Genomic DNA, 115,343 nt, shown 5'->3' on the forward strand with positions numbered 1-115,343 from the left:
GGCCCCCCCCCGGGGTTTGGGGGGGTTTTTTTGGGGGGGGGGGGGGGGGGCGCCCCCCCGGGGAAGGGACGGGTAGGGGCGGCGGGGGCGAGGAAAGGCCCGTACCGCCCCGTCGCGTCACTCGCCCCGCCACCACGCCAGCAGCCGGGCCCAGCCGCTCCGGGGGCGGACCGGGTCGGTCGCGGGGAGCGTGTACGCGGCGCCGGGGCCGTACGGGCCCGGCACCGACCCGCTCCGGGGCGCCGGGGCGTCGTCAGGGGACGGCGCGCCGACCGCGGCCGGCGGGAACGTCACCGGCAGCGCGGCGAGCGCCCGGTGGAAGGGCCCGGGCCGCCACTCCAACTCCTCCACGGGAACGGCGAGTTCGACGTCGGGCAGCCGGTCGAGGAGCTTCTCCACCGCCACCGCCGCGATCAGCCGAGCCTCACTCTGCGCCGGACAGTTGTGCGGACCGGCGCTCCACGCCAGATGCGCACGGTTGCCCGCCCGCTGATCGGACGTCAGGGAGGGATCGGTGTTGGCGGCGGCGAGACTGACGACGAGCGGATCGCCCGCCCTGAGCAGCGTGCCCTCGTACATGACGTCGTGCCTGGGGTAGTGCACCGCGTAGTTGGCCATCGGCGGGTCGGTCCACAGCACCTCGTCGAGGGAGTCCTCCACCGGAAGGCTGCCCCCGGACAGGCTGCCCCCGAACCGGTCGTCGGACAGCAGCAGCCGCAGGCTGTTGGCGATCAGGTTCTGCTGCGGCTCGGTGCCCGCGCCCATGAGCACGACGAGCTGGTGGACCATCTCGTCGTCCGCGAGCCGCGCCGGATGCGCCAGCAGCCAGGACGTCACGTCGTGACCGGGCCGGGCCCGCTTCAGCTCGACCAGCTCGATCAGCGTGTTCGTCAGCAGTTCGTTGGCCTTCTCGGCGTCCACCCCGTCGAAGATCCCGGACATGCCCTCGACCAGCCGGACCCCCAGTTCCGAGGGGCAGCCGAAGAGGTGGTTGAACACCAGCAGCGGCAGGACCTGCGCGTACTCGCCGAGCAGGTCCGCCTTCCCCGTCGGCGCGAACCGGTCGATGAGCGTGTCGGCGCTGCGCTCGACGTACCCGCGCAGGGTGCTGGGCTCGACGCGGGCCAGGCTGTCGGTGATGGCGCCGCGCAGCCGGCGGTGCTCCTCGCCGTCGGTGAACAGGGCGTTGGGCCGGTACATCATCATCGGCACGACCGGGCTGTCCATGGGAACGGTGCCGTCGGCGAGGTCGTTCCAGCGGCGCGGGTCCTTGGCGAAGGTCTCCGGGCTGCGCAGGACGTGCAGGGCGGCGGCGTACGACGTGACGAGCCTGGCCCGGACACCGGGTGCGAGTTCGACGGGCGCGGTCGGCCCCTTGGCCCGCAGCCGCTGGTAGGCGGCGGAGGGATCGGAGGCGAACTCGGGCCCGTACAGGGGCTCGTGGGCCGGGCAGCCCGGGGGCGGTGCGGAGGGTACGGGCGGTACGGGCGGTACGGAGGTCACGCGTGCTCCAGTTCGCTGCTGCCGGTGCGGCCGATCAGGTACTCGACGAGGGCGATCAACGCCCGCGTGGACGACTCCGCGTCGCGGGCGTCGCAGCGGACGAGCGGGGTCTCCGGCAGCAGATCGAGGGCCTCGCGGACCTCGTCCAGCTCGTGCAGGGGCGCGCCGTCGAAGTGGTTGACGGCGACCGCGTACGGCAGCTCCAGCTCCTCCAGGACGCCCATGACGTCGAAGGACTGGTCGAGCCGACGGGTGTCCGCGAGGACGAGCGCGCCGAGGGCGCCCCGGGTCATGTCCTGCCACAGCTGGGTGAAGCGCTGCTGGCCGGGCGTGCCGAACAGGTACAGCACCAGGTGGTCGCTGAGGGTGAGCCGGCCGAAGTCGAGGGCGACCGTGGTGGTCGTCTTGTCGCGTGTCCCGGCCAGGTCGTCGACCAGGGCGCCCGCCTGGGTCATGACCTCCTCGGTGCGCAGTGGCCGGATCTCGGAGAGCGCGCCGACGAAGGTGGTCTTGCCGACCGCGAAGTGGCCGACGACCAGCAGCTTGGCCGCCGTCTTCACGGTGGGCCGCAGATAGACGTCGGACGGGGCGTCAGAGGCGGGCGCGGAGCCCATCGAGGACCTCCTCGAGGATGCGGATGTTGGACGCCGGGTTCACCGGGACGAAGGGGGCCCGGGTGACGAGGTGGCCGCTGTCCATGAGGTCGGCGACCAGCACCTTGGTGACGCTGACCGGCAGCGTCAGATGCCCCGCCACCTCGGCGACGGACAGGGCGCCGGGGCGGCACAGCTCCACCACCCGGCGCTTCTCCGGACTGAGACCGGTCAGCGGCAGGTCCTCGCCGGTGACCACCATCGTGACCAGGTCCAGGGTGTTGCGGGACGGGAAGGCGCGGCCGTCCGTGACGACGTACGACCTCACCAGTCGTTCCGGGGGGCGCCGCCGAGGGGTCATGCGTGGCTGCCGGTGTCCACCCGGGCCGGGCTGGTCAGCTCCTTGCCGAGCCGGTCGACCAGCTTGTGCATGCGGTACGTGACGGCCTCCATGTCCACGTGCTCGCCGGTGGAGACCGCGAGGTAGGCGCCCTCACCGGCGGCGACGAGGAAGACGAAGCCGTGCCCGAACTCGATCAGCGTCTGGCGCCACGGGGTGCCCGGGGTACCGCAGAACTCGGCCGTGCTCCGGCTGATGGACTGCACCCCGGCGAGCCCCGCGGCCAGCCGCTCGGCGTCGTCGCGGCCGATGTGGGCGGAGTGGGCACGCAGCATGCCGTCGGCGGAGAGCAGGATCGCGTGCCGCGCCTCGGGCACCTTCAGCACCTCGTCGAGCATCCAGCCCAGCTCGTTGGTCGTGGGCTCGATCATGCGTGGGGGGTCCCTTCGTCGTCGTGGGGCGTCACGTGCGCGGCTTCGGCGGCTTCGGCGGCTTCTCGCGGGCCGGGCTCGTCCCGTACGGCTCCGGTGTGGCGCTCCGGCTCCGGTTCCTTGCCGAGGACCTCCCACACGGGCTCATACCGCGGCGCCTTCCGCGCGGGCTCGACGTCGTCACGAGCGAAGTCGTAGCGGTCCGAGATCGTGTCGGGCCGGTCGGGCACGGGCTCGTGGCGGTCCGTCACCTGAGCGGGCTCGGGGCGTACGGCCTCCGGCGCGCGCTCGGCAGCGGTGTCCTCGTCCCGGTCCTGGTCGCGCGAGGTCTCCCACGAGAACGCGTACCGGTCCGCCGGCGGCTCGGGGTCGGGCCGTCCCGGCTCCGCCGCCGCGTTCTCCCGCAGTTCCTCGCCGGCCGCGCGTTCGCCCGCCTCGCGGCCGAAGCGGGTGCCGCGGGCGAAGGCGCCCATGATGCGGGCGTTCTCCTCGGGCGAGCGGGCCGGGGTGTCCTCGGCCCCGGTGGAGGCGGCCCCGGTGGAGGATGACGCGGAAGGTGCGGACGCGGAGGGGGCGGCGGCCGGCTTCGACGGGGTACGGCGGCGCCGCTTCGGCAGACCGCCCACCGTGGTGCCCGCGGGCTCCGCCGGACGCGGCGCGAACTCGGGCTCGGGCATGGCAGCGGAGGCGGGCCCGGGAGCGGGCATGGCAGCGGAGGCGGGCTCGGGAGCGGGCATGGCAGCGGGAGCGGGCTCGGCAACGGGGGCGGGGGCCGGTTCGGGCGCGGGGGCCGGTTCGGGCGCGGGGGCGGGTTCGGGCGCCGGGGCGGGCCCGCGGGGCGCCGGGGGCTCGGTGACAGCGGGCTTCGGGGCCGGGGTCTCGACGTGGGTCAGCAGGGCCGACGGCACGAACACCACGGCGCGGACACCGCCGTACGGCGAGCGCGTGTCCACGGAGACGTTGAAGCCGTAGCGCCGGGCAAGCACCCCGATGACGGCGAAGCCGAACTGGGGCGGGTCGTCGAGGCGGGTCACGTCCACCGCCCGGCGCCCGCTGAGCAGCTCACCCGCGCGCTCGACCGCCTGCCCGTCCATGCCGACGCCGGCGTCGTCGACGACCACGCACGCGCCGTTGTGCACGACCTGGACGTTGACCTCGACGTTGGTGTTGGGCTGCGAGTGGCGGGCCGCGTTGTCGAGGAGTTCGGCGACGGCGAGGACGACCGGCTCCACCGCGCGGCTCTCCACGGCGATGTCGACCTGGCCGGTGACGCGGACGCGCCGGTAGTCGCGGATGCGGGACGTCGCGCCGCGGACGACCTCGACCAGCGGCGAGGTCGCGCGCTGGCGGCCCGGCCAGGAGCCGCACAGCACGGCGATGGCCTGGGCGCGACGCCCGAACTGGGCGTTGGTGTGGTCGATCTCCAACAGGTCGCGCAGCACGTCGGGACGGTCGTGCCGGTCCTGCATCTCGGAGATGGAGACCTGCTGCTCGTTGGCGAGGGCCTGGATGGAGCGCATCGACGCCTTCAGCGCGGCCTTCGCGGACTGGTCGGCGCGGGCCTGTGCGTGGTCGACGGCGCCGGAGAAGCGGACCAGGACCTCTTCGAGGCCCTTGGCGAACTCCGTGTCGGCGAGGCGGGCGTCCAGGGGGCCGGGGGCGGACCGGTGCGGGGAGTCCGCGAGAGCCGGCAGACGGACCAGGACCAGATGGCGCAGCGCCTCGTCCCGGGCGCGCAGTCCGTCCGCGAGATCCGCGCCGCGTCCGCGCTGCCGGCGGGTGATCCCGTGCTGACGCACCAGAAGTACGGCGGTGGCCACCAGCAGTGCGGCCAGGCCCCAGGTCACCGCCTCCGGTATGGGCTCGGTCATGAGGTCACAAGTCCTTACGTCACGTCCACAGTTCGCCATGTCCTCACGTCGCCACGGATGGGCATGAGTGGGCGGAACCGCTGATGGTAGTTGTGCGACGGCGCGCACACTTTCCGTGACGCGCAGAGAAGTTGCCCTGGGGCGCACAACTGGTGCGAGCGGCGTACGCGGGCGCGCGGCACCCAGTCCCCGCATGCGCGGTGGCTGACGGTCGCCCATGGCAACCGACGGCACCACTAGGGTTTCCCTCAGTAACGACCGGCGCAGGCGAACGGAACACGGTGCCGAACCGTACAGAACAGCATGTATGAAACCGTCGGGACTCATCACCGCGAAGGGGGATCGTTGCCCGCGGGAAGCTATACCGTCGATTCGCAGACCACAGGAGAGGTGCATCCGCGCGAGCGCGCCGAATTCTGGAGAGAGCGCATCGGGACGTACCAGTCCCGGATGGGCTTCAGGTACGCCCGCACCGACAACTTCCGCGGGGAGGCCGTCCGTCAGCGCACGGGGGCCTATCAACTCGTCAAGTACGCCTCGGACGAGATCGAGTACAGCCGGACGCCGCATCAGGTACGGCAGGATCCCGACGAGGACTACCGTCTGCTGCTCCCGGTGCGCGGGGAGATCGTGCTGCGGCAGGACGGCCAGGAGGCCAGGCTCACGCCGGGGACCGGCACGCTGGTCACGTTCGGGGAGCCGTTCCAGTGCCTCCAGGACGCGGACACACAGGCGTTCATCCTCACCATCCCGGCCCACGAGGTGGACGGCCCGCTGAACCGCCGGTCACCGGTGGCGACCGGCCTCGACCTCACCGTCGGGCTCGGCCGGATCGTGCGCTCCATGCTGAGCGACCTGTACGAGGAGCGCGACCGCCTCACCGACCCGCAGTTCAACGCCGTCTCCGACCGCATCGTCGAACTGGTCTGCATGCTCGCCGCCGGGGACGACCGGCCCGACGCGCCGGGCCATCTGGGCGAGGTCGAGGCGATGGTCCGCCGCTACGTACGCGAGCACGCCTCCGACCCCGGCCTCACGGGTACGTCGATGGCGCGCGCCCTGGGCTGGTCGCTGCGCCAGATACAGCTCGCCCTGCAGCGCGTGGGTACCACGCCGCGGGACCTGATCCGCGAGGAGCGCCTGCGGCTGGTCCGTGACCGCCTCCAGTGCGCGGACTGCGAGCACATGACGATCACGGACCTGGCCCATTCCTCGGGCTTCTCCTCGGCGAGCACGCTGAGCACGGCGTTCCGCCAGCGGTACGGCGTGAGTCCGCGCGAGATGCGGTACCGCTCGCGCTGAGCCGATCGCACGCCGGGTGGGGGCGACGCCTTTCGGACAGCTTCCTTCCGCTTCCGCTCTCCCCTCGGCGTGCCCGCGCGGGCTCGCCACGCCGAAGCCCGGGTCCCCGGTTCAGTTGGACAGGCCCTCAAAGCTGTTGCGGTCCGCGATGGCCCGGTCCTGAGCCTCTCGGTAGGTGTCGGCGGCGTCATGGGGGTTGTCGCTGTGCTGGCCACGCCGTGTCAGATCGTTCGCCATCAGATGGGCGAGCGAGCCGGGCCCGGGGGGCAACGCCCGGGAACCGCCCTCGGAGACGACCTCGGTGGCCTCGACGAAGTCCGACATCAGCCTGAGCGCCTCTAACTCGCCGCTGGCGAGCACGACCTGCACCCGGTCCTGTTGCGGCGCCAGCAGCGCCTCACCGATCCGGTCCCGGTAGGTCTCGCTGAGCCGCCGGGCGAACCGGTACAGGTAGTCGCCCTTGCCCGGGGAGTCCGGCTCGGGCACGAACATCATCAGACGGTCGGCGAGGCCCTCCAGGTCCGCCCCCGGCGAGCGGTACAGAGGACGCTCGCTGCTCTTGCTGCGGGGATCGGCCCGCATGGTGAGGACGAAGCGTGCGACTGCCTCCCGCACGGGCCACAGCCCCTCCCCGAGCCAGCGGAAGCTCCGTCCCCCGGCGGACGGGGTGCCGGGCATCAGAACAAGACACCAGCCGGACACCGCACACCAGTGGAGCTGCGCGGTCCCCGGGCCGCCCAGCAGGGCTGTCTCGAACCTGCTCGTGAAGTAGATCGAACCCTCGACGTCCTTCTGGTGACTGTTCTGTGTCTCGTCGGTGAAGTCACTGTAAACAGCGATGCTGCTCACCGGCAGTCCTTCGGCCAGCAGATGCTCCGCGACCGAAGCCATGTAGTGCCCGATCCCCCGGTCGAGTTCGCTCCGCAAGGACCGTTCACCGCCCGGACCCAAGTCCCCCACCCCGGCCCCTCCAGCATTCCGCGAAATTCGAAATCTTGGCCCCAGCATAGGCAGTTCCCTCGCCGGTGACACGTGTCTTCACCGGACGACGCCGATCACGGCGTGAGGAGCGGCAGGCACTGGCGGGAGACGTCTCCCAGGCCTCGACTGGACTGCGGGTTCGCGTGGTTGGGGATGCGGGGCCGACCGCCGGGCCGCTGACGCGCTGTGAATGTTAACGGTAGCCGCTGTGCACACTGTGCGACTGTGCGTTCCCCCGGGTCCAACGGCTGATCCCGTGGCTGAAGTTGTTCGCTTCAGGGTCCTGATGACGACGTGTCGGGTGACTCCCTGTAAGGAGCCCACGGAACCCGTCCCGGCCTCGTCGCGATTGATGCCTGTTCAAGTGAAAATCCCTTCCAGGAGCAACTTGAGCGGCTGGTCAGATGGTTGACGTCTTTCGCTACTCTGTCGCGTACTGGCTGATCGAGAGGACTCCGATGCCTGAACCCCCGCCCTACGACATAAGCCCCGAACGCGGTCGGCCGGCCACTGCGACGCCTCCGCCCCGCAACCGGCACGGCAAGTCGCCCTCTTCGGAGCCCGCGCCCTCCCCCGAGGTGCGATCCCGTCTGGTCCGGCTCGCTGTTCTCCCCGCCTCGCTCGTGGGAGCGACGGCGACCGCCGCCGTCACCTCCCTCGTGCTGCACCTGAAGCAGGGAGCTGTCGACGCCACCACCTGGGGCATCGTGGCCAGTGCCGCCGCCCTCGGGTGCGGCTGCATAGCCGCCGCCGTCTCCTCCGCCCGTTCCCAGGCCCGCAGGGAGGCGCGGCACTACGCCGCACTGCGCCAGACCATCACCAGCGGCAAGTGGCCGCTCGACGAGGCACTCGCCGCGCTCGAACGGGGTGAGCAGCTCCATCCACGGGTGTTCACCCATCCGGCTCCCCGCACGGGGGACCCGCGCGAGGTGCTCACGTACGAGCTCGCCGAGGCCCAGCACAACGCCCGGGAGGCCCTGGTCCAGGCGGCGCGGCTCACCGAGTCCGCGTCCGAGGACAGCCACGACAAGGTCGAGGTCTTCGTCAACCTGGCCCGTCGGCTGCAGTCCCTGGTCCACCGCATGATCCGTGAGCTGGACGACCTGGAGAACCAGGTCGAGGACCCGGACCTGCTGCGCCGCATCTTCGGCATCGACCACCTGGCCACCCGCATCCGGCGGCACGCGGAGAACCTCGCGGTGCTCGGCGGCGCGGTCTCCCGGCGCCAGTGGACCAACCCGGTGACGCTGACCGAGGTGCTGCGCTCCTCGATCGCCGAGGTCGAGCAGTACTCGCGCGTCAAGCTCGTACCGCCCATCGAGGGCACCCTGCGCGGTCACGCGGTCGCCGACGTCATCCACCTCCTGGCCGAACTCGTCGAGAACGCCACGGCGTTCTCCAAGCCGGACACCCAGATCCTGCTCCGCTCCCGACGCGTCACGGCCGGCATCGCCGTGGAGGTCGAGGACCGGGGCCTCGGGATTCCGCAGCACGACCAGGACCGCATCAACGCCCTGCTCGCGGACCCGGGTCACGTCGACATCGCCACGCTGCTCGCCGACGGACGCATCGGCCTCTTCGTCGTCTCGTCGCTGGCCCGCAGGCACGGCATCGCGGTCAAGCTGACCGGCAACATCTACGGTGGTGTTCAGGCCATCCTGGTGCTCCCGCACCAGTTGCTCGGCACCGAGGAAGGCCAGGCGCCCGCCCAGGCGATGCCCGCGGAGCCCGGTCCGGCGGCCGTATCCCCGCCCGCACCCGCACCCGCGCCTGCCGCACCGCAGCAGACGTGGGCCGCCTCGTCCGCGCCGGGCACGCAGGCCGCCCCGCGACAACAGCCGCAACCGCAGCCGCAGATGCGGCAGCCGGTGGCTCCTCCCCCCTCGGCTCCCCGGCCGGCGATGGCTCAGGCCCGCTTCGAAAGCCGGCGTGAGAGCCCGTCCGCGGGTGCCGGGATTCCGGCATCGCACGGGTCCGCCCAGCAGCCGAGGCCCGTGCTGCCGCAGCGCCGCCCGCAGAGCCACCTCGCGCCGGAGCTCCGAGGCGGTCCTCTCTCCCGACAGGAGGAGGCCGCGGAGGAGCCCGGGTTCAACCCCGGCCTCCTGGCCGGAATCAACCGGGGGATGGACCTCGCCGGCACCTCGTCCGACGTGAGTCCTGGGGGCGACTCACGCTGGGACTCGTATCGATCTCAAGGAGAAGAACCGCACCATGGTGAGCGATAGCCACCCCACCGGCCAGAACGTCGACTGGCTGCTGGAGAACCTGAAGAAGACCGTGCCGGGTACGCGGCAGGTGCTGCTCCTCTCCTCCGACGGGTTGAGGAAAGCCCACGCCGACCTCGCCAGCGACGACGCCGACCGACTCGCCGCGATAGCCTCCGGGCTCAACTCACTGGGCCGTTCCTACGGCCAGGACCGGATCCTGGGCGGCGGCGGCGCCGTACGCCAGGTCGTGGTGGAGCTGAACAACGGCATCCTCATCGTGGCCTCGGCGGGCCACGGTGCCGTGCTCGCGGTCACGGCTGACGCGACGACGCACACGGAGACGCTCGGCTACGAGATGGGCATGCTGATCCGTGCCGTGCAGCCGTTCCTCGCCACCCCGGCGCGCCGGCCGACCATCACGTCCTCCGGGGCGGGGAACTGAACATGCCGGACGAGCCGGACGAGATGTTCCTGGACGAGGAGGCCGGACGCCTGGTCCGGCCCTTCACCGTCAGCAATGGACGCACTCGGCCCTCGACGCACTTCGACATGCTCACCCTGGTGATGTCCACCGGTGTACGGCCGTCCGCCGATCTCGGCCCCGACCACGACACGGTGCTCAGCCTGTGCAGCACTCCCGTGTCGGTGGTCGAGTTGGCGGCCCTCATGAAACTCCCGGTCGCCGTCACCAAGGTCCTCCTGTCCGACCTTGTACAGCAGGAGGCGCTCTCCGCGAGGGCGCCACGTGTCATTGAGGCGGCGACCGCCGCCAACCGAGAGACTCTGGAGGCGGTGCTCGATGGTCTTCGCGCGCGGCTCTGACCACTTCCCGACCGCCCTGAAGATCCTCATAGCCGGAGGGTTCGGGGTCGGCAAGACGACCTTCGTCGGGGCGGCCAGCGAGATCGCTCCGCTGAACACCGAAGAGGTCATCACCACGATCAGCGCCCGCACGGACAGCCTCGACGGCGTGGAGGAGAAGTCCACGACCACCGTGGCGATGGACTTCGGGCGCATCACCCTGGACTCGGAACACGTCCTCTACCTGTTCGGCACACCCGGGCAGGAGAGGTTCTGGTTCATGTGGGACGAGTTGTCCGACGGCGCGCTGGGAGCAGTCGTTCTCGCCGACACCCGCAGACTCGACGCGTGCTTCCCCGCGGTGGACTTCTTCGAACTGCGCGGAATCCCGTTCGTCGTCGGGGTGAACGAGTTCGACGGTGCCTACAGGTACACCGACGAGGAGGTGCGCCAGGCCATCGGCCTCAAGTCCGACGCGCCCGTCGTCTTCTGCGACGCCCGGCAGTGCAGCTCCAGCACGGGCGTGCTCCTCACCCTCGTCGAGCACCTGCTCAGCCTGACCTACGGCTCCGGGGCGCAGGAGGCCAACGTGGTCCGTTGACGCCTGCTCGACCCAGCCGATACCGAACGGAGTTCACATGCACAGCCCAGACCCCTACACCACGTACGAGCCGCTCGACCGCCTGCTGCTGACCCCCGAGGACCCGGCCGGCCCGCACCGGGCCGCCCGGCTCGCCCAGCTCGGGATCGGGAGCACCGCCCTGCCCGAGTTCGACGAGTTCGCGCGCCGGCTCGCCACGGAACTCGACGCGCCGTTCGCGATGGTGAACTTCATCGACCACCGGCGTCAGTTCTTCGCGGGGCTCTACACGCCCGACGCCGGAGCGGTGAACGTGGAGCAGCGGTCGGTGCAGGACCAGGCTCCTCCCGTGGGCCGGGAGATGGGCCTGGACCACGGCTTCTGCCCGCACACGGTCAAGCGGACCGCGGCGCTGGTGCTCGACGACGTCTGCGACTACCCGCGGTTCGCCGGGAACCCGGTCGTGGACGAGATAGGCATCCGCTCCTACATGGGGGCGCCCCTGGCGGACACGCTGGAGGGGATCAACCTCGGGACGATCTGCGTCGTCGACACCGAGGCCCGGCCGTGGGGACGGCAGCGCCTGGAGATCATCAAGAGCATGGCCCAGGAGATGTCCGACTGGGTCCAGGCCAGGGCGGAGGGCCGCAGCATGTGACCCGGAGGCCGCTGGCGCCTCCCGGGAAGAGGGAGGACGACCGGCTACCGGAAGACGAAGCCGCGGGCACGGTCACGGTGCCCGCGGCTCATCTGTCTCTGGTGCCTCTGGTGCCTCTGTGCCTCTGGGCCGGCTCCCCCACCCTCCCCCTGGTCCGGCCTTCGGCTCTGCCCCTAGACGAGCTCCCCGACGGCCTCCGGCCGCGTCCTCAGGGGGACGGACCGCGGGTTGCGTACGAGGTCGGCGAGGCGCTGGGACCACTGTCCCTTGTTCTCGCCGAGGGCGAACTCGCCGAGCCGCAGGCACTGGATGTCGGACGTGCCGGCGGGCGCGTAGATGTGGAGGGCGTCGCGGAGGTACCGCTCGATGGGCCTGTCGGTGAACAGCCCGGCGGCGGCGTGTATCTCCATGGCCTCCTGGGCCGACTCGATGGAGGACTCGACGTTGAAGAGCTTGGCGGTCATGAGCTCGACGTCGCAGGGCCGCCCCTGGTCCAGCAGGTGCGCGGCCAGGTAGGCGCTCTGCCGGGCCAGCGTCAGCCTCTGGAGCATCCTGCCCAGCTTGAGCTTGATGTTGGGCAGCTGCCCGAGGGGTTTGCTCCGCCGGAACACTTCCTGGCAGTACGCGGCCGTCTCCTCGAGGACGGCCTGGTGGATCCCCAGGGAGACCGCGGTCAGGTTGGGCCGGCCGTAGAGAATCGACGAGGAGTAGGCGACGGCGAGGCCCTGCCCCTCCTTGCCGAGACGATTCGCCACCGGCACCCGGCAGTTGTCGAAGATGAGCTCCCCGAAACTGAAGCCGTGCAGCCCCATGGAGGGCACCTGCGGCGCCAGGGAGAAGCCGGGCCGGTCCGCTTCGACGAGGAACGCGGTGAGGCCGTTGGAGCCGGCGCTGGTGCGCACGACGACGCCGTGCAGATCCCCGACGTGGCTGTTGCCGACGAAGACCTTGCGCCCGTTCAGTATGTAGTCGTCGCCGTCCCGGACGGCCGTGCTCTCCATGTCGGTCACGAACCCGCCCGAGACCGGCTCGGTGACGGCGATCGTGGGCAGGATCCGCCCGTCGGCCACGGGGGGCAGCCACTCCCGCTTCTGGGCCTCGTTGCCGAAGTGAATGATTTTGGCGACGCCCAACTGGGAGGCCTGGACCATGGCGCCCATCGCGCCGCTGACCCGGGAGAGCTCCTCGATGATGATGGTCTTTGCAAGGTGACCCGCGCCCATGCCGCCGTACGACGGGTCGATCGTGGCACCGATCCAGCCCTGTTTGGCTATCAGCCGGGACAGTTCGACCGTCGCGGTGCGGGAGGCTTCCATCTCCGGTATGAGCGGTCGCACGTCGCGCTCTGCGAACTCGCGTACGCGCTGTCGTAGATCCTCGTGGTCCTGGGTGGTGAAGACGTGTTCCACGACAAGCCCTTCTCCGCGCTTCACCGCGCCCAGAGCGGCGCGGAGGCTGTACGTCGGGCAGTGCTTCCTGGTTGGGGCTGGCCGACGCCAATATGGTCTACAAATCGACCGTCAGCGCCAAGATCGTTTAGGTGGTTTGGCTGAAACCCAAGCCGTTGAAACCGACGCGAGAATGTGAGATACGGAAGATCGGTTGTCCACATTGTGATACCTTTCGGACCGAGTTCGACCGGTCCTGACGAGTTGGCCGAGGGAAGCGACTGGCTCGACCACCAGGGACGTACTCCCCGGTTCGCCAGTGACCCGGGGCGAGCACTGACCGACCCTCACACTCCCGCTCCTTGTTCATGTTTGAACTGGTAGGCCATTGATTTTCGGCCAAGATAACGTGCGTCAGCCACGTGTCATGACAGAGGTCTCGACCTGTGGACCGTCAAAGTGCGCACAGGGGTTCGATTCGGCCATTACGGCGCCTAACTGCACACCATTTTCCGCGACTTGACGCAGCGGCACGGCAGACGTCCGGACCAGCCCGGCAAACGATCACGGCGGGCACGACGGAGGGCGAACAGCCCGGGCATCGCGAGAGATGCCAGGTCAGCGGCACGCCGCAGGGCGACAAGGGGCGTTCCGCGGCCACCGGAGACAAGATCCACAACCGGATGCAAGCCCTCCACATATCGGCCGGGCTAGGCGGCCGCTCCGAAGCCGTACGCACACACCTCGACGGCATGGGAACCCGGTCGCGCTACGGCTCCACGGAGGCCCCACCAGCGCTTTTCCCGCGGGCGGCTTCACGGTCCGCGCCCCCGTCCGTGACGCCGTGCCTCACCAGGACTCCACTGTCATACGCGGAATCCACGACTTACCCGCACAAGTGAAATCTTTGATGGACACGGTCGGCGCGCTGCCCGGCGGCGGAGTGACCCCCCTCGGCGCGGTCACCGCGACCGGTCCCGTCGGGTCCGCGCTCGTCCGACTCGTCCCGCCTCGTCCCGCCCTCGGTCGGCTCACCAACTGCTCTGGCCACCCTGTCAGTTGAGGTCAGGCGACTACTGACGGCGGGCCGTCGGCCTGGTACGGTTCACCCGGTCGCTGACATGTGCGAAGGCTCTGTCAAGACGCGCGCGGGGGATCACGGGCACGGCGCACCACGCCCCAACCATCACCAGTGTTTCGCTGTCGTACGAGGAATCAGATGCCAGGCACCCGCGACTGGCGGACACGTCACCGGTCCGCCTCCCGCCAGAATCTCCGGTCATCGCTCGTCGTGCCGTCCGCCGTGCCAGGAGATCCGGCCGCCGGTACGGCGGACCTCGCGGGCCTCGCGGACCACCCGTCGCCCCGGGACACGGCACTCGATGCCGAAGCCACTGCCGTCGCGCACGGCGGCTTCGCACAGGGCCGTTCCGGTCCGCCGGCCACTCCCCCGGTCCTGCCGCAGCGGCCCCGGGGAACCAGCCTCGCCCGGCAGCTGCGCACGGAGGCCGCGTCCAGGAGTCCGCACGGCTACGGAGAGGCGCGCGGGCCCGCCCTCGAAGACGGCCGAGGAGCACCACCGCCACCGTCCGGCCCCGGCGACCGCTGACCCGCGTCCCGGCACCCCGTCACGCCGGCACCCCCGCGACTCGGCGCACCCCCCACGCGCCGCCTGACCGGCGCACCCCTGACGCCGACCGACCGTGAGGAACATTCAGGAATGACTGAGCAGGTACAACCCGGTCCCCAACTGGACTGGCTCCTGGACGGACTGGTGGAACGGATACCGGAGATCCGCTGCGCCGTCGTACTGTCCGGGGACGGCCTCCTCATCGGCAAGTCGAAGGACATCCGCCGGGGCGACGCCGAGCACCTCTCCGCGGTCGGCTCGGGCATGCACAGCCTCGCCCGGGGCGTGGCGCGCCACTTCCACGGCGGAGAGGTCCAGCAGACGGTCATCCAGATGGAGCGGGCGTTCCTGTTCGTCACCGCCGCGGGACAGGGCGCGCGGCTCGCCGCCATCGCCTCCGAGGAGGTCGACGTCGGGGTGATGGCCTTCGAGATGGGCACGCTGGTCAAACAGGTCGGCAAACACCTGTCCGCCGCGCCACGCGAGGAGACCCCCTTCGGCTACGTGCAGGACGCGTGAACCGTCCGGTCCCGGCCCGCGCCGAGCGAGCGGCCGGGCGTGGAAAACGTCGAAAGGGTGATGGATGAGATCCGTCAGCACCGAGCCGGTCATGCCGACCGCCTTGAAGATCCTCATCGCGGGCGGATTCGGCGTGGGGAAGACCACCATGGTGGGCTCGGTGAGCGAGGTGGCGCCGCTGCAGACCGAGGAACGGATCACCACGGCGAGCGTCGGCGTGGACGACCTGGCCGGTGTGGAGAAGAAGATCTCCACCACGGTCGCCATGGACTTCGGGCGGATCACCATCTCCCCCGAGCTGGTGCTCTACCTGTTCGGCACGCCCGGCCAGGACCGCTTCTGGTTCATGTGGGACGACCTGTCCGACGGTGCGCTGGGGGCCGTCGTCCTGGCGGACACGCGCCGTTTGGAGGCGTGCTTCCCCTCGATCGACTTCTTCGAGGCGCGCGAGATCCCCTTCGCCGTCGGCGTCAACTGCTTCGACGGCCGCCGTGGGGCCACCATCGAACAGGTTCGCCACGCCCTCGACCTGGACCCCTCCACGCCGGTCGTCCTCTGCGACGTCCGTGACCGCCGCTCCAGCACGATGGTGCTCATGGCGGTCCTGGAAGCGGCGCAGGAGCGGGCGACGGCCCACCACGCGACGATCGGCCACTGAGCACGCCGGGCGGTTGGCCACTGAGCCCGCTGCCGAAGCGTCAGGCGGCCCTCGCCGCCCTGGCGAGGAGTTCGTCCCGCCGGACGGGGTCGGTCAGGGTGGCCGGGACGGTGCAGGCGTGGGCGCCGGCGATGGCGCCGTACAGGCCGCACCGCCTCGGGAGCTCACCCGAGAGGTGGCCGAAGAGGTAGCCCGCGGCGAAGGCGTCACCGGCGCCGTTGGAGTCGACGACGCGGGCGGAGGGCGTGACGGCGGGGATGTGGGTGAGCTCGCCGTCGACGAGCTGGTACGCCCCGTCGGCGCCGGCCGTGGCGACCACCACCCGGGCACGGCCCCGGTCGGCGATCTCCCGCATGGTGCGCTCCGGGTCCCGCAGTGCGGTGACCGACACGAAGACGAGGTCCGCGGCGAGGGCGAAGGGCTCGTGGTACGGGTTGACGCCGTCCCAGTCGTGCAGGTCGGTCGAGATCGTCACGCCCGCCTCACGCAGCAGCGGCAGGGTGTGGGCGCACGGGTGCGAGAGGGAGACGTGGACGTGCCGGGCGTCCGCGGCGAGGGCCCGGACGGTGTCCTGAGGCAGCCGGTCCGCGTCCCGGGTGCGCGTGCTGTCGTACAGCGAGAGCCGCCGCCCGTCCGGGGCGACGAGGTTCACCGCGCGCCTGGTGCCGCTGGGCAGCGGGACCTCGGTGAGCGGGACGCCCCGGTCGCGGTGCAGCGCGCGGATCAGGTCGCCCTCGTGGTCGTCGCCGATCATGTCGAGGTGGTGGACCTTGAGGCCCAGCGCGTGCAGACCGACCGCCAGGAAGTCACCGGTCTGGCCCGCCCGGGTCTCGATCGCGGGCACCATGTGGGTGTCGGCGAACGGGAGCGGCAGCTCGGGCACGTACACGATCGTGTCCACGCCGGCTCCGCCGAGGACGAGGACGTCCATGCCGTCCCCGGCCCTGCCGGCGCCCTTGTCCGTGCCGTCCGCCTCGGCCGCCCGGTCGCCCAGGCTTCCCGCTCCCCCGCCATGCTCCTCGCTCACGGTCCAAGAATACGGCGGGGACGGTCAGTTCGCGGACCCCAGCGACCAGTGCGGGGTGCTGCCGACCAGGCGGCAGGCGAGGAAGTACAGCGGGATGGGCGGGGTGTAGGGCGAGTCGCCGGCGGGGGCGTGGATCAGGCGCGGGCCGCCGGGCCGGGCCCTGGACCGGGTGCGCGCGCACGACGGCTCGGCCACGCGGGCGCCGACGGCGTAGAGGGTGCCGACGGGCCAGGTGACGCCGATGTGGGAGTCGGCGGGGACGATCCACCACCAGAGCTCGTCGTGGGCGAAGACGCACCCCACCCGGGGCAGGCACTCCATGATGCGCTCGCCGTGCTCCCGGGAGGTCCCCACCGCGTCGTACCCCAGAACGGCGGGCAGCCCGGCGGGCAGGGTCAGTCTCGCGGGCCGGGGGTCTCGCGGAGGGGGTACGAGGGGAGTGCGCGCCCGTAGGTCACGGGTGTGCCGGAGTTCCATGAGGCAGGTGCCCTTCGGCCGAGCGGGAGACGGGCCGGGTGACGTGGGAGGACGTGACCGCCGGTCTGCGGGCCGCCGGGACGGTCAGCGCCACCGCCAGTCCCGGCACGCCGCCGTCCGGGGATGCCGTGGCCGCACCCGGCACCGGACACACCGTGCCCACCGGAGGACCGGACTCGCGCGACGACGCGGCCTGGCGGCCCAGGAGCCCGGTTCCGGGTGCCCGTGCGCCGGCCGCGTGTTGGGTGGGCGCATCCGCGCCCGCCGCCGACTCCGCGGGACGGACCGGGCGTTCGGGCTTCGGGGCGGGCGAGTCCGCCTCCCGGGACGGAGATCCGGCGGCTCCCGGGGCCGGTCCGGCCGCCTGCCAGGTCAGTTCGGCCCAGACGACGCTCCCCGAACCGTGAGTGCTCGGTCCGGCTCCCCAGTCGGTGGAGAGCGCGCACACCAGCATGAGCCCGCGCCCGTTCTGGTCGTCGGCGTCCGGCTGCCGCCGCTCCGGGAAGGACCTGCCTCGGTTCTGGTCCTCGACCTCGACACGCAGCCTCACGCCGTCGAGGCCCAGACGGCACACGACGCGGTCGCTTCCCGTGTGGGTGAGCGCGTTGGTGACGAGTTCGGAGACCACCAGGACGGCGTCGCCGCACAGTTCGCGGTCCGCGCCCCACGCGTCCAGTACCTCGCGCACGTTCTCCCGGGCCTGCCCCACCGAGGCGGGCGTCGCGGGCAGGCCGAACACCTCGGATCTGCGGCGGTGTCCGGGCGTGCCGGGATACGCGTGCTCGGGCGAGTGGTCACGCGCCCGGTCGTCGTCCCATGACTGGTCGTCGTCCCACGAGGGTTCGCCAGGCAATCGGCCCAAAGGCTGGGGGAGGGAGGGCGGAGCCATCGCCGTTCGCCTTTCGTTTGCCTACGCACCCGGGTGGGTGCCGGTGCCGCACCACGGACGGTGTCCGTGCCGCACCGTCCCGGACCGGTCGGACAACACCACGAATTCCACCATGACGTGCGGAAACTCGTCGTGCAGGAGGCCGAGTCGCAGCTCCATCTCCCCCAACGGGACTGCTCGGACTCTTCGTTCACCGGTCGTGGACGGTATGCCCACTGTGGCACCTGCCAACAACGGCTCGCAACCGGCAAGTTGAAAATTGCAATTTGTTGGGTGCATGCTTCGCTTCGTCAACTGGTGATCGTGACAGACTGCGACCAAGAAGCCCGGCGTGAAAGCGTGAGGGGGTGACGGTGTGACCGCGGAGACCGACTGGGGCGGTGCCCCCTCCGTGCTGCGGATGATCCTCGGCAGGCAGCTGGAGGAGCTGCGTACCCGGGCCGGTATGACGTTCGAGCAGGCGGGCGAGGCCATCGGAGTGAGCCACTCCACGATCCGCCGGCTGGAGGCCGCCAAGGTCGCCCGGCTCCGGCTCCCGGACGTCGAGAAGCTGCTCCAGGTGTACGGCGTGACGGACCAGCAGGAGATCGACACCTTCCTGAGCTCGACCCGTGAGGCCAACAAGCGCGGCTGGTGGCACACGTACCGTGACGTCCTGCCGGACTGGTTCGCCGCGTATCTGAGCCTGGAGCAGGCCGCGCTCCAGATCCGCGCGTACGAGGCGGAGTTCGTACACGGACTGCTGCAGACCGAGGCGTACGCGAGCGCCCTGCTGAGCGCCGGAAACCCGCACGCCTCGTCGGAGGACACCGAGCGCCGGGTGGCGCTGCGCATGCGGCGCCAGGAACTCCTCACCCGCCCGAAACCCCCGCGGGTGTGGATCGTCATGGACGAAACGGTCCTGCGCTGGCCGGTCGGGGGCTCCGCCGTGATGCGGGAGCAGGTGGACCATCTGATCGAGGTCAACCGGCTACCGAACGTGACCCTGCAGATCATGCCGTTCGCCAACGGCCCGCACCCCGCCATGCGGGCCGGAGCGTTCCATCTCTTCCGGTTCAGGGCGCCCGAGCTGCCCGACATCGTCTATCTCAGCGGCCTGGTCGGCGCTGTGTATCTCGACAAGTCGGACGACGTCGTGGTGTACCGCGAGGCCCTGGACCGGTTGGGCGCCCAGTCGGCGCCCGCCAGAAAGACCGAGGCCCTCCTCGGTGCCCTACGCAAGGAGCTCTAATGCACCACCACACGCACCACCGCGGCTCCCACAGTTCCATCAGTTCCATACGCAACGGAATGCCGTCCCGCGACCTCGGCGCGCAGGGCTGGTCCAAGCCCTGGAGCGATGACGCCGGCGGCGCCTGCGTGGAGGCGAAGAAGCTCGCCGACGGCCGCGTGGCCCTGCGCCAGTCCACCGACCCCGACGGCCCCGCCCTCGTCTTCACCCCGCACGAGATGACCAGCTTCCTGGCCGGCGTGAAGGCGGGTGACGCCGACTTCCTCCTCTGAACTCCCTTGTTTTTATCGAGCGTTCACTGAGAACCACGACTTTTGAATGGGAGGGACGGCTTTGCCCGACAACAACGGTTGGCCGGCCGACCGGATCGACACCGAGAACGCACACTCGGCGCGCATCTACGACTACATCCTCGGTGGCAAGGACTACTACCCCGCCGACCAGGAGGCGGGCGACGCCATGGCGGCGGAGTGGCCCGCCCTGCCGATCCACATGCGCGCCAACCGCGACTGGATGAACCGTGCCGTGCGCTGGCTGGCCGAGGAGGCGGGCATGCGCCAGTTCCTCGACATCGGCACCGGCATCCCGACCTCGCCGAACCTCCATGAGATCGCCCAGTCGGTGGCGCCGGAGTCCCGGGTCGTCTACGTCGACAACGACCCGATCGTCCTCACCCTGTCCCAGGGGCTGCTGTCCAGCACGCCCGAGGGGAAGACCGCGTACATCGAGGCCGACTTCCAGGACCCGGAGACCGTCCTGAACTCCCCCGAGTTCCGGGAGACCCTCGACCTGGGCAAGCCGGTCGCGCTGACCGTGATCGCGATCGTCCACTTCGTCCTGGACGAGGACGACGCGGTCGGCATCGTCCGCCGTCTCCTGGAGCCCCTCCCCTCCGGCAGCTACCTCGCGATGACCATCGGCACGGCCGAGTTCGCGCCACAGGAGGTGGGGCGGGTCGCTCGTGAGTACGCCGCCCGCAACATGCCGATGCGGCTGCGCACGATCGACGAGGCGCACGAGTTCTTCGAGGGGCTGGAGCTGGCCGAGCCGGGGATCGTCCAGGTGCACAAGTGGCATCCGGACGGGACGGGTGAGCAGGGGATCCGGGACGAGGACATCGCGATGTACGGGGCGGTGGCGCGGAAGCCGTAGTCCGGGGCGGGGCGGTCCGTTTCACTCGTGGTGAGTGGGCGGACCGCACCGCCGTGTCGCGCCTGCGGCGGGCTCCTCGCCCCCGCCGCCCCTACCCGTCCCATCCCCAGGGGCGCTGCCCCTTCAACCCCGCTCGGGGCTTCGCCCCGGACCCCGCCTCGGGGGCTCCGCCCCCGGACCCCCGCTCCTCAAACTCCCCCAGCTACCGCTGGGAGGTGCCCCCAAGGGGCTGAAATATCAGGCGGGCGGTACGACGCGAGCCGTGAGGTCGGGCGTCGGCATGTCCCGGTCGAAGGGATACAGCGGGCGGCTCACGCGGTGGTGGCCCAGGCGGAGGAGGTCCTGGTCGACTCCGCCCGGGGTGAGGGCCATCTTCCAGTCGGCCGCCATGGCGAAGAGTTCGGGCTCCAGGTAGCCGATCTTGACGATCACGAGGTCGGCTGAGCGGGGGTCGAGCGACAGGTCCGTGAAGTCGTGTTCGTGGTGGTACGGCTTGCGCAGCCGCGTGAGGATCACATGGACGGATCCCACCCGCAGCACGACCTCCGTCTCCGCGTCATGGTCCCCGTGCCGGATCGCGTGGACCTCACCGGTCAGGGTGAGCGGGCCCGCGTGACGGTCGTCCGCCTCCGCGCCCGCCGTGACCGTGACGGTCGCGCCGGCACCTGCCCGCACCGCCGTGTCCACCGCGGCCGGGCCGGGGAGCGAGGCGTAGAGGACGGTCGGGCCGGACGGGTCCTTGAACTCCGGCCGGGACAGGACCCGTTCCAGACCCCAGGTGACGTCGCCCGCGCCGCCCGCCGTCGGGTTGTCGCCCGTGTCGCTGACGAAGTACGGGCGGGCGGTGGACGCCAGCGCCTCGTCGAGGCACTCGTCGAGCGTGCCCGTCGGCGCGACGAACGCGAAGTCGTGCCGTGCCTCCCAGAAGCCCCGGGCCAGGCGCTCCGCGCCCGCCGTCACCGCTTCCTCCGCCTGCCCCGTGACCACCACCGCCGCCCGGTTGCGCGGTTCGTCCGCCCACGCGTACCCGACCCAGATGGCGGCGTCCGTCACACCCTCGGCGGCCTCCACCTCGTCGACCGCGGCGTACACGCTCCTGGCGGGTTCGATGCGGGTGGAGGTCTGTTCGCCCGCCAGGAGCACCGGCACCGGGATCCAGGCCTTCACCGGACGCGGTGCGCCGCTGACCAGGAGTTCCACCAGGTTGCGGGCCGCGCGCTCCTTCGTCTCCATGGCGTCCTCGTGCGGGGCCGTGCGGTAGCAGGTGATCAGGTCGCTCAGGTGGACCAGATCGCGCGAGACGTTGCCGTGCAGGTCCATGGAGGTGGAGACGATGACGTCGGGGCCGACGGTCTCGCGGATGCGGGCCAGCAGGTCGGCCTCCGCGTCGTCCATGCCCTCCACCGTCATCGCGCCGTGGATGTCATACCAGAGTCCGTCCAGCGGGCCCATCTCGCCCAGCCGGTCGAGGAGTTCGCCCGAGAGTTCCGCGTACGCGGACGCCGTGACCGTACCGCCTGGCAGCGCCTTGCCGACGAGTGCGCCGCGCCAGTCGGCGGCGGTGCGGAGTGGGGTGCCCGGGGTGAGGAACGGGTAGCGGGTGAGGACGTCCGTGCCGCGCCGTGGGTGGAAGGCGGGGGCCTCGGTGCGGGCCGGGGAGAAGGTCGACGACTCGATGCCCAGTCCGGCGATCGCGATGACCGGGCGGGCGACTGCGGTACGGGGTTCGGGCATGGCTCCTCCGAGGAGTCAGAGTCGGTTTCCGGTGACCGCGTGCAGCGCGTGGGCGAGCGCCCGCTGCAGGGCGAACTGGCCCGCTCCGGCCAGCCCCGCGTCGGCGCCCAGGCTCACCCGCTCGATCACCAGGTGCTCGGTCACCAGCGGATGGCAGCCCTCGTAGAGCTGGCTGCGCACGGCGGCCACGAAGGGTTCGAGCGTGGAGAGGATGCCACCGAGGTACACGGCGTCGGGGTTGAAGAAGTTGACGTTCGCCGAGAGCACCTGGCCGAGGTAGCGGCCGGCCTGACGGACCGCGCGGGTCGCCTCCGGGTCGGCGTCCAGGGCGAGGCGTACGACGTCCTCCGTGGACGCGACGTCGAGACCGCGGCCCCGCAGGATGCGCACCAGCGCGGCGCCCGAGGCGACGGTCTCCAGGCAGCCGGTGTTGCCGCAGGAGCAGGGGGCGTCGTGGGCCGCCTCGACGCGGACGTGGGTGATCTCGCCCGCGGAGCCGGTCCCGCCCCGGTAGAGGCGCCCGTCGGCGATGACGCCCGCGCCGATGGCCGAACCCATCTTCACCATGATCGACTGGCGCCGCTCGGCCGGCTGGACGGTGTGCTCGCCCAGGGCCATGCAGTTGGCGTCGTTCTCGATCGCCGCCGGGACGCCGAAGCGGTCCTCCAGCCAGCTACGGACGGGGAAGCGGTTCCAGCCCGGCATGCGGGAGGGGAGCGTGACGACGCCCGAGGCCAGGTCGACGGGGCCGGGCAGGGAGAGGCCGACGCCCCGCAGCAGGTCCCGGCCGTGCCGCTCGGCGAGGCCCTCCAGCGTCTCGGCGAGAGGAGGGAGCGCCGCCTCGGGGCCGTCCGCCGTCTCGAACGGCACCGTCGACACGTCGGTGAGCCCGCCGCCCGGGTGGACGACTCCGACGTGGGCGTGCCGCCCGCCGAGTTCGGCCGCGACGGCGATCCCCTCGTTGCTGCCGAGGCACAGCACCTTGCGGGGCCGTCCGCCGTTCGACGACCGGGTTCCCCGCTCGGCGACGAGTCCGTGGTCCATCAGCTGACCGACCGTGAGTGAGATCGTCGAGGGTGCCGCGCCCAGCAGACCGGCGAGTTCCGTGCGGGTGGTCGCCTGCCCGGAGGCGAGCAGTTCCAGGACGCGCTCGGCCAGCGAGGAGCCGGCGCCCGTGATCTTCCTGCGGTACGGGACACTTTTTTCAGGCATCTGCTGAGTAACTTCCGCGACGGGAGTCCGGAGCGTCGAGCGTACGGCCCGGAACGCGCCTCCTCACTTTTTTCAGAACAGCAGAAACAACCTTTTTACAGCGCTCTGCCTGTTTCTTCGAACACACCGGTCGTTGACTGGCCCCGCCGCGCCATTTCGGCCACGGCACACCGCCGTTCACGCCTAGGAGAGCCATGTCCTCCGCTCGCACGAGGCTTGTCGCCGGTGCCGTCCTCTCCGCGGGCACGCTGCTGCTCGCGGGCTGCTCCGGTACGAGCGACACGTCGTCCACGTCCCGCGACTCGATCAACTACGCCCTGCCCGCGAACTTCACGCCGAACTGGATCCTGCCGATCGGCACCGCGGCGCACCTCAACACCAACAACAGGTCCATCGCGGACAGCCTGTGGGAGCGGCTCGTCGCGTACGACGGCTCCACGGGGAAGATCGCCTGGAACAAGAAGGCCTCCATCGCCACGGCCGCCGACTTCGCCGCCGACGGCAAGAGCGTCACCTTCACGCTGGCCAAACGCACGTGGAGCGACGGCAAGCCGATCACCTCACGCGACGTCGAGTTCTGGTTCAACCTCATCAAGGCGAACAAGGCGCAGTGGGCGGGCTACACCCCCGGCCAGTCGCCCGACAACTGGACCGCGTTCAAGACCGTCGACGACCGCCACTTCACGATCACCTTCGACAAGGCCTACAACCCGCAGTGGATGCTGGCCAACGAGTTCAGCGAGATCACCCCGCTCCCCCAGCACGCGTGGGACCGGACCGACGCGTCCGCGAAGGTCTCCGACGCCGACCGCACGGCCGCGGGCGCCAAGAAGGTGTGGACGTACCTCAACACGGCGGCGAAGAACATCTCCGGCTACGAGAAGGACCCGCTGTGGAAGACCCTCAGCGGCCCCTACGCGGTGAAGGCCTTCTCGACCTCCGGCAAGGTCGTCCTGACCGCCAACAAGAAGTACGACGGCGGTGAGAAGGCGGGCATCGCCACCGTGAACCTCCTGCCCTTCACCACGACGGACGCCGAGAAGAACGCGCTGCGCTCCGGCGGCGTCGACTACGGGTACATCGAGGCGACCGACCTCGACCAGAAGGAGCAGTTCACCGCCCAGGGGTACGCGGTGAAGCCGTGGTCGGGCTGGGCGATCACGTACATGCCGTACAACTTCGACAACCCGGCGATGGGCGCGGTCTTCAAGCAGCTGTACGCCCGGCAGGCGGTCCAGCGGTCGATCGACCAGACGAGTCTGGCCAAGGTCATCTTCAACGGCACGGCCGTGCCCGGATACGGCCCGATCCCGCAGGGTCAGGCGTCCGACTTCCTCTCGCCGGCGCAGAAGGACAACCCGTACCCGTTCTCCACGACGGCCGCGCGTGAGCTGCTGACGAGCCATGGCTGGGCCGAACAGGGCGGCGTCATGGTCTGCGCGAAGCCCGGCAGCGGGGACTCGCAGTGCGGTGAAGGCGTCGGCAAGGGAACGAAGTTCGAGATGCAGGTGCTCTCGCAGTCCGGCTCGACCGTCACCGACAACATGATGAGCGCGATCCAGTCCTCGCTCGCGAAGACCGGCATCAAGTTCTCGATCAGGACGGCGCCGGTCAACTCGGTGCTGTCGCAGACCCCGCAGTGCACCGCGAGCCAGCCGATCTGCAAGTGGCAGCTCTCCTACTTCGGCACGGCGGGCAGCTGGTACTTCTCCGCCTTCCCGACCGGAGACTCGCTGTTCCAGACGAAGGGCGGCTCCAACTTCGGCAACTACTCCGCCCCGGACGTCGACAAGCTCATCAACGCCTCCACGACGTCGACCTCGACGAAAGCGATCCAGGACTACAGCGCGGCCCTCGCGAAGGACCTGCCGGTGATCTGGCTGCCGAACCCCGTCTACCAGGTCTCCGTCGTCAAGAACGGCCTCGGCGGCTTCTTCCAGGACTCGCTCGCCAACTTCCACCCCGCGCAGTGGAAGTGGACGAACTGAGGCCCCGGGCATGGACACACTCCTGTATCTGACCCGGCGGCTCCTCCAGGCCCTCGCGGTGATCCTCATCGTGACGGTGGTCGTCTTCTGTCTGCTGCACGCCCTGCCCGGGGGCCCCGCGCGCGGGATCCTCGGGCCGCAGGCGACGGCCGAGCAGATCACGGCGTTCAACCACGAGCAGGGCCTGGACCGTCCGCTGCCCGTGCAGTACGTCCACTACCTGGGCACCCTCCTCCAGGGCGACCTCGGGACCTCGTACACGCTCAACGAGGCGGTCTCGCGGCTGATCGAGCAACGCCTGCCGAAGACGCTCCTGCTGACCGTGCTGTCCGCGTTCGCCGGGCTGCTGCTGGCGGTGCCGCTCGGCATGTGGCAGGCGGTGCGGCGCAACAAGCCGTCGGACTACGTCATCACGACGCTGAGTTTCGTCGCGTACTCGACGCCCGTGTACTTCCTGGGACTCGTCCTGGTGCTCGTCTTCACCCAGGTCCTGCGCTGGTTCCCCTCGCAGGCGCCCCAGGGCGAGACGCTCGGCCAGGTCCTCGCGGATCCGGTCGCGCTGGTCCTGCCGGTGATGACGGGAGCCGCCTCCATGGTGGCCGTGTTCAGCCGGTACATGCGGGCGTCGACGCTGGAGAACCTCTCCGAGGACTACGTCCGCACCGCCCGCGCCGGCGGCTCGCGGCAGCGGTCGATCCTGTGGCGGCACGTGTTGCGCAACTCGCTCACCCCGGTCGTCGCCATGCTCGGCTACTACGTGCCCGTCCTCTTCGGCGGTGCCCTCGTCGTCGAGCAGCTCTTCAACTACCCCGGCATGGGGCTGCTGTTCTGGAACGCCGCCCAGTCCTCCGACTATCCGGTGCTGCTCGGCTGCGTCCTCGTCATCTCCGTCGCGACCGTCACCGGCACGCTCCTCGCCGACGTCGTGCAGCGGATCGTCGATCCCCGAGTGAAGGCGGGCCGGGCGTGAGCGCCGTACTGAACACCTCACCGGCGGCCGAGACGGCGGTGGCGGGCCACCGCCTGTCGCTGCGCCGGTTCGCGCGCAACCGGCTGGCGGTCGCCGGGCTGGTGGTCGTCGTCCTGTTCCTGCTGTTCTGCTTCGCCGGGCCACTGCTGTACGGGACCGACCAGACCCACACGGACCTCACGCAGGTGAACCTCGCACCCAGCGGGGCGCATCCGCTGGGCACGGACGCCGTGGGGCACGACGAGCTGGGGCGGCTGATGTACGGCGGGAAGGTGTCCCTGCTCGTGGGGCTCGCGGCCGGGCTCCTCGCGACCGTCATCGGAACGCTGTGGGGCGCGGTCGCGGGCTACGCGGGCGGCTGGGTCGACGCGGTCATGATGCGTGTCGTCGACGCGGGCATCGCCATCCCGGCGCTGTTCATCCTCCTCGTCGTCTCCGCCGTCACGAGCCCGGGCACTCTCGGGCTGGTCGTCATCCTCGGTCTGGTGTCGTGGCTGGTGCCCTCGCGGCTGGTCCGGGCGGAGACGCTCACGCTGAAGGGCCGCGACTACGTGCTGACGCTGCGCGCGACCGGCGGCACCCACAGCCGGGCCGTCACCCGCCACATCCTGCCGAACTCGGTCTCGACGATCGTCGTCGCGGCCACCTTCCAGATCGCGGACGCCATCCTGCTCATCGCGTACGTGTCGTACCTGGGCCTCGGGGTGCGTCCGCCGTCGACCGACTGGGGCGGCATGCTGTCGACCGGGCTGACGGCCGCGTACTCCGGACGCTGGTGGCTGATCGTTCCGCCGGGCCTCGCGATCATCCTCGTCGTCTGCGCGTTCAACGCGATCGGCGACGGACTGCGCGACGCCTTCGACGTGAGGGGGCGCGGATGAGCGTGCTGCGGATCGAGTCCCTCGGGGTGACCTTCGCGACGGAGACGGGCGACGTGCCCGCCGTCCGAGGGGTGTCGCTGCGGGTACGGCCCGGAGAGACGCTGGCGCTCGTGGGCGAGTCGGGATCGGGCAAGTCGACGGTCGCGCTGGCCGCGATGGGGCTGCTGCCGGGCAGCGCGCGGGTGTCCGGGCGGGTCCTGCTCGACGGTACGGAGGTCGTCGGAGCCTCGGAGGGCGACCTCGCGCGGCTCCGGGGCCAGACCGCGTCCATGGTGTTCCAGGAGCCCGCCACCGCGCTGGACCCCCTGGCCCGCGTGGGCGCGCAGATCGCGGAGGTCATACGGAACCACCGGGAGGTGTCGCGCGCGGAGGCGGCCGAGGAGGCCGTCCGGCTGCTGCGCCGCGTGGGCATTCCCGAGCCGGAGAAGCGGGCGTCGGCGTTCCCGTTCCAGCTCTCGGGCGGTCAGCGGCAGCGGGTCGTCATCGCGATGGCGATCGCCAACTCCCCCGACCTGCTGATCGCCGACGAGCCGACGACCGCGCTGGACGTCACCGTGCAGGCGGAGATCCTCGACCTGCTGCGGGGCCTCGCGGCCGACTCGGGCACGGGGGTCCTGCTCGTCACCCACAACATGGGTGTCGTGGCGGACTTCGCCGACCGTGTCGCCGTGATGCTCGACGGGGAGGTCGTGGAGAGCGGGACGGTGGAGCAGGTGCTGCTGCGTCCGGCGCACGAGTACACCCGCCGGTTGCTGGGTGCGGTGCCACGACTGGCGGTCGACGAGGCGCCGGGCCGTGCCGAGGCGCCGGGCCGTGTGGAGGCGGCGGGCCAGGCCCAGGACATCGACGGCGCCGAGGACGCTCCGGTGGTCGAGCTGCGGGACGTGTCCGTGCGCTTCGGGCGCGGTCGCCGGAGCGCACACGCCCTTCAGGACGTCTCCCTCACCATCGCTCCCGGAGAGACCGTCGGACTGGTGGGCGAGTCGGGGTCCGGGAAGTCGACGGCGGCCCGTGTGGCGCTCGGGCTGGTGGCGCCCGTGTCCGGGGCGGTCTCGCTGTTCGGCGCCGACCTGGGCCGGGCCAGGGGACGCCGGCGCCGTGCCCTGCTGTCCGGGGTCGGCGTGGTGCTCCAGGACCCGGTGGCCTCGCTGGACGCACGGATGAGTGTCGGTGAGTGTGTCGCCGAGCCGCTGCGCGTGCACCGCCGGGGCATGCCCGCCGCCGAGCGGCGCGCCCGCGTCGCGGAGGTGCTCGAACTCGTCCGCCTGCCGAGGGAACTCGCGGGACGCGGGCCGCGCGAACTGTCCGGTGGGCAGCGGCAGCGCGTGAGTCTCGCCCGGGCGCTGGTCCTGCGTCCCCGGCTGCTGGTCGCCGACGAGCCGACGAGCGCGCTCGACGTGAGCGTGCAGCGGACGGTCCTCGACGTGATCGCCGAGCTGCAGCGGGATCTCGGGTTCGCCTGTCTGTTCGTCTCCCACGACCTCGCCGTCGTTCAGCGGTTCGCGCAGCGTGTCGTCGTCCTGCGGGACGGGCACGTCGAGGAACATGGACCGACCATGACGACCCTCCTGCGTCCGCGGACCGAGTACACGCGCCGGCTGGTCGCGGCCGTGCCCGTACCGGATCCGGTGGTGCAGCGCCGTCGGCGCGGGGAACACCGGGCGTCCCTCACCGTCGGCGGGACGGAGGCCACCGCGTGACGCAAGCCCCCGAGCCGGTCGAGCCGGTCAAGGCGGTCGAGGCGGTCGCCGGTGTCGACATCGGCGGTACGTCCATCCAGGTGGTGCTCTGCGAGGAGGATCTCGGCGTCGTCGACCACCTCGGGGTGCCCGCCCCCGCGGCCGATGGCGGGAAGGCGATGATCGATGCCGCTCTGGGCGCCCTCCGGCTCCTGCTCGACCGCACCGGCGCGCGGCTGCTGGGCGTCGGGGTGGGCGCGGCGGGCCTCGTGGACGCGCGGGCCGGGCGGATCCTGTTGGCGACCGACTCCTTTCGCGACTGGGCCGGGTTCGCGGTGACGGACGCGATCGAGGAGGCGCTGGGTGTGCCGGCGTTCCTGGACAACGACGTGAACGCGTTCCTGCGCGGCGAGGCGACGGCCGGTGCGGTCGCGGGCGAGCGGCACGTGCTCGGGATGACCCTCGGCACCGGGGTCGGCGGGGCCCTGTGGCTGGACGGCGCGCTGTACGACGGTCCGCACGGCGCGGCGGGCGAGATCGGGCATGTACCGGGCTTCGGCGACCTGCCGTGCACGTGCGGTGGCCGTGGCCATCTGGAGACCCTCGCGTCCGGGCGCGCGATCGCCGCCCGCTACGGCGAGCGGACCGGACGGACGGTCACCGCGTTGCAGGTCGCCCAGGCGGCGGGGCGGGGCGCCCCGGAGGCACTCGCGGTGTACGGGGCCGCGGGCGCGGCGGTGGCGCGCGCGCTGCTGATCACGGCGGGGCTGCTGGACGTCACCACGTGTGTGATCGGCGGGGGCGTCAGCCGGTCCTGGGAGCTGCTGGAGCGCCCGATCCTGGCCGCGCTGGCCGACGAGCCGCCGGTCAGCGGGCATCCCATTCGCATCCTGCCGGCGCGGCTGGGCGGCGACGCGGTGGCCGTCGGGGCGGCGGCGCGGGCCCGGGACGAACTCCGTTCGGCCCGGGGGGCGTAGTTCCGGGATTCGCCGCGGGGTTCGGTTTGTTGCGGGGTGCGGGTTGGTGGTGGCTGGTCGCGCCGTTCCCCGCGCCCCTTGACGGGGCGCGGGGCTGAGCTGGGCGGCTAGGACAGGCCCGCTGTCTTCAGCCAGGCCTTGGCGACGTCCAGTGGGTCCTTGTTCTCCAGTTGTACCTGGGAGTCCAGGTCGAGGAGCGTCTTGGTGTCGAGCTTCGCCGAGACGGCGTTGAGGGCGTCGACGCCCTTCTGCGGGAGGTCGGACTTGTGGACCAGCGGGGTCACGTTGGCGAACCCGAAGAGGTTCTTCGGGTCCTGCAGGACCACGAACTTCTCCTTGGTGATGGTCGGGTCCGTGGTGAAGATGTCCGCGGCCTGCACGGTGTTCTTCTTCAGCGCCGCCTGCGTCAGCGGACCACCCGCGTCGAGCGCCTTGAAGGACTTGAACTTCAGTCCGTACTCCGACTCCAGCCCCTTCAGGCCCTGGTGGCGGGTCTGGAACTCGGGGGAGCCGCCGATGACCAGGTCGGGGGCGGCGTCCTTGAGGTCGGCGAGGGTGGACGTCGCGGTGAGGTCGTACTTCTTGGCGGTCTCGGCGTTGACCGTGACGGAGTCCTTGTCCTCGGCGGGCGACGGGTCCAGCAGCGTCAGCTTCGAGTCGAGCTTGGCCTGGACGGCGGCGTTCACGGCCTCGGTCGACTTCTGCTCCGCCTTGGAGTCCAGGTACGCCAGCAGCGAGCCGTTGTACTCGGGCAGAACCGTGATGGAGCCGTTCTTCAGCAGGCCGTACGTGGTCTCGCGGCTGCCGATGTTGGGCTTGTACGTGACCTTGACGCCCTTGGCCTTCAGGGCCTCGCCGTAGATGTCGGCGAGCAGGATGCTCTCGGCGAAGTTGTTGGAGCCCACGACGACGGTGCCGCCGGAGGCCTTGTCGTCCAGCGGGTTGTCGGACTTGTCGTCGGAGGAGCCGCATCCCGCCAGCAGGGCCGTGGTGGCGGCGAGCGCGACGGCGGCGGCAGCGTGCTGCCTCCGGATGGACCTGCGGCTGAGGGCGGTAGAAGTCACGATTCCGTTCCGGACTGGGAGGGTGGGGCGGGCGGGGCGGGCGGTGCGCTGTACGGGTGGCGCTGCGAGCAGGAAAGTTCCGTTCTGATCCAATCCAGCCGGATCCAGCCACGTCAAGCCCCACCAGATCACCGTTTCGCTTCGGGATTCAGCCAACTATGATCGACAGTGAGCCTGTTGGGAGGGAACTCTCACCCGGGCCGGCCTCGGGACGAGTTCAGCGAACAAGGCGGACAACAACGTCATAGACGCTTCGCACCCCCTCAGTGAGCTCCTGTTCCCTTTCTGCTTGTATGCTCCCGTTCCGCTGCGGCGAACGGTCAGAGCCCGTCAAGAAACGGTCATCGCAAGGCTTTCGCGCGCCGTGTGACGCCCACTAAGGAGGCCCGGTGTCCACGAACCAGGCGGGCACGCCCTCACCCGAGCCCCCGGGACCCGGGAACCGCACACGCGGTGTCCTGCGCATGCCCGGCTTCGCCGACCGGTGGCCGTTCCGGCGCAAGCTCAACCTCCTCGTGGGCGTGCCGCTCGCGGTGGTCGGCGTGCTGCTCGCGTACCTCATCACCGACCAGGTGGGGCAGGCCCGCGACGCGTCGGCCGCGGCCCAACTCGTCCGTGACAGCGTGCAGGTGGCCGAACTCGTCGACCGTGTGGAGGTCGAGCACCAGCAGGCCATCCTGCTCTCCGTGCGCCACGAGGCCGACCAGGGCGCGGCCGGGCCCTCGCTCGCCTCCTACCGCAAGGCCCAGACGGCCCTGGACGCCCAGGTGGAGAAGGTGCGCGAGACCTTCGGCGACCGGCTCCCGGACACCGAGGCGCAGGCCCTGAAGGAGATCAACGGGCTGGACAACCTGCGCCACACCATCGAGTCGGGCTACACCCCCGCCGACAACATCGACCCGGCGTACACCAACGCGGCCAAGAGCGTGATCGACGGTCTCGGCCTCGAACGCAACGCCGCCCTCGCGACCACCTTCACCGGCAACCTGCTCGACTCGCTGCTGCGCGCCGACGCCGCCCACAGCTCCTTCGAGACCAGCGTGTTCTCCGCCCGGACCGGCGACAGCAACGCGTTGATCGAGTTCATCAACGCGGTCAGCTTCGACGAGCTGTACACCTTCCAGGCCGACCGCTTCGGGCGGTTCGCCACCGAGGCACAGGCGGAGCGGCTCAGCGGGATCAAGTACAGCGCCTCGCAGGCCACCATCCTCCAGCACTACGCGGAACTGCAGATCGATCCCAGCGGGCTGCAGGCCGAGTCCCCCGCCGAGATCCGCAGGGCGTTCGCCGAGGCGCTGGACTCGTACCCCGTCTACCGCGAACAGGCCGAGAACCGGCTGAAGATCACCACGTCGCTCATCGACCAGATCGCCGACCGCGCCGACCACGTCTCCGAGAACGCCTACCAGCGGGCCAGCCTGCTGCTGGCTCTCGCGCTGCTGGGCTTCGTCGGCTGGCTCGGATTCTCGGTGGCGGTCCGCCGCTCGGTGGTCAAGCCGGTGCAGGCGCTGACCGGGGCCGCCCGCGAGGTGGCCGAGGCCGGCGGGCGCGAACTGGCCCGCGTGGCCGACGACGACGCCGAGGACGCCGGGCCGCCGCGGCTGCGCGAGGTCCCGGTCACCGCACGCGACGAGATCGGCGAACTCGCCGAGGCGTTCAACCGCGTACAGACCACCGCGTCGGCGCTGCTGGAGCGGCAGGTGCTCAGCCGGCGAAACGTCGCGGAGATGTTCGGCAACGTAGGACGCCGAGTCAGCAACCTGACGACACGTCAGCTCACCCTGATCGACGCGGTCGAGCGCGGCGAGACCGACCCCGCCCTGCTCGACCGCCTCTACTCCATCGACCACATCGCGGTCCGGCTGCGCCGCAACGCCGACAGCCTGATGCTGCTCGCCGGCATCCGCGAGACCGTCCTGAACTCCGGGCCCACCCCCCTTACCGACGTCGTCCGCGCCGCGCTCGGCCAGATCGAGGGCTTCCGGCGCGTACGGCTCATCGCCCGGACCCAGGTCATGGTCGAGCCGGACATCGTCGGCGACCTGACCCTGATGGTGGCCGAACTCCTCGAGAACGCCGTCTCCTTCTCGCCCGCCGACAGCCAGGTCGAGGTGGGCGTCAGCAGCACCGCCGAGGGCGCGCTGATCGAGGTCGCCGACCACGGCCTCGGCATGAGCCAGGAGCGCCTGGCCGAGGAGAACGCCCGGCTCATCCGCCGCGAGCGACTCGACCTGGTGCCGACGAAGGTCCTCGGCCTGTTCGTGGTCGGCACACTGGCGCGCCGCTGGGGCGTCGAGGTCACCCTGGCCCGCACGGTGGGCGGCGGCCTGACCGCCATGGTGACCGTCCCGTCGTCACTGCTGCTGACGATGAGCCCGGTGGGGGTGGAGGCCTCCGGTGCCTCCGGTGCCTCCCGTACTTCCAGTGCTTCCACTGCCCCCGCCGCTTCCGGTGCCGCCGGTACCTCCGGTGCCTTCAGCGCGGAGACGATCATTACGGGTGCGGTCGGCGAGGCGGCTCAGGGCGCCGGTGCCTCCCCGACTCCCCGCGCCTCCTCCGAACCCCCCGCCTCACCCGGACCCCCCGCGCCCTCCGGCCCCCTGCCGTCCACCGTCGTCCCGGCCGGCGCCGCCCCGCTCCCTCACCGGGTCCCCCGCCGCGACACGGAGCCGGCCGACGAGCGGGCGGCCCAGGCCGGGCAGGAGGCGCCCGCGAGCGCCCCGTTCGTTCCCGCGCCCCGCAGCGGCGACGGCACGGACGCTCCCCGCGCCACGGCGGCGGAGGCTCCGCCCGACTCCGCCCGGCCCCTTCGCCGCCGCGTCCGGGGTGCCACCCTCCGCACGGCGGACACCTCGGGGCGCACGGCGCGTCAGGTGGCCCGCCCGGCCGACGCGGAGGCCGTCCGGTCGGAGCTGGAGGAGTTCGAGGCCGCCGTCGAGCGCGCGCACCGCGACTCCGCGGCGGCCACCACCACGGACCCGGACCCCACACCCGTCACCCCACAGGACCGCCGGACCCGCCGGGACGACCAGCACGACCGGCACGACCGGCACGACCAGACCGACCTCCCGGAAGGAGCGGAGCAGTGAGTACGTCGACAGGTGACACTCCGGTGGGAGGGGCCGAGCCGGCCGATCTCAAGGCCGCGGCGGCCGACTTCACCTGGCTGCTGAACCGGTTCGCCACCGAGACCGGCGGCGTGGTCGACGCCATTGCCGTGTCCTCCGACGGGCTGCTCATCGCCGTGTCGCAGATGCGCGAGCACGCCGACTCCGAACGCCTGGCCGCGATCGTGTCCGGTATCACCAGCCTGGCCGCCGGCGCCTCCGGCAATTACGGCCTGGGCGGCCTGAACAAGGTCATCATCGATCTGGAGGGCGGCCACGTGCTGGTCTCCGCGATCGGCAGCGGCGCCGTGCTCGGCGTGGTCACCGACAAGGAGGCCAAGCTGGGCAACATCGCCTACGAGATGACGCTGTTCGCCAACCGCGCCGGTTCCGCGCTCAGCCCTCAGCTCGTCCTCGAACTGAAGAACAGCGTCGGGGGCGCGGCGACGCGCTGACCGGTCGCCGGCCGGTCGACGGAGTCGAAGGAGGAGGGACGCATCCATGGCGGACGGCCAAGCCCCGGCCGAAGCGGACGGCTTCGCCGACCCGGAGACCAGTCCTGAGACCGGTCCTGAGACGGGTCCGGAGGCCGGTCCGGAGGGCTTCACCGGCCCGGACGGCGCCCCCGTCGGCGCGGCCTCCGCCGTGCGGCCGTTCCTGCTCACCCAGGGCCGGGTGGCTGGGCACGCCTCCGCTGCCGCGATCCCCGTCGAGGCCCAGGTCGTCGCCACCACCGCGGGCATCGAGGCGCTCGACCGGCTCACTCTGGAGCGGCACGCCATCGTGGCCGCCTGCCGGCGGCCGCAGTCGGTCGCGGAGATCGCGGCCAGGCTCCGGCTGCACCTCAACGTCGTCCGCGTCCTGGCCCAGGACCTGCGCGCCGAGGGTCACCTGTCGGTGCACGTGCCCAACCCCGGCGCCGCCCGCGACGCATCCGTCCTGCGAAAGATCATCGATGGTCTCCGCGCCATCCCCGACTCCCGAGGGGTACTCCGTGACTCCGACTGAACCGGCCGCCGGCGGCACCACCGTGGGGACGACGGCCGTACGACCACCGCTGCCGGTCAAGCTCGTGGTGGCGGGCGGCTTCGGCGTGGGCAAGACCACCACCGTCGGCTCGATCTCGGAGATCGAGCCGCTGACCACCGAGGCGGCCATCACCGAGGTCGCGGCGGGCGTGGACGACCTGACCCACACCCCGCGCAAGACGACGACCACGGTCGCCATGGACTTCGGCTGCATCACCATCGACCCGACGCTGAAGCTGTACCTGTTCGGTACGCCGGGACAGGACCGGTTCGGCTTCATGTGGGACGACCTCGTCGAGGGCGCGGTCGGCGCGCTGGTCATCGTCGACACGCGGCGCCTGGACGACTGCTACGCGGCCGTGGACTACTTCGAGGACAAGGAGATCCCGTTCGCGGTGGCGGTCAACGCCTTCGACGGCAAGGTGGAGCACGCCCTGGACGAGGTCCGCTGGGCGCTCGACGTCGCCGAGGAGGTCCCGGTCACCGTGTTCGACGCCCGCGAGCGCGGTTCGGTGCGCGACGCGCTGCTCGTCGTCCTGGAACTGGCACTGGCCCGCACCGAGGCGTGACGGCGGGCCAGGCCCCTCGCTCCCCCGCCGGGAGTGCGCTGTCGGTAACGCGCTGCCAGGCGTGCCCTGTCGGGCGTGCTCTGTCGCGCCCGTCAGCCGCTCCTGCGCACCCCCGGCGACACAGCGATCCGCGACACCGCCCAGAACAGCGCGAGTGTCGCCAGCGCCATCAGGGCCGTCAGCGTCGCGCCGCCGACCACCTTCTCGTAGTTGCGCTGGTAGAGCCCGTCCACGATGTACCGGCCGAGCCCGCCGAAGCTGACGTACGCGGCGATGGTCGCCGTCGAGACGATCTGGATCGCGGCCGAACGCAGGCCCCCCAGGATCAGCGGCAGCGCCTCGGGCAGTTCGACCTGGAACAGCACCCTGCTCTCCGGCATGCCCATGCCCCGGGCGGCGTCGACCGGTGAGGGGTCGACCGAGCGCACGGCCTCGTACGTGGTCACGAGGATGGGTGGCACGGCGAGCACGACGAGCGGGACCATCACGGGCAGCATGCCGAGCCCGATCAGCACGAACAGCAGCACCAGCAGACCGAAGCTGGGCAGGGCGCGGGCGGCGGTCGCGATGAACGCGAGCGTGTTGCCGCCCCGGCCGGTGTGCCCGGTGATCAGCCCGACGGGGAGCCCGATCGCGGCGGCGATGACGAGGGCGAGCAGCGAGTACTGGATGTGCTCCCACACACGGGTGGGGATGCCGTCGTAGCCGTGCCAGTGGGCGCTGTCGCTGAAGAAGGCGTTGACGAAGTGCAGGACGTTCACCGGGCCGTGTCCTCCAGGGCGAGGGCGGCCGGGTCGGGCTGCTCGGCCTTCGGTTTCGTGTGCGTGCGGCGCGGCATCCACGGCGTCAGCAGGTTGCGCAGGAGCACCAGCAGGGCGTCCACCAGGATGGCCAGGACGGCGGTGGTGACGACCGAGTTCACCGCGAGCTCGGGCCGGTGGTAGAACATGGCGTCCGCGAGCAGGTTGCCGAGGGCGCCCTGGTTGCCGATGAGGGTGCCGACGCTGACGAGGGAGATGCTGGACACGGTCGCCACGCGCAGTCCGGCGATGATGGCGGGCACCGCGATCGGCAACTGCACCTGGACGTACCGGCGCAGAGGCCCGAAGCCCATGGCGGTGGCCGCCGCGAGGGTCTCCTGCGGCACCGAGCGGACCGCGTCCACGATGGCGGGGACCAGCACCACCAGGCTGTAGAGGGTCAGCGGGATCATCACGGTGAGCTCGGTCTGGCCCGTGTAGTCGATGAGGACGACGAAGAAGGCCAGCGACGGGATCGCGTAGATCACGGTCGTCACCCACAGCACGGGCGGGTACAGCCAGCGCAGCCGTACGCACAGCTGGGCGATCGGCAGGGCGAGGACGAGTCCGGCCAGCACCGGCAGCAGCGCCTCCCTCAGGTGCAGCCCGATCAGCCCGAAGTAGCTGTGCTGGAGGTCGCTCGGGATGTCGAAGAACCCGCTCATCCGGCGACATCCGCCTTCCGGTCCGTACCGTCCGTCTTCCGTTGTGGACCGTCCGTCTTCCGGCCGGTGTCGTCCGCCGTCCGGCTCGCGGCATGGGCGCCGCGGATGGCCTCGCCGATCGTCTCCTGGGAGACCACGCCGACGACCTTCCCGGTGCCGTCCACGGCGACGGCCCAGCCGGTCGGCGACAGCACGGCACAGTCCAGCGCCACGCGCAGGGAGTCCTGACCGGCGACGAACGGCCGCCCGTACGCCAGGAGTTCCTCCCGTGCCGCGCCCGGCAGTCGGCCCGGCTCGCTCCAGCCGAGCGGCTTGCCGTCGCCGTCGGTGACGAGGAGGTACGGCGCCCCGGAGGCGTCCGCGGCGGCGATCTGCTCGGCGGTGGCGTCGACGGCGACGACCGGGCCGGTGAGCAGGTCCAGGCCCTCTGAGGGGAAGAACGACAGCCGCCGGATGCCGCGGCCCTCGCCGAGGAAGTCCTCGACGAACGCGTCGGCCGGGTCGCTGAGCAGCTCTGCCGGCTCGGCGAACTGGGCGAGATGCCCGCCGGTGCGCATCACCGCGACCTTGGTGCCCAGCCGGATCGCCTCGTCGATGTCATGGGTGACGAAGATGATGGTCTTGCCCAGCTCGCCCTGGATCCGCAGGAGTTCCTCCTGCAGCCCTTTCCGGACGACGGGGTCGACGGCCGAGAACGGCTCGTCCATCAGCAGCACCGGCGGATCGGCGGCCAGGGCCCGGGCCACCCCGACGCGCTGCTGCTGACCGCCCGACAGCTGGTACGGGTACCGCTTGGCGAGCGAGGCGTCGAGCCCGACCCGCTCCATCAGCTCCTCGGCCCGCGCCCTCGCCTTCTGCTTGCTCCAGCCCAGCAGGCGGGGCACGGTCGCGATGTTGTCGGCGATGGTGCGGTGCTGGAAGAGGCCGGCGTTCTGGATGACGTACCCCATGGACCGGCGCAGCGTGTTGACCGGCTGCTTCTGGATGTCGACGCCGTCGACGAGGATCGTGCCCTCGCTGGGCTCGACCATTCTGTTGATCATCCGCAGCGTCGTCGTCTTCCCGCAGCCCGAGGGCCCGACGAGGACGGTGATCGACCGGTCGGGTATCTCCAGCGACAGTCTGTCGACCGCCACCGTGCCGTCCGGGTACCGCTTGGTGACTGAATCGATCCGTATCAAAACGCCGGACATCCTTCGGAATTGAGGAGGGCGACTGCCGCGGCCTTCTGTCGAACAGCCGTTTGCGGGGACGAGTCTAGACGGCGAGTGTGACGCGCCTGAGGCGGGCGTGTGGCGGGATGCGCGCGGGTGACCTGGGGCGCGGCGGCGGCCGACGCTGTGGGCGACCTGTGAGTTCGCTGATTCTCATCCTCCCCTCAGTACGGCCTCACGATCGCCCCAGACAGGGCCCTGATGGTCGCTGCCATGAACGAAACGAACGCGGGAGGCGTCCGGAACACGGACGTCGATCCGTCCACCGGCCTGGGCACGGGCCGGATGCCGCGCTCCACCGTGACGGGTCACGCCCGCGTCACCGGCGTACCCCGGCGGACGAGCACGCCACAGGTACCGGCCGCCCGCAAGTCCCCCGCTGTCCTGTCCCTCGGGGCGCACGCCTCTTCCCTGGAGCACCTGGAGTACGCGTCATGACGACCCTCGCCCCACCGCCCCGCAAGCAGGGTGCCCGGCACTCGGCGCACCGTCCGGCCCCGGCCGCCGACGGGGGCTTCGCCGCCCGCGCCCGGCGACTGTTCACCGGCGCCCCCGAGGACCCGCGCTGGGCCCGCCCCGCGCTGTGGGCGATCCTGGTCCTCGCCACGGCCCTGTACGCCTGGAACCTCTCCTCCATCACCGGCAACACCTTCTACGACGCGGCCGTCTACAGCGGCACCAGGAGCTGGAAGGCGTTCTTCTTCGGCGCCCTGGACTCGGGCAGCTTCATCACCGTCGACAAGCCGCCGTTCGCGCTGTGGGTGATGGGCCTGTCGGCCCGCGTCCTCGGGTACGGCACCTGGCAGTTGACGCTGCCGATGGTGGCGGTGGGGACGGGTTCGGTGGCCCTGCTGTATCGCATGGTCAAGCGGGACTTCGGGCCGGTGGCGGCCACGATCGCGGCGCTGGCGCTGACGCTCACCCCGATCACCGTCGCCATCAACCGCGACACCAACCCGGACCCGGTCCTGGTCTTCCTGATGCTGCTCGGCGCGGCCGCGCTGATGAAGGGCGTGCGGACCGGACGGCTGATGCCCCTGGTGTGGTCCGGGGTCGCGATCGGCTTCGCGTTCAACACGAAGATGATGCAGGCCTACGTCGTCCTGCCCGCCTTCTTCCTGGTCTACCTCTGGGCCGCGAACGCCCCGCTCGGCAGGCGGATCCGCAACCTGGCCGTCGGCACGGTGGCCCTAGTGGTCTCCAGTGCCTGGTGGATGGTGGTCGTCGACCTGATCCCCGCCTCCTCCCGCCCCTACATCGGCGGTTCGACCGACAACACGGTCTGGGACCTGGTCATCGGCTACAACGGCTTCGGCCGTATCTTCGGCGCCGGTTCGTCGGTGGGCTCGCAGGGCAACGGGGCGAGCTTCGGCGGCGATTCGGGGCTCTACCGGATGTTCAACGAGATCATGGGCGGCCAGATCTCCTGGCTGATCCCGTTCGCGGTCGTCGCCCTCGTGGGCGGGCTGGTGCTGCGAGGGCGGGCGCCTCGTACGGATGCCAGGCGGGCGGCCCTGCTGCTGTGGGGCGGCTGGTTCGTCCTGCACTACCTGACGTTCGCCCTGGCGGAGGGCACCTTCCACCCGTACTACGTCACGGCCATGGCTCCGGGCGTCGCGGCGCTGGCGGGGATCGGTGCCGTGATGCTGTACCGGGCGTTCGTGGAGGGGTCGGTGGCGAAGTGGGGATGGGTGCTGCCGGGTGCCGTCGCGGTGAGCTCCGTGTGGGCGGTCGTCCTGCTCCAGCGGGTGTCGGGCTCCGGGACGCTGTACACGGTCGCCGAAATCGTGGTCGGTGTGGCGGGCGCGGCGTCCGTGCTCGGGCTGCTGCTGGGCCGGTTCACCAAGCGGCAGCGGCTGATCGGGATCGCGTCGCTGGCGGCGGTCGTCGCCCTGCTGGCCGGTCCCGCCGCGTACTCGGTGTCGGCGGCGACGACCGCGAGCACCAACGGCACCAACCCGACGGCCGGGCCGAACACCGGCGGCGGCATGGGTGGCGGTGGCGGCACGGGCGGCGGTCAGCGACCGGGCGGGAACGCGTCGAGCGGGAACGCGTCGAGCGGATCGAGCAGTCGGTCCATGGGACAGCCTCCGTCGGGTAACGCTCCGTCCGGCAGCGCCTCCGGCAGCGGCTCCTCGTCCTCCACCGAGAGCGAGAGCGACAGGGCGACCGGCGGTGGCGGCATGGGCGGCGACACCCAGGTGTCGTCCGAGATGATCAGTTACCTGAAGAAGAACCAGGACGGCGCCACCTGGCTGGTAGCGGTGGCCACCGACCAGACGGCGTCCTCGGTCATCCTGGAGTCCGGTGAGCCCGTGATCTCCATGGGCGGCTGGTCCGGCAGCGACAACGCGATGACCCTGGCCAAGCTCAAGAGCCTGGTGAAGTCCGGCAAGCTGCACTACATCGTGATCAGCGACAGCGGCCGGGGAAGCTCGAACTCCGGGATCGCCACCTGGGTCAAGAAGAACGGCACGGCGGTGAGCGACTACAGCGGCCTGTACCGCCTGGACGCCTCCGACGTGAGCTGACAGCCACGTCCACCCTGCCAGGGGCGGGCCCGCCGGACATCACGCCGGCGGGCCCGCCCCCTTCGTCGGGTCGGCACGCACCCTGCGCACCTTCAGTTCAGCACCTTCAGCTCAGCACCTTCGTGCCCCGTACCACCCGGGCCAGTCCCGCCACGGCGAACGCCAGTGCCACGAGCAGGGCACTGGTCCACAGCGGAGAGCGGTAACCGAGGCCCGCGCCGATGGTGAGGCCGCCCAGGGCCGGGCCGAGGGCGGCGCCCACGTTGAAGGCGGCGGTCGCGAACGAGCCGCCCAGCGAGGGCGCTTCGGTCGCCGCGTACAGCGCCCGCGTGATCAGCGTCGAGCCGACCCCGAACGAGAGCATCCCCTGGATCAGGACGAGGACCACCGCCACGGCCGGGTTGCCCGCTGTCGCCGAGAGCAACAACCATCCGGCGAGCAGGGCGAGTCCGCCCGGGACGAGGACCAGCGAGGGACGGGCGTCGGACAGCCGTCCGGCGACGGTGACCCCGGCGAACGATCCGATGCCGAACAGCGCCAGCACGGCCGGCACCCACGGCTCCCCCACACCGGCCACCGTGGTGGCGAGCGGCGCGAGGTACGTGAACGTGCAGAAGGTCGCCGCGTTCACCAGCGTGCCCAGGCCCAGCGTCACCAGCAGCCGGGGCCCGCGCAGCGCCCGCAGTTCACGGCGGGCACTGGGCGCGTGTGCCGGGGCCGGGTCGCTCGGCGAGGTGTCCGGCACCGACCACGCGATCGCGAGGGCGGCCGGTACACAGGCGAGGGCCACCGCCCAGAACGCCGCGCGCCAGCCCCAGAGCTGACCGAGCAGAGCACCGCCCGGAACGCCCACGACGCACGCCATGGTGATCCCACCGAGCAGTACGGACGTGGCCCGTCCCTTGAGGTGGGGCGCGACCATGCCGGTCGCCGTGGTGAGACCGACCGCCAGGAACCCGGCGTTGGCCAGGGCTCCGAGCACCCGTGTGGCCAGGAGGACGGCGAAACTGGTGGTGAGCGCGCCGATGACGTGCACGAGCACGAAGGCGGCCAGGAAGACCAGTAGCGCCCGCCTCCTGGGCCAGCGCAGACCGAGGATCGCCATCAGCGGCGCCCCCACGATCATTCCCACGGCGAACGCCGACGTCAGCGCGCCGGCGGCCGGGATGGACACGTGCAGATCACCGGCGATGTCCGGCACCAGACCGGAGAGCATGAACTCGGACGTCCCCTGGGCGAAGACGGCCAGACCGAGCAGGTAGAGAGGGATGGGCATGAGTACTCCACGCACCGCGTCGAAAGGACAGGAAGACCTGGAGAACGGCAGCCCGGTGGCGACGCGCGAGCAGCGGAAGAAGCGGGAAAATGACAGCCCGTGATGGATCGTCAGAGACCGCCCTCAGAGACGGCGAGGTCTCAACTGCTCAGCGCACGTGGGAAGAAGCCACCGGAACGACCGGTGGCCGGCGCCTGTCCGACTCGGGGCTCGACATGCTCATCACCGTAACAGAGCCCTCGGTGCGGCCCGTCAGGACGGTTCCGTACCGTGTACGCGGGCCAGGACGTCCCGGATCAGGTCGGCGCTGATCGTGAAGTGGTCCCGGGCGATCTTCTCCGCGCACTCGGGCTCGCCCGCCGCGATGGCCTCGTACAGGGCCTTGTGGTCCTCGCCGGCGCGGAGGAAGTGGGACCTCTCGCCCCGGCCCCAGGGTTCCGCGGGGAAGCCGAGGCTGATCCGGGTGAGCAGGTCCTGGCTGAGCATGGTGATCTGCGGGTTGTGGGTGGCCCGGCAGATGCTCCGGTGGAACGCGCTGTCGGCGATCCGTTCCTCGCGGGGACTGTCCGCCGAGAGGTAGGCGTCGAGGGCGTCACGCATCGGCGAGAGGTCCTCGGGCCGTCGGCGGCGGGCGGCGGTCGCGGCCACCATGCCCTCGACCAGCCCGCGCAGGTCGAAGACCTGCTCGAACTCCTCCCAGCGGGGCAGCAGCGTGCGGCGCACCGCGGCGGCGGTGGACTCGCTCCAGCTCTCGCGGACGAAGGCCCCGCCGTTGCGGCCGCGGCGGATCTCGATGACGCCCACGGCCTGGAGGCGGCCCACGGCCTCGCGCACGGTGGGGCGGCTCACCCCCAGCAGCCCGGTCAGCTCGCGCTCGACCGGCAGCCGCTCGCCCGGCAGGAAGTCCCCGACGGCGATCGCGGTGAGCAACCGGTCGCAGACCTCGTCGACCGCCGAGGCCACGCGGACCGGCCGCAGCTCCGGCGAGGGAGCACCACCGGACAGGGCGCGGTCGAGCATGCGCGAGAACTCGTCCTCCGTCAGCTGTCCTCCCGCGCTCTTGTAAACGGACACCGCACACGTAAACACGCAGTTACGTCTTGCCCCGGCACCGCTAAAAGGTCTTGTGGACTGAGCATTTACCCATTGAGTATGGCAGCCATCCCGTCACACCCACCTCTTTCGGACACGGACCGGCTGATTCTCGATACTCCCGCCGGTCCGGGAGGAACTCCCGTGGCGATCCCCGAACCGAACCACACCGGAACCGTCGACTTCAACGGCTGGTCCACCTGGTACCGGATCACGGGCGAGCCGGGCAGGACACCCCTGGTGGTCCTGCACGGCGGACCCGGCGCCGGTCACGACTACACGCTGCGCATCGCCGGCATCGCCCGGCAGGGCCGCCAGGTGGTGCACTACGACCAACTGGGCACCGGACGCTCCAGCCATCTGCCGGGCGAGGGCGCCGACTTCTGGACGGTCCAGCTCTTCCTCGACGAACTCGACACCCTGCTGAAGGCGCTGGGCATCGCCGACGCCTATCACGTCCTCGGCCAGTCCTGGGGCGGCATGCTCGCCGCCGAGCACGCCGTGCGGCGCCCGGCCGGGCTGCGCGGCCTGGTCATCGCCAACTCCCCCGCGTCCATGGAGCTGTGGCTCGCCGCAGCGGGCGAACTGAGGGGCGCGCTCCCGCGCGAGGTCCAGCGGACCCTGCTCGCCCATGAGGAGGCCGGCACCACCGGCCACCCCGAATACAAGGCGGCCGAGGGGGTCTTCAACGAGCGCCACGTCTGCCGCGTGGTCCCCAACCCGCCCGAAGTACAGGCCACTTGGGACAACATCGCGGCCGACCCGACCGTGTACCACACGATGAACGGGCCGAACGAGTTCCACGTCGTCGGCACCCTCAAGGACTGGTCGGTCATCGACCGGTTGCACCTGATCGACGTACCCACCCTGCTCGTGTCCGGAAAGTACGACGAGGCGACCCCGGAGACCGTCCGGCCCTTCGCCGACCGCATCCCGGACGTGCGCTGGCACCTCTTCGAGCACTCCAGCCATATGCCGCACATCGAGGAGGAGGAGCTGTACCTCCAGGTCGTCGGCGCGTTCCTCGACTCCACCGACTAACGGGAGTTCGGATGTCCCGTACCACCAGACGTACCCCGGCCAGACGCACCGCCCTCGCCGCGGGCGTCGTCGCTCTCGCCCTCACCTCGGCCGCCTGCTCGTCCTCCGGCGACGGCGCCTCCTCGAACCCGACGTCCTCCTCCGGCTCGGCGTCGTCGGCCTTCCAGCCGCAGCACAAGGGCGGCACCCTGAAACTCGTCGCCCACGCGGCCGCCGGCAGCTTCGACCCGCAGGTGAACTACACGCTGCAGTACTGGCAGCTGTACCAGTCGATGTACGACGGTCTGCTGTCGTTCAAGAAGGTGGGCGGCCAGGAGTCGTTCACCGTCGTCCCGGACCTGGCGGCGGCCATGCCCAAGGTGACCAACGGCGGGAAGACGTACACCTTCACGCTGCGCAAGGGCGTCAAGTTCTCCGACGGCAAGAGCGTGACCACCGACGACGTGGTGGCGTCCTTCCAGCGCATCTTCAAGGTCTCCAGCCCCACCGCGGGCACCTTCTACAACGGCATCGTCGGAGCGGACGCCTGCCTCAAGAAGCCCGCCACGTGCACGCTCGACAAGGGCGTCGTCGGCGACGCGTCGGCCGGTACGGTCACCATCAACCTCACCGCGCCGGACTCGGAGTTCCCGTACAAGCTGGCCGTCCCGCACGCCAGCATCCTGCCGAAGGACTCCCCCACGAAGGACGCGGGCACCAAGCCGCTGCCGACCACCGGCCCGTACATGGCGGCCTCCTACGACCCGAACCGGCAGCTGAAGCTGGTCCGCAACCCGCACTTCAAGGAGTGGTCGCGCCAGGCCGAACCACAGGGCTACCCGGACGTGATCGAGTACTCCTTCGGGCAGACCGTGGAGTCCGAGGTGACCGCCGTCCAGAACGGCACCGCGGACTGGATGTACGACCCGCCGCCCGCCGACCGCCTGAACGAGATCGGCACCAAGTACGCCTCGCAGGCGCACGTGAACCCGCTGACCGCGTTCTGGTACGCGACGCTGAACGTCAACATGGCGCCGTTCAACAACAAGTTGGCGCGGCAGGCCATCAACTGGGCCGTCGACCGGGAGGCCGTGGTGCGGCTGTACGGCGGCAAGAACCTCGCCTCCCCCGCGTGCACGATCCTGCCGCCCGGCTTCCCCGGACACGTCGACTCCTGCCAGTACACCAAGGGCGGCGGGAAGACCTGGTCGGCCGCGGACCTGGCCAAGGCCAAGGAACTGGTGAAGAAGTCCGGTACGGCCGGGCAGGAGGTCGGCATCGTCGTCCAGGACGACGACGTCAACAAATCGATAGGCCAGTACCTGCAGAGCCTGCTGAACCAGATCGGCTACAAGGCGACCCTCAAGCCGCTGTCGGCCAACATCCAGTTCACATACATCCAGAACACCAAGAACAAGGTCCAGTTGGCCCTGACGTCCTGGTACCAGGACTACCCGGCGGCCTCGGACTTCCTCAACGTGCTGCTGTCCTGCGCCTCGTTCCACCCCGGCAGCGACTCCAGCATCAACATCTCCGGATTCTGCGACAAGGGCGTCGACGCGCGGATGAAGACCGCGATGACGACCGCGCAGACCGACCAGAAGAGCGCCGACCAGCAGTGGGGCACGATCGACCAGGACATCATGAAGCAGTCCCCGGTCGTCCCGCTGATCAACCCGAAGATCATCGACTTCACGTCGAAGCGGGTCGGCGACTACCGGTTCAGCAAGCAGTTCTACATGCTCGTCGGGCAGTTGTGGGTCAAGTGACCGCCACCGTGACCATATCGCCCACCGCGGAGGCCCGGCGCTCGCCGGGCCCCTGGCGGACGGCCGTCGCCGACCTGGCACGCAACAGGTCGGCGACGGCCTCGGCCCTCGTCCTGCTCGTCGTCGTGGTGGTGTGCCTGTGCGCACCGCTGTACGCCGGGCACATCGCCCACACCGACCCGTTCCGCTCCCACGTCTCCGGCACCACGGTCGTGGACGGGAAGACGGTGCCCGTGCTGACCCCGAGCAGCACCGGCCTCGGTCTCGGCGTCACGCCCATCGGCCCCACCTGGGACCCGGGCCACTATTTCCTCGGCGCCGACAACCAGGGCCGCGACGTGATGGCCCGTCTGCTGTACGGCGGCCGCACCAGCCTGTTCATCGGCGTCACGGCGGCCGTGCTCACCGTCGTCGTCGGCGCCGCCGTCGGCATCGTCGCCGGCTACGCGGGCGGTGTCGTGGACGCGGTGGTCGCCCGGATCCTGGACGTGATCTGGGCGTTCCCCGTGTACCTGCTGGCCATCTGCCTGTCCGTGGTGCTGCTGACGGACGGGCTTCGCCTGGGCCCGGTCACCGTGGAGGCGGGCAGCCTGTGGCTGCCCGTGGTGATCATCGCGGCGATCTACGTGCCGTACATCGCCCGTCCGTTGCGCGGCCAGGTCATGGTGCTGCGGAACAAGGAGTTCATCCAGGCGGCCATCGGCTCCGGGTCGCCGACCGCGCGCATCCTGCGACGCGAGGTGCTGCCGAACGTCCTGCCGACGGCCATCGTCTTCGTCCCGCTGATGACCGCGCTGGCCATGCTCACCGAGTCGGCCCTGTCCTTCCTGTCCGTCGGCGTGCAGCCGCCCGACGCCAGTTGGGGCACGATCGTCGAGGACGGTCTCGGGCTGCTCTACACCCGGCCCGCCGTGACGATCGCCCCGGGCCTGCTGATCGCCGTGACCACGGCGGCGCTCAACGTCCTGGGCGACGGCGTGCGGGACGCGCTCGATCCGGGTGCCCGCCTGCGCGGAGGGGTGTGAGGAGACAGATGCTGTACTTCGCCGTCCGGCGCTTCCTCTCGGCCCTGTTGGTCATGTTCGCGATCAGTGTGCTGGTCTTCCTGATCTTCTTCGCCACGCCCGGCGTGGACCCCGCGGCGCGTATCGCGGGACGCAACGCCGACGCGGCCACCCTGGCCCAGGTCCGCCACTCCTTCGGCCTCGACCGGCCGATGCCCGTCCGCTATCTGCTGATGATGCGGCACCTGCTGGTCGACCGGGACCTGGAGTCGTTCGTGAACCGCGGCTCCCGCGTCATCCCGCAGATCGTGCAGGCGACGCCGGTGACGCTGTCGCTGGTGGTGGGCGCGGCCGTGATCTGGATGGCGGCCGGCATCGTCATGGGGACGGCCGCGGCGGCCCTGCGCGGCACGGCCGTCGACCCGCTGATCATGCTGGTGGGCGTGGTCGGCGTCTCGCTGCCCGCCTACTGGCTCGGCGAGGTCGTCAACCTGATCACCCAGAAACAGTTGCACGGCTCGGTGTTCTCCTGGGTGCCACCGCCCGGGTACGTCGGCCCCAGCCAGGACGTGGGCCAGTGGGCGCTGCACCTGCTGTTCCCGTGGCTGACCCTGTCGGTGCTGTACGCCGGGATCTACGCCCGGCTGCTGCGCGGCGAGATCATCACCGCCCTGAACGAGGACTACGTCCGTACCGCCCGCGCCAAGGGTCTCTCCGAGCGCCGCATCCTGGTCCGGCACGCCCTGCGCTGCTCCCTCATCCCCATCGTGTCCCTCTTCGGCCTGGACTTCGGCGCGCTCGTGGGCGGCGCCGCCCTGCTCACCGAGGTGGTGTTCGGCCTGCCCGGCATCGGCAAACTCACCTTCGACGCCCTCCAGAACCTGGACCTGCCCGTGATCATGGGGACGGTCCTGTACGCGGCGTTCTTCGTGGTGCTGGCCAACGCGCTGGTGGACGTCCTGTACGCGCGACTGGATCCGAGGGCCCGCCATGCCTGATGAACCCATGCCTGGTGAACCCCTGCTGGACGTAACCGATCTGAGGGTGCGTTTCCGTACCCGCACCGGCACGGTGACCGCCGTGGACGGTCTCTCCTTCGCGGTCGCCCCCGGCGAGATCCTCGGCGTCGTGGGCGAGTCGGGCTCCGGCAAGAGCGTGTCGATGCTGGCCGTGCTGCGCCTGCTGACCAGCCGGAACGTCACGGTCTCCGGCGAGGTCCGCTTCCGTGGCCGCGACCTGCTCACCCTCCCCGACAAGGAGATGCGCTCGATCCGGGGCCGGGAGATCGCCATGGTCTTCCAGGACCCGATGACCGCGCTCACCCCCGTCTACACCGTGGGCTGGCAGATCGCCGAGCAGATACGGGCCCACGAGCGGGTGTCGCGGAAGACGGCGCACGCCCGCGCGGTCGGGCTGCTGTCGGACGTCGGCATCCCCGACGCCGCCTCACGCGTGAAGGCCTACCCGCACGAGTTCTCCGGCGGCATGCGCCAGCGCGCGGTCATCGCGATGGCCCTCGCGTGCGGCCCGGCCCTGCTGATCGCCGACGAACCGACGACGGCGCTCGACGTCACGATCCAGGCCCAGATCCTGGATCTGATGCGGGAGTTGAACGAACGCGGCTCGGCGGTCGTCCTCATCACGCACGACATGGGCGTGGTCTCGGAGATCGCCGACCGGGTGCTGGTCATGTACGGCGGCCGGGTGGCCGAGGAGGGCCCGCGCCGCTCGGTGTTCCACGGCCCGCGCCACCCGTACACCTGGGGCCTGCTCGACTCGGTGCCGCGCGTCGGCGGTCCCCGGCTGCGGCGGCTGCCCACCATCGCGGGCATGCCCGTGGCACCGGACGACCTGGAGAGCGGGTGCGCGTTCGCTCCGCGCTGCCCGGCCCGTCACGACCGCTGCGAGGAGCGCCCGGCGCTGTCCGGGCACCCCGGCGAGGCCGCGCACCGCGACGCGTGCTGGCTGCCGCCGGACGACCGGGCGTCGCTACGGGTCGCGACGCGGACGAGCAGGCCGGCCCCGGCGAACCCGGCGGACCCGACAGGTTCAGCGAATACGCCGGATACACCGGATACGGCAGACAGGGAGATGGCGCCGTGACCACGCAGAACACAACGGTGGCCGACCCCGCTGCCCGCCCGGACGACGACGTACTGCTGCGCGCCTCCGACGTCGCCAAGTACTACCCGGTGCGCACCGACACGCTCACCTGGAACTGGGGCCGGAACCGGCCGGGCAGGGTCCTGCGGGCCGTCGACGGAGTCTCGCTGGAGGTACGGCGGGGCGAAACCCTCGGTGTGGTCGGCGAGTCGGGCTGCGGCAAGTCCACGCTCGGCCGCTGCCTGGTCAGGCTCACCGAGCTCACGAGCGGCCGGGTCGAGTTCGACGGCCGGGACATCACCACGCTGTCCGCACGCCGGCTGCGTCCCGTCCGCCCCGGCATGCAGCTGGTCTTCCAGGACCCGCAGGCCTCGCTGAACCCCCGCCGCCGGGCCGGGGACATCGTCGCCGAGCCGCTGCTCGTCCACCGGTACGGGGACGCCGCCGCGACCAGACGCCGGGTGGCCGAGCTGTTCGACGTCGTGGGACTGGCCTCCGCCCACCTCGACCGCTACCCGCACGAGTTCTCCGGCGGCCAGCGCCAGCGCATCGGCATCGCCCGCGCGCTGGCCACCGACCCGAAGCTGATCGTCGCCGACGAACCCGTCTCCGCCCTCGACGTGTCGATCCAGGCGCAGGTGCTGAACCTGTTCGCCGACCTCCAGGACGAGTTCGGGCTCACGTACGTCTTCATCGCCCACGACCTCGGGGTGGTCCGCCATGTGTCGGACCGGATCGCCGTCATGTACCTGGGCGAGATCGTGGAACTCGCGGAGACGGAAGCGCTGTACGCGGCACCCGACCACCCCTACACCGAGGCGCTGATGTCGGCGGTCCCGGACATCGACGACGACCCGGACGGCCCGGGCACGGAGCGCCGTGAACGCATCGTCCTCACCGGCGACGTGCCGAACCCGGTGGCCAAGCCGGCCGGCTGTGCCTTCCACACCCGCTGCCCGTACGCCCGGGAGCGGTGCGCGGTGGAACGCCCCCGCCTGACGGAGACGTCCCCGGGCCGCCACACGGCCTGCCACTACCCCCTGACGGACTGAGGCGGCACGACGGGCTGGGGCGGCACGACGGACTGAGGTGGCACGACGGACTGGCGCGGCACGACGGACTGAGCTGGGACGGGCCGGACCAACTCCCATGTGTCCACGGCGTAGTCGAGGCTCATGCCGTGCCGTTCGTACAGGGCGAGGGCACCGCTGCTGTTGTCGGTGTCCACGCCGAGGCCGATCCGGTCGCGGCCCAGCGCCGCGTAGTGCCCGAAGGCGTGGCGCAGGAGGTGGCTGCCGAGCCCCTTGCCCCGGGCCTGACTGAGGACGGCGAGGTTGCCGACCCACGCCATCGAGGCACGTTGGTTGTGGCTGCGCAGCAGGCCCGCGTCGCCGAGGCCGTCGACGTGCGCGAGCCAGACCAGCGACCAGTCGACCGTCGCGCCGTCGATGTCGTCCAGCCACTGTTCGTACGTACGCGGCTGGAAGTCGAAGTGGTCGACCATGGACTCCTGGAGCAGCGCGTGGGCACGCCGGCGGTCGGACTCGGCGAGGCAGGGACGCAGGGTCACGCCGGCGGGCGGCGACGGAACCCGGTCGAAGGCCGGATCGAGGGGCCGCTCCATCACGTTGTAGCGACGGACCGTCCGCCAGCGGCGCCCCCGGAGGGCGTCCAGGTCCATGGTGGGGGCGATGTTGAGGTGGAGGTGCACCACGGCCCGCTCGGCACCGTTGCCGGCCGCCCGCTCCGTGGCGCGGGCCTCCATCAGGTCGAACAGGTGCAGGGCGCCCTGTGTCCGGCCGGGCAGCGTGTAGTGGTCCATGTCGATCCGCTCACTGCCGGAGTCGTCCCACATCAGCCCGTACGCGACCAGCCGCTCCCCCTCGAACATCAGCCAGGAGTCGCGCTCCAGATCCACGTCGGGATGGATCAGGTCGGCCTGGACCTCGGCGAGCCCGGTGTCGGCCCGGCCGATCTCCACCAGATCGACCTCGTTGAGCAGCGCACACACCGCCTCCGCGTCGTCGAGCGTGGCCGGGCGCACGGTCAGGCCGGGCGGAAGGGGGGTGGGTGTCGTCATGGGTCCACTGTCGGGCGGCGAACACACCTGCCGCAACGGACTTTTCCCGGCACCGCGAGCCCTGTTCCGGGCGCCGGACGTGTCGCCCGCCCGCCGACGCGCCTTCGGTTCCCGGACACCGCGGCGTCACACCCGCCGGGAACGTTTTCGTCCGTCCCCTCCTGTCCCGCCCTGTCTCCGCTCCTGTCCCGCCCTGTTCCGCTCCTGTCCCGCCCTGTTTCCGTCCGCCCCGCACTGCGCGGGCGTGACGCGGAAGGACGACGTGTTCCGTGTCCCTGCTTCCGCTCGCTGATCTCCGCGGTGCCCTCCCCGCCACCGCCGTCCGCTCCCCCTCCGCCGTACGTCTCGCCCGCGGGGCGCTGACCCTGCTGCCGCTCCTGGTGATCGGAGCGTGGGCGGCGCTCGACTGGCGTTCCGTGAGCGAGGGAGCCGCCCGGCTGGCCTCCGCCGACCCCTGGTGGCTGCTGGCAGGCGCCTTCTTCATCTGCCTGGGCTGGGTGGCCGCCGCGTGCGTCCGGCAGGGAGCCCTGCCGGAGAGGCTTCCGCCGGTGCTGCTGTTCGCGTCGCAGTTCGCCGCCGGTGCCGCGAACCAGGTACTGCCGGCGGGCATCGGCGCCCATGCCGTCACCCTGCGCTTCCTCCAGGGCCAGGGCATCCCCCTCGCCCGGGCCACCGCCTCACTCGCCTTGTACTCGCTGGTCAAGCCGATCGCCAAGACGGCTGTGCTGCTCGTCTTCCTCGTGGCGTTTCCGGAGTTGCTCCGGATCGGTGACCTCGTCCCCGGAGGGTCGGCGTCGCTCCTGGCCGCCGGGAGCGTGGCGGGCGTTCTCGCGACGGCCGCGCTGCTCCTGACGGCCGTACGCCCGTTGCGCCGCCATGCGCTCGCCCTCGTGCGTACGGCCCTCACCGACGCGCGGCTCCTGCACACGCGGCCCAGTCGTGTGCTCGCCCTCTGGGGCGGGGCCGCCGCCACTCCGCTGCTCCAGGCGAGCGTGATCGCCTCGGTCGGGGCGTCACTGGGGCTCCCCCTGTCCTGGGCGCAGGTCGCGCTGGCGTACCTCGTCGCCAGTACCGCGGTGGCGGCGGTGCCCGCACCGGGTGCCATCGGGCCGGTGGACGCCGCGCTGGTGTTCACCCTGGCCGCGTTCGGCACGTCGATGAGCCTGGCGACGGCGACCGTCGTCAGCTATCGCGTCCTGACGGTCGGGGTGCCGCTGCTGCCGGGCGCGCTCGTCCTCTCGGCCCTCGTCCACCGCAAGGTGCTGTGACCGCAAGGCGCTGTGACCGCGAGGTGCTGTGAGGGGCCCGGGAGCGAGCAGCCAGGGAGTACTACGCCTCGTCCTCCGCCAGCCGCAGCGAGATGCTGTTGATGCAGTACCTCTGGTCGGTCGGCGTCGCGTACCCCTCGCCCTCGAAGACGTGCCCGAGGTGCGACCCGCAGCGGGCGCACCGGACCTCCGTGCGCACCATGCCGTGGGAGCGGTCCTCCAGCACTTCCACGGCGTCCGAGTCCTTCGGGTCGTAGAAGCTCGGCCAGCTGTGTCTCCTTCGTGCCAGAAACGGCACAGGGCTGATTGGCAGAAGGGTACCGCTGTTCAGCGTCGACGACATCGCTGGAGAAGGCCATTCACCAGTACCGTTGGAGTACACCAGTGCGCCGCAGTTCCTGGACATGCTCTGCAGTGCGGGTGGGCACTGACCCCCCCGTGATCAGTACTCCGGCCTCGATATTCCTGTCCACTCCCGATTGCGTGAAATTGGCGCTCGTGGTGAGCAGGACCCGTCTGTCGGCCAGCGCCAGTTTTGCATGCGTCTTGGCTCCCGGCTCGGCGCGATTACCTGGAGGCCAGTGCCAAATCCTGAGCCCTGACACATCGAGAAAGGCAGACGCAGGCTCTGTCCCGGAGAGGGCGCTGCCCGCGCCCTGCAGCGTTTCAACGACGACGTCAATACGCACGTCCCTGGCGGCTGCAGCCTCCAGCGCATGTGTGAGCGGCGTGTAGCGCGTCGCCGAATAGGTCATCAGGAGTAGTTCTCGCTGGGCTGAGTCAATGAGCTGAAGCAACACACGGCTGGTAGTCCTGACCGGGACTTGGTGCGTTGAAGGCCCACTCCAGACCAGCGAGACCTCCTGCTCCCTGACCCCCACGGAGTGGCCGGCCGCAAGGCCCCGCAAGTACGCGGCTGCCTCCGACGAGTCCATGCCGTCCGCCGTTATCGCGTGCAGAACCGACGTCCCCGACTCCAGGAATCCAGGAAACGCGCACGCGGAGAGGACCGAGGCCCTTGGACGTTGTCTTCCTATCTCTTCAGCGAGAGTACGGACGCCATCCGCTCCCACCACCTTCAGAGCTTCGGCCGCAGCTTGTTCAAATGCCGTTGCTTTGTCAGTCACTTGACTCCCTGCAACAGCACAAGGTCCGGGTCGTCGATAGGCACGATGAAGCGACGGTCCAGGAATCGGTTGCCGCGCTCGCACGTAGTCTCCGACACGAAGAGACAGACATGACATGCCGCGCCGTGGAGGAAGTCCTCGTGCGGAGGACGCGGAAGTCGCTCTGCGCAGAGAGGATCGGAGGAACAGCGCTCCGCGTCGGTCAAGGCCCGCCGCACGACGCGAGTGAACTTCTCTGGTTCGGCGAGCGCGACCAGGCCACCCAGAGTGCCTTCGGCATCCGGTACGGCCGTGTAGATCAGGATGCCCGTACGTGGGTCTCCCTCACGACCAGCGTAGATCCGTTCTGACAGGCTCGCCGAAGAGTAGCCGCACTCCAGCGCGATGGCCCGGATCAGCAGGTGAGAGAGGGTGTGCAGGGCGATGTAGCGTGCTCCGGGCCAGCCGCGAAGAGGCTCGTCGATGCCTTGGACGCGCCCCGAGTAACGGTTGCGGCGGAATTCGACGTACGCGTCCCGGTGTGCGGCCAGGGCAACCGAACCAGCCACTCGCTGTTCCCAGGAGGCGACCAACGGCTCGGGCATACGCAGGAAGATCCCCTCGCCACGTACTTCACTGGCCGGCACCCAAGCCGGTGTGCCGCTACGGGAGAGCGGGGCACGCGTGACCAGATCCGGGTCCTCGGGGTCGGGGGCGTCGAGGCGAGTAAAGCCAACGAGGGCACGCACTTCTCTGAGCCGTTCCGCCTGGACGATATGCGAGAACATGCCAGCCAGGGCAGGCGGAACGGTGATGTCACGGAGCGCGAAGTCCTCGGTCTGGTCCGGGACGTGAGGGCTGGTCAAAATCTCCCATTCCGGGGTGAGGAGGTCGGGGTACGACATCGGCTGGGCACCCGGTGCTGCTTCAGCGGCAGCCCTCTTCTCCTGGATGGCTGCGAAGACCTCGGCTTGCTTCCATTGGTGCAGCGGCTTGAACTGCTGAAGGTCCCAAACCAGTTCGAGCATGGCCGGGGCGTCCACCTTCTGAAGTGTGTCCCAGAGCTGCTCGATCTTTCCCTGCAAGGCGCTGCCGCTGGTGGGAGGGACGGCCAGGGCGCTGAGAGTCTGTGCGAACCACTGGTTCGAGGCGCCGATCACCAACGACTTGGGGGACTGTTCGCAGCCAGCCGCCTCGAAGGTCGCCAGGTGGGGATGGCGGCCCCGGCAACTCGGCAGGTTGGCTTCACCACGGGGGCCCATCGCGTCGCGGATATTCCGTTCCTTGCCGCAGTTCACGCACTTGATCTTGACGTTGGCGGCCTGGTTGCCGCCGTGGTCCAGCATCTGCAGGCGGGGGTGGCTGACCGCCGTGCACTCACCTCCGCGATGTACGAAGGTCGTGTACGGGAAGTCGTCCAGGTGCCCTGACTTGCAGACGAGTACGAAGCGCGCCGCTACGGCCAGCGGACGCTTGCCCTTGCGCTTCGTGGTGCAGTTCTCGTGGAAGAAGCGGGCCTGGTCCGGACGGCGCGGCTTGGCGTTCTCGAACTTGAAGACCTTCGAGTCCAGCGCACCGAGTTCGTTGCACGCGGTACACCGCAGCCACTGTGGGAAGGGCAGGACCGGCACACCCACCTTCGCCGCAGGTCCATTGGGGTCCGATTCCGCACCGTCCACCCACGGTGCCGGACGCAACTGCGTCACCTGTGGCCCATGAGGAGCGGCGAGCAGGCTGTTGACGGCCCGCAGCAGCCGCGGTTCCTTCAGATCATCCAATGACACGGAGTCGTACTGCCAGTCATCGATGCCCCGCACGAGAACGGCGAAGTTCGGCAGATCGACCAGCGCTCCGACGCCCCCGGTGAACATCAGGTGGCTCGGGCGCACGGATCCCACACGGCGGCGGTACTGAGCCTTGTCCGTCATGCCTGGGCCTTCTTTCCGCTCTGCCCGTTCGCTACGGCCTTGTTGTCCAGTACAGCGCCGGTTTCATCGCCCTCGGGCGAGTCCTCGTCGCCAGAGCCGTCTTGACCACCGCCCCCTGGATAGCTCCACGCGGGAGCCCCTCCAACCACATCGAACAAGCCACTGCCAGGGACCAGCAGATTGATCTCGTTCTCCGTCTCACGCATCGACTGGGCGACGGTGAGCTCGTCCCAGACCGCTCCGGTGGCTTTGTTCAGCAGCCCGGCGAGCTGCTGCCCTCTCCACTTGCCGTCCTCGTACCCGAGGCGCGCGTTGCCCTGCTTCTTCTGTGCCCAGGCGTCCTTGAGTGTGTTGATGCGCTCCGCGAGGTAACCACGGGCGCGTTCACCACCCACTGCCTCGGCACGGCGAAGGAAGCGCTCGGTGATCTGCTGTGCGGGCGGACCGTCGAGATCGACGTCGAACGCGTCGGCGTTACGTGAGTTGTGATCGGTCGCGTTGCGCACCGCGGCGATCCATGCGGCTGCCGTCGTGCGGTCGAGGGACCGGCGTGCGAAGGGCGTGACCGAGAGGGCTTCGACCTGGCGGTAGAAGGTGGCGTGGTAGTGGCCGAAGTTCTCGAAGTGCGCCAGGTCCCGGGGGCGGGTCCAGTTGTAGAGCGTGACGACCAGCCCCGGGCGCTTGGCGTCGCGGCCGACACGGGACGACGCCTGGATGTACTCGGCGGTGTTCTTCGGTTGGCCGACCACCATCATCAGGCCGAACCGGGTGACGTCCACGCCCACCTGGAGCATGGAAGTCGCGATGACCGTGTCCACCGCACCCGCCCCTTCGTTGCGAAGGTGCAGTTTCGCCAAATCAAGGCGCTGTTTGTGTTGCGCCGCGGCCTTCAACTCGTCGTTGAGGGCGATCTTGCGGACGGTCGTGTCCATCTCCTCGTCGAAGCCGACGTCCAACCGGGCGAGCACCTCGGTTATGTCTCCGGAGGAGATACGCGAGGTCAGCTCCTGCACGGACAGCATTTCCGTCCTGCGGAGCAGCCGGTTCGAGAGGCCCTTGCGATTGCCGTGGACTCGGACACGGGTGGCGATGTCGTCGTCCAGGAAGCGGCGCATTCCGGCGAGCTCACGGGTGGCGTTGAAGTAGCCCACCAGCGTCATGTAGGGGTCGGCCGACTTGCCGTGCTTGTCGAAAAGGGTCTGCCCGGCGAGAAGCAGGATCTCGGCCACGCGGATCTCCGCCTGCTTCATCCTCACGCCGTGCGCGCAGATTCCCAGGTAGCGTCGGCCGGGCGCCTGGTGCGACAGCGCGACCTGCTGTGAGAAGAACGTGTCCTCGACATCGATCACCTGGGGCGGGAAGATCGCCGCCTTCCTCGCGAAGACGCCAAGGATCTGATCGGCTGCTCGCTTCGTCGTAGCTGTGGATGCCACGATCTTGGGGCCCACGAGTTTCGTGGTTCCCGTGCCGTCGCGCATCGGCCAGCTGCACAATTCATCGACGGCCGCTTCGAAGAGCCCGACGGTGGTGCCCAAGGCGCCTGAGATCAGGTGGAGTTCGTCCTGGATGATCAGGTCCGGGGGCCGCAGTCGCGTTACTTCCTGGCTCTTGACCGCTTCGTACTTGCCCTTGGCGTTGTGCTTCTCGCCGCACTTTGTCCGCGTGTCCAGGTCGGCGTGCCGGTAGCCGTGGCGCGGGCAGAGCTGGGACACGCGCCCGAAGAGCATCCCCGCGTAGCCGCGCCAAGGGAGCTGGGCGAGCTTGTCGACCGTAGCGATCAGCAGGCTGGGGGCGAGACGGTAGATCTCCTCGTCCACCGTGAGGATAGGCAGCCCTTCGCGAGGGGAGCGCCGCTGAGAGAACGGGCAGGCGTGCTTGCCTTCGCCGTTGGCGCAGTAGAGGAGAACCCGGCGCAGATCGTCGTCGGGGTGGAGATCACGCTGAGCGCTGAGGGCTGTGCCGCACCAGGGACAGGCGAGAGTCTGCAGTACCTTGGCGCCCCGGCCGTCCCCCGCCTCTTTCGCTTCGGCGATCTGCTGTGCCGCTTCTTCGTAGCGGTTCGGGGAAACGGCCCCGCCCACCCAGAGTCCAATACGAAAGGGGGTCGTACCCCAGCGGGTGTCCCCGCCTTCGATGGCGTGTCGGCGCAGCACCTCCGCTGCACAGACCAGGGCGGCGGCACGCTGGAACTGCTGCGCGGTGAGGAGACGGAGGGTGTAGCGCATCAGAACGGCGACCCCGGCGTCACCACTGCGGGCATCCGCTCCGTCACCGATCGTGCCCTGAAGGCGGCGAATGGCGAAGGTGAATGCGGCAAGCCCGAGATAGGCCTCGGTCTTTCCACCACCGGTCGGAAAAAACAGCAGGTCGACGATGGCATCGGCGCCTGCTTCGCGTTCGGGGAGCGTGGGAGTGGCCAGGGCACGCAGATTCAGGAGGACGAACGCGAGCTGGAACGGACGCCAGGACGCGGCGGCAGGCCCTTGATCGGCGATCCGTTGCTGCGCCTCGGCGAAACTGAGGCCTTCCCTCTCGCGCAGCCCCGCGATGGCGGTGTGCCGCCGCTGAAGAGCCATCGCCCTGTTGGCGAACCGGAAGGCCTCCAGTGCCTCGGGCCGGTCCGGGTCTCGTAGAAGGTCCGCCCCGAGAGTGATCCGGACAGCCACCTCACGAGCCTGCTCGACCGCGGCGAGCGCGCTGTCCCGCAGGGCTGGAGGCAGCTGCTCGGCCTGCGCGTGACGTTCGTCGAGCCATGCACTGTATCCGTCTGCCAACGGTGCGAGTGCCGCCGTCAGTTCAGCGGGGGCAAGCTCGGCGAGCGCGTCCATGGAGAGCTCGAGACCGGCGAGCTGCTCGGCTTCGTCGCCGGACGGCGCAATGGTGGCGGGCACGTCGTGGACGGGAAGCCAGGTGGTGGTGAGCGCGCGAGCCCGTCGTTGGCCTTCGTCGATGGTCACCGTCACGGCGACGTTGCGACCCGCCGCGTGTTTCAGCTGGTTGCGGTAGAGCAACGTCAGGTGCTGCTCCTCCGGGTCGGCGACGCCGAACGTGTCCTGGTCGCCCTCCGCCGCCGTCTCATCGAGCGGATCGGAGATGGGCAGGAAGACGGATGCTTCGCCGTCCAGCGCCGTGACCCGCAATTCCGTCTGGAACAGCCATGCTGCGTCCTTGGACTGCTGGGGCTCCTCTTGGGCGTTCACAAGGGAGAGTTCGACCACTCGGGTCGGCCCGCCCGCTCCCGGCCGGGTTCGCACCTCGGCGACCAGACGCACCCCCGCGGACTCCGGGTCGTCCGCGGTGAGCGGAAGAACCTGGCGGGGCTTGCCGTCAAGCCGGATCTCGGGATTCTTCTCAACCTGCTCGCGGCTCCAGGTCGTACGGGCGACTCCGTCGTCGCTCAGCACCTGGGACTTGTGATAGCGCCCCCATCGCACCCGCACGGAGACCGCGTCCACGCCGTCGTCTGCGGCAACGGCAAACATCATGCCCATGGAAGACGCCCACATACGGCCGGCGTTTTGAGTGGTGAGCTTCTCGGGAAGGCTCTGGTCGCTGCCGTCCCCCTCACCGTCGGAGTCGTCGTCCAACTGCTCGCCGGTGGCCGCCAGAGAGGTCGTGAGCGTGCGCTTGGGGCCGATCAGACCAACGAGATAGCGGTCACGGGGACCAGCCGCGCGGTGGTCGAACTCCTCACTCGGTCCGTCCCAAGGGCCGAGCAGATCGCGGCTGATGAGCTTGCCCAGATCGTCCCGGACTCCGTAAGAACTGGCTGGGACGAAGCTCTGCTGTACCTCGCGAACCCTCTGGAGGAGGTCTTCCTCCAACGAGCCCGGCGGCACCTCAGCAGACTGACTGGGCATCGCTGCTTCTCTCCTTCGTACCTCATGGACGGCCCCCCTCCGAAGGCCCTCCCGGCTCTGCGGCGACCATCACGGGGACCCTGACTACCTGTTATGACTTGGATGCTAACGGCCACCACTGACATTCATAACGGGGCGACCGGTGCGGGCATGGCTTGTTCCGGATGCTCGGCGAGGTCTCTGTCAGCGCGCTTCCCCACCGGGTGGAGGGCCGGAATGCCGAAGGCGGTCTGTTCACAGAGTGCCCGTCCGGCTACCGTCAGTCCCAGAGGCCTCATCACCCACCTCCTCGGATCGCCGCACGCAATCGTCGTCTCGCAGCGAGGGTGCCCTATGGCTACCGGTACGACGTCCGCACGAATGGAGCCCTGGAGGCGCGGCCGGACCGCCGGTAACCGGCCACCGGCAGCGGAAGGCCGAAGCCGTCACGAGGAGTGGCTGGGTCTGGTCACGATCGACGGCCCGTTCCTGGGAATGCCGACGCTGACCCGCGTTTGGCCACAGCTCGATGCCCTCGACGTGTCGGCCCGGCGCTCCCTTCGTCTCGCGCACCGCGAATGGCAGTCGAAGCCGCGTGCCGCCCACAACGCGTGGATCGGCCACCTGCTGCGCGACCTGCTGGGCTGGGGTGACGCGCTCAGCGAGGATCTCTGCCTCCTGGACCGCCTTTCCCTGTCCGTTCCGGAACACCAGGAGACGATCACCCCGTCGTTCGCACTGATCCACCCGGACACCTCTGAGGCATCCGGCCCCGCACCTGACGCGATTCCCCTGCTCGGTCTCGTCTGCGCGCCGGACGTGGTGCCGACGGACCGGCAGTCCGGCGCCGCGTGGACAGCGTCCCCGGCGGACCGGCTGGCTCGGCTCTGCCGTCACCACGGCATCGGGCTCGGGCTGGTCGCAGCCGGCCGCTGGTGGACTCTTGTCTGGGCGCCCCGCGAGGCAGCGACCACCTTCGTCACGTTCGACACCGCGGACTGGGGGTCGGCGGCCGACCGGACGACGGCACGGGCGTTCATCTCTCTGCTCAGCCGTCGCCGTTTCTTCGCCGTGTCGGACGACGAGACCCTGACGTCTCTCCTCAGTAGCGCGGAGGACCGGGCGGAGGACCTCACCGAGTCCTTGGGCCGACAGGTGAAGGAGGCCGTCGAGCTGCTGGTGGCCGCCATCGGCCGCGCGGACAGGGATGCCCGCAAGGCCGGTCGTCCCGGGCTGGAGAAGCAGTCCGCGGCCGAGGTCTACAAGGCCGCCCTCGCGACCCAGATGCGGATTCTGTTCGCCTTCTTTGCCGAGGAGAAAGGGCTGCTGCCAGCCGACAACCCCCTCTACGCCCGCTCCTATTCGGCGGGCGGCCTGTGCGCCGAACTCGAGGCGCAGGCCCGCGACACCAGCGAGGAGGACCTGGAGCAGAGCACAGCTGCGTGGCACCGGCTCGTGGCCCTGTTCCACGCTATCTACCAAGGCGTGGACCGCCCTGACCTGCGGATCTGCGGGTACGACGGGAGCCTCTTCGATCCCGGCCGGCACCCTTGGCTCGAACCGGGTGACGGGGGGTCGCCATGGCCGGTGGACGATCGGACCGTGCTGCACATGCTGCGAGCGGTGCAGTACGTCGTGACAGGTCGAGGGCGTTCCCGGGAGCGCCGCAGGACCGCCTTCGGTGAGCTGTCGATCGGCCAGATTGGCCACGTCTACGAGGGGCTCCTGGAGTACGAAGGGGAGCGCGCCGCAACTCCGGTCATCGGCCTGATCGGCAAGCACGGCCGAGAAGTCCAGGTGGAGCTGGCCCAGGTCGAGCGACTCGCCGCGGAGGCTGCTCGGGCCGGGGAACCGCTTGCCGCGCTGGCGGCATCGCTGTGCGTCGCATACAAGAACTCCGGCATCGGCACGGCCACGGCTGTGGAGCGGGCGCTGCGTCCACTCGAAGCGCCGGAACGCGTTGTCGCCGAGCGGAAGCTGCTGGCCGCTACGGGGGGCGATGCGTCTCTCACCGAACGCCTCAAGCCGCTCTACGGCCTCATCCGTCACGACCTACGTGATCTGCCGATCGTGATCCTCCCTGGAGGCCTGTACGTCGGCAGGTCGTCGAAGCGGAAGGCAACCGGGGCGCACTACACACCCGAGTGGTTGGCGACGGAGGTGGTGAAGGGGGCGCTGGAGCCCTTGGTGTACTCCCCCGGGCCGTTGGAAACAGCCGACAAGGACGCCTGGAGACTCAAGTCCAGCGCCGAAATCCTCCGACTCAAGGTCGCCGACATCGCGTGCGGTTCGGGGGCGTTCCTGGTCGCGGCGTGCCGGTACCTGGCAGAGCGGCTGGTCGAAGCGAGGGCGATCGAGCGGGAGGAAGCGGCGGAAGGCCGCATCCGGGCACAGATCGACGCCGATGTCATCCGTCCGCTGGAACCCTTCCGGGAGCGGGCGGAAGAGGGCTTCGATCTCGTGATGATCCGAGCCCGGAGGGAGGTCGCGGAACGGTGTCTGTACGGGGTCGACATCAACCCGCTTGCCGTCGAACTGGCCAAGTTCGCGCTCTGGTTGGACACGGTGGAGCCGGGCATGCCGTTCACGTTCCTGGACGATCGGCTGATCGACGGAGACTCACTCGTGGGCATTTCGCGGTCCGAGCAGGTGGACTACATGCACGTACTGCCGACGGCGGAGCATACGGTTCACCGCCGGTCTCCGGTCGATTACACGTCGACTATCTGGCAACAGACCGGGATGGGCGCCGACATCCAGCGTGCTGCACGGTTACGGGAGAGCCTAGTCGGCATTACGGGAGATTCGCTCGCCGCTCTCGAAGAGAAGCGACGCATACTCAGGGACGCCAAACGCTCAGTCCTGCTACTAGAGTTGTTCGGGGACCTTCTCGTGACCGCATCGCTGGCGCACGCTCCGCACGCGCGAGGTCTGGATGCAGCGGCAATTTCTGCTGCGGCTTATCCGGAGCAGCTTGGTAGGGCGCTTTCGGAGGATCGGAACGTTATCAAAGAGCGAGCCCATGCGGACATTTCCCGGTGGCGCCTTGCAGCTGGCGTTGAGGGCTTCGATGAATGGAATCCCGTCCATTGGCCGCACCGTTTTCCAGAGGTGTTCCAAAATGGCGGTTTCGATGCGGTCGTGGGAAACCCTCCATTCCTGGGAGGGCAAAAGCTGACCGGCACTTTAGGGAAGCCGTACCGGGAGTACATAGTGCGAGTGCTGGGACGCAACGCACGTGGCAGTGCGGACCTGGCCGCATATTTCCTTCTACGGGCACACGAGTTACTGAACAAGGCCGGACAGACGGGATTGATCGCTACAAACACTCTGGCCCAGGGAGATACTCGGGAGGTAGGACTGGACCAAGTGGTCGCCAGCGGTGCGGAGATACGCCAGGCCGTGAAGAGTGCGCCATGGCCGTCGCGGAGTGCCGTCTTGGAGTTCTGCGCAGTGTGGACAAGTCGGTCCGGCGTTGCAGACGGCGGATTACGCGTGCTGGATCACCGTCCGGTAGCGAAGAGGATCACCTCTCCTCTGGAGCTGTCCTCACGAGTCCTCGGCGTTGCACATCGGCTTGCCGAGAATCGAAGCATCGCGTTCCAAGGGGCAAATATACTGGGTTTGGGATTCACGATGGACCCAGGCGCCGCTCGAAATCTTATCGCCAGGAATGAACGGTATCGAGACGTACTATTCCCGTATCTCAATGGACAGGACCTTAACTCCCGCCCGGACAGCTCGGCCAGCCGCTGGGTGATAAATTTCCATGACTGGAGCGAGGAACAGGCCAAGCAGTATCCGGAGGCATACGAGCAGGTACGGCGCCTGGTAAAGCCGGAGCGAGACAGGAATCGCAACAAGCAACGGCGCGAGATTTGGTGGCGCTTCACACGTACCGCACCTGAACTGTACACGCGTATCGCTGAACTCGACCGAGTAATAGCTGTTGCACGGATCAGCAAGACAGCTATGCCGATCACAGTTCCAGCCAACCAGGTCTTGAACGAGAAGATCGTCACCTTCGCCACGGATGATACCGCTCTCCTGGCCTTTCTTGGGAGTGCTCCACATTATTGGTGGGCCATCATTCGCAGTTCGACAATGAAGGCTGATCTAAATTATTCTCCCACCGACGTGTTCGAGACATTGCCGCGCCCCGAAGCGACGTCCTCGTTGCAGGAGCTGGGAGCCCAGCTGGACGCCCGACGCCACGACGTGATGCTCGCTCGGGGCGGCCTCACTGCCACCTACAATCTCGTCCACGACGAGACCTGCACGGACCCGGATATCACCGAACTCCGCGGGATCCACCGAACCATCGACGAGGAAGTGACCCGCGCCTACGGCTGGCATGACCTCCTCGACCGGCCCGGCGGCTTGGACCATGGCTTCCACGACACCCGCCAGGGCCCCCGCTACACCGTCGGCCCCGTCGTCCGCCAGGAGATCCTCGACCGCCTCCTCGAAGAGAACCACCGCCGCTACCAGGCCGAGGTGAACGCGGGCCTCCACGCCAGGCAGGAGCCCCTGCCCTTCGAGGAGTCACCCCTCACGAATACGATGCCAACAACGCATCAAGCGTCCATACCGTCGCCACAACCCCGGAGGTCCGGGCGAGGTACCGGTCCCGCTCAATGAGGATGTTCAGGTCGCCGCATCCGAGCTGGTTGCAGGCGTGCTCCACCAGGCTGCTGCCCGTGCTGCCACCCTCGATCAACGCACTGAGATGCGCCGCGTCCCACTCCACCTCGTTGAGCGCCCAGGGCGCCTTGCCCTCCACCACCGTTTGCAGCACCCCAGCGAACCGCTCCGCGCATGTACGCCGCTGCCGGCCGTCAGACAGCTGGGCGATGTGGTTCCCCGTCTCGATGACCGCGGTCACGGGGAGCAGCAGATCGCAGTCCCGTGCCTCCCTCTTGCGACGGAGCTCCTCGATCACCTTCTCGCGGTCCTGGCACTTGCCAGGAACCTCAAGGAGGTTGCAGAGGATTGACGTGTCGACGAATTCAACCCTGCGAGCCACGCCTCACCCGATCCCCAGAAGACGGTCGAACTCCGTGTAGTCACGGTCGCGTTGCCCGCGGGCCTCCAGCCGCCCCTGCGTGATCACATCACCGAGCCGCCCGGCCGCCATGGCCGCCGGGTACCCGTCGAGCTCGGTGAGCTTGGTGAGCCGGCTCGTACCCGACTCCCTGTCCCGCCAGCACACCACGACCCCTTCGTGATCCGCGCTGTCGAGCGCGGACAACAGGGCGGGGCTGTGCGTGGTGATCAGCACCTGCGTGTCGTTCTCCGCGCTCGCCTGCCGGACGAGTTGCAGCACTTCAGACGCCTGGGAGGGGTGCAGCCCGTTCTCAAGTTCCTCGACGACCAGCATGAGTGCGCGTTCCGCACCGTCCCTGGCGCTCCCCGCACTCGACGCGCCGAGGTCGAGGCCCCTCCCCCCGGTGAGGAGCGACGTGGTGATGGCGAGGAATCGCAGCATCCCGTCACTCATCTCCCGGGCCGGGGTGAGCCCCAACTCCCCCTCGTGCAGCGCCAGCATCACATCACCCAGTTCGGACTTGGTGACCGCCAGCGTTTCGATGTCGTGATCGGCAAGCCCACGTAGCAACTGCACAAGCCGATCGAAGAGTTCGGGGCTCGTCCTCTGTACGTTGCCGATCGCGGCGGACAGGTTCTCCGCGGTGCGACGCAAGTGGACATCCCTGGAGGGGACGTACTGGCGCATGAGGTGCGGCACCGGGTCGAGGTGGAAAGCGCCGACCAGAGCCGTCATCACACGCAGGGCGATCCAGATGCAGTCGTGTTCGCCGTCCGTGTCACCCGCCAGGCGCAGCGGCAACTGTGATGTGAGGAGACGTGAATTGCGGAACGGCCCGCTCGGATTCCGGCCGGGCCGGCCGTTGTGCCAGGACGCCTGGATGTCACCGAGGTGCGGGCTCGGTGCACCGCTGACGAGTACGTCCCGGTGGCCGCTGCCAGTAGGCCCCGACAGCCGCTCCTCGATGATCTGCACTTCCGGCTCCACTTGGATCGTCACATCCAGGCGGATCGGCCCGTTCTCGGTGCTCACAGTGCACCCGAGCGAGAACCTGTCCGAGCCGTGCGGCACACACCCGGCGAGCCCGCCGCGCACCGGCCCGGCGGGGCTGCGTCGACTCTCGAGCGCCTCGGCGATGTCCTCGCCGCGCGCCAGGCGGGACAGCACTTCGAGTCCGTCGAGCGCGTTCGACTTGCCGCTGCTGTTGCGCCCGATCAGCACGGTCAGCGGAGCGAGCCGGAAGGCCTCACCACGGAAGCTCTTGAACGCGGTCAGGCGGACCTCTTCGATGCCCTGGGCAGTCACACCGGCCAAGTTACCGCAGCCCATGCCCTGCGGCCTGGTCTGCTTGGGTCCAGACCTTGACGAACTCCGCCCATACGGTCTTGGTGAGCCGACCGTCCGCACGGGTGCCCCAGCGCGTGGCAAGGGCGTCGACGATGAGCAGGCCTCTGCCGGTGGGTGCGTCGGGAGTGGTGGGGGTGAGGTCTGGCGGTGATGGTGGACGTCGGTCCGGGCGGGTGTCGGTGACTTCAATACGGAGGGTGTACGTGGACGCGGTGCCGTCGGACGCGAGGGCCGAGGTCCGGGTCAGCGCCAGGGTGAGGCGGAAGTCGCGGCCTGGGGTTCGGCCGTGCGTGGCGGCGTTCGTGGCGAGCTCCGCCACCACGAGGGCGGCACGGTTGGAGAGATCGGTGCCGTGGTGAATGCCCCACTCGTCGAGCTGCTGCGTTGCGAGGCGGCGGGCCAGGCGGGCGCCTTGAGGGGTGGAACTGAGCTGGATGGTGAAGCACTGAGCAGGGGCGGCCAGTTCGGGCATGGGGATGGGGATGGAGATCTGCTGATTCATGTCACTCAGCGTGGTCGGGTGTACCTATCTTGAACAGTGACGACGCCAATACGGAGCGTGGCTGTCAGGCTGTCCGGGCAGGTTGTCCGGGCTGTCGGGCGTGACTGCGCACAGAGAGGGGCGGTGTCAGGGGTGTGCGAGGTGGTGACAGTACGGCCGGAGGTGGTTGGCATGGCGGTTACGGAGTCGGAGCAGATGCCTGAGGACGGCTCGGGAGGCTCGGAGGAGGAACTGGACTGGGACGAGGGGATGTCCGAGGTCCTGGAGATGGTGGGGCGGCATGTCCGGCGGTGGCGGGAACGGGCGGGGTTGACGCAGGCCGAGGTGGGGAGCGCGATCGGGTACACCGAGCATCAGGTGTCGGCTGTTGAGCGGGGGCGGCGGATTCCGAAGCCGGTGTTCCTCGACAAGGCGGATGAAGTGTTGGGCGCGGAGGGCATGCTGGCCGAGTTCAAGGAGGACGTGGAGAAGATTCGGTATCCGAAGAAGGTGCGCCATCTGGCTCGGCTGGAGGCAGATGCGGTCGAGTTGGGCGCGTACGCTGCCCACCAGGTCCACGGGCTCCTCCAGACAAAGTGTTACGCCGAGGCGCTCTACGGGATGCACCGGCCGATGCTGGACGAGGACACCATCGAGCGGAACGTAGCCGCGCGCATGGCGCGGCAGGAGATCTTCACACAGTGGCCCGCGCCCTTCTTGAGCTTCGTCCAGGACGAGGTAACACTGCGCCGCCCAGTCGGTGGCAGGATGGTGATGCGGGGGCAACTCGAACGGCTTTTGGAAGTCGGGCAGTTGCGGAACGTGGAGATCCAGGTGATGCCAACGGACCGTGAGGACCACGCGGGGCTGAGCGGCGGCTCCTTCCGACTGCTGGACCCCAAGAACGGCCACAAAGTGGCGCAAGCAGAGGGGGCGCTTTTCAGCCGTGTGACTGCGGAACGAAGGGACGTCCATATCCTTGAGGCCCGCTACGGGATCATCCGGGCACAGGCTCTCTCGCCACGTGAGTCACTGGCGTTCATCGAGAAACTGCTGGGAGAAACATGACGATCAAGCTCTCTGCCGACAGTTCCGCCGGGCTGGAGTGGTTCAAGAGCAGTTACAGCAGCACCGACGGCCCCGACTGCGTCGAGGTTGCGTCAACCATCGGCACGATCCACGTACGCGACTCGAAGAACAAGCAGGGCGCGCGTCTGGGCTTCGGCCCCCAGGGATGGGCAGCGTTCGTGGCGCATGTGCGCGAGGTGGGCTGAGCAGCACGGCGTGTGAGGTGTGGCCCCGGCGGACAACTCGTCGGGGCCACCGCTTCGTTTGAGTGAGGTCAAAAGAGGCTCGGCGGTTCCTCAGCAGGGGGCTTGAGGCGAGCCGTCTTCCTGACCATGGCCGGGACGCCCTTCTTGGGCTGCTTTGTGGCATGCAGGCCCGCGTCTACCTCGGCCTGGTAGCGGCGCTGGTTCTCTTCGAGGAGGCAGTCGAGGATCTCCTGGCGAACGACGGGGCCGATGGTGTAACGGAAGCCCTGGTGAGTGTCGTGAAATCCGTGGTCGAGGCCGCCCGGCTGGTCTAGGAGGCTATGCCAGCCGTAAGCACGGGCAACTTCTTCATCGATGGCCTTGTGAATCACACGGAGTTCAGTGACGTCTGGGTCCGTGCAGGTCTCGTCGTGGACGAGGTTATAGATACCAGTGACCCCGACCTGACGCCGCCCCATGACTGCGCGGCGGAATTCTTCCAATCTCCGACCAAGCGGTTCGACTTCGTCAAGCGATCCAGGCCGAGGGAAGGTCTCAAAACATTTCGGCACTTGATACCGCGGGTCGTTCTTCATGGCAGTTCCATGAGTCAATGCCCACCAATAATGAAGAGAGCTTGCAAGTACACCAAAAGTACCAAAATCAGAGAACGGGAGCACGACAACAGTATTCCCAAAGGTAGGCCCGACAGAAACCATTACAGGCGATAGGGTCTTGCTGGTCTCAGCAAATGCAATAACCTGACCCAGATGCCTAATTCTCCGGTACAACTCAGTCGCTGGACGTCCGAACTGCCACCAGTTCGGATTCCCTTCCTCTGAGGACCCTACCCGTTCGCCAGGAACCCGGTCCCTTACATGAGCGAACGCCTCAGCGTAGGCACTAGCTTGCTCCTCTGACCAGTCTTCGAAGTTAATAATCCATCTCCGCGACGAGAAGTCTGGGGTACCATTCAGATCACTTCCCGTGAGGTAGGACCTAACAACCCGATCATTCTTCTCGTTGGCGTGGATCAACTCTTCCCTACGAGAGCCATCCACGATAAATCCCTTAGCTGACGGCTTACTACCCTGGAGCCCATAATTCAAGTTCTCAGAAAGTTTCATCGGCTCCCAATTAACGCGAGTCGCCGAAGTAAATGACGTTGTAATCCCAGAGACCGGCACTCCATCAAGGATGCGTTGGCCACGATAATCGGCGTTCGCCAGATGGAACTCCACGATGTATACAGAGGCACTCCGACTCGGCCAAGGATGCTTTGGATTAGCGCAATACACCGTCCACCCTCGTTCGACCAAAAACCCGATGCCAACCTGTAGGCTCGCCCGATCTGTAACACTATGTGTAGTTACAAGTCCGACGATCCCATTTTGGTTCGAGATGTCAGCGGCGCGACGAACAAAGAAAGATGCCAGGTCCGCTCGGTCGGTTTCGAACCCAGCTAGCTGCGTTGCCAAGTACTTCCGATATGAAACACCCATGGGACCAGAGATCTTCGTCCCTCCGAGAAATGGAGGATTTCCCACCACAACATCGAACCCTCCACGCTCATCCCATACCTCCGGAAAAGTCAGCGGAAAGTGCATGGGTTCCCTGTTCAGCGCCCCTTCCGGCTGCCCAACAGCAAGCCACTGCTTTGCCAGAAACGCTGCACTGTGCAGCTCATCCGCCGCGACTTCCAGATTTTCGCCCGCATCCGCAACGTCGTGCGCAGCCTTCACTGCATCGAAGGAGAGCTGATCTTTTTCTTTATCACCCCTCATAGCCCCTGCCAATGCCGCACCGACCAAGAGATCCGCGAATGCGCTGGCCTGGCGAGTCTTTTCCCGAACCGATGTCAGCATTACCCGCTTACGACGCAATGCCTCCAAGTCCGTTCCCGCAATCTCCGCCAACTTCCTCCGCTCATCGGCGACTTCCCGCACCAGCCTCCGCACACCCCCCGTGAAGTCGATACCATCCCCATGAATCCGCCGCCCCCGCACCGGATCCAAATGCATGGCCTCCAACTGCTCCACAGACGTGATCCCGAGCAACGAGTCCCCCGCCACCAACCGGTCATCCAGGAACGTAAAAGGCCGCTCCGGGTCCATCGACACCAGCCACAGCGACAGCTTCGCCATCTCCACGGCCATCGGGTTGATGTCGACCCCGTACAGGCAGTGCTCGATAACCTGCCGCCGAGCCTCGACCATCACCGGGTCGGCCTCCGCGTCAACCGCCGAAGCGGACAATGACCCGGCCGCCTCCAGATATGCGATAGCCCGCGCGTCCTTCTCCCGAGCCCACGCCTCCACCAACGCATCCGCCAGGTACCGGCACGCAGCCACCAGAAACGCAGCCGAGCCCATCGCGATGTCCGCGACCTTCAGCTTCAGCAGCTCGCTCGACGACTTCGGCCGCCACTGCGAGCGGTCAGCCGTCGTCAGAGGCCCATGCTCGGCCTCGTACACCAGCGGCTCCAGCGCCCCGTCCGCGACCTTCTGCGCAAGGGACTTGGGCGTGTAGTGCGTGCCCGTGTTCTTCCGGAGCGCGGACTCCGTGACGTACAGCGCACCCGGTCGAATGACCACCGGCAGGTCCCGCAGATCACGCCGGATGATCCCGTAGAACGGCAGCAGCCGCTCCGTCAGCTCCGCGTCACCGCCCGTCGCCGCGAGAAGCTTCTTCCGCGCCGCCTCCCGCTCCGCAGCACCCAACGGCGCCAGCAACTTGGTGACCTTGGCCGCGCTCCCAAGCCCCGTGGTCTTGTTGTACTCCTCGGCCAGAAGCGCCCCCAGGTCCGCCGCATCCCGGACACCGGCTGCCTTCGCCTCAAGCCCGGACAGCAGCACCTCCGCCTCAAGCCCCGGCTTCCCCAGCAGCCCCACAATCGTGTCCTCGGCCCGCCGCCCCTGATACGAGAGCAGGCCCTCATACACGTAGCCGATCTGCTCGACGTCCAACGTCCGGAACGTCAGCTTCCGCCGCTCCCGCCTCCTGCCGGTGCCGATCGAGACATGCTGCACCGACTGGAGCATGTGAAGGACGGTGCGGTCGTCGATCGGCAGGGGCTCGCGCGGGTCGTCCTCGCTCGATCCGCGCCCCTCCAGCCAGGGGTAGGCGTTGGGGTCGAAAATCGAGCCGTCGTAGGCGTGCATGGTGAGTTTGGGGTGGTCCACTCCCTCGTACACCGCGTTGAAGAGGGCGATGAGCCGGTGCCAGCCGGCCCTCGTCTGTTCCAGGTCCTCCTCAGTCGTCTCCCTCGCTCGCCGCTCAAGCTCCTCCGCCAGTCGACTCGCCGAATACGCCTGCGCGTACAGCTCGTTGTCACTCGGCAGCAGGCCGCGCTCCTCGGCGAACAGCAGGAACACCACCCGCATCATGATGGCGACCGCGCCCCGGTAGACCTCCTGGGCGGGGACGTCGGCGAGGCCCCGGCCGCCCTTGGCGCGCTCGCTGATGTCGGCCCGGCCGATGGCCTCCACGAGGAGTTCGACGGCTTGACGGACCTGGACACCGAGGGCGTCCGTCACGTCCTCCTGGTTGTCCAGGGACTCCCTCAGCAGCGGGAGCAGCATCTCGTCGTCCTCGACTGAGAAGAAGCGACGCCTGTTCAAGAGCGACACGAAGGCTCGTACCACCACACGCTCGGCCTGTTCCGTCCAGGCCACCGTGTCGAAGACGGCCGACGTGGTGACGCCGCCGCGCGGTGCCCACACCAGCGCCCACCAGCGGCCGTCCGTCACCAGGCCAAGCTCCACACCGTGGTGACGGCACAGGTGTGCCATGCGGTCGATCGGGGTGGCCGACCAGGGCGAGCCCGGGATCCGGCGCGCCGGATGCTGGCCCACTGGAAGCGTCATGCCGAGCATCGACACGCCGGCCACCAGTGCGGCCGTATCGTCCTCATCGCCCTCCGTCTCAGGGTCCAGCAGCGCGAAGGTCGGTGCGACCCGCTCGTCGTGCTCCGGGACTTCCACGGCCAGGACACCCGCCAGTGCCTCGCCTTCCAGCAAAGCGTCGCCCCAGCCCAGGAGTTCCCGCAGAAGGAAACGGATCCACGCCTCCTGGCCCGCCTCCTGGTCGGGCAGCCAGACGCCGTGTTCGTACCGCAGTCGCCTACGCATCGGCTTGTCGATCGAATCGAGTTGCTGCCAGGTTTTCAGTAGCACGGGCAGCGTCAGGAACGGGCCCGACACGTCGACCAGGCTCAGCCAGTCCAGGTGCTGCTGCCTGCCGTCGGGCAGCGGTGCCCCGCTGCGGGCGCGTCCGCGGCCGTGGTTCGTACGGACGGTGGTGCTCACTTCACAGCCTCCCGGCGGGGTACGACAAAGACGACGGCGACGGGGAACAGCAGCGGTTTGGGCGAGGCGTAGCGCGCGGCGATCGAGGAGAACTCACGTTCCTTCTCGATCTCCAGGGCGTCGAGCCGCTTGGCCCAGTTCTCACGGTCGCGGCTCTGCTGCTCGGCCTCGTCGAAGGCGAGCTCCAGCTGGCCCTCCTCATCCTCATCGTCCGGTTTGCCGATGGCGGCGCGCAGCGAGGCACGGAAGGCGTCGATGTTGGCGGCGATACGCTCCGTCTCCTCACGGCGACGATTCTCGAGGCGGCCCTCCAGCGCGGTCTGACGGTTGCGGGCACGCCATTCGAGGGAGGAGACCAGGCTTTCGCTCACGTGGGGCCAGGAATCAGCGAGACGGCGTTCAAGGAGCGTGGACGCCTTGGTGGAGTCGGCGAGCGAGTTGTCGAGGATCTCGCGCAACGTGGTGATCTTTTCGAGGCGGTTGAAGCGGACCGAGCCGCCCGGCGTCTCGCCGTCGCGGAGCCAACCGCCTGCCTGGAGAACCTCTTCGTGGAGGCGTACGCCGTCCGCCCCGACGAGAACGAAGCGGGCGAAGGCTCCTACGAGGGTGGTCTCCAGCTCCGGGTGGTCGCTGACAACGGCTGCCACCCGGGCGAGACCCGTCTGGTCCTTGTTCCACACGGCCGCCCGAAGCAGGCGTGCGGACATGCTGACCAAAGGATGGCCGAGGTGGGCGAGGACCACGTCGTCGCGGCCCTTGGCGCCTTTCGCGTCGAAGGTGACGGGGCGCTGGATCTCCGGGCGCAGCTTGTCCGCGAGGCCCTGGCCGGCGCGCTCCCAGGAATCGGTGAGCGTGGGGACCTCGTAGAAGCCCGGCGTGAACTCGCGTTCGTCGATGACCGGCGTGATGTCCTGCTGGCGTGCGAGCGCCAGGGCCGTCGAGACGACTCGGGCGACCCTGGGCGGTGTGATGCCGAGGGTGCTCACGGTGGTGTCGACCTGGTCCTTCAGTCGCTGCGCCTGTGCTTGGACGTCGCGCTCGGCGGCCACGTTGCCACCGCGTTTGGCCTTGCGGCCCGCGTACGCCTCGGCCCGCTCGACGTCGAAGTCGGCGCCGAGGTCACCGGTCATCCTGCGCTGCACGGCGTCGGCGAGGACGGCGTTGACCTTGCCGAGGTCCTCTTCCATGCGCGTCACCTTCTTGGCGACGCGGGCGAGGAATTCGAGGTCGGCCTCGTAGGTGTCGGCTGCCTTCTCGTAGCCGCTGCCGATGAAGTGGACGATCTCGGGGGCGGTGCGCTGGCCGTAGCGGTCGATGCGGCCGATGCGCTGTTCCAGCTTGTTGGGGTTGAACGGGATGTCGTAGTTGACCAGGCGGTGGCAGTGCCGCTGTAGGTCGATGCCTTCGCTTGCCGCGTCCGTGGCGAGCAGGATGCGTACGTCGTTCTCGGCGGGCTCCGCCTGGAAGGCGAGGCGCAGCTGTTCGCGGTCCTCGGTGTTCATGCCGCCGTGGAGCAGGGCCACACGGTCGCCGCCCAGGCCGTGGTCGCGCAGCAGGTTCTGGAGCCAGATCTGGGTGTCGCGATACTCGGTGAAGATCACGACGCGCTCGTTTAGCCAGTGCTTGCCGTCGGCGGTCAGGCACTGGGCCTTGACGTAGGCGATGAGTTCCCGGGCTTTTGAGTCGGCCTGCGCTTGGTGGCGTTGCGCCCACTCCTGCATCTGCTCCAGTAGACCGGCTTCGTCATCGTCCGTGCTCGGCTGGAGCGTCGTGGCGCGGGCGATGGCGTCGTCCTCGGCTTCGGCGAGCGGTTCGTCGTCGTAGTCCGCGTAGTCGTCGAAGAAGGTCTCCTGCCAGTCCTCGATCTCCTCGGCCGCCTGCTGCTTCTTCGTGCGGAGCGTGTCCAGGTAGACGGCGATGGTGCGGGCGAAGGCGTCCGGGGACGAGAACAGCCGCTTCTTCAGGAGCAGGGTGACCAGGTCGGCGGCCTTGCGTCCGCCCTTGTAGCGGGTGCCGAGCTTGGCGCGGCGCAGCTGGGCGTACTGCTTGAGGAGGCCGTGGATGCGGCGTTCGTCCTCGGTGTACTCGACGGGCAGGGCCAGCGTCGTGCGCTCCAGGAACCGGCGGGTGCCGTCCGGCTCGCGGATGTCGGTCTTGAGGCGGCGTACGACCGTGTCCTTGACCGCCGCCGGGTCGGGCTCGACGCCGCGGGCGAAACGCTGGCTGTCGATGATCTCCAGGAGGGCCGTGTACGACTGCTGGTAGCCGTTGTGCGGGGTGGCCGACAGGAAAAGCCGGTGCTCGAAGTGCGGCGCGAGGCGGCGGATCAGTTTGGTCTGCTGGGAGTCGACCGGGTAGAGCTGCTTGGGCGCGGAGGGCGCGACATGGTGCGCCTCGTCGAGGATGAGCAGGTCGAAGACACGCTTCGTGGGGGTGGTCGCGTCGGTGTCCTCGACAGGCAGGACCTCGGCGAGTAGGCGCTGCGCCTTGGGGCCGCGCAACCAGGGCAGGCTGACAATGCACTGCGGGTAGATGTTGAAGGGGTTGGCCGCGCTGCCGTGGCTGCGGCGCACTTCGGCGCTGCGCTCAGAGTCGATAACCGTGAAGTCGAGGCCGAACTTCTCGGCCATCTCGTCCCGCCATTTCACGGTCAGGCCGGCCGGGCAGACGATCATGATCTTGTGGGCGCGGTTGCGCAGGATGAGCTCCAGGGCGACCAGACCCGCCTCGATGGTCTTGCCGAGGCCGACGTCGTCGGCGAGGAGCAGGTTCACCCGTGGTGCGGCGACGGCGCGGGAGACGGGTTCCAGTTGGTACGGCTCCACGGCGACTCCGGAGCGGAACGGTGCCTGGAGCGTGCGTACGTCCGCGGAGGTCACCGCCGACCAGCGGACCGCGTCGAGGAAGGCGGCGAGGCGCTCGGGAGGGTCGAAGCCGCTCGCGGTCACATCGGGCAGGGATCCGGTCGGCAGCCTGCGCCGTCCTGGCTCGACCTCCCAGATGACCGAGAGTGTGTCGTTGTAGCGGCCGTCCTCGACGCTGTTGAGGGTGACCAGCGTGGTGCCTCGGCGGACGCCGTCGTCCGTCTCCTCCGACTCACCGAGATCCACGTCGGCCACCACCCAGCGCTGGCCCCGCACCTCGACCAGGTCGCTGATCTCGGGGACCGCCGTCGGGTCCTGGGCGTCGCCACGGCGACGGACCGCCCGCTGCGCCACTCCCGCCAGGTCGGTGGTCGACGATGTCGTCATCGGCTCTCCGCGCTCCTCACACCGCCCCGGCCTGATACCTGGTACCGCCTTGGCCGGGGCGAATCCCGTCAAACACAGCAATTCAAACACGCACCCCGAGAGGGCCCGACCGCCCCGGCCCTGCCCCACCTGGCGCGGGCAACTCCTGCACCTACTGTGTCACCGGCTCACACAGGTGGTATAGATCTCGTCACAGCACGTCGAAGTCGGTCAGATTGGTCAGCTCGTGGTAGTTGCCGCGCCGGGTGAGGTCGCCTTCGATCTTCAGGTCGCGCCGGCTGCGGTGGGCGTCGGTGGCACGGTCGTAGTCCTCCTCCGTGAGGTGGAGGTGGATCTGGCGCTGCTGGCCGACCAGATCGCCGTTCTCCTTCATCAGTCGGCCCTCCACGGTGACCTCACCGGGCCCGAAGTTCGCGACACGCTTGAGTTTGGTGGGACGGCCCACGATGGTGACGCCCCGGTCCGGCTCCTGGCGACGCAGGTCCTGTGCACCTTCCCGCAGGACGGACACGAGACGTTGGGAGAACTCGGTGAGTGAACTCTCGTACGGCACGGGCCATCGTGGGGACCAGGCGAAGGCGAGGGAGAAGCCGTGCCCCTGGCGATTTCCGGGTCCTGTCTGCGGGTTACGGCTGTCCTGTCCGCCGATTCCGGCCAGGGCCTCGCACAGGTCGGCGGAGATGCCCTGCTCCACGGCCTCCGAGAAGGGGGCCGAGTCATCCGCCACTGTCGCTCGCTCGGCCGCCGTATGCGCCGCTGTCACCGCCTCGTACATTCTGCGCGACACCTGGCGGGCGAACGGTTCCGGAGCCACATCCAGTTCGGGGACGTCCTCGAAGAGCGACCCCGCCGATGACGGCTCCGGCAGTGGAACCTGGACCGTGAAGACGTAGCTCCCCGGCGCGCTGGGGCCGAACCGCGCACTGTCCACGAAGTCCTTCGCCCGCTGTGGCTTGCGCCTCGGCTGGACGAGGCGGTGCTCCTCCGCGACGGTGTCGCAGGCCGCGGCCATCAGCAGATCCCGGGCACTGGTCACGGCCAGCACGCCGTCCTGTACCGGGATCGTGCCCGACGGTGTGCGGGGCATGGTCCTGATGTACTGCACGTCAAGGCCGGTCAGCGTCAGATCCTGGTGGACCACCGAAGGCGGACGCCCCTCCATGGCGGACAGCGCACCGATCAGGTCTGCCATCCGGTCCGGGTAATCGGTGAGTTCACTATCCAGGGGCAGGAGCACGCGGTGGCGCTGTCCTCCCCATTCCAGTTCCCAGCGGCGGCTGTAGCGAATTCGGCTGCCCGGTTTCCATCCTCTGCTGCGTAAGTAGTGCGCCACATCGTGCGGGCGCAGGCGCGCCAGCTCGTGCTCGGGAACTCCAACTGCTGTCATGGCAAGGGCACCTCCTCGCACGCACGGTCGAAGAATTCGTGCAGAACATCGACTGTGAGCAGATTGTCGCGCGGCACAGTGACATTGAGGCTCTTCTGGCCCTGCTGGACCGGCATGGAGTGGTGTTCCAGGGACAGCCAGTACGCCGAGTGATGCAGGACAAGGGACCGCTCGTCCAGCCGGATGTACTTCTGCGGATCGGCGGGCACGACCACCATCACCAGGTAGCACGGAACCTGCCTGCGGCCCCGCAACCTCTTGAACTGCTCGATCGGCAAGGAGATCTTGAAGCCGGAGTCGGCCGGGGTGAGTTCGCCGATCCGACGCGACTTCACCTGGAGGGCGATCTGGACGTCCAGTTCCGGCGACTCGTGGTCCCGGCCGAGGATGAGGTCCTTGCCGATGTCCGGGTAGGGCACGGCCACTTGAAAGCCGGCCGCCGCGGCTATGGCCGCCACGAACGTCTCCCCGTACCAGCCCTGGTGGTTGTTGAGCTCCATGCGCCCCCGCGCTCCGGTAGCAGGCCACCCGTCACGCGCCCACGCCCGGAGTGACACACCGTTCACTGTCCGCGCAGGTTACTCGAGCAATGATCTTCAAGTAAGGCCGAGTTCCAGCCAGCAACCGGTTTCAGAACACTGCGGATCAGTCGTCTGCCGACACGGGCCGACGGGCTTCCGACAAGGCGACCGTATGCACGAACCATTCCAGAACCACACAGATCTCCTCGCTGTGGCCAGCGAAGACCTCCACCGGGAAGGACGGACGAAGGTCGAGCTTCGCCTCGGCGAGATCGATGCCATCGATCTTGTTCAGCCTGGTCATCAGCTCGCGTCGAAGGGGCTCGTCGTCGAAGGGCGGCCGTAGCTTCAGGTGCTGGAAGACGGCCTCGACCGTACCCGTGACCGGATAGATCGCCAGCGGCCACAGCTTCCGCGATTCCAGTGCACCGCCGACATCGAGATTCGGGAAGCAGCTTGTCTCGCTTGCCTTGCCGTACGCGCGGTAGCCGCCCTGCTGCTCCCAGAACCGCAGTGCGCCCAGCACCCCCTCGACGGTCTCCGGTGTCTGGTTGTCACGCAGTTGCGCTTCGAAGCGGGCAGCGGCCGTCTGCTGTTCGTCATCCGGATCGTGAGTCGGCGAGATCTCGTCGGAGACCTCCTTGCCGAGGAGGGTGGCCAGGTCCCCGCTGGTTAGCCGATGGGAGCGGCGGGCTCGGCGGGAGGTGTCGAAAGGGACGCCCTCCGCTTCCAGAAGGGTCTGCGGGTCACCCGGATGCTCATCGCCGGTCCAGTGCAAGCCCTCGGAGACACGGCCATCGGCTGTCAGCACCCGGTAGGCGCCGTGCAGTCCCGGCTTGGACGCCAAGTGGCTGCCGACCCCGACAGCGTGCGTACCGATCAGCGCGGCGACATCTCCATACGTTGTCCACGTCCCCGCCGGCATGGCCAGGAGTGCGGCCCGCAGCTCCTTCCAGCCCGCCCACTCGTCGTGGGCATGGACCATTCCTTCGACAGGGCCGGGCCACAACCGCACCGCCCGCTCGGTCAGTTCATCGGCCCGCGCGAGGATTTCCTTCCTGCCCCACCTCTCCTGTGCCGCGATCCCCTGGTTCATACGAAGGGCACTGGAATCTAGGATTTCCTGCTTGCGACGGAAGGGATGGTTCGAAAGCCGTGCGTTGTCCGCGGAGAGTGTGAGATTGCCCAGCGTGTGGACGAGCAGCGCATGCAGTTCGTCCGAGCTCTCGTCGTCCTCGGCCTCCTCGGCCAGCAGGTCGAACCATTGCTGTGCGGGGCTCTGGGGCAGCACATGCTCCACGGTGAGTTTCGCCTTGGCATAGTCGACCGGCTCGCTCGAGCGGTAGCTCTCCTCCAGCCTGCGCAGCACTTGGAACCGCTGATTGCTGCGGCCGGTCTTGTAGAAGGGCCGGTCACGGATCGCCTCACGGACGGCCTCGTCTCCCGGCCATACACGCGCCCCCGTCTTGTTCCTCGACAGGAACCGGCGGACGGCTTCTGCCGGGGAGCCGTCCTTCTCCAGCTCTTTCGGAAGCTCCATGAAGACCCGATTGCTGCCGGTTGTGGAGAGCCCGGCGAACAGGCGCCGGACCATATAGCTCTCGGCGTACGCCAGCGCCGTTGCCGCCTCGTGCGCGGTGGCCTGTCCGGTGTCGACCAGGTCGAGCAGGTGGAGGGCCAGAGGGTAGTGGGTCTGACCACCCCACCGGGTCAGTCGCTCCAGCGCTTCACGCAACTCCGGGTCCCCCTCAAGCCCGGGCTCCAAGATCCGCCTCAGCCGTCCGGCCCGCTGGGCAAGCGCTTCGATCTCGGCCTGAAGCGCCGACTCGTCTCCGCTCAGCGGCTCCAGGCGCTTCTTCTGGTCACGGTAGATCTCGCTCTGTTTGGCCCGGCTGTTGCCACCCACGACCAGGTCGAGCCAGACAAGCAGTTCGAGGTTCTCCGGGCCGAGCTGTTCCTGCATGGGCAGCCAGAGATTGCGGTACACCGACTCGCCACGGGTCGGCAGATACATGAAGAGGTAGTTGCGGAGCAGATCGCTCTGGCTCAGACCCACGCCGGTGTTGTTAATCGACTCGAAGATCCGGTAGACGTTGTCGCCCTCGGCAGCGGTGATCTCAACGATGGACAGCAGGCTACTCAACACCGTCTCCACGGCGTCCGTCCACACCTCGCCACCGCTCTCCTCACCCGCGGCAAGGGCGCCCAGGAAGAACCGGTAGGCGGCACCGACGTTTCCAGGTCCTCCGGCCTTCGGCGATGACTCGATACAGGCAGTGAAGGCATCCCGGTCCGCCTGAGTCGGCAGCAGGCGGTAGTGGTCCTCGCCATCCCGATAGCTGTTGACCAGCAGGAGATCGTGGATACGAGCGGCCTTCTTGTCCACCCCCCGCTCCCGATGGCGATCCCGCAACGCCGTGAAGGCGAGCATCAGCGTGGTGAGCCGCTGCTGACCGTCGACAACAAGCCAGCGCTGCATGCCACCTGCGGTGATCCGCCCCGGAGCCAGGACCACGGAGCCCAGGAAGTGAGCGGTCGGCGGCCTGCCCTCCACCTGGTCCTCGACCAGTTCCAGTACGTCATCCCACAGCTGTTGCAGTTCGTCCCGCTGCCAGCTGTAGGTGCGCTGGTAAAGCGGAACCTGGAACTGCTTCTCGCCCTGCACAAGTTTGCTGAACGTGGTTTCCTGAGCGTGCACGCGCCTGTTCTCCCCCAACGTGTACCGGACCCAATCACCATACTTGCCGAAACGGGTACGGTGATCAGGAGAACTGACGGACGGCACAGGCGGGGGCGCTGATGGCGACGCTGGGAATCCACAAGGACTTCCTGCTGGAGTTCGCCAAGTTGGAAAAGCCGGTCCAGAAGCGAGTCCACGAAGTGTTCGACAAGTTCCGGGAGCACCGCCACGCGGGACTGCATCTCGAGAAGCTCGAGAAGGCGCGCGACCCTCGCATCCGGACCATCCGCATCAACCAGTTCATGCGCGGTGTCGTCCTCGCTCCCGAGTCGGGGGACAGCTTCCTGCTGCTCAAGGTCATGCCGCACGACGACGCCATCGCGTGGGCCGTCAAGCACCGTGCCACCATCAATTCGGCGACGCACGGCATCGAACTGCGCAACGACGTGGCCCTGGAGCGCGCGACCGCCGGCGTGCAGCACCTCGCGTCGGCGGACACCGAACGCCTCTTCAAACACGTCAGCGACAAGGACCTGACCCGGCTGGGGATCGACGCCGACCTCCTGCCTCTCGTAAGGCATCTCGGCACTGAGGCCCATCTCGACGCGCTCCGGAAAATCCTTCCCGAGCAACAACACGACGTACTGGCCGGCCTCGCCGCCGGACTGGAGCCGGAGGACGTATGGCGAGAGGTGGTCCTGGTTCAACTGGAGCATGCCTCGCCAAGCGTCTCCCAACAGATCAGTGTCGTTGCGGGTGGTGACGAGCCGGCCTCATCAACGGCCCACGACGAGCTGTCCCTTGCCATGGCCCGCTCCCAGGGGAGGATCGCACTTGTCTCGGGGCCCGACGAGCTAATGGAGATCCTGGCCAAACCCTTCGATGCATGGCGGGTTTTCCTGCACCCGAGCCAGCGGCGCGTAGCCTACCGGCCCACGTACAACGGGCCCGCTCGTGTGACCGGCGGTCCGGGCACAGGAAAGACAGTGGTTGCCCTGCACCGTGCGCTGCATCTGGCACGGAGGTTGCCGAGTGACGCCGCGGACGAGTCGATCCTGCTGACCACGTACACCCGGGATCTCGCCGCCGACCTCCGGAACAACCTGGAACTACTGATTCCCGACGCGCAGCTGCGGGGGAAGATCCGCGTCATTAATGTGGACGCGCTGGCCAACGAAATCGTGCGGGCCGCCCACAAAGCCCCGTTGAAGATCGTCGCTGGCCAGAAGGAGATCACCGCGCGCTGGGCACGCATCGCCCGCCGACTCGGTGTCGACTTCACCGATGTCTTCCTCGACCAGGAGTGGCGGCACGTCGTTCTCGCGCAGGATCTCCGCTCCCCCGAGGCATATCTCAAAGCGTCGCGTGCCGGCCGCGGGGCCGCCCTCAGTCCCCTGAAGCGCGCCCAGGTATGGCGTGCGGTCGAAGCCTTCCGCAATGAACTGCGCCAGGCCGACGAGTGGACCTTTCTCCAAGTGTGCGCGGAGGCTGCCCGTCTCCTCGATGAGCAGGACGACATACCTCCCTACCGGCATGTGGTGATCGACGAAGCGCAGGATCTTCACCCCGCGCAGTGGCGGCTCCTGCGAGCCCTGGTCTCCCCCGGACCCGATGATCTGTTCATCGCGGGTGACACCCATCAGCGAATCTACGGAAACAGGGTGTCGCTGCGCAGTCTCGGGGTCTCAGTAACCGGGCGCTCAACCCGTCTGCGCATCAACTACCGCACCACACAGGAGATCCTGGCCTGGTCCACGGCCCTCCTCACCGGAGAGCGGGTCGACGACATGGATGGCGGGAACGAGGACCTCATCGGATACCGGTCCACTCTGCACGGCGCACAACCACAGACGAGCGGTGCCGACAGCAAGCCCGAGGAGATCGCGGGTGTGGTGGCCCAGATCACCGGGTGGGTGGAAACCGGCGTGGCGCCGCGCGACATCGGCGTCGCCGTGCGCTTCATCCAGCTGGGCAAGGACATCGCACAGGCTCTGGGGCAAGCCGGGCTGCCGGCCACTGTTCTCGGCACGTCGACAGCGGCGGGTGACGGTGTCCGTATCGGGACGATGCATCGTATGAAAGGGCTGGAATTCCGTTGCATGGCTGTGGCCGGTGTGAACGACGGAACAGTCCCCCTGCGCAGCGCAGTCACTGCGGAAGAGATCGACCCCCAGCAGCACCGTGAGGACCTGCTGGGCGAACTGAGTCTGCTGTTCGTTGCCTGCACCCGGGCCCGCGAGGCGCTGCGCGTCTCCTGGCACGGCAGCAGCAGTCCTTTTCTTTCCGCGGTCAGCGCCGGGTAACTGCCCATTGCTTCATGCGAGAGGGTGGTCCTGCGTGGAGGACCACCCCCAAGCTCACACGAACAGAGGAAGTTCGTTACCCCTGCGCGCCCGCCAGGCACGAGCTCTCGGGCTCAGCCCTCGTCCTCCGCCAGCCGCAGCGAGATGCTGTTGATGCAGTACCGCTGGTCGGTCGGCGTCGCGTACCCCTCGCCCTCGAAGACGTGCCCGAGATGCGACCCGCAGCGGGCGCACCGGACCTCCGTGCGCACCATGCCGTGGGAGCGGTCCTCCAGCACTTCCACGGCGTCCGAGTCCTTCGGGTCGTAGAAGCTCGGCCAGCCGCAGTGGGAGGCGAACTTGGTCTCCGAGGTGAACAGTTCGGCGCCGCAGGCCCGGCAGGAGTAGACGCCCTTGGCCTTGGTGTCGGTGTACTCACCGGTGAAGGCGGGCTCCGTGCCGGCCTGGCGCAGGACCGCGTACTCCGCCGGGGTCAGCTCGGCGCGCCACTGCTCGTCCGGCTTCTCGATGTCGTACGACATGAAGCTCAACCCCTCACTTCGACAGGTGGTCCAGGATCAGCGGGCCCAGGTCCGTGACGTCACCCGCGCCCATGGTGAGAACGAGATCACCCGCCTTCGCCATTCCCGCGACCACCGACGGCGCCGCGTCCTTGTCGTGGACGGCCGTGACGTCCGCGCCCGCGGCCCGCGCCGCGTCGATGATCAGTTCGCTGGTGACGCCGGGGATCGGGTCCTCGCGGGCCGGGTAGATGTCGAGGACGACCGAGGCGTCCGCCAGGGCCAGGGACTGGCCCATCTCCTTGCCCAGCTCCTGGGTGCGGGAGAACAGATGGGGCTGGAACAGCACCAGGATGCGGGCCTCGCCGGCGGCGCCGCGCATCGCCTCCAGGTCCGCCGTCATCTCCGTGGGGTGGTGGGCGTAGGAGTCGATGACCTGCACGCCCGCGGCCTCGCCCTTCAGCTGGAGGCGGCGCTTGACGCCCGTGTACGCGGCCAGGGCCGGGGCGAGCTCCGCGGCCGGGACGCCGAGGGCCGCGCCCGCCGCCAGCGCGGCCACCGCGTTGAGTGCGTAGTGGCGCCCGGGGACCGAGACCGCGAAGGTGAGCTCCACGCCGTCCAGGACCGCGGTGACCTGGCTCTTCAGCCCCTGCGGGACGATCGACAGGACGCGTACGTCGGCGTCCTCGGCCTCCCCGTACGTCACCGTCCTCACCGTGCCGGCCAGCCGCCGCGTCAGCTCCCGCGCGCCCTCGTGGTCCGCGGAGATCACCAGCGTGCCGCCGGGGACGATCCGGCCCGCGAACGTCTCGAAGGACTCGTAGATCTCGTCCATGGAGGCGTAGTTGGCGTGGTGGTCGAGCTCGACGTTGAGGACGATGGCGACCTCGGGTGCGTACTTGTGGAAGCTGCGGTCCGATTCGTCCGCCTCGGCGACGAAGATCTCGCCGTCGCCGTGCAGGGCGTTGGAGCCGGGGGCGTCGAGGTCGCCGCCGATCGCGTACGACGGCCGAAGGCCCAGCTCCCGCAGCGACACGGCGAGCATCGAGGTCGTGGTGGTCTTGCCGTGGGTGCCCGCGACCGCGATCGGACGCAGGCCCTCCATCAGAGCGGCCAGCGCGTCCGAGCGGTGGACCACGGGGATGCCGAGCTCTGCCGCGCGGGCCAGCTCCGGGTTGTCGGCGCGGATCGCCGAGGACACGACCACACAGCTCGCGTCGTCCGCCAGGTGCTCCGCCGCGTGCCCGATGTGCACCGTGGCGCCCAGCGCACGCAGTGCCTCGGCGGTCGCGGACTCCTTGGCGTCACTGCCCGCGACCTTCGCCCCGCGCTGCGCGAGGATCTTCGCGATCCCCGACATCCCGGCCCCGCCGATCCCGATGAAGTGCGGCCGGCCCATGGCGGAGGGAAGTCCGGGTGCCATGCGTGTTTCTCCCAAGGGTGCGTACGGTGATCAGGACGCCCTGCGGTGAGGGTCACCCCCAGCCTATTGCGTAGGCAATGGCGCATTGACCCGCCCAGGGCCACCCCCATCCACCTCAGGGGCGCGGGGAACTGCGCGACCAGCCACAACAAACCCGCACCCGACAACCAACAAGCACCCCAACGGCGCCCACCGCCCAACCCAAGCGGAGCGGCTACGCCTTACTGTGCGAGAACAGCTTCAGCACCGGCACCCCCACCTTGTGCCGCGCCCGAGACGCCCAGTCCCGATGGAAGAACTCCTCCACGTAGTGGGGATCGGTCAGCACGATGACCTCATCCGCCCGCACCTCGTCCACCAGCGACTTCAGCGCGTCCAGCGGATGATCCTCGATCAACCGCCCCTCCGCCCCCTGCCCCGCCCCACGCAGGGCCTGCAAGGACACCTCCAGGGCCCGCTCCCCGGGCTCCCGCGCCTCCTCCCCCTCGGGGGTCTCACGCTCACGGGTGGCCTCGTCCAGCTCGCCCAGGGCGAGGTCGTCGACGGCCCGCAGCAGGCGGTCCGCCTGGTCGCCGCGGGGCTGGAGCAGCACGTGGAACGAGACGGCCTCGTCGCCGTGCAGGGTGGTGACGAACTCCACGTCGGCGGACGTCAGGGCCTTCTCGATCATCAAAACGCTCGTGAACACGGCAGGCGCCCTTCTCCTTCTGTGACGAGGACCGGGAGTTCCAGTGTGCCCAGCGGAACCGAAACAGAACGGCACGTCGCACGCTCAGTCCCGGCCGCGGCCCTTCAGGTTCGACGGTAACGACTGAACAGGAACCCGGCCTCCTCCAGGAGGGACACGAGTTCGAAGCGCTTGGGTACGGCGACGGAGGGGCCCCCGGCGATGCGCTGCGCGTCCCCGGCCGTCAGCATCGGGGCGACCGTGAGACACATCTCGTCCAGTACGCCCGCCGCCACCAGCTGGCCCAGCAGACGCGGGCCGCCCTCGGTGAGCAGCCGGGTGTGCCCCAGGTCGGCGAGGGCGCGGACGGCCCGGGCGGGCTCCACCCCCATGCCGTCCCCGGCGATCACGACCCGGACGCCGGCCTTCTCGGCGGTGGCCACCCGGTCGGGTGCCGCCGCGGCGCCGGTCAGCAGGAGCGTGGGGACCAGGGGCGAGGCGAAGAGGGGAAGCGAGAAGTCGAGGTCCAGGCTCGCGCTCACCACGGCGACGGCGGGCGCGGGGCCCTGTCCGGCGGCCTCCCTGCGCGCCGCGAAGGCCTCGCGTGCGCGCGCCGGACGGTAACCCTCCTGGCGCACGGTCTCGGCGCCCACGAGCACCACGTCCGCGAGCCCCCGCAGCGTGCCGAAGATCCGCATGTCGGCCGCGGTGGAGATGGGCTGGGAGCGGCCGTCGTGCTGGGCGGCCCCGTCGAGGGTGGAGACCATGTTGGCGCGCAGCCAGGCCTCGGGGGCACCCCCGGACGCCGGCGGGTAGGCGTACGCCTCGGCCAGTTCGTCGAGGCTCCACTCATGCTCGGCGGACGCGCCTGGGAGCCGTCGGATCGCTGTCTCTTCGGTCACAGGGAACAGGCGTCGCATGTCGTGCAGTGTGGCACGGCCCTTAGACTCGGTAACCGTGTCGTCGTCGCCCTCCACCACCGTGTCCGGAACCGATCGCATACCCGAAGCGGTCCCAGTGTCCCTGTGCGCCCGCGAGCCGCACGTCCCCGCGGACCGGCTGGTCGCCGAGATGGTGCCGCCGCCCCGGTTCGACTCGGTGCGCTTCGACACGTACATCCCGGACCCGCACCAGCCCAGCCAGACGGAGGCCGTCCGGGTGCTGAGCGGCTTCGCGGCGGGGCTCGGCGGCGCGCCCGCGGGCGGCTCGGGCGGCAGGCGCGGTTTCTTCGGCTTCGGCAAGCCGCGGAAGAAGATCCCCACCGGCCCGCGCGGTGTCTACCTCGACGGCGGCTACGGCGTCGGCAAGACCCACCTGCTGGCCTCCCTCTGGCACGCGACCCCGGCCGAGCCCGAGCTGAAGGCCTTCGGCACGTTCGTGGAGCTGACGAACCTGGTCGGCGCGCTCGGTTTCCAGAAGACGGTCCAGACCCTGTCCGGACACCGTCTGCTGTGCATCGACGAGTTCGAGCTGGACGACCCCGGCGACACCGTCCTGGTCTCGACCCTGCTCGGCAAGCTCGTCGACGCGGGTGTCGCGCTCGCCGCCACGTCGAACACCCTGCCGGGCAAGCTCGGTGAGGGCCGGTTCGCGGCGGCCGACTTCCTGCGCGAGATCCAGGGGCTGTCCGCGCACTTCCGCGCCCTGCGCATCGACGGCGAGGACTACCGCCACCGCGGGCTGCCCGAGGCCCCGGCGCCGTACTCCGAGGAGCAGGTCACCAAGGCCGCGTACGCCACCGGGGGCGCCTCGCTCGACGAGTTCCCGCAGCTCCTCGACCACCTGGCGCGCGTCCACCCGAGCCGTTACGGCGCCCTCACGGACGACCTGAAGGCCGTGTGCCTCACCGGTGTGCAGCCCGTTCCGGACCAGTCGACCGCCCTGCGGCTCGTCGTGCTCGCCGACCGGCTGTACGACCGCGAGGTGCCGGTCCTCGCCTCGGGGCTGCCGTTCGACCAGCTGTTCAGCGAGGAGATGCTGAACGGCGGCTACCGCAAGAAGTACTTCCGGGCCATCTCCCGCCTGACCGCGCTCGCCCGCGACGCCAAGGGGCTCGTCGAGCACTGAGCGGGCGGCCGGACACGGGACCGCCATACGCCAGGCCGCCGTGCGCCAGACCCCCGTACGCGGGATCGTCACGCGCGGGACGGTCGCGTCCCCCATCGCCCCGCGCGGGCTCCGTCACACGCTGAACCAGGCGCACAGCCTCACGCGCCCACCGAACACCACACCAGGCCGCACCCCGCCGCACCCGGCCACCCCCGGCCAAACCGCACAGGCCACCCCCGGCCACGCCACGCCCTGCCGCACGCCACGCCGAGGGCGCGTACGCACTGAACTCCAGCAGGTCAAGGGCCAGTTCCAGCCAACGCTGCCTTGCTTTTCAGGCTCTCTTCAGCATGAAACGTTAAGTTAACCCTGCAAACAACTTTGCCGGGTTAACGTTCTTCTTGACCCGCCGTTGACCATCTGTTGACGCGCCGAAAAGACCGCCAGCTATCGAGGGGAGGCACATGTTGCAAGGTAAGACGGCTCGAACCGTGGTTGTGCTCCTCGCAGCCGTCCTGCTGTGCCTCCCTTTCTTCACACCCATGGCGTCCTTCGCATCCGCGCACATCGCCCGCGACACCAAGGTCAACGCCGCGCCCGGAAAGGTACTCACGGGTAAGGCTCTGCGCGACGAGGTCGTCACCCACCGCAAGTGCGACCACGAGGGGGACCCGATCGTCCCCCTGCCCAGGAACGACCGGCATCGCACGGCCGACTCGGTGCCCCAGGCACCCGAGCGTCCGCTGCTGGAGGCGGATCCGGCGTCCGCTCACGAGCCCGTCGCCCGCACCACGCCTCACCACGGGGCGGCGAGATCACGGACGGCCCACACCCCGGCCGCACTCCAGGTCTTCCGCTGCTGAGCAGCAGAGTCCTTTCCCCCCACACTCTGTCTTGTCCACCCCGACGCGCCACCATGACGCGCCAGGAGGAGTCACTCACCATGCAGCCCCTCATCGACAACGCCCGTACGTTCGGACAGCGCCCTGAGGAGTTCGCCGGGCTGGCCGACGGCCAGTCCCCCCAAGTCCTGTTCGTCACGTGCTCGGACTCCCGGGTCGTCCCCGCCCTGATCACGGGCGCCCGGCCCGGCGAGCTCTTCGAACTGCGCACCGCGGGCAACGTCGTGCCCGCGTACGCCTCCGACCGCTGCACCGGCGAGGCGGCCACCATCGAGTACGCCGTGGAGGTCCTCGGCGTGCAGGACATCGTGGTCTGCGGTCACTCGCACTGCGGTGCGATCGGCGCGCTGGTGCGCGGCGACGACCTGACGGCCGTACCCGCCGTACAGGAGTGGCTCGCGCACGCCGCGGACGAGCCCAAGTGCGACGACCCGTCGGACCCCACGGTCGCGGACGCCGTGCAGAACCACGTCCTGGCGCAGCTGCTGCGGCTGCGCTCCTACCCGTGCATCGAACAGCGTCTGACGGCGGGTCGGCTCCGCCTGCGGGGCTGGTACTACGAAGTGCACACCGGGGCCGTGCGCGAACACCGCGCGGACACCGACTCGTTCGAGTCTCTGTGAGCGGGGGAACGACCGTGCTGACCAAGTTCCCTTACCTGAGGCAGGACTTCGCCGCCTCGCTCGTCGTGTTCCTCGTCGCCCTCCCGCTGTGCGTGGGCGTCGCCGTCGCCTCCGGGGTCCCGGCAGAGCTCGGACTTGTCACCGGCATCGTGGGCGGCCTGGTCACCGGCTTCTTGCGAGGCAGCAGCCTCCAGGTGTCCGGGCCGGCCGCCGGAATGACCGTGCTGGTCTTCGAGGCGGTCAACGAGTTCGGGCTGCCCGCGCTCGGCGTCATCGTGCTGGCCGCCGGACTGCTCCAGCTCGCCATGGGCGCCCTGAAGCTGGGCCGCTGGTTCCGGGCGATATCCGTGTCCGTCGTCGAAGGCATGCTGGCCGGCATCGGGCTCGTCATCATCGCGGGCCAGCTGTACGCGGCGGCCGGGCTGAAGGCCCCCGCCTCCGGTCTCGACAAGATCGCCGGGCTGCCCGGCGCGGCCGCCGACGCCCTCGGCAGCACCGAGGCACTGGCCTCGCTCGCGATCGGCGCGGGCACCATCGCCGTGATGGTGCTGTGGAAGCGGCTGCCGAAGAAGGCGCAGACCGTGCCCGGCGCTCTCGCCGCGGTGCTCCTGGCCACCCTCGCCTCCCTCGGCTTCAGCCTTCCCGTCGCCACGGTCGAGGTGAAGGGTCTGCTGGACTCCATCCAGCCGCCCGGCTTCGAGGCCTTCGGCGAGCTGGCGAACGTGAGCATCATCGGCACGATCATCGCGTTCACGCTGATCGCGTCCGCCGAGTCGCTGTTCAGCGCCGCGGCCGTGGACCGGCTGCACGACGGGCCGCGCACCGAGTACGACAAGGAGCTGATGGCCCAGGGCGCGGGCAACGCGGTGTGCGGTGCGCTCGGCGCGCTGCCGATGACCGCGGTGATCGTGCGCAGCTCGGCCAACGTCGCGGCGGGCGCGAGGACGAAGGCCTCCCGGGTTCTGCACGGCGTCTGGCTGCTGCTCTTCGCCGCGCTGCTGCCGTCCACGCTGGCGCTCATCCCGATCCCGGCCCTCGCGGGCATCCTCGTCCACGCCGGCTGGAAGCTGATCCCCTTCCGGGGGATCGTGGGCCTGTGGCGGACGCACCGGGGTGAGGCGCTGATCCTGGTGGTCACCGCCGTGTCGATCGTCGCGGTGAACATGTTCGAGGGCGTCCTCATCGGCCTCGCCCTCTCGGTCGTCAAGACCGCGTGGGAGGCCTCGCACATCAAGCTGGAGGTCATCGACAAGGGCGCCGGACCCATCCAGGCGTACCTGTCGGGCAACGCGACCTTCCTGCGGCTGCCGAAGATCCTCGACAGCCTGGAGGCCCTGCCTCAGGACCGCCCGATCGAGGTGGACCTCTCCGGTCTCCACCACCTCGACCACGCCTGCCGCACGGCCCTGGAGAACTGGGCCGAGCGCCACAGCACGCCGGACACCGAGCCGGTGAGGGTGACGTCGGAGACGGCGAGCCTGTAGGTCTTTTTTGGGGGATGGGGCTGCCGGTGACGCTGTTGCGCACCGGCAGCCCCATCCCCTTTGGGCATCTCGTCTGCCGGGTGCTGTGTGTGAGCGGCTGCGGGTGCATGGTGGCTGGTCGCGCAGTTCCTCGCGCCCCTGTCGCGCAGTTCCCCGCGCCCCTGAGGACTCGGGGCGCGCCCGAGGCTTTCAAGGGGCGCGGGGAACTGCGCGACCAGCCACAACGAATCCGCAGCCGCCCACCGACCCGCAGGCCTCTCCCCTCCCCTCCAAGCCGTCGCAGGCATATCGTGGTATTCGCGGCAAATCCGACCGCATGAACGACGGCCGAAAGGGGGTCGTCATGATCGAGGCCCTGGTGAGCGCAGCCGTAGCGGTGGGCTGCGCCGGAGCGGTGTACTTCGCGGCGGCCGCACGGGTCGTCAAGCAGTACGAGCGCGGCGTGGTACTCCGGCTCGGACAGTTGCTCGGACAGCCCCGTGCGCCCGGTTTCACCATGGTGATCCCCGGCGTCGACCGCCTCCGCAAGGTCAACATGCAGATCGTGACGCTGCCGATTCCCGCACAGGAGGGCATCACCCGGGACAATGTGACCGTACGCGTCGACGCGGTCGTGTACTTCAGGGTCCACGACGCGGTCAGCGCCGTCATCAACGTGGAGGACTACCGCTTCGCCGTCTCCCAGATGGCCCAGACCTCCCTCCGCTCGATCATCGGCAAGAGCGACCTCGACGATCTGCTGTCGAACCGCGAGAAACTCAACCAGGGGCTGGAGCTGATGATCGACAGTCCGGCCGTGGGCTGGGGCGTCCAGGTCGACCGCGTCGAGATCAAGGACGTGTCGCTGCCGGAGTCCATGAAGCGTTCGATGGCCCGCCAGGCCGAGGCCGACCGTGAGCGAAGGGCCCGCATCATCAACGCGGACGCGGAGTTCCAGGCGTCGAAGAAGCTCGCCGAGGCGGCCCAGCAGATGGCCGACACCCCATCGGCGCTCCAGCTCCGCCTGCTCCAGACCGTGGTGGCGGTCGCGGCCGAGAAGAACTCCACGCTCGTCCTGCCCTTCCCCGTGGAACTGCTCCGGTTCCTGGAGCGCGCACACCAGGAGCAGCCGCCCGAGACACAGCATCCCGAGACACAGCTTCGCGAGACGCGGCGCCCCGACGGGCGGCCGCCCGAGGTCACCCCGCTGCGGCCCGAGGCTGACGGAGTGACGCCACCGCGTAAGGAGTGAGACCTTCTACACGCGTGGTTCACGGGACCTGACCCGCGTGATACACACAGGCGGGTCACATCCTGTCCGCCAACAGGAAGGTCCCTCCATGTCAGTGACACGACGTCAGCTGATGGCCCGCTCCGGTGCTCTGGGAGCGGGCATCGCGTTCACCGGCGCCCTCTCCGAACTCTTCGCGGGCACGGCCGCCGCGCAGAGCGGCCTGGGCCACTCCGGTTACGGCCCGCTGGTCCCCGACCCGGACGGTCTGCTCGACCTGCCGAAGGGATTCCGCTACAAGGTCCTGTCCCGCGAGGGCGACCCGCTCCGCTCCGGCGAGGGCCAGGTGCCCAGCAACCACGACGGCATGTCCGCCTTCGCCGGCAGACACGGTCACGTCCACCTGGTCCGCAACCACGAGAACCGCGTCACCGGCCGCATCGGCGTTCCCACGGTCGAGGGCCTGACGTACGACCCGATGGGCAAGGGCGGTTGCACGGCCCTGACGCTCGACCGGCGGGGCGACGTCGTCGCCGAGCGCGTCGCGATCGCCGGTACCGCCGTCAACTGCGCGGGCGGACCCACGCCTTGGGGCACCTGGCTGACCTGCGAGGAGACCGAGGACAAGGCGGGCACCAACGGCTACACCAAGGACCACGGCTTCATCTTCGAGGTCGACCCCGCGGACCCGCACCGCAGCGGCGCCGTACCGCTCACCGCGATGGGCCGCTTCCAGCACGAGGCGATCGCCGTCGACCCGCGCCGGGGCGTGGTCTACGAGACCGAGGACGCCTTCGAGAAGCCCTTCGGACTCTTCTACCGGTTCCTCCCCCACAAGCCGCGGGGCGGGCTCGGCTCCCTGCGCGCGGGCGGCCACCTCCAGGCGATGCGCGTGCCCGGCGTACGGGACCTCTCCACGATCCAGGAGACCGGCGCGACCTTCGACGACATCGAATGGGTGGACGTCCCCGACCCGCTCGCCGCGCAGACCCCCATCCGTTTCCAGGACTTCGGTCCCCAGGGCATCACGCACGCGCAGAAGCTGGAGGGCTGCTACTGGGGCGGCACGAGCGTGTACTTCGTCTCGTCCTTCGCGCGCAGCGCGGACGGCTCGGCCGCGGACCACTACGGCCAGATCTGGCGCTACGACCCGGCCCGGCGCCGCCTCACCCTGGTGATCGTCTTCGGCCCGGGCACCGACGTCCAGCTCCCGGGCGAGTCCCCCGACAACATCTGCCTCGCCCCCAGCGGGGGCCTGATGGTCTGCGAGGACGGCAACGGCGCCCAGCACGTCTTCGGCGTGACCCGCCGCGGCGAGGTCTACGCGATGGCCCGCAACGCCCAGGTGATCACATCAGCCGCTACCGCGGCGGGCGGCACCACCGAGCAACCGGAGTGGGGCGAGTTCGCCGGCATCACCTTCTCCCCGGACGGCGACACGATGTACGTCAACTGCTACACCCCGGGCACGACGTTCGCGGTGACGGGCCCATGGCGCCGCACCTGACCTGCTGACCTCCGCGTCCCGTAAGGGGCGCGGGGCTGTGACACCCCACACCGATTGCCCCGCAGGACCTGGGTACTCGGCCGACATGGACGAAACGCGGGGCTCGTACTGGATGGAGACCGCGCCGACGAAACCGTACCCGCCCCTGGGCGAGGACCTCACCGTCGACGTGGCCGTCATGGGCGCGGGAATCGCCGGCCTCAGCACCGCCTGGGAGCTCGCCCGGCAAGGGCGCAGCGTGGCCGTGCTGGAGGCCGGGCGGGTCGTCGGTGGAGTGACCGGCCGGAGCTCCGCCAAGGTGAGCGCCCTGCACACGCTCGCGTACGGACGGTTGCCGCGGACCCGGGGGGTCGAGGGAGCACGGCTGTACGCGCGCTCACAGCTCGCAGCCGTCGACCGGGCCGCGGAGATCATCGGCGAGCTGGGCGCGGACTGCGAGTGGGAGCGCAGGAGCGCGTACACGTACGCACAGAGCCCCGAGCGCGTGGACGACATCCGTACGGAGGCCGAGGCGGCGCGGGAGGCCGGGCTGCCCGCCGAGTACGTGGCCGGGACGGAGACGGGGTTGCCGTATCCCGTCGAGGGCGCCGTGCGCGTCACCGGGCAGGCCCAGTTCCATCCCCGGAAGTACCTGCTGGCACTCGTCGAGGACCTGACCCGGCGCGGCGGGCTCCTCTTCGAGCACACGCCCGTCGTCGGCCTTGAGGAGGGCGAGCCCTGCCGCGTCACCAGCGAGGGCGGCGCGAGCGTGACCGCGCGTGACGTCGTCGTCGCCACGCACTACCCCGTCTTCGACCGGGCCCTTCTCTTCACGCGGCTCTCCCCTCGCCGCGAGCTGGTGGTGGCCGGGACGATCGACGCGGGCCAGGACCCGGACGGCATGTACATCACGCCGGACGAGGGACTCCGCTCCGTGCGCACCGCGCCGCACGACGGGGACGGCAAACGGCTCCTCCTCGTCACCGGCGAGGCCTTCACCCCCGGCACCGGCGACCCGGCCGAACGCTTCGAGCGGCTCTCCGACTGGGCCCGCGAGCACTTCCCGGGCGTCGACCTGACCTACGGCTGGGCCACCCAGGACAACGACTCCACCGACACCGTGCCCCTCGTCGGCCTTCTGCACCCGGGCGCCCGGCACACGTACGTCGCCACCGGCTTCGGAGGCTGGGGCATCAGCGGCGGCATCATGGCGGGCCGGCTCCTCGCCGGCCTCGTCACCGGCGACCGGCCGCCGTGGGCCGACCTGTACGATCCGCGCCGCGTGCGCTCCGCGGTGCGCGAGGCACCGGCGTTCCTGCGCCACCAGGCCAACGTCGTACGGCACTTCGTCGCCGACCGCGTCCACCACGTCAAGGACGTCGACGAGATCCCGCCGGGCGAGGGAGGCGTCGTCCGCGTCCACGGCAAGCACTGCGCCGTCCACCGCGACGACAACGGCACCCTCCATGCCCTGTCCGCCCGCTGCACCCACCTCGGCTGTCTCGTCGCCTTCAACTCCGCCGAGCACACCTGGGAATGCCCCTGCCACGGTTCCCGCTTCGACATCGACGGCAAGGTCGTCCAGGGCCCGGCGACCCGCCCCCTGGACCAACGGGAGCTGTGAGCCGCGACTCGGTCCGGGTCTCCCCGGCGGACCCGCCTACGCTGGACACATGAGTGACGGCGACTACTGCACGATCAGGGCGGAGGACACGCGTCCGCCCAGGGCCGACGGCCCGCCCTACGCCGAGTGCGTGCTGTGCCGGGAGCCCACGGAGTACCCGGAGTCGTACAAGGGCGTCACGCTCTGCCCGGTCTGCGAGTGGCGGGAGGCGGAGCGAACGGCCTGCTCGGGGTGACCGGGACACCGGGACCGGACGTGGGTGCGTACGGGGTCGCGGCGGCCCCCGACGAAGACCAGCTCAGGACGAGCGGCGGGTCGTGAGGGCGCAGGCCACCGCGATCGCGGCCGCCGTGAGGATCGCGGCGCCCGCCAGGGGCAGGACGGGCACCGGGACCGTGCCCTCCTTCGAACCGCTGACCAGCGCGCTGACCGCCGCCCTCGCCGGGGACCCCGTGACGACGAGCGCCAGGAGCGCGCCCAGCAGCAGTGCGGGCACGGCCCGGCCCGGCGAGCGCAGCAGCGGACGGGTGGTGAGCGCGCCGACGGCCGTGCCGAGGAGCGCGCACGCGAGTGTGGCGAGCAGTCCGGCGGCGCCGGCCTGGAGCGCGGACACCCGTATCTGGTGGTCGGCGCTCGTCGCGTCGCTGATGAACGTGACGAAGACCGTGGCCACGGCCCCGAGTGCCGCGGCCGCCGCCAGCGCGACGGTCACGCAGGCGAGGTGCGCCCGTTCGGGGCCCGCCGCCGCGCCCACGCAGCTCCGGGCCGCGGACGGTTCGTTGGTGGCGCAGATGCGGACCAGCCAGGCGGCCACGGGCAGCAGCATGGCGGCCGTCCAGCCGAGGGAGTCCAGCACGGGCTGCCCGTTCTGCACGCCGATCGCGAGGACCGCCGTGTAAAGGATCACGGGCGGCAGCGCCCGCTGGGAGCGCAGGAGCAGGGCGGCCTGGTAGCGGAGGAGCGCGGTCATCAGGAGCTCTCGGTCTCGAGGGGGTCGGGTGTACGGGGCGGTGGCACGACGCCCCACACGGGCTGGGGCTCGACGCTCACCACGTGCCACGCCGGCCGGGCCCCGAGCAGCGCCCTGAGCAGGGCGTCCGAGCGGGACTCCGGGACGCTGATCCGGTGGGTGTCGCCCGCCACCTCCTCGACCAGGGCCGCGAGTTCCGTGACCTCGGCCGGCGCGGTGGCCCCTTCCGGTCCCCGCGCCCTGACGACCACGTGCGGGCCTCCCGCATGCGCGTTCGCATGGCCCGTACGGGGGTCGAGGGCGCCCTCGACGACGGCGTAGGTCGCGTCCGGCAGCCCCGCGAGCCGGCGCGGGTCGTGGTCGACGAACACCACCGTGCCCCCGGCTGCGGTGCGCTCGACCACGGCGCGCTCCAGCTCACCGCGGGCGGGCTCGTCCAGGCCGGTCCAGGCCTCGTCCAGGACCAGCAGCTCCGGTTCGGCGAGCAGGGCCTGGGCGACGGCGACCTTCTGGCTGCTGCCCTTGGACAGTTCCGACATCGGCGTCCGGGCGTGCTCGGCGGCGCCGAAGCGCTCCAGCCACTCGTCGGCGGCGTCGGCGGCCGCCGCGCGGGACAGTCCGTGGACGGCGCCGAGGTGGATGAGGTAGTCGGCCGCGGTGAACGGCAGCGCGGCCGGGAAGCGTTCGGGGACGTACGCCGTGCGCGGGCGCCCGACGATCCGGCCCACCGTGGGCGCGTCGAGGCCCGCGAGGAGGCGGAGCAACGTGGACTTTCCGGTGCCGTTGGCGCCCTCGACGCGGATCAGCGCGCCGGGGGGCACCTCCAGGTCGACGCCGGACAGGATCCAGGGGCCGCGCCGCCCGTAGCGGCGGCCGACGCCCTCCAGCCGCAGCCGTTGTTGTTCGCTTTCCGGTGCCTCACGTGCCATGCGGCCCATCTTCGTACGGATGTGCGGGCACGCGCAGGGGAACGGATCTTCCGCCTGGCAGACTGGGGTGCGTGACGAGTGACCCGCGTGCAGAGACCTCGGTGAACGGCGGCGCAGTGACGGACGGCACAGTGGCGGACGGCTCGGTGGAGAACAGCTCCGTGGAGAACAGCTCCGTGGAGAACAGCTCCGTGGAGGACAGCTCCGTGGAGGACAGCCCGTTCCGCGTCGAGTCCGTGTCGCGTGACGAGGCCCCGCAGTTCGTGCTGCCGCTGGTGGTGCGGATCGAGCGGTCCGCTCCCCCGGCGCGTACGGACGCGCTGGAGACGGCGGCCCGCGCTGTCCTGGTCGTGCTGAGCGACGAGCGGTCCCTGGGCGACGGCGAGTGGGCTCAGGTGATGCGCGACTGGCAGGACGCCCGGATCCGCAAGGTGGTCCGCCGGGCGCGTGGCGCGGAGTGGCGCCGGGCCGAGGCACTGCCCGGGATCACGGTGACGGGCAAGTCCGCGGAGGTACGGGTCTTCCCTCCGGTCCCCCTGGACGGCTGGCCCAAGGACCTGGCCCGCCTCCAGGTCTCCGGCACGGACCTCGACGACCCGGAGCCCCCGGCGGACACGGACCCGACCGCCCCCGTCCTCTGGATGAGCCCGGAGATCGGCATGTCGGCGGGCAAGGCCATGGCCCAGGCGGGCCACGGTGCCCAACTGGCCTGGTGGGAACTGACCGACGCGGACCGCGCGGCCTGGCGCGACGCCGGCTTCCCCCTCTCCGTCCGCACCCCTGACCCCGACCGCTGGCGGCGCCTGACCGTCTCCGGCCTCCCGGTCGTCCGGGACGCCGGCTTCACGGAGATCGCCCCGGGGTCGTGCACGGTGGTGGCGGACCACCCGGCGCTGCGGCAGAAGCGAGCCGACTGACACGGTTGAACAACACAGGTGTTCCCTACGTATCTCCCTGCACTGGCCAAGTAACAGTTTCCAACGACCAGTTGGTTTCCCAGGGGAGGCTCATTTGGAGCGCATCAAGGCCTCGATCATCGCCGGCACGGCTCTCGTCGTCACTGTCGGGGCGCTGTCGTTCCCCGTGTGGTCCTACGACGACCGGTCCGGCACCGCACAGGCGAACATGTCGGCAGACATGGTGAACACACAGTGGGGTCCGCTGACCGCCTCCGACCGGGACCTGATCGAACGCGTGCGGCTGGCGGGACTCTGGGAGCTGCCGGCCGCCGAGATGGCGATGCAGAAGTCGTCCAGCAAGAGCGTCAGGGAGGCCGCGGACCACCTGATCGTGGGCCACAAGGACCTCGACGAGCGGGTGCGCACCGTCGCCACCAAGCTGGGCGTCGAACTCCCGGACGAGCCGAACGACCAGCAGAAGGGATGGCTGCAGCAGATGAGGCAGGCCCAGGGCAAGGAGTTCGACCGCACCTGGGCGAACCTCCTGCGCTCGGCCCACGGCAAGATCTTCCCGGCCATCGGGACGGTGCGGAACCTCTCCCAGAACATGATGGTGCGCCAGCTGGCCTCGGACACGAACCAGACCGTGCTCGACCACATCACCGTCCTGGAGAAGACCGGGCAGGTCGACTTCGACGCCATCGCCAACGGCACGATCTGACGAGTCGGCGGCGCCGCTGCCCGCGCCCCAGGCCGACGGCGTCCGGCCGGCAAGGCCGGAGCTCCTCGCGCTCACCGCGTTCCCCGCGTGCCCCACGCGTTCACGCCGATGACGGCTGTGCGCGCGAGGTGTGCCGGCGCGCCACCGCTCCCATGTGTCACCGGCCACACGGCCGATCCACGGCCGGTTGAACATGCCGACCGGCCCGTACGTACCTCTTGGCACTGGCCAAGCAACAGTTCCCCAACGACCAGTTGGTTTCCTCCGGGAGGCACATTTGCGACGCTCCAAGGGCTCTGTCCTCGTCGCCCTGGCGATCGCCGGCACGATCGGCGCACTCGCCTACCCAGTGGTGTACTCGTACCCCCAGCGCAATGCCGCCGCACAGGCGGCCATACCCACCGGCGACACGGTGACCACACAGTGGGGGCCGCTGACCCCGGCGGACCGTGACCTGATCGTCAAGGTGCGGCTGGCGGGTCTGTGGGAGCTGCCTGCCGGCCAGCAGGCACTGGAGCGCTCCTCCGACACGGTCATGAAGGAGGCGGCGAACCACCTGATCGTGGGCCACACCGACCTCGACAAGCGGGTGCGCATCATCGCGGGGAAGCTGGGCGTCGAACTGCCCAACCAGCCGAACTCCGACCAGCAGGGCTGGCTGGACGAGATGACCAACGCCAGCGACGCGGACTACAACAAGGTGTGGGCGATGCGCCTGCGGGCCGCGCACGGCAAGATCTTCCCGGCCATCGCGGCGGTACGGAACTCCACCCGCAACACGCTGGTCCGCCAGCTGGCCTCGGACGCCAACCAGACCGTGCTCGACCACATCACGATCCTGGAGAAGACCGGAGCGGTCGACTTCCAGGAGATCGCCAACGGTGCGGTCACCGGGACCGCCAGCCCGACCGGTCCGCCGCCGCCGGTTCCGGGACGGTCGCCTGCCTCCGCGCCCGCGGCGGAGCCGAGCACCAACCCCGACGTGAGTTCGTCCGTCTCGCCCGGAGCACCCGGCGTGATCAACACCAGCCGGCCGGGCCCGGAGGAACTCAACGACGACCAGGGCGAACCGGCGGTTCAGTAGACCGAACCGGCGGTGAGCCGGAGAACGGACCGGAGAACAGAAAAGCGCCGCAAGCTCAGCCGCAAGCTCAAATGTTGCTCTGAAGGTCCCCTCCGAGGGGTTCGGCCCGGGGTACCGCGGTCATGGTGAAGTCACGCCGGAACACAGGTCCGCCACGGGGAGACGACCCACAGGGTCCTGGTGAAGCCGTGACCGACGTGACCGAGGAGGGGACGAGGATGAAGCAGCTTGGGACGGGGATCGGGTGGCGGCCGGAGATCGCCGACGCCGTGGAGCGCATGGCCGGGATCGGGGACGGGGGCAGCACGGGCGCCCGGACCGGGGAGGGGACGGGCGCGGGGATCGACTGGGTCGAGGTCGTGGCCGAGAACGTCTGTCCCGGCCACCTCCCCGAGTCGCTGACGCGGTTGCGCGAGCGCGGTGTCACGGTCGTCCCGCACGGCGTCTCGCTCGGCCTCGGCGGTGCGGACCGTCCCGCCGAGGACCGGCTGCGGGCGCTCGCGGAGCGTGCGGAGGCGCTTCAGGCCCCACTCGTCACGGAGCACATCGCCTTCGTGCGGGCGGGTGGTTCCCTGACGGCGTCCGACGCGCTGGAAGCCGGACACCTGCTTCCGGTCCCGCGCACCCGGGACGCGCTCGACGTCCTGTGCCAGAACGTACGCGTCGCACAGGCCGCCCTGCCGGTGCCGCTGGCACTGGAGAACATCGCGGCGCTCATCGCCTGGCCGGGCGAGGAGATGACGGAGGGCCAGTTCCTGTACGAACTGGCCGACCGCACGGGCGTCCGGCTCCTCATCGACGTGGCGAACCTCCACACCAACCACGTCAACCGGGACGAGGACCCGGCCAAGGCCCTCGACGAACTGCCGGTCGAGGCCATCGCGTACGTCCATGTCGCGGGCGGCTTCGAACGCGACGGCGTCTGGCACGACAGCCACGCCCACCCCGTCCCGCGGCCCGTTCTCGACGTCCTCGCCGACCTCGCCTCACGGGTCACCCCGCCAGGGGTCCTGCTGGAGCGGGACGAGAACTTCCCCGAGCCGGCCGAACTGGAGCGGGAGCTGGCCGAGATCCGGGACACGGTACGGCGGGCCTCCGTGGCGGAAACCGGTCGGGACGGCACCGAGGGCGAGGAGCGCGGCACCGTGCCCCGGCCCGATGCCGATCACGGCGAGGCCGCGTCCGTTGCCAGTGATACTCGCGGGGACGACACGGAGCCGTCCACCGACCCGGCCCGTCAGCGGCTCGGGCTCGCGCAGGCCTCGTTGCTCTCGGCCCTGGTGGCGGGGACGCCCGTTCCCGAGGGGTTCGACCGGGTGAGGCTGGGCGTGCAGGCGCGGGCGCTCGGGGCCAAGCGGGCGGACGTGGTGGCCAAGGTGGCGCCGGAACTGCCGGAGATCCTCGGGAAGTCGTACCGCCCGGCCTTCCTGGCGTACACGCACGGGCACCCGATGAGCGGCGGCTACCGCCGTGACGCGCTGGACTTCGCCGAGCACCTGCTGCTCGCCGGGCGCCCCGAGGACGCCGAGGTGCGGCGGCACCTGCGCGAGTGGTGGCTGGACCGCTCGGGTCCCGCTCCGCGCGCCGAGCGCCCGACGGCCCGCCTGGCCCGCGCCACCCGCCGGGTCCTGCTCCGCCGCTGAGCGTAGACGGACACCGAGCCCTCTTAGGCGCGGGCGGGCAACAACTCCCGGCAGATGTGCCGCGAATAACAAACACGTGTCCCACACACGGGTTTCGCGCCCCCTGTCTCCCTCTTCGCCCCACTTTGCCCATCCCTTCCCATACACCAATCAGCACTCATTTCGGACCACATCAACCCTTCCCTCCTGTACGGCAGTTGACGTAGACCGGGCAGTAACATGCCAATCGGCAGTCAGTCAGCACCCGAAGCGCACTAGCGTGCGGTGCCGCAACAGGAGGCACCATGCGATCCACCTACCGCAGCAGACTGATCAGTGGGACAGGACTGATCGTCGCCGGACTGACGGCGACCCTCATCGCACTGGTCTTTCCGATCTGGTCGTACGCGGACCGTTCCGGCACCGGTGTCCAGACGCTCAACGCGTCCACCGTGTCCACCAGGTACGGCCCGCTGTCCGGCCTGGACCGGGAGTTCATCACGAAGGTCCGGCTGGCCGGACTGTGGGAGCTGCCCGCGGGACAGCAGGCCCAGCAGAAGGGCACGACGCAGGCCGTGCACACGGCGGGCGCGCATCTCGTCGAGGGACACACGTTCCTCGACGCCCGGGTCCGGGGCGTCGCCGCCCGCCTCGGTCTCCAGTTGCCCAACCAGCCCACCGAGGAACAGCGTTCCTGGCTGGACACCCTGAACACGGCCCAGGGCGAGGAGTACGACCGGGAGTTCGCCAACATCCTGCGCAAGGCGCACGGCAAGGTCTTCTCCCTGGTCGCCCAGATCCGCGCCACCACCCGCAACTCCCTGGTCCGCGACCTCGCCGACGACGCGAACACGACCGTGCTCGACCACATGAAGGTCCTGGAGGCCACCGGGCTGGTCGACTTCGACGGCCTGGCCAGCGACGCCGCCTCCGCGAGCCCGCCACCCCTCACCAGCTCCGCGGCCCCGCCCGGACCCGCCGGCGACCCCGGCTCCCCGGTCCCGGTGACCCCGTCCCCGAGCTACAGCCTCCCTCCGGCGGCCACCGGGCCCAAGGAGGACTAGGGGCACCCGGGCCTGAAGCGGAACGTGACCTACCGGTGACCCTGTGTCCGCATGCTGAAAACCCGTGGCGCCCCGGCGGCCGGTCGCATAGAAACGCGCCCATGCTGTGGCCACTCCTCCTGCTCCTGGCCTGGGTCGCCGTCGGTACGGCATGCACGCGGCTGTGCCTCGCCTCCGCGCGCGCCGGGGCCGACCCCACGGTCGTACGGAGCGATCTGACGCTGTACGAGGCGGCGTTCCTGTCCGGCGGACCCGCACGGGTCGCCGAGCTGACGCTCGTGGCGATGGCCCGGCAACGGCGCCTGCTGCTCGCGCACACCGGCTGGGCGACCGTGGTGGACCCGGACGGGCGGGACGACATGGAGCGCTCGGTGATAGGGGCCATAGGACCGCGTGGGCAGTCCCGGATCGCTCCCGTACGGCAGTCCGCCGCGGCCGCGGAGTCCGTACGGCGACTCGCCGACCGGCTCGTCGCGGCCGGGCTCGCCGTCCCGGAGGGCACGCGGACCACGATCGCGGGGGCCGTCCGACAGGTGCGGGGCGCCGCCCTGGCCGTGGCGGCACTGGGCACCGTCGCGTTGCTGACGCCGACGCTGGTCTCCGGCGAGAGCCGGGCGCTGATCGCCCTCTGGTTCGCGCTTCCCCTGATCCTCGCCCTGGGCTGCCTCGCCATCGCCCGCGTCGAGGTCCACCCGTACTCGCGCTGGGCGTCCCCGGCGGGACAGCGGCTCCTCGCCGCGCTCGCCAGGTACGCCGAGGGCGACGACGACCGCACGTACCTCACGTCGGTCGCGGTGCGGGGAGTTCGGGCGGCCGGGGAGCCGGGGGTACGGGCGGCGTTCGAGCACCGCTAGGGCGTGTGGCCGGGTGCACGTCTGCCGGGTTCTGCCGGTGGCCAGGTGCGGGTTCATCGTGGTTGCTCGCGCAGTTCCCCGCGCCCCTAAAAACACGGGGTGCGCCCCCGGTCTTTCAGAGGCGCGGGGCTGTGTCGAATATGCGGCTCCGCCGCGTGGGCGCGACCAGCCACGATGAACCCGCACCTGGCCACCGGCAGAACCCGGCAGACGCAACTATCGGAGGCAAAGCCGCCCCACACCGGCCCGGTTGCTTTACTTCCCCCCTCCTCGACCGAAACATCCCCTTTGTCGCCGACATGCGCCGAAGGGATACGCGATGAGAGCTGCCGTGCTGTACGGAACCGCAGGGTCCTTGGTCCTGACCGCACTCGTCGCCGCGCCGGCCGGCGGTGACCCCCTGCGGCCCGGAGGCCCGGCCGCCGCCGCCGAGACGCGCGGCGTCGCCCTCGCGGCCGAGCAGGCCGGGAAAGAAGGCATCCGGTTCGGCAGCTGTCCCAAGGAGGAGGGCCTGCCCGCCGGCCTCCAGTGCGGAACCGTCACCGTGCCCCTGGACTACGCCCACCCCGACGGCCAGAAGATCAAACTGACCGTGAGCCGGGTCAAGGCCACGGGCAAGGGTCCCGCGAAGGGAACGGTCGCGCGGCAGGGCGCCCTCGTCTACAACCCGGGTGGCCCCGGCGCCTCCGGCATGGCGTTCCCGCTGGTCGGCTACCTCCCCGGTTGGAAGCGCATCGCTGCCGCATACGACCTCGTCGGATACGCACCGCGAGGTGTGGAGCGCTCGGCTCCGCTGTCGTGCCAGGACCCCCGGCGTTTTCCGCAGGGCCCCTCGGCCGCGCCGGAGCACCCCTCGGAGCGGTACAAGAACGAGCGCGTCGCGCAGGCGAAGGCGTACGCGCGCGGCTGTGCGAAGCGCGCCGGCAACCGGCTGCGGCACTACCACTCGCTGAACAACGCCCGTGACCTGGACGTGCTGCGGGCGGCGCTCGGCGAACGGCGGCTGACGTTCATGGGCGCCTCGTACGGCACGTACTTCGGGGCGCTCTACGCGACGATGTTCCCCTCGCACGTGCGTCGCATGGTCTTCGACTCGGCGGTGAACCCCGCTCCCGAGCAGGTCTGGTACCGCAACAACCTCGCCCAGTCGGCCGCCTTCGAGGGCCGCTGGGCGGACTTCCGCGCGTGGATGGCCCGGCACCACGAGACGTACGGGCTCGGGGACAGCGCTGAGACGGTGCAGAAGAGCTACGACAGGGCGCGGGCGCGGCTGGACGCCGAGCCCGCGGGCGGGAAGGTGGGGCCCGGCCAGCTGAAGGGCACCTTCCTGCAGGCCACGTACTACGACGACTACTGGCCCTCGCGGGCGCAGGCGCTGTCGGCGTATCTGCAGGGCGACCCGAAGCCGTTGGTCCGGCTGGCCGGTCCGCATCCGGAGGCGGCCGCCGGCCAGGAGAACGCCGGCGCGGTGTACACGGCCGTCGAGTGCAACGACGCGCCCTGGCCCACGGACTGGCGCGTCTGGAACCGCGACAACACCCGTCTGGCGCGCACGGCACCGTTCGAGACCTGGGACAACGTGTGGATGAACCTGCCGTGCGCGTTCTGGCCGGCGCCCCGGCAGCGGCCGCTCGACGTGCGCACGGGCCCCGGTGAGCTGGCGCAGACGCTGATCCTGGCCGCCGAACGGGACGCGGCGACACCGTACGACGGGGCGCTCGAACTGCACCGGCGGCTGTCGGGCTCGGTGCTGGTGACCGAGCGGGACGCGGGGACCCACGGCCTCGCGGGCGGCCCCAACCCGTGCGTCAACAGCTACCTGGAGGCCTACCTCCTGGAGGGGGTCCTTCCGGGACGGCGCGCGGCGTGCTCCCCGCGCCCGGAGCCCGAGCCGACGGAACCGGGCGACCGCACCTTCGAAGGACAGGCCGCCCGCTCCCTCCGCTGACCAGGGTCGGGCGACCCCGGCCGATCAGGGTCAGGCGAGCCCCGACACCAGCTCCGCCACCGACCTGCGCCGCCCGGTGAAGAACGGCACTTCTTCGCGGACGTGCATACGGGCCTCGGAGGCGCGCAGGTGACGCATGAGGTCGACGATGCGGTACAGCTCGTCGGCCTCGAAGGCGAGGATCCACTCGTAGTCGCCGAGGGAGAACGAGGCGACCGTGTTGGCGCGCACGTCCGGGTAGCCGCGGGCCATCTTGCCGTGGTCGGCGAGCATGCGACGGCGGTCCTCGTCGGGCAGCAGGTACCAGTCGTAGGAGCGCACGAAGGGGTACACGCTGATGTAGTCGCGAGGTGTCTCGTCGGCGAGGAACGCCGGGATGTGCGAGCGGTTGAACTCGGCGGGGCGGTGCAGCGCCATGTTCGACCAGACCGGTTCCAGGGACCGGCCCAGCTTCGTACGGCGGAAGAGGTTGTACGCCTCCTGGAGCTGGTCGCTCGTCTCGGCGTGCCACCAGATCATGACGTCCGCGTCGGCGCGCAGGCCCGACACGTCGTACGTGCCGCGGATCGTCACGTCCTTGGCGGCGAGCTGGTCGAACAGCTCCTGGACCTCGTCGGCGTAACCCGCGCGGTCCTCCGGCAGTACGTCCTTCAGCTTGAAGACCGACCAGAGGGTGTAGCGGATGACCTCGTTGAGGTCCTTGGCCAGCTTGCCCTTGTTCGGGACCCTGCCGGACTCGGTGGTGGGGGCGTCGTCACTCATGTGCCTATTCTCCCGCTCCCCCGTGCAGGCTCTGCACCGGGTTCGCGGTGAGCTCCTCCACGCCCGCCCGTCGCCCGCCACCACCCTCAACCGAAGCGCTGCGCGCTGCCCCTTTTACTCCAGGTCACCGCCGAGCTGGTCCACGGCCGCGTACGCGCTCGCGATGCAGGCCGGGATGCCGACGCCGTCGTACGCCGCGCCGCACACGGCGAGCCCGGGGAGCTTGGCGACGTGCTCGCGGATGCGGGCGACGCGCGCGTGGTGGCCGACGGGGTACTGGGGCAGGCCGTCGTCCCAGCGGGTCACGCGGGTCTCGACGGGCTCGGCGGTCAGCCCGGCGGCCTCACGCAGGTCGTGGCGGGAGACGGCCACGAGGTGCTCGTCGTCGTGGGTGAGGATCTCCGTCTCGCCGTACCGCCCGACGGAGGTCCGCAGGACGAGGGTGTCCGGGTCCTCGTCCGCGATCCAGCCCCACTTATGGGACGCGAAGGTGGACGCCTTGATGGTCCGCCCGTCGACCGGCGGCACGAGGAAGCCGCTGCCCTCGGGGAGGGCGGCGTCGGCGCGGCGGTAGGCGAGGGTGACCAGGGCCATGGAGGCGTACTCGACGGTGGCCAGTTCGGCCGCCGCGGCCGGCGCCTCGGCACGCAGCAGTCCGGTGGCGGCGGGGGCGGGCACGGCCACGACGACCGCGTCGGCGTGCAGCACACGGTCACCGGCGACGACGCGCCACTGCGCGCCGGTCCTGCGGAGCTCGGTCACCGGCGTCCCGGTGACGATCTCGCCGCCCCGGGCGCGCACCGACTCCGCGACCGCGAGCGGCAGCCGGCCCACACCACCCTCGATGCCCATGAACACGGGCCCGGTCTGCTGCGCGGCGGCCGCCTTGGCCTGGATCTCGCGGACCGCCTCGGTCAGGGAGGCGTGGGCGCGGGCCGGTCCGAAGAGCTGGGGTACGGCCGAGCGCATCGAGATGCGGTACGCGTCGCCCGCGTACACCCCGCCCAGGAGGGGCTCCACCAGGCGGTCGACGACCTCACGGCCGAGACGGGCCGCCACGTACTCCCCCACGGCCACGTCGTCGCCGATCTCCGTGCGGGGCAGGTCGGCGTCGCGCTCGATGCGCTCCAGGCCCTCCGCGGAGAGCACTCCGGCCAGGGCGGAGGCCGTGCCGGGCACGCCCATGACGTGCCCCTTGGGCATGGGGCGCAGCGCGCCGCGGGTCCAGATCGAGGCGGTGGCCGTGGCGGGCGGCTGGAGACGGTCCGTGAGGCCCACCTCGCGGGCCAGGGCGATCGCCTCGGGGCGGCGCGCCAGCATCGACTCGGCGCCGAGGTCCACCCGCACGCCCGCGATCTCGCCGGGCAGCAGCTTGCCGCCGATCCGGTCCGACGCCTCCAGGACGGTCACCCGAGCGCCCCGGTCCAGCGACCGGTGCGCGGCGGCCAGCCCGGCGATCCCGCCCCCGATGACGACGACGTGCCCCGCGCCCGCACTTGATCCACGCATGCGTCCACCCTCTCAGACCCCGCCGACAACCGGACGGGCGACCTGTGGACAACCGGTGCGGGGCCCGGCCGGGACCGGTGTTCGCACGAGTCCTGACCGTGCGCGAGTCCCGCACGAGTCCCGACCGTGACCTCATCGGGACCCGGAGCGCCCAACGTTCCCTACCGCTCCGGCGTCGAAGGTACGTCCGTCACGACGACCCTCGGGGGGGTAGGCCCACATGGCCGATTCACGCGTACGACGTTCCGGGCGCCCGGTGCGGCTCCTGGCCACCGTGTTCCTCGCCGCCGCCCTGGCGCTCACCGGGTGCAGCGCCGGCGGTGACAGCGGTGCCACCAGCGCCGCCGGAGGCAACGCCAAGGAGGCCCCGGCGCAGCAGGCCGGCGCGGGCGCCGCCGACAGCGCGAACAACAGCAAGGCCGGCAGCGGGGGCGAGGCCTCCAAGGCACCCGACCTGACGGCGAGCCACATCATCCGCACCGCCTCACTGACCGTGCGGGTCAAGGACGTGCCGAAGGCCCTGGACGCGGCCCGCACCACCACCGAGAACGCGGGCGGCTTCGTCGGCAACGAGACCACCACCCGCGACGACAGTGGCCGCGAACGCACCCGCGTCACACTCCGCGTGCCCACCGACAAGTACGAGGAGGTGCTGAACGACCTGGAGGGCACGGGCAAACTGATCGAGCGCGAGGCGAAGGCCCAGGACGTCACCGACCAGGTCGTCGACGTGGAGAGCCGCATCAAGTCGCAGCAGGCCAGCGTGGCCCGGATCCGAGAGCTGATGGACCGGGCGACCAGGCTCAGCGACGTCGTCACGCTGGAAGGCGAGTTGAGCAGCCGTCAGGCCGACCTGGAGGCCCTGCTCGCGCAGCAGGCGTCCCTGAAGGACCGCACCAGCCTCGCCACGATCAGGCTGTCACTGACCGAGACCCCGGTGAAGAAGGCCCACAAGGACGAGGACCCCGGCTTCCTGGACGCGCTCGCGGGCGGCTGGAACGCCTTCGTCACCATGCTCCGCTGGATCGCGATCGCTCTCGGGGCACTCCTCCCGTTCCTCGTGGGCGCCGCACTGCTGGTCCTGCTGTGGGTACGGGTCGTACGGCCCAGGCTGCCGCGGCGGCCGGCCACGGCGCCCGCGATGTCCGCGCTCGGCCCACTGCCGCAGGCCCGCCCGGCACCGGAGTCCGCGCGAGGGCAGGAGAGCGGCGAGCAGGACTGAGGGGACCGGCGGGACTGAAATGCGGCGCCCCCGTAGCGTGTTGTCCATGAGCATGAGCGGTGCGAGGGGTACACGGGAGCGACTGGTCGTGATCGGCGGCGACGCGGCGGGCATGTCCGCCGCGTCGCAGGCACGCCGGCTGCGGGGGCCCGACGAGCTGGAGATCGTGGCGTTCGAGCGGGGGCACTTCACGTCGTTCTCGGCGTGCGGCATCCCGTACTGGGTGGGCGGCGACGTCACCGACCGGGACCAGCTGGTCGCGCGCACGCCCGAGGAGCACCGGGAACGCGGGATCGATCTGCGGCTGCGCACGGAGGTCACGGAGATCGACGTCGCCGGCTCACGTGTCCGCGCGCGGGACGTGGATTCCGGCGCCGCATCCTGGACGCCGTACGACAAGCTCGTGATCGCGACCGGCGCCCGCCCGATCCGCCCGCCCCTGCCGGGTGTCGACGCCCCCGGCGTCCACGGCGTGCAGACCCTGGACGACGGCCAGGCCCTCATCGACACACTGGCCGCCACGGAGGGCCGCCGCGCGGTCGTGGTCGGGGCCGGGTACATCGGCGTGGAGATGGCCGAGGCGCTCATCAACCGCGGGTACGAGGTGACGGTCGTCAACCGCGGCCGGGAACCCATGTCGACGCTCGACCCCGACATGGGGCGCCTGGTGCACCAGGCCATGGAGGGCATGGGCATCACGATGGTGAACGACGCGGAGGTCACCAAACTGCTGACGGGCGAGGACGGCCGCGTACGCGCGGTCGCCACGGAGGACGCCGAGTACCCGGCGGACGTCGTGATCCTCGGCATCGGCGTCCGCCCGGAAACGGAGCTCGCGAAGGCGGCGGGCCTCCCCCTCGGCGACCACGGCGGCCTGCTCACCGACCTGGCCATGCGCGTGCGCGGCCACGAGAACATCTGGGCCGGGGGCGACTGCGTGGAGGTCCTCGACCTGGTCTCCGGCCGCGAACGGCACATCGCGCTGGGCACGCACGCCAACAAGCACGGTCAGATCATCGGCACGAACGCCGGCGGCGGATACGCCACGTTCCCGGGCGTCGTCGGCACCGCCGTGAGCAAGGTCTGCGACCTGGAGATCGCCCGCACCGGCCTGCGGGAGAAGGACGCACGCCGGGCGGGCCTGAAGTTCGTCACGGCCACGATCGAGTCCACGAGCCGCGCCGGCTACTACCCGGGCGCCGCCCCCATGACCGTCAAGATGCTCGCCGAACACCGCACCGGCCGCCTCCTCGGCACCCAGATCGTCGGCCGCGAGGGCGCGGGCAAACGCGTGGACATCGCCGCCGTGGCCCTCACGGCGGGCATGACGGTGGACCAGATGACGGCTTTGGACCTGGGCTACGCGCCCCCGTTCTCCCCGGTATGGGACCCGGTACTGGTGGCAGCACGCAGGACGGCAAAGGCGCTGCGAAGCAGCAGCCTTTAGGGGCGCGAGGCTGTGTCGATATGCGGCTCCGCCGCGTGGGCGGGACCAGCCACACCGAACCCGCACCCGAAAACGGCCAGGAACCCCCACGGCGCCCACCGCCCAACCAGCGGGGCTACGCCGTTCCGTTGATCCGCTCGATCGCCTGCCGAGCCTGCTCCGCCGGCGGCCGCGACGGCAACGACGACACGGAGGCACTCGGAGACATGGCGGGCGGCTGCTCACCCGCCGGCTTCGCGTGCGCGGCGGCGGCCCGCGCGGAGCGCAACCGGTGGCTGACGGCCTCGTCGAGCGTCACGGGCCGCTGCATCTGCGCGGCCAGCCGTCCGGCCTCCTGGCCCAGCCGTGCCACGTCCTCCCACGGAAGGCGCACCACCAGGGCGATCTCGGCCTCACCGTCGGGCGTGGCGTGCATCGGAGGAGTAACTCGGTCGTTCATCGCCTGATCCTCACGTAGTTCATCGCATCGCGGGCGTTGAGAAGTGATACGCACGCGACGACGGCCGTGTTCACCCGCTGAGGACAAGCGGTTCCGGAGCCGGTGAGGGGGCACTAGTTCCTTGTGGTCATCCCCGTCCATGACGTGAACCCGGTACGCCGCACGCCGTATGTGACGTACACGCTGATCGCTGCCAACGTCCTCGTCTTCCTCTTCATGCCGGGGCTCTCCGGTTCGGTGGCGGGTGACAGCAGCCTGGCGCAGCTGTGCCACCTCCAGGCCTTCCTGGATCACCACGCGGCGGTCCCGCAGGAACTGATCCACCACCGGATGCCGCGACTGGTCCCGACGGGTGACGTCGGCGTCGACCCGCGGCAGGGACCGGGATGTCTGGTGGGCCCGCCGGACTACGACAAGTCACCGGCTCTCTCCGTGCTCACGGCGATGTTCCTGCACGGCGGCTGGCTGCACCTGCTGGGCAACATGCTGTTCCTGCTGATCTTCGGCAACAACATCGAGGACCGGCTGGGGCATGTGCGGTTCGCGCTGTTCTACGTGGCGTGCGGGTACGCGGCCGCGTACGGCTACGCCTACTTCAACGACGACTCCACCGCCCCGCTGATCGGCGCGTCCGGGGCGATCGCCGGGGTGCTCGGCGCGTATCTGGTGCTCTATCCGAGGGCCCGGGTCTGGGTCCTCGTACCCTTCTTGATCTTCCTGCCCCTGCGGCTGCCCGCGTGGATCGTGCTGGGCTTCTGGTTCGGGCTCCAGGCGGTGTACTCCTCCGGCGAGGGCGTCTCCGGCGCCGGCACCGTGGCGTACGCGGCCCATGTCGTCGGCTTCGTCGCGGGCATGCTGCTGGCCTGGCCGCTACGGCCCGGCACCCCGCCTCCGCCCGAGCCACGCGGCCTGCTGTGGGGCAGGCGGGCGCGGCGCGGTTGGTGAGACGGCGGGGCCCGCCGACCCAGCACGCCACGACATTGCCTCGCATACCCCTCCCCCGTATCCTCGGGCGCGTGGTCTCCAGGCCGGCGGCCACCGGGTCGGCCGGCACCATGCGCGGAGGGAGGGACCCGACATGGACGTCGAGGGTTTCGCTGCGGCCGGTTACGAGGAGGTGCGCCGGGTCTTCCAGGAGCTGGTGGACAGCGGGCTGGAGACCGGGGCGGGCGTGTCGGTCTGGCGGGAGGGCCGGGAGGTCGTCCGGCTGAACGCGGGGTGGGCCGATGCCGGGCGGAGCCGTCCGTGGCAGGGCGACACGTTGGTCATGCCGTACTCCCTGTCGAAGACGTTCGTCACGCTCGCGGCCCTGGTGGCGGTGCGCGACGGCGCTCTGGCGCTGGACGAGCCGATCGCCAAGTACTGGACGGAGTACGGGGCCCGCGGCAAGGAGGCGACCACCCTCCGGCAGGTGCTCACCCACCGAGCGGGCCAGCCACGTTTCCCGGCCGGAGCCGCCTCCCTGGACCTGCTGGACGACGCCGGCCTGCGAGAAGCCCTGGCCCGGGCGGCACCGGAACACGTGCCCGGAACATCACTCGGAGAGCACGCGCTGACCTACGGCCACCTGATCGACGGCATCCTTCGCGCGGCCACCGGGACGACGTTGGGCACGGTGTTCGACGACGTCGTACGCCCCGCGCTGAACCTCGACGCATGGTTCGGAGTACCGGACCACGCGCTGCACCGCGTCGCCGACCTCGAGCACGCGCACCCCGAGTGGCCGCGGCAACTGCATGCCGCACCCTGGCTGGGCGTCCCCGCCGGCGCCCTGGACACGGAGCGGACGAACTCCCGGGTCTGGCGGCAGTCGGTGTTCGGCGCGGTCAACCTGCACACCACGGCGACCGCGATGGCGGAGTTCTTCGCCCACCTCACCAGTCAGGAAGGGCCCGTCCGCCGACTCCTGGGACCGGAGCTGCACACCGAGCTCCTCACCTCCCAAGTCACCGACTACGACGAGGTCTTCGGCACCCGCATCACCTGGACGCCGGGCTTCGTACGCGACAAGGGGAAGATCGCCAAGGGCGGCATCGGTGGCTCCGCGGCCTGGTGGTCGCTGCGGCACGACCACGCCTGCGCCTACCTCACCCGCCGGCTGGACGACCACTCCCGCGCCGCCCGCGTCGCCGCGGCTCTGGGTGACGACCTGACCGTGGTGGGCGAGGACTGAGAATCACCTCCCGAAAGACCCAAAGGTCAGCCGTCTACTATGGCTTCGCGAATGCGCTCGCGCATCCGGTGGCGAAAGGGAGTCAGGGCCATGCGGCGGCTGGGGGATCTCGAGGCGGAGATCATGGACCGTCTGTGGACGTGGAACCGTCCGGCGACGGTGCGCGAGGTCGTCGACGACATCAACAAGTTCCGCCCCATCGCCTACACCACGGTGATGACCGTCACCAACATCCTGTACACCAAGGGCTGGCTGCTGCGCGGCAAGCAGGGCCGCGCCTGGTTGTACTCCCCGGTGCGCAGCCGCGAGGCGTACGCCGCCGCGCTGATGGAGGACGGCCTGGGCGAGAGCAAGGACCGCCCGGCCGCCCTCGTGCACTTCGTCGAGAACATGTCCGAGGAAGAGCTGGCAGCCCTGCGCAAGGCCCTGCGAACCGTGGGACGACAGGCGCGACCGTGAACGCGGCACCCCTCCTGGCCGGTTACACGGCAGTGGTGGGTTTCGTCGCCCCGCACCTCGTCCTGCGCGCCCGCTGGCCCCACCGGGCGCCCGCCCTGGCCGCCGTGGTCTGGCACGCGCTGACCGTCTCCTTCTCGATCGGTGCCGCACTGACCGCGTACCACCTGGCCATGCCGACCGAGCATCTCCACACCGGGGTGCTGGGCCTGCTGCACTCCTGCGGACTCGGCATCAGCGCGGACGGTCTCGACCCCGCGACCGCACACCGGCTCGCCGTCGCCCTGCCGACCTCGATCGGCGTGGCTCTGATCTGGTCCTTCTGCTTCCACGTCGGCCGTGCCCGGCGAGCGAGGACACGGCACCGGGAAGCGGTGGACCTGGTCGGCCGCCACTCGGCCGGGCTGAGCGCGACCGTCCTGCCCTACGACGTCCCCGCCGCCTACTGCCTCCCGGGCCGTCGTCCCCGCGTGGTGGTCAGCGACGCGGCCGTACGCGAACTGACGCCCGAGCAGCTCTCCGCCGTGCTGCAGCACGAGCAGGCCCACGTCCTGGGCCGTCATCATCTGGCCCTGGCGGCCGCGGAGGCGTTCCACTCGGTCTTCCGCCGGCTTCCCCTGGCGCGCCTCGCCCGTGAGCAGACGGCGCTCCTGCTGGAGATGGTCGCGGACGACCGTGCGCTGCGCGGCCACTCCGACGAGGCGCTGGCCACCGCCATGTACGAGATGGCCGCGGCCCGGATCCCGAAGGGCGCGTTCGCCGCGGGCGGGCACACGGTCCTGATCCGTCTGCAGCGGGTGCTCGGCCCGCGCAGGGCTCCTCATCCCGTCCTCTGGGGATCGGTGGCCGCCGCCGCGGCGGTCGTTCCGCTGCTGCCGCTCCTCGTCGCCTGCCCGCCCGGCCTCGGCTGACGAGCCCTTTCCGCCCCCGACCGGACGGCTTCACCAGCACGCTGACCGCCCAGGGAACCTGCGTCCTCCGGGCGGTCGGCGCGGGCCGGTGATCAGGCCCGGTAGGCCACGTTCGCCATCATCCCGGCCTCGCCGTGGTAGGCGTTGTGGCAGTGGAGCATCCACTGGCCGGGGTTGTCGGCGTCGAAGTGGACGGACAGTTTCCGTCCGGGCAGAACGATCGCGGTGTCCTTGCGCGGCCCGTCGGTGCCGAGTTGGTACGTGTGGCCGTGCAGGTGCATCGGGTGCCACATGTCGCTGTCGTTGACGAAGTCGAGCCGTACGCGCTGCCCTTCCTCGATGAGGATCGGGTTCGCCTCGGGATCGTCCATGTCGAACGGCTCGCCGTTGATGGCCCAGTCGTACTTGGCCATGCCGCCGGTCAGCCTGATCCGGTGCGTGACGTCGGTCCTGGCGGACTCCAGCCGTACCGCGTCGGCCGCCCGGAGCTGTGACGCGGTCACGATCATGCCGTCGAGTTCCTTCGGGCGGACGGTGGCGGACGGCGTGCTCCCGGAGCCGGTGCGCACCAGGGCGAAACCGTTCGCGTTCTTCCCCTCGGCCGCGGCGACGAGCGGGAAGACCCCGTCCCCGAGGGTGACGAGGACGTCGTAGCGCTCGCCCATACCGACAAGCAGGGCGTCCACCTCCTGGTGCCGGACCGGGAAGCCGTCGGTGTGCGTGATGGTCAGCTTGTGGTCGCCGAGGGCCAGGCGGTACGCGGTGTCACCGCCCGCGTTGATGATCCGCAGCCGCACCTTCCTGCCGGGCTTGCCGGTGTAGACGTCCGGGTCGGCCGCCACCCTGCCGTTGATCAGGTGGTGCGGGTACTTCACGTCGCCCGCGTCGCCGCCGAGCAGGTCGCTGTCGGCGCCCATGAGCATGAACTTCATCCCTCCCATGGCCCCCATGTCGTGGCCCTCCATGCCGTCCGGGCCGGGGCTGTCGCTCTCCCCCATGTGCATGCCGCCCATGCCCTGCCCGAGTTCGGCGAAGACCTCGTCCGGGGTGCCGGTGACGCCGTCGACCCAGTCGTCGAGCAGGACGACCCATTCGTCGTCGTACGCCAGGGGCTCCTTCGGGTCCTCGACGATCAGCGGGGCGTACAGGCCGCGGTCGAGCTGGACGCCGACGTGCGGGTGGAAGAAGTACGTGCCGGGCGCGTCGGCGATGAAGCGGTACGTGAAGGTGGAGCCGGCCCGGACGGCTGTCTGGGTGGCGGGCGGCACGCCGTCCATGTCGTTGCGCAGGGCGAGGCCGTGCCAGTGGATCGATGTGGGCGTCCTGTCCGGGAGCTGGTTCGACAGCTCGGCGACGAGGGTGTCACCGGCGGAGAGACGGACCTCCCGGCCGGGGCTGCGTCCGTCGTAGGCCCAGGTCTTGGGCGTGACCCCACCGCCCAGATCGATCCTGGCGGGCGCCGCCGTCAGGGTGAGCTTCCGCTCGCGCCCGCTGCTGGTCCGCTTCTTCTCCGCGGCGGCGACGGCCGCGCCCGAGGGACCGGCCAGGGCGCTGCCGACGGAGCGGGAGTCGCCGCTGCACGCGGTGAGCGCGCCCGCTCCGGCGAGGCCCAGTCCGGCGAGCAGCATGGAGCGACGGTTGATGCTGTTCATTGAGTTGTGTCCTCTGTGTCGAAACTGCCGATGTGGTCACGGGGGACGGCACATCGCGCGCCGTCCGGCGCGGCCTATATGCGCAGTTGGGAGAGGACGGACAGGTCGGGCGGCGCCCGGCCCACCGCGGCGCCGGGTGCGTGTCCGGCCGGGTCGTGCCGCAGGTCCGCCCGTGGGGCGAACGCGGTTCGGCCGGGTACGGCGAGCTGCACCGTGTCGACGCTCGCGGTGGTGCAGTGCTGCGTTCCTGGCATGGCGCACCCGCCGCCGTCGGCGTTGTGCGGGGAGGTGTCCGAGACGGACGGTGCCGTCGTCGCGCCCTGCAGGCCATGGAAGGTGTGGACAGCACGGGCCGCATGGGAGGCGTGGACGGCATGGGCGGCGCTCGGCATGGGTCGGGCACTTGTCGCCGACACCGCCGGCGTCTCGTGGTGCACGAGCACGGCCAGTGCGACACACAGGGCGAGGAACACCCCGTACGCCCAGCGGACGGCCGTGCCGCCGCCGGGTGCCGACCGGATCGTCGTCACGTGCCTCGCCTCCGCTGGTCGCCGTCACCGCCTCCGGCATCCTACCCCCAGGGGGTACCCAGGCGACCCGGCGGGCCGGCTCCGGCGAACAAGTCCGCGCGAGCGGATCAGCCGGAGTCAGGCAGCCATCATCAGCAGCATCGTCGCCATCGATCCCCCCATCCCGATGTGACCGGCCAGGCGCGCGTTCGGCACCGAGAGCATCGCGGGAGCGCGGGCCGCCCGACGGTGACGGGCCCTGGGCACGAGCGCGGGCTCGGCCCGCTCCGCCCCGGCCGCGCCCCGCATCCGGGTGCGTACGGCCAGGGCCATGAAGACCAGGAAGTACGCGGCCAGGACCCAGAAGATCGCGCGCCAGGCGACCGAGGAACCCGAGGAGGCGGCTGCCTCGGTCATGCCGTGGGCACCCATCCCGGCCATCCCCTCCATCCCCTCCATTCCGGCCATGCCCTGCATCCCGGGCA

General features: G+C 70.0%; 97 protein-coding genes and 3 pseudogenes (1 of these 100 running past the window's edge). 54 read left to right on the top strand and 46 right to left on the bottom strand.

All coding sequences use genetic code 11. The features are described from left to right. Positions 1-117: 117 nt before the first annotated feature. From AB0959_RS30865 to AB0959_RS30885, 5 genes and pseudogenes are all read right to left on the bottom strand, one after another. On the bottom strand, positions 118-1,503 hold the full coding sequence (locus AB0959_RS30865; RefSeq protein ID WP_366829939.1) for a cytochrome P450: 1,386 nt from the start codon (positions 1,501-1,503) through the stop codon (positions 118-120). Continuing rightward, complete coding sequence (locus tag AB0959_RS30870; protein ID WP_366829940.1) at positions 1,500-2,117, bottom strand: ATP/GTP-binding protein; 618 nt, start codon at positions 2,115-2,117, stop codon at positions 1,500-1,502. Before AB0959_RS30870 ends, AB0959_RS30865 begins: the two co-directional genes overlap by 4 nt. Then, entirely contained in the window at positions 2,095-2,457 is a 363-nt protein-coding gene (locus AB0959_RS30875; protein ID WP_366829941.1) for a DUF742 domain-containing protein, read from the bottom strand. Before AB0959_RS30875 ends, AB0959_RS30870 begins: the two co-directional genes overlap by 23 nt. Further along, positions 2,454-2,867 (bottom strand): roadblock/LC7 domain-containing protein, encoded by a 414-nt coding sequence (locus tag AB0959_RS30880; RefSeq protein WP_366829942.1) that lies wholly within the window; start codon positions 2,865-2,867, stop codon positions 2,454-2,456. The genes AB0959_RS30875 and AB0959_RS30880 overlap by 4 nt, the downstream gene beginning before the upstream one ends. A gap of 431 nt (positions 2,868-3,298) precedes the next feature. Then, positions 3,299-4,738 (bottom strand): annotated as a pseudogene (locus tag AB0959_RS30885) (ATP-binding protein); the annotation flags it as partial. Positions 4,739-5,083: 345 nt separating this feature from the next. Here AB0959_RS30885 and AB0959_RS30890 point away from each other — a divergent pair. Further along, entirely contained in the window at positions 5,084-6,040 is a 957-nt protein-coding gene (locus AB0959_RS30890) for an AraC family transcriptional regulator (protein WP_366829943.1), read from the top strand. A 111-nt stretch (positions 6,041-6,151) separates the two neighbouring features. Here AB0959_RS30890 and AB0959_RS30895 read toward each other — a convergent pair whose 3' ends face one another. After that, positions 6,152-6,967, bottom strand: coding sequence for a hypothetical protein (locus AB0959_RS30895; protein WP_366829944.1), 816 nt, complete (start codon positions 6,965-6,967; stop codon positions 6,152-6,154). A gap of 512 nt (positions 6,968-7,479) precedes the next feature. On the opposite strand from AB0959_RS30895, the gene AB0959_RS30900 reads away from it, so the two are divergent. Genes AB0959_RS30900 through AB0959_RS30920 form a run of 5 tightly spaced genes read left to right on the top strand, consistent with a single transcriptional unit; the run spans position 7,480 to position 11,267 of the window. Beyond that, complete coding sequence (locus AB0959_RS30900; protein ID WP_366829945.1) at positions 7,480-9,246, top strand: ATP-binding protein; 1,767 nt, start codon at positions 7,480-7,482, stop codon at positions 9,244-9,246. Beyond that, a complete protein-coding gene (locus AB0959_RS30905; RefSeq protein WP_152776243.1) occupies positions 9,233-9,670 on the top strand; it encodes a roadblock/LC7 domain-containing protein in 438 nt (145 codons plus the stop codon). The genes AB0959_RS30900 and AB0959_RS30905 overlap by 14 nt, the downstream gene beginning before the upstream one ends. A 2-nt stretch (positions 9,671-9,672) precedes the next feature. Further along, the gene (locus tag AB0959_RS30910; protein ID WP_366829946.1) at positions 9,673-10,050 is read left to right on the top strand and encodes a DUF742 domain-containing protein; all 378 of its coding nucleotides are present in this window, start codon (positions 9,673-9,675) and stop codon (positions 10,048-10,050) included. After that, complete coding sequence (locus AB0959_RS30915) at positions 10,028-10,630, top strand: ATP/GTP-binding protein (protein ID WP_366829947.1); 603 nt, start codon at positions 10,028-10,030, stop codon at positions 10,628-10,630. The genes AB0959_RS30910 and AB0959_RS30915 overlap by 23 nt, the downstream gene beginning before the upstream one ends. 37 nt (positions 10,631-10,667) lie before the next feature. Next, a complete protein-coding gene (locus AB0959_RS30920; protein ID WP_366829948.1) occupies positions 10,668-11,267 on the top strand; it encodes a GAF domain-containing protein in 600 nt (199 codons plus the stop codon). A 173-nt stretch (positions 11,268-11,440) separates the two neighbouring features. Here the strand turns inward: AB0959_RS30920 and AB0959_RS30925 are convergent, their stop codons facing one another. After that, positions 11,441-12,676, bottom strand: coding sequence for an acyl-CoA dehydrogenase family protein (locus AB0959_RS30925; RefSeq protein ID WP_366829949.1), 1,236 nt, complete (start codon positions 12,674-12,676; stop codon positions 11,441-11,443). A 1,258-nt stretch (positions 12,677-13,934) separates the two neighbouring features. Then, positions 13,935-14,063 carry a hypothetical protein gene (locus tag AB0959_RS30930; RefSeq protein ID WP_366829951.1) on the bottom strand — a complete coding sequence of 43 codons (129 nt, stop codon included), beginning with the start codon at positions 14,061-14,063 and terminating at the stop codon, positions 13,935-13,937. A gap of 312 nt (positions 14,064-14,375) precedes the next feature. Between AB0959_RS30930 and AB0959_RS30935 the strand changes: the two genes are divergently transcribed. Then, on the top strand, positions 14,376-14,804 hold the full coding sequence (locus AB0959_RS30935; RefSeq protein ID WP_366829953.1) for a roadblock/LC7 domain-containing protein: 429 nt from the start codon (positions 14,376-14,378) through the stop codon (positions 14,802-14,804). 64 nt (positions 14,805-14,868) lie between these two features. Next, a complete protein-coding gene (locus tag AB0959_RS30940; RefSeq protein WP_366829954.1) occupies positions 14,869-15,462 on the top strand; it encodes an ATP/GTP-binding protein in 594 nt (197 codons plus the stop codon). A gap of 40 nt (positions 15,463-15,502) precedes the next feature. Here the strand turns inward: AB0959_RS30940 and AB0959_RS30945 are convergent, their stop codons facing one another. The 4 genes from AB0959_RS30945 to AB0959_RS30960 form a co-directional block, all read right to left on the bottom strand. After that, positions 15,503-16,393, bottom strand: coding sequence for an adenosine kinase (locus tag AB0959_RS30945; RefSeq protein WP_366830046.1), 891 nt, complete (start codon positions 16,391-16,393; stop codon positions 15,503-15,505). 120 nt (positions 16,394-16,513) lie between these two features. After that, positions 16,514-16,966 (bottom strand): hypothetical protein, encoded by a 453-nt coding sequence (locus tag AB0959_RS30950; protein ID WP_366829955.1) that lies wholly within the window; start codon positions 16,964-16,966, stop codon positions 16,514-16,516. After that, positions 16,944-17,819 (bottom strand): ATP-binding protein, encoded by an 876-nt coding sequence (locus AB0959_RS30955; RefSeq protein ID WP_366829956.1) that lies wholly within the window; start codon positions 17,817-17,819, stop codon positions 16,944-16,946. Before AB0959_RS30955 ends, AB0959_RS30950 begins: the two co-directional genes overlap by 23 nt. A 57-nt stretch (positions 17,820-17,876) precedes the next feature. After that, entirely contained in the window at positions 17,877-18,014 is a 138-nt protein-coding gene (locus tag AB0959_RS30960; protein WP_366829957.1) for a hypothetical protein, read from the bottom strand. Positions 18,015-18,210: 196 nt separating this feature from the next. Here AB0959_RS30960 and AB0959_RS30965 point away from each other — a divergent pair, with 196 nt between their 5' ends. From AB0959_RS30965 to AB0959_RS30975, 3 genes are read left to right on the top strand one after another with little or no spacing between them, the layout of a single operon-like run. Then, positions 18,211-19,086, top strand: a complete 876-nt coding sequence (locus tag AB0959_RS30965) for a helix-turn-helix transcriptional regulator (RefSeq protein WP_366829958.1) — start codon at positions 18,211-18,213, stop codon at positions 19,084-19,086. Beyond that, complete coding sequence (locus tag AB0959_RS30970) at positions 19,086-19,358, top strand: DUF397 domain-containing protein (RefSeq protein ID WP_366829959.1); 273 nt, start codon at positions 19,086-19,088, stop codon at positions 19,356-19,358. Before AB0959_RS30965 ends, AB0959_RS30970 begins: the two co-directional genes overlap by 1 nt. A gap of 46 nt (positions 19,359-19,404) precedes the next feature. After that, positions 19,405-20,238 (top strand): SAM-dependent methyltransferase, encoded by an 834-nt coding sequence (locus AB0959_RS30975; RefSeq protein WP_366829960.1) that lies wholly within the window; start codon positions 19,405-19,407, stop codon positions 20,236-20,238. Between the two features lie 237 nt (positions 20,239-20,475). Here AB0959_RS30975 and AB0959_RS30980 read toward each other — a convergent pair whose 3' ends face one another. Continuing rightward, on the bottom strand, positions 20,476-21,972 hold the full coding sequence (locus AB0959_RS30980) for a M81 family metallopeptidase (protein WP_366829961.1): 1,497 nt from the start codon (positions 21,970-21,972) through the stop codon (positions 20,476-20,478). 15 nt (positions 21,973-21,987) lie between these two features. Then, positions 21,988-23,184: an ROK family transcriptional regulator gene (locus AB0959_RS30985; RefSeq protein ID WP_366829962.1), complete on the bottom strand. Its 1,197-nt coding sequence runs from the start codon at positions 23,182-23,184 to the stop codon at positions 21,988-21,990. A gap of 194 nt (positions 23,185-23,378) precedes the next feature. Here AB0959_RS30985 and AB0959_RS30990 point away from each other — a divergent pair, with 194 nt between their 5' ends. The 5 genes from AB0959_RS30990 to AB0959_RS31010 are packed head-to-tail and all read left to right on the top strand — an operon-like array spanning position 23,379 to position 29,679. Then, positions 23,379-25,172 carry a peptide ABC transporter substrate-binding protein gene (locus AB0959_RS30990; RefSeq protein WP_366829963.1) on the top strand — a complete coding sequence of 598 codons (1,794 nt, stop codon included), beginning with the start codon at positions 23,379-23,381 and terminating at the stop codon, positions 25,170-25,172. Positions 25,173-25,182: 10 nt separating this feature from the next. Beyond that, entirely contained in the window at positions 25,183-26,142 is a 960-nt protein-coding gene (locus tag AB0959_RS30995; protein WP_366829964.1) for an ABC transporter permease, read from the top strand. Then, entirely contained in the window at positions 26,139-27,023 is an 885-nt protein-coding gene (locus AB0959_RS31000; protein WP_366829965.1) for an ABC transporter permease, read from the top strand. Before AB0959_RS30995 ends, AB0959_RS31000 begins: the two co-directional genes overlap by 4 nt. Next, positions 27,020-28,723, top strand: a complete 1,704-nt coding sequence (locus tag AB0959_RS31005; RefSeq protein ID WP_366829967.1) for an ABC transporter ATP-binding protein — start codon at positions 27,020-27,022, stop codon at positions 28,721-28,723. The genes AB0959_RS31000 and AB0959_RS31005 overlap by 4 nt, the downstream gene beginning before the upstream one ends. After that, a complete protein-coding gene (locus tag AB0959_RS31010; RefSeq protein WP_366829969.1) occupies positions 28,720-29,679 on the top strand; it encodes an ROK family protein in 960 nt (319 codons plus the stop codon). The genes AB0959_RS31005 and AB0959_RS31010 overlap by 4 nt, the downstream gene beginning before the upstream one ends. A 107-nt stretch (positions 29,680-29,786) precedes the next feature. Here the strand turns inward: AB0959_RS31010 and AB0959_RS31015 are convergent, their stop codons facing one another. Then, positions 29,787-30,743: an ABC transporter substrate-binding protein gene (locus AB0959_RS31015; protein WP_366829970.1), complete on the bottom strand. Its 957-nt coding sequence runs from the start codon at positions 30,741-30,743 to the stop codon at positions 29,787-29,789. Between the two features lie 464 nt (positions 30,744-31,207). On the opposite strand from AB0959_RS31015, the gene AB0959_RS31020 reads away from it, so the two are divergent. Genes AB0959_RS31020 through AB0959_RS31035 form a run of 4 tightly spaced genes read left to right on the top strand, consistent with a single transcriptional unit; the run spans position 31,208 to position 35,447 of the window. Then, a complete protein-coding gene (locus tag AB0959_RS31020; protein WP_366830047.1) occupies positions 31,208-33,832 on the top strand; it encodes an ATP-binding protein in 2,625 nt (874 codons plus the stop codon). Beyond that, positions 33,829-34,305, top strand: coding sequence for a roadblock/LC7 domain-containing protein (locus tag AB0959_RS31025; protein ID WP_366829971.1), 477 nt, complete (start codon positions 33,829-33,831; stop codon positions 34,303-34,305). The genes AB0959_RS31020 and AB0959_RS31025 overlap by 4 nt, the downstream gene beginning before the upstream one ends. A 46-nt stretch (positions 34,306-34,351) precedes the next feature. Next, on the top strand, positions 34,352-34,858 hold the full coding sequence (locus AB0959_RS31030) for a DUF742 domain-containing protein (protein ID WP_366829972.1): 507 nt from the start codon (positions 34,352-34,354) through the stop codon (positions 34,856-34,858). Beyond that, positions 34,845-35,447: an ATP/GTP-binding protein gene (locus AB0959_RS31035; RefSeq protein WP_366829973.1), complete on the top strand. Its 603-nt coding sequence runs from the start codon at positions 34,845-34,847 to the stop codon at positions 35,445-35,447. The genes AB0959_RS31030 and AB0959_RS31035 overlap by 14 nt, the downstream gene beginning before the upstream one ends. A 92-nt stretch (positions 35,448-35,539) precedes the next feature. On the opposite strand, the gene AB0959_RS31040 is transcribed toward AB0959_RS31035, so the two are convergent. From AB0959_RS31040 to AB0959_RS31050, 3 genes are read right to left on the bottom strand one after another with little or no spacing between them, the layout of a single operon-like run. Then, entirely contained in the window at positions 35,540-36,208 is a 669-nt protein-coding gene (locus AB0959_RS31040; RefSeq protein ID WP_366829974.1) for an ABC transporter permease, read from the bottom strand. Continuing rightward, positions 36,205-36,912: an ABC transporter permease subunit gene (locus tag AB0959_RS31045; RefSeq protein ID WP_366829975.1), complete on the bottom strand. Its 708-nt coding sequence runs from the start codon at positions 36,910-36,912 to the stop codon at positions 36,205-36,207. Before AB0959_RS31045 ends, AB0959_RS31040 begins: the two co-directional genes overlap by 4 nt. Beyond that, on the bottom strand, positions 36,909-38,093 hold the full coding sequence (locus AB0959_RS31050) for an ABC transporter ATP-binding protein (protein WP_366830048.1): 1,185 nt from the start codon (positions 38,091-38,093) through the stop codon (positions 36,909-36,911). Before AB0959_RS31050 ends, AB0959_RS31045 begins: the two co-directional genes overlap by 4 nt. A 246-nt stretch (positions 38,094-38,339) precedes the next feature. On the opposite strand from AB0959_RS31050, the gene AB0959_RS31055 reads away from it, so the two are divergent. Both AB0959_RS31055 and AB0959_RS31060 read left to right on the top strand, forming a co-directional pair. After that, positions 38,340-38,564, top strand: coding sequence for a hypothetical protein (locus AB0959_RS31055; RefSeq protein ID WP_366829976.1), 225 nt, complete (start codon positions 38,340-38,342; stop codon positions 38,562-38,564). Beyond that, a complete protein-coding gene (locus tag AB0959_RS31060; RefSeq protein ID WP_366829978.1) occupies positions 38,561-40,657 on the top strand; it encodes a glycosyltransferase family 39 protein in 2,097 nt (698 codons plus the stop codon). Before AB0959_RS31055 ends, AB0959_RS31060 begins: the two co-directional genes overlap by 4 nt. A 106-nt stretch (positions 40,658-40,763) precedes the next feature. On the opposite strand, the gene AB0959_RS31065 is transcribed toward AB0959_RS31060, so the two are convergent. Continuing rightward, the gene (locus AB0959_RS31065; protein WP_366829979.1) at positions 40,764-41,933 is read right to left on the bottom strand and encodes a Cmx/CmrA family chloramphenicol efflux MFS transporter; all 1,170 of its coding nucleotides are present in this window, start codon (positions 41,931-41,933) and stop codon (positions 40,764-40,766) included. A gap of 252 nt (positions 41,934-42,185) precedes the next feature. Beyond that, a complete protein-coding gene (locus tag AB0959_RS31070; RefSeq protein WP_366829980.1) occupies positions 42,186-43,007 on the bottom strand; it encodes an FCD domain-containing protein in 822 nt (273 codons plus the stop codon). Between the two features lie 162 nt (positions 43,008-43,169). On the opposite strand from AB0959_RS31070, the gene AB0959_RS31075 reads away from it, so the two are divergent. Genes AB0959_RS31075 through AB0959_RS31100 form a run of 6 tightly spaced genes read left to right on the top strand, consistent with a single transcriptional unit; the run spans position 43,170 to position 49,973 of the window. Next, complete coding sequence (locus AB0959_RS31075) at positions 43,170-44,066, top strand: proline iminopeptidase-family hydrolase (RefSeq protein ID WP_366829981.1); 897 nt, start codon at positions 43,170-43,172, stop codon at positions 44,064-44,066. Between the two features lie 11 nt (positions 44,067-44,077). Further along, positions 44,078-45,814, top strand: a complete 1,737-nt coding sequence (locus AB0959_RS31080; protein WP_366829982.1) for an ABC transporter substrate-binding protein — start codon at positions 44,078-44,080, stop codon at positions 45,812-45,814. Positions 45,815-45,822: 8 nt separating this feature from the next. Beyond that, positions 45,823-46,839 (top strand): ABC transporter permease, encoded by a 1,017-nt coding sequence (locus AB0959_RS31085; RefSeq protein WP_366829983.1) that lies wholly within the window; start codon positions 45,823-45,825, stop codon positions 46,837-46,839. Between the two features lie 8 nt (positions 46,840-46,847). Continuing rightward, the gene (locus AB0959_RS31090) at positions 46,848-47,816 is read left to right on the top strand and encodes an ABC transporter permease (protein WP_366829984.1); all 969 of its coding nucleotides are present in this window, start codon (positions 46,848-46,850) and stop codon (positions 47,814-47,816) included. Positions 47,817-47,823: 7 nt separating this feature from the next. Beyond that, positions 47,824-48,921 (top strand): ABC transporter ATP-binding protein, encoded by a 1,098-nt coding sequence (locus AB0959_RS31095; protein ID WP_366829985.1) that lies wholly within the window; start codon positions 47,824-47,826, stop codon positions 48,919-48,921. Continuing rightward, positions 48,918-49,973, top strand: coding sequence for an oligopeptide/dipeptide ABC transporter ATP-binding protein (locus AB0959_RS31100; RefSeq protein ID WP_366829986.1), 1,056 nt, complete (start codon positions 48,918-48,920; stop codon positions 49,971-49,973). The genes AB0959_RS31095 and AB0959_RS31100 overlap by 4 nt, the downstream gene beginning before the upstream one ends. On the opposite strand, the gene AB0959_RS31105 is transcribed toward AB0959_RS31100, so the two are convergent. Then, positions 49,955-51,001, bottom strand: a complete 1,047-nt coding sequence (locus AB0959_RS31105) for a GNAT family N-acetyltransferase (RefSeq protein WP_366829987.1) — start codon at positions 50,999-51,001, stop codon at positions 49,955-49,957. The genes AB0959_RS31100 and AB0959_RS31105 overlap by 19 nt on opposite strands. 269 nt (positions 51,002-51,270) lie before the next feature. Between AB0959_RS31105 and AB0959_RS31110 the strand changes: the two genes are divergently transcribed. Beyond that, the gene (locus AB0959_RS31110; protein WP_366829988.1) at positions 51,271-52,269 is read left to right on the top strand and encodes a lysylphosphatidylglycerol synthase transmembrane domain-containing protein; all 999 of its coding nucleotides are present in this window, start codon (positions 51,271-51,273) and stop codon (positions 52,267-52,269) included. Between the two features lie 61 nt (positions 52,270-52,330). On the opposite strand, the pseudogene AB0959_RS31115 reads toward AB0959_RS31110, so the two are convergent. From AB0959_RS31115 to drmA, 4 genes and pseudogenes are all read right to left on the bottom strand, one after another. Then, positions 52,331-52,537: pseudogene (locus tag AB0959_RS31115) on the bottom strand (peptide-methionine (R)-S-oxide reductase); the annotation flags it as partial. Positions 52,538-52,628: 91 nt separating this feature from the next. Next, the gene (gene drmC / locus AB0959_RS31120; protein ID WP_366829989.1) at positions 52,629-53,480 is read right to left on the bottom strand and encodes a DISARM system phospholipase D-like protein DrmC; all 852 of its coding nucleotides are present in this window, start codon (positions 53,478-53,480) and stop codon (positions 52,629-52,631) included. Next, complete coding sequence (locus tag AB0959_RS31125; RefSeq protein WP_366829990.1) at positions 53,393-55,303, bottom strand: DUF1998 domain-containing protein; 1,911 nt, start codon at positions 55,301-55,303, stop codon at positions 53,393-53,395. Before AB0959_RS31125 ends, drmC begins: the two co-directional genes overlap by 88 nt. Beyond that, positions 55,300-59,163 (bottom strand): DISARM system helicase DrmA, encoded by a 3,864-nt coding sequence (drmA, locus tag AB0959_RS31130; protein ID WP_366829991.1) that lies wholly within the window; start codon positions 59,161-59,163, stop codon positions 55,300-55,302. The genes AB0959_RS31125 and drmA overlap by 4 nt, the downstream gene beginning before the upstream one ends. 474 nt (positions 59,164-59,637) lie before the next feature. Here drmA and AB0959_RS31135 point away from each other — a divergent pair, with 474 nt between their 5' ends. Then, positions 59,638-63,783 carry a DNA methyltransferase gene (locus tag AB0959_RS31135; RefSeq protein WP_366829992.1) on the top strand — a complete coding sequence of 1,382 codons (4,146 nt, stop codon included), beginning with the start codon at positions 59,638-59,640 and terminating at the stop codon, positions 63,781-63,783. On the opposite strand, the gene AB0959_RS31140 is transcribed toward AB0959_RS31135, so the two are convergent. The 3 genes from AB0959_RS31140 to AB0959_RS31150 are packed head-to-tail and all read right to left on the bottom strand — an operon-like array spanning position 63,695 to position 66,038. Continuing rightward, complete coding sequence (locus AB0959_RS31140) at positions 63,695-64,168, bottom strand: hypothetical protein (RefSeq protein WP_366829993.1); 474 nt, start codon at positions 64,166-64,168, stop codon at positions 63,695-63,697. The genes AB0959_RS31135 and AB0959_RS31140 overlap by 89 nt on opposite strands. A 3-nt stretch (positions 64,169-64,171) precedes the next feature. Further along, entirely contained in the window at positions 64,172-65,494 is a 1,323-nt protein-coding gene (locus AB0959_RS31145) for an ATP-binding protein (RefSeq protein WP_366829994.1), read from the bottom strand. A gap of 10 nt (positions 65,495-65,504) precedes the next feature. Continuing rightward, a complete protein-coding gene (locus AB0959_RS31150) occupies positions 65,505-66,038 on the bottom strand; it encodes an ATP-binding protein (RefSeq protein ID WP_366829995.1) in 534 nt (177 codons plus the stop codon). A 249-nt stretch (positions 66,039-66,287) separates the two neighbouring features. Between AB0959_RS31150 and AB0959_RS31155 the strand changes: the two genes are divergently transcribed. Together AB0959_RS31155 and AB0959_RS31160 are read left to right on the top strand one after the other, a co-directional pair. Further along, the gene (locus tag AB0959_RS31155; protein ID WP_366830049.1) at positions 66,288-67,085 is read left to right on the top strand and encodes a helix-turn-helix transcriptional regulator; all 798 of its coding nucleotides are present in this window, start codon (positions 66,288-66,290) and stop codon (positions 67,083-67,085) included. After that, entirely contained in the window at positions 67,082-67,291 is a 210-nt protein-coding gene (locus tag AB0959_RS31160; protein ID WP_366829996.1) for a DUF397 domain-containing protein, read from the top strand. The genes AB0959_RS31155 and AB0959_RS31160 overlap by 4 nt, the downstream gene beginning before the upstream one ends. A 68-nt stretch (positions 67,292-67,359) precedes the next feature. Here the strand turns inward: AB0959_RS31160 and AB0959_RS31165 are convergent, their stop codons facing one another. From AB0959_RS31165 to AB0959_RS31185, 5 genes are all read right to left on the bottom strand, one after another. Further along, positions 67,360-71,577, bottom strand: coding sequence for a type IIL restriction-modification enzyme MmeI (locus tag AB0959_RS31165; protein WP_366829998.1), 4,218 nt, complete (start codon positions 71,575-71,577; stop codon positions 67,360-67,362). Continuing rightward, positions 71,574-74,828 (bottom strand): DISARM system SNF2-like helicase DrmD, encoded by a 3,255-nt coding sequence (gene drmD, locus AB0959_RS31170; RefSeq protein ID WP_366829999.1) that lies wholly within the window; start codon positions 74,826-74,828, stop codon positions 71,574-71,576. Before drmD ends, AB0959_RS31165 begins: the two co-directional genes overlap by 4 nt. A 190-nt stretch (positions 74,829-75,018) precedes the next feature. After that, positions 75,019-76,020: a hypothetical protein gene (locus tag AB0959_RS31175; RefSeq protein WP_366830000.1), complete on the bottom strand. Its 1,002-nt coding sequence runs from the start codon at positions 76,018-76,020 to the stop codon at positions 75,019-75,021. 191 nt (positions 76,021-76,211) lie between these two features. Then, positions 76,212-76,715 carry a DUF4365 domain-containing protein gene (locus AB0959_RS31180; protein WP_366830001.1) on the bottom strand — a complete coding sequence of 168 codons (504 nt, stop codon included), beginning with the start codon at positions 76,713-76,715 and terminating at the stop codon, positions 76,212-76,214. Positions 76,716-76,860: 145 nt separating this feature from the next. Beyond that, positions 76,861-79,434, bottom strand: a complete 2,574-nt coding sequence (locus AB0959_RS31185) for a DUF262 domain-containing protein (RefSeq protein WP_366830002.1) — start codon at positions 79,432-79,434, stop codon at positions 76,861-76,863. Between the two features lie 101 nt (positions 79,435-79,535). Here AB0959_RS31185 and AB0959_RS31190 point away from each other — a divergent pair, with 101 nt between their 5' ends. Further along, positions 79,536-81,719 carry a UvrD-helicase domain-containing protein gene (locus AB0959_RS31190; protein ID WP_366830003.1) on the top strand — a complete coding sequence of 728 codons (2,184 nt, stop codon included), beginning with the start codon at positions 79,536-79,538 and terminating at the stop codon, positions 81,717-81,719. A gap of 113 nt (positions 81,720-81,832) precedes the next feature. Here the strand turns inward: AB0959_RS31190 and msrB are convergent, their stop codons facing one another. From msrB to AB0959_RS31210, 4 genes are all read right to left on the bottom strand, one after another. Next, complete coding sequence (gene msrB / locus AB0959_RS31195) at positions 81,833-82,240, bottom strand: peptide-methionine (R)-S-oxide reductase MsrB (RefSeq protein ID WP_366830004.1); 408 nt, start codon at positions 82,238-82,240, stop codon at positions 81,833-81,835. 13 nt (positions 82,241-82,253) lie between these two features. Then, positions 82,254-83,642: a UDP-N-acetylmuramate--L-alanine ligase gene (murC, locus tag AB0959_RS31200; RefSeq protein WP_366830005.1), complete on the bottom strand. Its 1,389-nt coding sequence runs from the start codon at positions 83,640-83,642 to the stop codon at positions 82,254-82,256. Between the two features lie 214 nt (positions 83,643-83,856). Then, positions 83,857-84,330, bottom strand: coding sequence for an indole-3-glycerol phosphate synthase (locus AB0959_RS31205; protein ID WP_366830006.1), 474 nt, complete (start codon positions 84,328-84,330; stop codon positions 83,857-83,859). A gap of 104 nt (positions 84,331-84,434) precedes the next feature. Next, entirely contained in the window at positions 84,435-85,229 is a 795-nt protein-coding gene (locus tag AB0959_RS31210) for a pyrimidine reductase family protein (RefSeq protein ID WP_366830007.1), read from the bottom strand. A 37-nt stretch (positions 85,230-85,266) separates the two neighbouring features. Here AB0959_RS31210 and zapE point away from each other — a divergent pair, with 37 nt between their 5' ends. From zapE to AB0959_RS31250, 8 genes are all read left to right on the top strand, one after another. Then, a complete protein-coding gene (zapE, locus tag AB0959_RS31215; RefSeq protein WP_366830008.1) occupies positions 85,267-86,376 on the top strand; it encodes a cell division protein ZapE in 1,110 nt (369 codons plus the stop codon). A gap of 524 nt (positions 86,377-86,900) precedes the next feature. Continuing rightward, positions 86,901-87,221 carry a hypothetical protein gene (locus AB0959_RS31220; RefSeq protein WP_366830009.1) on the top strand — a complete coding sequence of 107 codons (321 nt, stop codon included), beginning with the start codon at positions 86,901-86,903 and terminating at the stop codon, positions 87,219-87,221. Between the two features lie 80 nt (positions 87,222-87,301). Beyond that, on the top strand, positions 87,302-87,883 hold the full coding sequence (locus AB0959_RS31225; RefSeq protein WP_366830010.1) for a carbonic anhydrase: 582 nt from the start codon (positions 87,302-87,304) through the stop codon (positions 87,881-87,883). Positions 87,884-87,897: 14 nt separating this feature from the next. Next, the gene (locus AB0959_RS31230; RefSeq protein ID WP_366830011.1) at positions 87,898-89,367 is read left to right on the top strand and encodes a SulP family inorganic anion transporter; all 1,470 of its coding nucleotides are present in this window, start codon (positions 87,898-87,900) and stop codon (positions 89,365-89,367) included. A 343-nt stretch (positions 89,368-89,710) separates the two neighbouring features. Next, on the top strand, positions 89,711-90,598 hold the full coding sequence (locus tag AB0959_RS31235) for a slipin family protein (RefSeq protein WP_366830012.1): 888 nt from the start codon (positions 89,711-89,713) through the stop codon (positions 90,596-90,598). Positions 90,599-90,686: 88 nt separating this feature from the next. Further along, positions 90,687-92,084, top strand: coding sequence for a PhoX family protein (locus tag AB0959_RS31240; RefSeq protein WP_366830013.1), 1,398 nt, complete (start codon positions 90,687-90,689; stop codon positions 92,082-92,084). 85 nt (positions 92,085-92,169) lie between these two features. Further along, positions 92,170-93,687 (top strand): FAD-dependent oxidoreductase, encoded by a 1,518-nt coding sequence (locus AB0959_RS31245; RefSeq protein WP_366830014.1) that lies wholly within the window; start codon positions 92,170-92,172, stop codon positions 93,685-93,687. A gap of 49 nt (positions 93,688-93,736) precedes the next feature. Continuing rightward, positions 93,737-93,922: a hypothetical protein gene (locus AB0959_RS31250; RefSeq protein ID WP_366830015.1), complete on the top strand. Its 186-nt coding sequence runs from the start codon at positions 93,737-93,739 to the stop codon at positions 93,920-93,922. A 63-nt stretch (positions 93,923-93,985) separates the two neighbouring features. Here the strand turns inward: AB0959_RS31250 and AB0959_RS31255 are convergent, their stop codons facing one another. The 3 genes from AB0959_RS31255 to AB0959_RS31265 are packed head-to-tail and all read right to left on the bottom strand — an operon-like array spanning position 93,986 to position 95,846. Further along, positions 93,986-94,657 (bottom strand): ABC transporter, encoded by a 672-nt coding sequence (locus AB0959_RS31255; RefSeq protein WP_366830016.1) that lies wholly within the window; start codon positions 94,655-94,657, stop codon positions 93,986-93,988. Next, positions 94,657-95,502, bottom strand: a complete 846-nt coding sequence (locus AB0959_RS31260) for an ATP-binding cassette domain-containing protein (protein WP_366830050.1) — start codon at positions 95,500-95,502, stop codon at positions 94,657-94,659. The genes AB0959_RS31255 and AB0959_RS31260 overlap by 1 nt, the downstream gene beginning before the upstream one ends. Next, positions 95,460-95,846: a pentapeptide repeat-containing protein gene (locus AB0959_RS31265; RefSeq protein WP_366830051.1), complete on the bottom strand. Its 387-nt coding sequence runs from the start codon at positions 95,844-95,846 to the stop codon at positions 95,460-95,462. The genes AB0959_RS31260 and AB0959_RS31265 overlap by 43 nt, the downstream gene beginning before the upstream one ends. Between AB0959_RS31265 and AB0959_RS31270 the strand changes: the two genes are divergently transcribed. The 7 genes from AB0959_RS31270 (at position 95,778) to AB0959_RS31300 (ending at position 103,778) form a co-directional block, all read left to right on the top strand. Then, the gene (locus AB0959_RS31270; protein WP_366830053.1) at positions 95,778-96,503 is read left to right on the top strand and encodes a peptidyl-tRNA hydrolase; all 726 of its coding nucleotides are present in this window, start codon (positions 95,778-95,780) and stop codon (positions 96,501-96,503) included. The genes AB0959_RS31265 and AB0959_RS31270 overlap by 69 nt on opposite strands. 94 nt (positions 96,504-96,597) lie before the next feature. Continuing rightward, the gene (locus tag AB0959_RS31275; protein ID WP_366830017.1) at positions 96,598-97,206 is read left to right on the top strand and encodes a DUF4142 domain-containing protein; all 609 of its coding nucleotides are present in this window, start codon (positions 96,598-96,600) and stop codon (positions 97,204-97,206) included. A gap of 277 nt (positions 97,207-97,483) precedes the next feature. Then, a complete protein-coding gene (locus AB0959_RS31280) occupies positions 97,484-98,290 on the top strand; it encodes a DUF4142 domain-containing protein (protein WP_366830018.1) in 807 nt (268 codons plus the stop codon). Between the two features lie 218 nt (positions 98,291-98,508). Beyond that, the gene (locus tag AB0959_RS31285; protein ID WP_366830019.1) at positions 98,509-99,933 is read left to right on the top strand and encodes a DUF692 domain-containing protein; all 1,425 of its coding nucleotides are present in this window, start codon (positions 98,509-98,511) and stop codon (positions 99,931-99,933) included. 284 nt (positions 99,934-100,217) lie between these two features. After that, positions 100,218-100,976, top strand: coding sequence for a DUF4142 domain-containing protein (locus tag AB0959_RS31290; protein WP_366830020.1), 759 nt, complete (start codon positions 100,218-100,220; stop codon positions 100,974-100,976). A gap of 101 nt (positions 100,977-101,077) precedes the next feature. Further along, positions 101,078-101,830 (top strand): TIGR04222 domain-containing membrane protein, encoded by a 753-nt coding sequence (locus AB0959_RS31295; RefSeq protein WP_366830021.1) that lies wholly within the window; start codon positions 101,078-101,080, stop codon positions 101,828-101,830. A 319-nt stretch (positions 101,831-102,149) separates the two neighbouring features. After that, a complete protein-coding gene (locus AB0959_RS31300; protein ID WP_366830022.1) occupies positions 102,150-103,778 on the top strand; it encodes an alpha/beta hydrolase in 1,629 nt (542 codons plus the stop codon). 30 nt (positions 103,779-103,808) lie between these two features. On the opposite strand, the gene hemQ is transcribed toward AB0959_RS31300, so the two are convergent. Together hemQ and hemG are read right to left on the bottom strand one after the other, a co-directional pair. After that, positions 103,809-104,540, bottom strand: a complete 732-nt coding sequence (gene hemQ, locus AB0959_RS31305; RefSeq protein WP_366830023.1) for a hydrogen peroxide-dependent heme synthase — start codon at positions 104,538-104,540, stop codon at positions 103,809-103,811. A 4-nt stretch (positions 104,541-104,544) separates the two neighbouring features. Next, positions 104,545-106,049 (bottom strand): annotated as a pseudogene (hemG, locus tag AB0959_RS31310) (protoporphyrinogen oxidase). Positions 106,050-106,269: 220 nt separating this feature from the next. Here hemG and AB0959_RS31315 point away from each other — a divergent pair. Beyond that, a complete protein-coding gene (locus tag AB0959_RS31315) occupies positions 106,270-107,271 on the top strand; it encodes a DUF4349 domain-containing protein (RefSeq protein WP_366830024.1) in 1,002 nt (333 codons plus the stop codon). A gap of 46 nt (positions 107,272-107,317) precedes the next feature. Continuing rightward, positions 107,318-108,718: an FAD-dependent oxidoreductase gene (locus AB0959_RS31320; RefSeq protein WP_366830025.1), complete on the top strand. Its 1,401-nt coding sequence runs from the start codon at positions 107,318-107,320 to the stop codon at positions 108,716-108,718. A 115-nt stretch (positions 108,719-108,833) separates the two neighbouring features. Here AB0959_RS31320 and AB0959_RS31325 read toward each other — a convergent pair whose 3' ends face one another. Further along, positions 108,834-109,157 carry a hypothetical protein gene (locus AB0959_RS31325; protein WP_366830026.1) on the bottom strand — a complete coding sequence of 108 codons (324 nt, stop codon included), beginning with the start codon at positions 109,155-109,157 and terminating at the stop codon, positions 108,834-108,836. 123 nt (positions 109,158-109,280) lie between these two features. Between AB0959_RS31325 and AB0959_RS31330 the strand changes: the two genes are divergently transcribed. The 4 genes from AB0959_RS31330 to AB0959_RS31345 all read left to right on the top strand — a co-directional run bounded on the left by AB0959_RS31330 (position 109,281) and on the right by AB0959_RS31345 (position 112,697). Next, complete coding sequence (locus AB0959_RS31330) at positions 109,281-110,102, top strand: rhomboid family intramembrane serine protease (protein WP_366830027.1); 822 nt, start codon at positions 109,281-109,283, stop codon at positions 110,100-110,102. A gap of 133 nt (positions 110,103-110,235) precedes the next feature. Beyond that, positions 110,236-111,330, top strand: coding sequence for a serine hydrolase domain-containing protein (locus tag AB0959_RS31335; protein ID WP_366830028.1), 1,095 nt, complete (start codon positions 110,236-110,238; stop codon positions 111,328-111,330). A gap of 90 nt (positions 111,331-111,420) precedes the next feature. Continuing rightward, the gene (locus AB0959_RS31340; protein WP_366830029.1) at positions 111,421-111,789 is read left to right on the top strand and encodes a BlaI/MecI/CopY family transcriptional regulator; all 369 of its coding nucleotides are present in this window, start codon (positions 111,421-111,423) and stop codon (positions 111,787-111,789) included. Next, complete coding sequence (locus AB0959_RS31345) at positions 111,786-112,697, top strand: M56 family metallopeptidase (RefSeq protein WP_366830030.1); 912 nt, start codon at positions 111,786-111,788, stop codon at positions 112,695-112,697. Before AB0959_RS31340 ends, AB0959_RS31345 begins: the two co-directional genes overlap by 4 nt. 92 nt (positions 112,698-112,789) lie before the next feature. Here the strand turns inward: AB0959_RS31345 and AB0959_RS31350 are convergent, their stop codons facing one another. The 3 genes from AB0959_RS31350 to AB0959_RS31360 all read right to left on the bottom strand — a co-directional run. Next, positions 112,790-114,349, bottom strand: a complete 1,560-nt coding sequence (locus AB0959_RS31350) for a multicopper oxidase family protein (protein ID WP_366830031.1) — start codon at positions 114,347-114,349, stop codon at positions 112,790-112,792. A 74-nt stretch (positions 114,350-114,423) separates the two neighbouring features. Then, positions 114,424-114,879: a hypothetical protein gene (locus tag AB0959_RS31355; protein ID WP_366830032.1), complete on the bottom strand. Its 456-nt coding sequence runs from the start codon at positions 114,877-114,879 to the stop codon at positions 114,424-114,426. A 117-nt stretch (positions 114,880-114,996) separates the two neighbouring features. Further along, positions 114,997-115,343, bottom strand: the 3' end of a protein-coding gene (locus AB0959_RS31360) for a DUF5134 domain-containing protein (RefSeq protein ID WP_366830033.1). The gene runs 403 nt beyond the window's last position; only the last 347 of its 750 coding nucleotides appear in the window; the start codon falls outside the window, past its right edge — the gene reads right to left on this strand; the stop codon is at positions 114,997-114,999.

The organism is Streptomyces sp. NPDC046862, from assembly GCF_040704615.1.
GTDB lineage: Bacteria > Actinomycetota > Actinomycetes > Streptomycetales > Streptomycetaceae > Streptomyces.

Excerpts from the sequence above, each read along its gene's own strand:
- AB0959_RS30870 (WP_366829940.1), bottom strand. The coding sequence starts at position 2,117 with ATGGGCTCCGCGCCCGCCTCTGACGCCCCGTCCGACGTCTATCTGCGG.
- AB0959_RS30875 (WP_366829941.1), bottom strand. The coding sequence starts at position 2,457 with ATGACCCCTCGGCGGCGCCCCCCGGAACGACTGGTGAGGTCGTACGTC.
- AB0959_RS30880 (WP_366829942.1), bottom strand. The coding sequence starts at position 2,867 with ATGATCGAGCCCACGACCAACGAGCTGGGCTGGATGCTCGACGAGGTG.
- AB0959_RS30900 (WP_366829945.1), top strand. The coding sequence starts at position 7,480 with ATGCCTGAACCCCCGCCCTACGACATAAGCCCCGAACGCGGTCGGCCG.
- AB0959_RS30905 (WP_152776243.1), top strand. The coding sequence starts at position 9,233 with ATGGTGAGCGATAGCCACCCCACCGGCCAGAACGTCGACTGGCTGCTG.
- AB0959_RS30910 (WP_366829946.1), top strand. The coding sequence starts at position 9,673 with ATGCCGGACGAGCCGGACGAGATGTTCCTGGACGAGGAGGCCGGACGC.
- AB0959_RS30915 (WP_366829947.1), top strand. The coding sequence starts at position 10,028 with ATGGTCTTCGCGCGCGGCTCTGACCACTTCCCGACCGCCCTGAAGATC.
- AB0959_RS30920 (WP_366829948.1), top strand. The coding sequence starts at position 10,668 with ATGCACAGCCCAGACCCCTACACCACGTACGAGCCGCTCGACCGCCTG.
- AB0959_RS30935 (WP_366829953.1), top strand. The coding sequence starts at position 14,376 with ATGACTGAGCAGGTACAACCCGGTCCCCAACTGGACTGGCTCCTGGAC.
- AB0959_RS30940 (WP_366829954.1), top strand. The coding sequence starts at position 14,869 with ATGAGATCCGTCAGCACCGAGCCGGTCATGCCGACCGCCTTGAAGATC.
- AB0959_RS30945 (WP_366830046.1), bottom strand. The coding sequence starts at position 16,393 with ATGGACGTCCTCGTCCTCGGCGGAGCCGGCGTGGACACGATCGTGTAC.
- AB0959_RS30950 (WP_366829955.1), bottom strand. The coding sequence starts at position 16,966 with ATGGAACTCCGGCACACCCGTGACCTACGGGCGCGCACTCCCCTCGTA.
- AB0959_RS30960 (WP_366829957.1), bottom strand. The coding sequence starts at position 18,014 with ATGGAGCTGCGACTCGGCCTCCTGCACGACGAGTTTCCGCACGTCATG.
- AB0959_RS30970 (WP_366829959.1), top strand. The coding sequence starts at position 19,086 with ATGCACCACCACACGCACCACCGCGGCTCCCACAGTTCCATCAGTTCC.
- AB0959_RS30975 (WP_366829960.1), top strand. The coding sequence starts at position 19,405 with ATGGGAGGGACGGCTTTGCCCGACAACAACGGTTGGCCGGCCGACCGG.
- AB0959_RS30980 (WP_366829961.1), bottom strand. The coding sequence starts at position 21,972 with ATGCCCGAACCCCGTACCGCAGTCGCCCGCCCGGTCATCGCGATCGCC.
- AB0959_RS30985 (WP_366829962.1), bottom strand. The coding sequence starts at position 23,184 with ATGCCTGAAAAAAGTGTCCCGTACCGCAGGAAGATCACGGGCGCCGGC.
- AB0959_RS30990 (WP_366829963.1), top strand. The coding sequence starts at position 23,379 with ATGTCCTCCGCTCGCACGAGGCTTGTCGCCGGTGCCGTCCTCTCCGCG.
- AB0959_RS30995 (WP_366829964.1), top strand. The coding sequence starts at position 25,183 with ATGGACACACTCCTGTATCTGACCCGGCGGCTCCTCCAGGCCCTCGCG.
- AB0959_RS31005 (WP_366829967.1), top strand. The coding sequence starts at position 27,020 with ATGAGCGTGCTGCGGATCGAGTCCCTCGGGGTGACCTTCGCGACGGAG.
- AB0959_RS31020 (WP_366830047.1), top strand. The coding sequence starts at position 31,208 with ATGCCCGGCTTCGCCGACCGGTGGCCGTTCCGGCGCAAGCTCAACCTC.
- AB0959_RS31030 (WP_366829972.1), top strand. The coding sequence starts at position 34,352 with ATGGCGGACGGCCAAGCCCCGGCCGAAGCGGACGGCTTCGCCGACCCG.
- AB0959_RS31045 (WP_366829975.1), bottom strand. The coding sequence starts at position 36,912 with ATGAGCGGGTTCTTCGACATCCCGAGCGACCTCCAGCACAGCTACTTC.
- AB0959_RS31055 (WP_366829976.1), top strand. The coding sequence starts at position 38,340 with ATGAACGAAACGAACGCGGGAGGCGTCCGGAACACGGACGTCGATCCG.
- AB0959_RS31060 (WP_366829978.1), top strand. The coding sequence starts at position 38,561 with ATGACGACCCTCGCCCCACCGCCCCGCAAGCAGGGTGCCCGGCACTCG.
- AB0959_RS31065 (WP_366829979.1), bottom strand. The coding sequence starts at position 41,933 with ATGCCCATCCCTCTCTACCTGCTCGGTCTGGCCGTCTTCGCCCAGGGG.
- AB0959_RS31080 (WP_366829982.1), top strand. The coding sequence starts at position 44,078 with ATGTCCCGTACCACCAGACGTACCCCGGCCAGACGCACCGCCCTCGCC.
- AB0959_RS31090 (WP_366829984.1), top strand. The coding sequence starts at position 46,848 with ATGCTGTACTTCGCCGTCCGGCGCTTCCTCTCGGCCCTGTTGGTCATG.
- AB0959_RS31095 (WP_366829985.1), top strand. The coding sequence starts at position 47,824 with ATGCCTGGTGAACCCCTGCTGGACGTAACCGATCTGAGGGTGCGTTTC.
- AB0959_RS31105 (WP_366829987.1), bottom strand. The coding sequence starts at position 51,001 with ATGACGACACCCACCCCCCTTCCGCCCGGCCTGACCGTGCGCCCGGCC.
- AB0959_RS31125 (WP_366829990.1), bottom strand. The coding sequence starts at position 55,303 with ATGACGGACAAGGCTCAGTACCGCCGCCGTGTGGGATCCGTGCGCCCG.
- drmA (WP_366829991.1), bottom strand. The coding sequence starts at position 59,163 with ATGCCCAGTCAGTCTGCTGAGGTGCCGCCGGGCTCGTTGGAGGAAGAC.
- AB0959_RS31135 (WP_366829992.1), top strand. The coding sequence starts at position 59,638 with ATGCCGACGCTGACCCGCGTTTGGCCACAGCTCGATGCCCTCGACGTG.
- AB0959_RS31150 (WP_366829995.1), bottom strand. The coding sequence starts at position 66,038 with ATGAATCAGCAGATCTCCATCCCCATCCCCATGCCCGAACTGGCCGCC.
- AB0959_RS31155 (WP_366830049.1), top strand. The coding sequence starts at position 66,288 with ATGTCCGAGGTCCTGGAGATGGTGGGGCGGCATGTCCGGCGGTGGCGG.
- AB0959_RS31160 (WP_366829996.1), top strand. The coding sequence starts at position 67,082 with ATGACGATCAAGCTCTCTGCCGACAGTTCCGCCGGGCTGGAGTGGTTC.
- drmD (WP_366829999.1), bottom strand. The coding sequence starts at position 74,828 with ATGACGACATCGTCGACCACCGACCTGGCGGGAGTGGCGCAGCGGGCG.
- AB0959_RS31175 (WP_366830000.1), bottom strand. The coding sequence starts at position 76,020 with ATGGCAGACCTGATCGGTGCGCTGTCCGCCATGGAGGGGCGTCCGCCT.
- AB0959_RS31180 (WP_366830001.1), bottom strand. The coding sequence starts at position 76,715 with ATGGAGCTCAACAACCACCAGGGCTGGTACGGGGAGACGTTCGTGGCG.
- AB0959_RS31190 (WP_366830003.1), top strand. The coding sequence starts at position 79,536 with ATGGCGACGCTGGGAATCCACAAGGACTTCCTGCTGGAGTTCGCCAAG.
- msrB (WP_366830004.1), bottom strand. The coding sequence starts at position 82,240 with ATGTCGTACGACATCGAGAAGCCGGACGAGCAGTGGCGCGCCGAGCTG.
- murC (WP_366830005.1), bottom strand. The coding sequence starts at position 83,642 with ATGGCACCCGGACTTCCCTCCGCCATGGGCCGGCCGCACTTCATCGGG.
- AB0959_RS31210 (WP_366830007.1), bottom strand. The coding sequence starts at position 85,229 with ATGCGACGCCTGTTCCCTGTGACCGAAGAGACAGCGATCCGACGGCTC.
- AB0959_RS31220 (WP_366830009.1), top strand. The coding sequence starts at position 86,901 with ATGGCGTCCTTCGCATCCGCGCACATCGCCCGCGACACCAAGGTCAAC.
- AB0959_RS31225 (WP_366830010.1), top strand. The coding sequence starts at position 87,302 with ATGCAGCCCCTCATCGACAACGCCCGTACGTTCGGACAGCGCCCTGAG.
- AB0959_RS31235 (WP_366830012.1), top strand. The coding sequence starts at position 89,711 with ATGATCGAGGCCCTGGTGAGCGCAGCCGTAGCGGTGGGCTGCGCCGGA.
- AB0959_RS31240 (WP_366830013.1), top strand. The coding sequence starts at position 90,687 with ATGTCAGTGACACGACGTCAGCTGATGGCCCGCTCCGGTGCTCTGGGA.
- AB0959_RS31245 (WP_366830014.1), top strand. The coding sequence starts at position 92,170 with ATGGACGAAACGCGGGGCTCGTACTGGATGGAGACCGCGCCGACGAAA.
- AB0959_RS31250 (WP_366830015.1), top strand. The coding sequence starts at position 93,737 with ATGAGTGACGGCGACTACTGCACGATCAGGGCGGAGGACACGCGTCCG.
- AB0959_RS31255 (WP_366830016.1), bottom strand. The coding sequence starts at position 94,657 with ATGACCGCGCTCCTCCGCTACCAGGCCGCCCTGCTCCTGCGCTCCCAG.
- AB0959_RS31285 (WP_366830019.1), top strand. The coding sequence starts at position 98,509 with ATGAAGCAGCTTGGGACGGGGATCGGGTGGCGGCCGGAGATCGCCGAC.
- AB0959_RS31290 (WP_366830020.1), top strand. The coding sequence starts at position 100,218 with ATGCGATCCACCTACCGCAGCAGACTGATCAGTGGGACAGGACTGATC.
- AB0959_RS31295 (WP_366830021.1), top strand. The coding sequence starts at position 101,078 with ATGCTGTGGCCACTCCTCCTGCTCCTGGCCTGGGTCGCCGTCGGTACG.
- AB0959_RS31300 (WP_366830022.1), top strand. The coding sequence starts at position 102,150 with ATGAGAGCTGCCGTGCTGTACGGAACCGCAGGGTCCTTGGTCCTGACC.
- hemQ (WP_366830023.1), bottom strand. The coding sequence starts at position 104,540 with ATGAGTGACGACGCCCCCACCACCGAGTCCGGCAGGGTCCCGAACAAG.
- AB0959_RS31315 (WP_366830024.1), top strand. The coding sequence starts at position 106,270 with ATGGCCGATTCACGCGTACGACGTTCCGGGCGCCCGGTGCGGCTCCTG.
- AB0959_RS31320 (WP_366830025.1), top strand. The coding sequence starts at position 107,318 with ATGAGCATGAGCGGTGCGAGGGGTACACGGGAGCGACTGGTCGTGATC.
- AB0959_RS31325 (WP_366830026.1), bottom strand. The coding sequence starts at position 109,157 with ATGAACGACCGAGTTACTCCTCCGATGCACGCCACGCCCGACGGTGAG.
- AB0959_RS31335 (WP_366830028.1), top strand. The coding sequence starts at position 110,236 with ATGGACGTCGAGGGTTTCGCTGCGGCCGGTTACGAGGAGGTGCGCCGG.
- AB0959_RS31340 (WP_366830029.1), top strand. The coding sequence starts at position 111,421 with ATGCGGCGGCTGGGGGATCTCGAGGCGGAGATCATGGACCGTCTGTGG.
- AB0959_RS31350 (WP_366830031.1), bottom strand. The coding sequence starts at position 114,349 with ATGAACAGCATCAACCGTCGCTCCATGCTGCTCGCCGGACTGGGCCTC.